Origin of the sequence: Janthinobacterium sp. 35, from assembly GCF_002754575.1 — a bacterium.
Taxonomy (GTDB): Bacteria; Pseudomonadota; Gammaproteobacteria; order Burkholderiales; family Burkholderiaceae_D; genus Janthinobacterium; species Janthinobacterium tructae.
Genome location: NZ_PEFN01000001.1, coordinates 2,527,519 through 2,641,092 on the forward strand (window position 1 = coordinate 2,527,519; position 113,574 = coordinate 2,641,092).

The 113,574-nt window shown below is 62.0% G+C and carries 102 protein-coding genes (2 of these 102 cut by a window edge); 48 read left to right on the forward strand and 54 right to left on the reverse strand.

From position 1 onward, the window contains the following. A protein-coding gene (locus tag CLU93_RS11350; protein WP_099761145.1) for a polyamine aminopropyltransferase crosses the window boundary here: on the reverse strand, positions 1-1,229 show its 5' portion. It extends 283 nt beyond the left edge of the window; 1,229 of the gene's 1,512 nt are visible here — the first part of the coding sequence; it begins with the start codon at positions 1,227-1,229; its stop codon lies beyond the left edge, outside the window. Positions 1,230-1,288: 59 nt separating this feature from the next. On the opposite strand from CLU93_RS11350, the gene CLU93_RS11355 reads away from it, so the two are divergent. The 7 genes from CLU93_RS11355 to rsgA all read left to right on the forward strand — a co-directional run bounded on the left by CLU93_RS11355 (position 1,289) and on the right by rsgA (position 6,717). Continuing rightward, entirely contained in the window at positions 1,289-1,675 is a 387-nt protein-coding gene (locus CLU93_RS11355; RefSeq protein ID WP_096232970.1) for a DUF350 domain-containing protein, read from the forward strand. A gap of 31 nt (positions 1,676-1,706) precedes the next feature. After that, a complete protein-coding gene (locus tag CLU93_RS11360) occupies positions 1,707-2,744 on the forward strand; it encodes an SPFH domain-containing protein (RefSeq protein WP_099761146.1) in 1,038 nt (345 codons plus the stop codon). Between the two features lie 20 nt (positions 2,745-2,764). Then, complete coding sequence (locus CLU93_RS11365; RefSeq protein WP_099761147.1) at positions 2,765-4,228, forward strand: DUF4178 domain-containing protein; 1,464 nt, start codon at positions 2,765-2,767, stop codon at positions 4,226-4,228. Next, positions 4,225-4,395, forward strand: a complete 171-nt coding sequence (locus CLU93_RS28200) for a hypothetical protein (RefSeq protein WP_157814714.1) — start codon at positions 4,225-4,227, stop codon at positions 4,393-4,395. Before CLU93_RS11365 ends, CLU93_RS28200 begins: the two co-directional genes overlap by 4 nt. A gap of 2 nt (positions 4,396-4,397) precedes the next feature. Beyond that, positions 4,398-4,763: an adenosylmethionine decarboxylase gene (speD, locus tag CLU93_RS11370; RefSeq protein WP_099761149.1), complete on the forward strand. Its 366-nt coding sequence runs from the start codon at positions 4,398-4,400 to the stop codon at positions 4,761-4,763. Between the two features lie 69 nt (positions 4,764-4,832). Continuing rightward, positions 4,833-5,387 (forward strand): hypothetical protein, encoded by a 555-nt coding sequence (locus CLU93_RS11375; RefSeq protein WP_099761152.1) that lies wholly within the window; start codon positions 4,833-4,835, stop codon positions 5,385-5,387. A 265-nt stretch (positions 5,388-5,652) separates the two neighbouring features. Next, the gene (gene rsgA, locus CLU93_RS11380) at positions 5,653-6,717 is read left to right on the forward strand and encodes a ribosome small subunit-dependent GTPase A (protein WP_099761154.1); all 1,065 of its coding nucleotides are present in this window, start codon (positions 5,653-5,655) and stop codon (positions 6,715-6,717) included. A 75-nt stretch (positions 6,718-6,792) separates the two neighbouring features. On the opposite strand, the gene CLU93_RS11385 is transcribed toward rsgA, so the two are convergent. The 13 genes from CLU93_RS11385 to mnmG form a co-directional block, all read right to left on the reverse strand. After that, positions 6,793-7,212, reverse strand: coding sequence for a F0F1 ATP synthase subunit epsilon (locus tag CLU93_RS11385; protein WP_065307860.1), 420 nt, complete (start codon positions 7,210-7,212; stop codon positions 6,793-6,795). Positions 7,213-7,274: 62 nt separating this feature from the next. Continuing rightward, a complete protein-coding gene (atpD, locus tag CLU93_RS11390) occupies positions 7,275-8,675 on the reverse strand; it encodes a F0F1 ATP synthase subunit beta (RefSeq protein WP_071080005.1) in 1,401 nt (466 codons plus the stop codon). Positions 8,676-8,704: 29 nt separating this feature from the next. After that, positions 8,705-9,580: a F0F1 ATP synthase subunit gamma gene (atpG, locus tag CLU93_RS11395; protein WP_035823466.1), complete on the reverse strand. Its 876-nt coding sequence runs from the start codon at positions 9,578-9,580 to the stop codon at positions 8,705-8,707. A 62-nt stretch (positions 9,581-9,642) separates the two neighbouring features. Next, on the reverse strand, positions 9,643-11,184 hold the full coding sequence (gene atpA, locus CLU93_RS11400; RefSeq protein WP_071080007.1) for a F0F1 ATP synthase subunit alpha: 1,542 nt from the start codon (positions 11,182-11,184) through the stop codon (positions 9,643-9,645). A gap of 78 nt (positions 11,185-11,262) precedes the next feature. Then, a complete protein-coding gene (locus CLU93_RS11405) occupies positions 11,263-11,808 on the reverse strand; it encodes a F0F1 ATP synthase subunit delta (protein ID WP_071080008.1) in 546 nt (181 codons plus the stop codon). A gap of 2 nt (positions 11,809-11,810) precedes the next feature. Further along, positions 11,811-12,281 (reverse strand): F0F1 ATP synthase subunit B, encoded by a 471-nt coding sequence (locus CLU93_RS11410; RefSeq protein ID WP_099761157.1) that lies wholly within the window; start codon positions 12,279-12,281, stop codon positions 11,811-11,813. A gap of 43 nt (positions 12,282-12,324) precedes the next feature. Beyond that, positions 12,325-12,603: a F0F1 ATP synthase subunit C gene (atpE, locus tag CLU93_RS11415; RefSeq protein WP_071080009.1), complete on the reverse strand. Its 279-nt coding sequence runs from the start codon at positions 12,601-12,603 to the stop codon at positions 12,325-12,327. Between the two features lie 59 nt (positions 12,604-12,662). Then, positions 12,663-13,472, reverse strand: a complete 810-nt coding sequence (gene atpB, locus CLU93_RS11420; RefSeq protein ID WP_071080010.1) for a F0F1 ATP synthase subunit A — start codon at positions 13,470-13,472, stop codon at positions 12,663-12,665. A gap of 51 nt (positions 13,473-13,523) precedes the next feature. Beyond that, positions 13,524-13,892, reverse strand: a complete 369-nt coding sequence (locus tag CLU93_RS11425; protein WP_071080011.1) for an ATP synthase subunit I — start codon at positions 13,890-13,892, stop codon at positions 13,524-13,526. A 269-nt stretch (positions 13,893-14,161) separates the two neighbouring features. Then, the gene (locus tag CLU93_RS11430; protein ID WP_099761160.1) at positions 14,162-15,046 is read right to left on the reverse strand and encodes a ParB/RepB/Spo0J family partition protein; all 885 of its coding nucleotides are present in this window, start codon (positions 15,044-15,046) and stop codon (positions 14,162-14,164) included. Positions 15,047-15,190: 144 nt separating this feature from the next. Further along, the gene (locus CLU93_RS11435) at positions 15,191-15,961 is read right to left on the reverse strand and encodes a ParA family protein (RefSeq protein ID WP_096232943.1); all 771 of its coding nucleotides are present in this window, start codon (positions 15,959-15,961) and stop codon (positions 15,191-15,193) included. Positions 15,962-16,129: 168 nt separating this feature from the next. Continuing rightward, on the reverse strand, positions 16,130-16,774 hold the full coding sequence (gene rsmG / locus CLU93_RS11440; RefSeq protein ID WP_099761162.1) for a 16S rRNA (guanine(527)-N(7))-methyltransferase RsmG: 645 nt from the start codon (positions 16,772-16,774) through the stop codon (positions 16,130-16,132). After that, positions 16,771-18,720, reverse strand: a complete 1,950-nt coding sequence (mnmG, locus tag CLU93_RS11445) for a tRNA uridine-5-carboxymethylaminomethyl(34) synthesis enzyme MnmG (protein WP_099761165.1) — start codon at positions 18,718-18,720, stop codon at positions 16,771-16,773. Before mnmG ends, rsmG begins: the two co-directional genes overlap by 4 nt. Before the next feature lie 316 nt (positions 18,721-19,036). Between mnmG and sugE the strand changes: the two genes are divergently transcribed. Then, positions 19,037-19,357, forward strand: coding sequence for a quaternary ammonium compound efflux SMR transporter SugE (gene sugE, locus CLU93_RS11450; protein ID WP_071080016.1), 321 nt, complete (start codon positions 19,037-19,039; stop codon positions 19,355-19,357). 168 nt (positions 19,358-19,525) lie between these two features. Beyond that, positions 19,526-20,683: an iron-containing alcohol dehydrogenase gene (locus CLU93_RS11455; RefSeq protein ID WP_099761168.1), complete on the forward strand. Its 1,158-nt coding sequence runs from the start codon at positions 19,526-19,528 to the stop codon at positions 20,681-20,683. Between the two features lie 3 nt (positions 20,684-20,686). On the opposite strand, the gene CLU93_RS11460 is transcribed toward CLU93_RS11455, so the two are convergent. The 7 genes from CLU93_RS11460 to CLU93_RS11490 form a co-directional block, all read right to left on the reverse strand. After that, positions 20,687-22,756 carry a 3-hydroxybutyrate oligomer hydrolase family protein gene (locus CLU93_RS11460; RefSeq protein ID WP_099761171.1) on the reverse strand — a complete coding sequence of 690 codons (2,070 nt, stop codon included), beginning with the start codon at positions 22,754-22,756 and terminating at the stop codon, positions 20,687-20,689. 76 nt (positions 22,757-22,832) lie between these two features. Next, on the reverse strand, positions 22,833-23,813 hold the full coding sequence (locus CLU93_RS11465; protein ID WP_099761176.1) for a branched-chain amino acid ABC transporter permease: 981 nt from the start codon (positions 23,811-23,813) through the stop codon (positions 22,833-22,835). 31 nt (positions 23,814-23,844) lie between these two features. Further along, a complete protein-coding gene (locus tag CLU93_RS11470) occupies positions 23,845-24,729 on the reverse strand; it encodes a branched-chain amino acid ABC transporter permease (RefSeq protein ID WP_034752662.1) in 885 nt (294 codons plus the stop codon). Positions 24,730-24,891: 162 nt separating this feature from the next. Next, positions 24,892-26,100, reverse strand: a complete 1,209-nt coding sequence (locus CLU93_RS11475) for an ABC transporter substrate-binding protein (RefSeq protein WP_099761179.1) — start codon at positions 26,098-26,100, stop codon at positions 24,892-24,894. Between the two features lie 70 nt (positions 26,101-26,170). After that, positions 26,171-26,893 (reverse strand): ABC transporter ATP-binding protein, encoded by a 723-nt coding sequence (locus tag CLU93_RS11480; protein ID WP_071080021.1) that lies wholly within the window; start codon positions 26,891-26,893, stop codon positions 26,171-26,173. Further along, positions 26,893-27,663 (reverse strand): ABC transporter ATP-binding protein, encoded by a 771-nt coding sequence (locus CLU93_RS11485; protein ID WP_099761182.1) that lies wholly within the window; start codon positions 27,661-27,663, stop codon positions 26,893-26,895. The genes CLU93_RS11480 and CLU93_RS11485 overlap by 1 nt, the downstream gene beginning before the upstream one ends. Before the next feature lie 133 nt (positions 27,664-27,796). Beyond that, positions 27,797-29,422, reverse strand: coding sequence for a GMC family oxidoreductase (locus CLU93_RS11490; protein WP_099761185.1), 1,626 nt, complete (start codon positions 29,420-29,422; stop codon positions 27,797-27,799). 1,461 nt (positions 29,423-30,883) lie between these two features. Between CLU93_RS11490 and CLU93_RS11495 the strand changes: the two genes are divergently transcribed. Beyond that, positions 30,884-31,660, forward strand: coding sequence for a 5'-methylthioadenosine/adenosylhomocysteine nucleosidase (locus tag CLU93_RS11495; protein ID WP_099761188.1), 777 nt, complete (start codon positions 30,884-30,886; stop codon positions 31,658-31,660). A gap of 75 nt (positions 31,661-31,735) precedes the next feature. Here the strand turns inward: CLU93_RS11495 and putA are convergent, their stop codons facing one another. Continuing rightward, on the reverse strand, positions 31,736-35,389 hold the full coding sequence (gene putA / locus CLU93_RS11500; protein ID WP_099761190.1) for a trifunctional transcriptional regulator/proline dehydrogenase/L-glutamate gamma-semialdehyde dehydrogenase: 3,654 nt from the start codon (positions 35,387-35,389) through the stop codon (positions 31,736-31,738). A gap of 207 nt (positions 35,390-35,596) precedes the next feature. Between putA and CLU93_RS11505 the strand changes: the two genes are divergently transcribed. Together CLU93_RS11505 and CLU93_RS11510 are read left to right on the forward strand one after the other, a co-directional pair. Continuing rightward, entirely contained in the window at positions 35,597-36,052 is a 456-nt protein-coding gene (locus tag CLU93_RS11505; RefSeq protein ID WP_010393827.1) for an Lrp/AsnC ligand binding domain-containing protein, read from the forward strand. A gap of 203 nt (positions 36,053-36,255) precedes the next feature. Next, positions 36,256-37,815 carry a methyl-accepting chemotaxis protein gene (locus CLU93_RS11510; RefSeq protein ID WP_099761192.1) on the forward strand — a complete coding sequence of 520 codons (1,560 nt, stop codon included), beginning with the start codon at positions 36,256-36,258 and terminating at the stop codon, positions 37,813-37,815. A 51-nt stretch (positions 37,816-37,866) separates the two neighbouring features. Here the strand turns inward: CLU93_RS11510 and CLU93_RS11515 are convergent, their stop codons facing one another. Further along, positions 37,867-38,847: a LysR family transcriptional regulator gene (locus tag CLU93_RS11515; protein ID WP_034752642.1), complete on the reverse strand. Its 981-nt coding sequence runs from the start codon at positions 38,845-38,847 to the stop codon at positions 37,867-37,869. 192 nt (positions 38,848-39,039) lie between these two features. Here CLU93_RS11515 and CLU93_RS11520 point away from each other — a divergent pair, with 192 nt between their 5' ends. Further along, positions 39,040-39,345: a hypothetical protein gene (locus CLU93_RS11520; RefSeq protein WP_099761194.1), complete on the forward strand. Its 306-nt coding sequence runs from the start codon at positions 39,040-39,042 to the stop codon at positions 39,343-39,345. 73 nt (positions 39,346-39,418) lie between these two features. Here CLU93_RS11520 and CLU93_RS11525 read toward each other — a convergent pair whose 3' ends face one another. From CLU93_RS11525 to CLU93_RS11545, 5 genes are all read right to left on the reverse strand, one after another. After that, positions 39,419-40,015, reverse strand: coding sequence for a chalcone isomerase family protein (locus CLU93_RS11525; protein ID WP_099761196.1), 597 nt, complete (start codon positions 40,013-40,015; stop codon positions 39,419-39,421). A 111-nt stretch (positions 40,016-40,126) separates the two neighbouring features. Continuing rightward, positions 40,127-40,390 (reverse strand): YfhL family 4Fe-4S dicluster ferredoxin, encoded by a 264-nt coding sequence (locus tag CLU93_RS11530; RefSeq protein ID WP_070303217.1) that lies wholly within the window; start codon positions 40,388-40,390, stop codon positions 40,127-40,129. A gap of 14 nt (positions 40,391-40,404) precedes the next feature. Then, positions 40,405-40,902 carry a pantetheine-phosphate adenylyltransferase gene (gene coaD, locus CLU93_RS11535; protein WP_034752633.1) on the reverse strand — a complete coding sequence of 166 codons (498 nt, stop codon included), beginning with the start codon at positions 40,900-40,902 and terminating at the stop codon, positions 40,405-40,407. Positions 40,903-41,014: 112 nt separating this feature from the next. Next, a complete protein-coding gene (gene rsmD, locus CLU93_RS11540; protein ID WP_099761198.1) occupies positions 41,015-41,674 on the reverse strand; it encodes a 16S rRNA (guanine(966)-N(2))-methyltransferase RsmD in 660 nt (219 codons plus the stop codon). Positions 41,675-41,744: 70 nt separating this feature from the next. Continuing rightward, on the reverse strand, positions 41,745-42,650 hold the full coding sequence (locus tag CLU93_RS11545) for a DUF6279 family lipoprotein (protein WP_180287839.1): 906 nt from the start codon (positions 42,648-42,650) through the stop codon (positions 41,745-41,747). Positions 42,651-42,675: 25 nt separating this feature from the next. On the opposite strand from CLU93_RS11545, the gene glmU reads away from it, so the two are divergent. Next, positions 42,676-44,052 (forward strand): bifunctional UDP-N-acetylglucosamine diphosphorylase/glucosamine-1-phosphate N-acetyltransferase GlmU, encoded by a 1,377-nt coding sequence (gene glmU, locus CLU93_RS11550; protein WP_099761200.1) that lies wholly within the window; start codon positions 42,676-42,678, stop codon positions 44,050-44,052. 526 nt (positions 44,053-44,578) lie between these two features. On the opposite strand, the gene CLU93_RS11555 is transcribed toward glmU, so the two are convergent. Then, entirely contained in the window at positions 44,579-46,585 is a 2,007-nt protein-coding gene (locus tag CLU93_RS11555; RefSeq protein ID WP_180287840.1) for a sensor histidine kinase, read from the reverse strand. Here CLU93_RS11555 and CLU93_RS11560 point away from each other — a divergent pair. Further along, complete coding sequence (locus tag CLU93_RS11560) at positions 46,584-46,823, forward strand: hypothetical protein (RefSeq protein ID WP_180287841.1); 240 nt, start codon at positions 46,584-46,586, stop codon at positions 46,821-46,823. The two genes, CLU93_RS11555 and CLU93_RS11560, sit on opposite strands and share 2 nt — an antisense overlap. Positions 46,824-47,082: 259 nt before the next feature. Here CLU93_RS11560 and CLU93_RS11565 read toward each other — a convergent pair whose 3' ends face one another. After that, a complete protein-coding gene (locus tag CLU93_RS11565; RefSeq protein WP_099761205.1) occupies positions 47,083-47,556 on the reverse strand; it encodes an Lrp/AsnC family transcriptional regulator in 474 nt (157 codons plus the stop codon). A gap of 161 nt (positions 47,557-47,717) precedes the next feature. Here CLU93_RS11565 and glmS point away from each other — a divergent pair, with 161 nt between their 5' ends. Further along, complete coding sequence (gene glmS / locus CLU93_RS11570; RefSeq protein ID WP_099761208.1) at positions 47,718-49,547, forward strand: glutamine--fructose-6-phosphate transaminase (isomerizing); 1,830 nt, start codon at positions 47,718-47,720, stop codon at positions 49,545-49,547. Positions 49,548-49,677: 130 nt separating this feature from the next. After that, the gene (locus tag CLU93_RS11575; RefSeq protein WP_099764343.1) at positions 49,678-50,817 is read left to right on the forward strand and encodes a serine hydrolase domain-containing protein; all 1,140 of its coding nucleotides are present in this window, start codon (positions 49,678-49,680) and stop codon (positions 50,815-50,817) included. Positions 50,818-50,907: 90 nt separating this feature from the next. Here the strand turns inward: CLU93_RS11575 and CLU93_RS11580 are convergent, their stop codons facing one another. Then, positions 50,908-51,807 (reverse strand): LysR family transcriptional regulator, encoded by a 900-nt coding sequence (locus tag CLU93_RS11580; protein WP_099761211.1) that lies wholly within the window; start codon positions 51,805-51,807, stop codon positions 50,908-50,910. A 127-nt stretch (positions 51,808-51,934) separates the two neighbouring features. Here CLU93_RS11580 and msuE point away from each other — a divergent pair, with 127 nt between their 5' ends. From msuE to CLU93_RS11595, 3 genes are all read left to right on the forward strand, one after another. Continuing rightward, complete coding sequence (gene msuE, locus CLU93_RS11585; protein ID WP_099761213.1) at positions 51,935-52,516, forward strand: FMN reductase; 582 nt, start codon at positions 51,935-51,937, stop codon at positions 52,514-52,516. 70 nt (positions 52,517-52,586) lie between these two features. Then, positions 52,587-53,567, forward strand: coding sequence for a DUF1852 domain-containing protein (locus tag CLU93_RS11590; protein ID WP_099761215.1), 981 nt, complete (start codon positions 52,587-52,589; stop codon positions 53,565-53,567). A 24-nt stretch (positions 53,568-53,591) separates the two neighbouring features. Continuing rightward, on the forward strand, positions 53,592-54,617 hold the full coding sequence (locus CLU93_RS11595; RefSeq protein WP_099761218.1) for a methionine synthase: 1,026 nt from the start codon (positions 53,592-53,594) through the stop codon (positions 54,615-54,617). Between the two features lie 34 nt (positions 54,618-54,651). On the opposite strand, the gene CLU93_RS11600 is transcribed toward CLU93_RS11595, so the two are convergent. Both CLU93_RS11600 and CLU93_RS11605 read right to left on the reverse strand, forming a co-directional pair. After that, on the reverse strand, positions 54,652-55,896 hold the full coding sequence (locus CLU93_RS11600) for a type II toxin-antitoxin system HipA family toxin (RefSeq protein WP_099761221.1): 1,245 nt from the start codon (positions 55,894-55,896) through the stop codon (positions 54,652-54,654). Next, positions 55,883-56,212, reverse strand: coding sequence for a helix-turn-helix domain-containing protein (locus CLU93_RS11605; protein WP_099761223.1), 330 nt, complete (start codon positions 56,210-56,212; stop codon positions 55,883-55,885). The genes CLU93_RS11600 and CLU93_RS11605 overlap by 14 nt, the downstream gene beginning before the upstream one ends. Positions 56,213-56,589: 377 nt before the next feature. Here CLU93_RS11605 and CLU93_RS11610 point away from each other — a divergent pair, with 377 nt between their 5' ends. Further along, on the forward strand, positions 56,590-58,989 hold the full coding sequence (locus CLU93_RS11610; RefSeq protein ID WP_099761226.1) for a DUF3772 domain-containing protein: 2,400 nt from the start codon (positions 56,590-56,592) through the stop codon (positions 58,987-58,989). On the opposite strand, the gene CLU93_RS11615 is transcribed toward CLU93_RS11610, so the two are convergent. Beyond that, positions 58,990-59,478, reverse strand: coding sequence for a DUF2938 domain-containing protein (locus tag CLU93_RS11615; RefSeq protein WP_099764344.1), 489 nt, complete (start codon positions 59,476-59,478; stop codon positions 58,990-58,992). Positions 59,479-59,541: 63 nt separating this feature from the next. Here CLU93_RS11615 and CLU93_RS11620 point away from each other — a divergent pair, with 63 nt between their 5' ends. The 4 genes from CLU93_RS11620 (at position 59,542) to CLU93_RS11635 (ending at position 63,563) form a co-directional block, all read left to right on the forward strand. Next, the gene (locus CLU93_RS11620; protein WP_099761228.1) at positions 59,542-60,186 is read left to right on the forward strand and encodes an ArsR/SmtB family transcription factor; all 645 of its coding nucleotides are present in this window, start codon (positions 59,542-59,544) and stop codon (positions 60,184-60,186) included. Next, a complete protein-coding gene (locus CLU93_RS11625) occupies positions 60,186-60,698 on the forward strand; it encodes a ClbS/DfsB family four-helix bundle protein (RefSeq protein ID WP_099761230.1) in 513 nt (170 codons plus the stop codon). The genes CLU93_RS11620 and CLU93_RS11625 overlap by 1 nt, the downstream gene beginning before the upstream one ends. Before the next feature lie 97 nt (positions 60,699-60,795). Beyond that, the gene (locus CLU93_RS11630) at positions 60,796-62,511 is read left to right on the forward strand and encodes an NAD+ synthase (protein WP_099761233.1); all 1,716 of its coding nucleotides are present in this window, start codon (positions 60,796-60,798) and stop codon (positions 62,509-62,511) included. Then, entirely contained in the window at positions 62,508-63,563 is a 1,056-nt protein-coding gene (locus CLU93_RS11635; RefSeq protein ID WP_099761235.1) for a bifunctional nicotinamide-nucleotide adenylyltransferase/Nudix hydroxylase, read from the forward strand. The genes CLU93_RS11630 and CLU93_RS11635 overlap by 4 nt, the downstream gene beginning before the upstream one ends. A gap of 34 nt (positions 63,564-63,597) precedes the next feature. On the opposite strand, the gene CLU93_RS11640 is transcribed toward CLU93_RS11635, so the two are convergent. Beyond that, on the reverse strand, positions 63,598-64,416 hold the full coding sequence (locus CLU93_RS11640; RefSeq protein WP_099761238.1) for a hypothetical protein: 819 nt from the start codon (positions 64,414-64,416) through the stop codon (positions 63,598-63,600). A 115-nt stretch (positions 64,417-64,531) separates the two neighbouring features. Beyond that, positions 64,532-65,434, reverse strand: coding sequence for a LysR family transcriptional regulator (locus tag CLU93_RS11645; RefSeq protein WP_099761240.1), 903 nt, complete (start codon positions 65,432-65,434; stop codon positions 64,532-64,534). A gap of 127 nt (positions 65,435-65,561) precedes the next feature. Between CLU93_RS11645 and CLU93_RS11650 the strand changes: the two genes are divergently transcribed. Both CLU93_RS11650 and CLU93_RS11655 read left to right on the forward strand, forming a co-directional pair. Continuing rightward, entirely contained in the window at positions 65,562-66,983 is a 1,422-nt protein-coding gene (locus CLU93_RS11650) for an MFS transporter (RefSeq protein WP_099761243.1), read from the forward strand. Continuing rightward, entirely contained in the window at positions 66,980-67,378 is a 399-nt protein-coding gene (locus CLU93_RS11655; RefSeq protein ID WP_099761245.1) for a DUF4440 domain-containing protein, read from the forward strand. Before CLU93_RS11650 ends, CLU93_RS11655 begins: the two co-directional genes overlap by 4 nt. Position 67,379: 1 nt before the next feature. Here CLU93_RS11655 and CLU93_RS11660 read toward each other — a convergent pair whose 3' ends face one another. Genes CLU93_RS11660 through CLU93_RS11680 form a run of 5 tightly spaced genes read right to left on the reverse strand, consistent with a single transcriptional unit; the run spans position 67,380 to position 74,115 of the window. Next, positions 67,380-67,955 carry a DUF1349 domain-containing protein gene (locus tag CLU93_RS11660; protein WP_099761248.1) on the reverse strand — a complete coding sequence of 192 codons (576 nt, stop codon included), beginning with the start codon at positions 67,953-67,955 and terminating at the stop codon, positions 67,380-67,382. Positions 67,956-67,981: 26 nt separating this feature from the next. Further along, on the reverse strand, positions 67,982-69,370 hold the full coding sequence (locus CLU93_RS11665; RefSeq protein ID WP_099761251.1) for an efflux transporter outer membrane subunit: 1,389 nt from the start codon (positions 69,368-69,370) through the stop codon (positions 67,982-67,984). Continuing rightward, positions 69,367-72,465, reverse strand: coding sequence for a MexW/MexI family multidrug efflux RND transporter permease subunit (locus CLU93_RS11670; RefSeq protein WP_099761253.1), 3,099 nt, complete (start codon positions 72,463-72,465; stop codon positions 69,367-69,369). Before CLU93_RS11670 ends, CLU93_RS11665 begins: the two co-directional genes overlap by 4 nt. 15 nt (positions 72,466-72,480) lie before the next feature. After that, positions 72,481-73,581, reverse strand: a complete 1,101-nt coding sequence (locus CLU93_RS11675) for an efflux RND transporter periplasmic adaptor subunit (protein WP_099761255.1) — start codon at positions 73,579-73,581, stop codon at positions 72,481-72,483. 51 nt (positions 73,582-73,632) lie between these two features. After that, positions 73,633-74,115, reverse strand: a complete 483-nt coding sequence (locus CLU93_RS11680; protein WP_099761257.1) for a DUF2165 family protein — start codon at positions 74,113-74,115, stop codon at positions 73,633-73,635. A 123-nt stretch (positions 74,116-74,238) separates the two neighbouring features. On the opposite strand from CLU93_RS11680, the gene CLU93_RS11685 reads away from it, so the two are divergent. Next, positions 74,239-74,898: a helix-turn-helix transcriptional regulator gene (locus CLU93_RS11685; protein ID WP_099764345.1), complete on the forward strand. Its 660-nt coding sequence runs from the start codon at positions 74,239-74,241 to the stop codon at positions 74,896-74,898. Here CLU93_RS11685 and CLU93_RS11690 read toward each other — a convergent pair. Further along, positions 74,895-76,154: an MFS transporter gene (locus CLU93_RS11690; RefSeq protein ID WP_099764346.1), complete on the reverse strand. Its 1,260-nt coding sequence runs from the start codon at positions 76,152-76,154 to the stop codon at positions 74,895-74,897. The two genes, CLU93_RS11685 and CLU93_RS11690, sit on opposite strands and share 4 nt — an antisense overlap. Positions 76,155-76,266: 112 nt before the next feature. On the opposite strand from CLU93_RS11690, the gene CLU93_RS11695 reads away from it, so the two are divergent. Beyond that, complete coding sequence (locus tag CLU93_RS11695) at positions 76,267-77,166, forward strand: LysR substrate-binding domain-containing protein (protein ID WP_099761260.1); 900 nt, start codon at positions 76,267-76,269, stop codon at positions 77,164-77,166. A 12-nt stretch (positions 77,167-77,178) separates the two neighbouring features. Here CLU93_RS11695 and CLU93_RS11700 read toward each other — a convergent pair whose 3' ends face one another. Then, positions 77,179-78,210, reverse strand: a complete 1,032-nt coding sequence (locus CLU93_RS11700; protein WP_099761262.1) for a class I SAM-dependent methyltransferase — start codon at positions 78,208-78,210, stop codon at positions 77,179-77,181. A gap of 126 nt (positions 78,211-78,336) precedes the next feature. Here CLU93_RS11700 and CLU93_RS11705 point away from each other — a divergent pair, with 126 nt between their 5' ends. Further along, the gene (locus CLU93_RS11705) at positions 78,337-79,227 is read left to right on the forward strand and encodes a helix-turn-helix transcriptional regulator (protein ID WP_099761264.1); all 891 of its coding nucleotides are present in this window, start codon (positions 78,337-78,339) and stop codon (positions 79,225-79,227) included. Positions 79,228-79,284: 57 nt separating this feature from the next. Further along, positions 79,285-79,689, forward strand: coding sequence for a VOC family protein (locus CLU93_RS11710; RefSeq protein WP_099764347.1), 405 nt, complete (start codon positions 79,285-79,287; stop codon positions 79,687-79,689). A 161-nt stretch (positions 79,690-79,850) separates the two neighbouring features. On the opposite strand, the gene CLU93_RS11715 is transcribed toward CLU93_RS11710, so the two are convergent. Next, complete coding sequence (locus CLU93_RS11715) at positions 79,851-82,721, reverse strand: insulinase family protein (RefSeq protein WP_099761266.1); 2,871 nt, start codon at positions 82,719-82,721, stop codon at positions 79,851-79,853. Positions 82,722-83,007: 286 nt separating this feature from the next. Between CLU93_RS11715 and CLU93_RS11720 the strand changes: the two genes are divergently transcribed. The 13 genes from CLU93_RS11720 to CLU93_RS11780 all read left to right on the forward strand — a co-directional run bounded on the left by CLU93_RS11720 (position 83,008) and on the right by CLU93_RS11780 (position 96,345). Continuing rightward, the gene (locus CLU93_RS11720; RefSeq protein ID WP_099764348.1) at positions 83,008-84,420 is read left to right on the forward strand and encodes a HAMP domain-containing sensor histidine kinase; all 1,413 of its coding nucleotides are present in this window, start codon (positions 83,008-83,010) and stop codon (positions 84,418-84,420) included. Beyond that, complete coding sequence (locus CLU93_RS11725; protein WP_257224934.1) at positions 84,417-84,959, forward strand: hypothetical protein; 543 nt, start codon at positions 84,417-84,419, stop codon at positions 84,957-84,959. Before CLU93_RS11720 ends, CLU93_RS11725 begins: the two co-directional genes overlap by 4 nt. Then, the gene (locus CLU93_RS11730) at positions 84,956-86,323 is read left to right on the forward strand and encodes a sigma 54-interacting transcriptional regulator (RefSeq protein ID WP_099761271.1); all 1,368 of its coding nucleotides are present in this window, start codon (positions 84,956-84,958) and stop codon (positions 86,321-86,323) included. Before CLU93_RS11725 ends, CLU93_RS11730 begins: the two co-directional genes overlap by 4 nt. A gap of 267 nt (positions 86,324-86,590) precedes the next feature. Beyond that, positions 86,591-86,953 (forward strand): BON domain-containing protein, encoded by a 363-nt coding sequence (locus tag CLU93_RS11735; RefSeq protein WP_099761274.1) that lies wholly within the window; start codon positions 86,591-86,593, stop codon positions 86,951-86,953. 202 nt (positions 86,954-87,155) lie between these two features. Continuing rightward, a complete protein-coding gene (locus CLU93_RS11740; protein ID WP_099761277.1) occupies positions 87,156-88,166 on the forward strand; it encodes a bile acid:sodium symporter family protein in 1,011 nt (336 codons plus the stop codon). A gap of 74 nt (positions 88,167-88,240) precedes the next feature. Beyond that, positions 88,241-89,167, forward strand: coding sequence for a LysR family transcriptional regulator (locus CLU93_RS11745; protein ID WP_099761279.1), 927 nt, complete (start codon positions 88,241-88,243; stop codon positions 89,165-89,167). Between the two features lie 77 nt (positions 89,168-89,244). Continuing rightward, positions 89,245-90,648 (forward strand): FAD-dependent tricarballylate dehydrogenase TcuA, encoded by a 1,404-nt coding sequence (gene tcuA, locus CLU93_RS11750; RefSeq protein WP_099761282.1) that lies wholly within the window; start codon positions 89,245-89,247, stop codon positions 90,646-90,648. Next, the gene (gene tcuB / locus CLU93_RS11755) at positions 90,635-91,807 is read left to right on the forward strand and encodes a tricarballylate utilization 4Fe-4S protein TcuB (protein WP_099761284.1); all 1,173 of its coding nucleotides are present in this window, start codon (positions 90,635-90,637) and stop codon (positions 91,805-91,807) included. The genes tcuA and tcuB overlap by 14 nt, the downstream gene beginning before the upstream one ends. 90 nt (positions 91,808-91,897) lie before the next feature. Continuing rightward, positions 91,898-93,268: an MFS transporter gene (locus CLU93_RS11760; RefSeq protein ID WP_257224935.1), complete on the forward strand. Its 1,371-nt coding sequence runs from the start codon at positions 91,898-91,900 to the stop codon at positions 93,266-93,268. Between the two features lie 104 nt (positions 93,269-93,372). Beyond that, positions 93,373-94,131 (forward strand): molybdate ABC transporter substrate-binding protein, encoded by a 759-nt coding sequence (gene modA / locus CLU93_RS11765; RefSeq protein WP_099761286.1) that lies wholly within the window; start codon positions 93,373-93,375, stop codon positions 94,129-94,131. Between the two features lie 15 nt (positions 94,132-94,146). Next, entirely contained in the window at positions 94,147-94,824 is a 678-nt protein-coding gene (modB, locus tag CLU93_RS11770) for a molybdate ABC transporter permease subunit (RefSeq protein WP_099761289.1), read from the forward strand. Between the two features lie 11 nt (positions 94,825-94,835). Next, positions 94,836-95,537 (forward strand): sulfate/molybdate ABC transporter ATP-binding protein, encoded by a 702-nt coding sequence (locus CLU93_RS11775; protein ID WP_099764349.1) that lies wholly within the window; start codon positions 94,836-94,838, stop codon positions 95,535-95,537. A gap of 40 nt (positions 95,538-95,577) precedes the next feature. After that, a complete protein-coding gene (locus CLU93_RS11780) occupies positions 95,578-96,345 on the forward strand; it encodes a TOBE domain-containing protein (protein WP_099764350.1) in 768 nt (255 codons plus the stop codon). Between the two features lie 71 nt (positions 96,346-96,416). Here the strand turns inward: CLU93_RS11780 and CLU93_RS11785 are convergent, their stop codons facing one another. Beyond that, the gene (locus CLU93_RS11785; RefSeq protein WP_099761291.1) at positions 96,417-99,491 is read right to left on the reverse strand and encodes a response regulator; all 3,075 of its coding nucleotides are present in this window, start codon (positions 99,489-99,491) and stop codon (positions 96,417-96,419) included. A gap of 239 nt (positions 99,492-99,730) precedes the next feature. Between CLU93_RS11785 and fnr the strand changes: the two genes are divergently transcribed. Beyond that, the gene (gene fnr / locus CLU93_RS11790; protein WP_071080086.1) at positions 99,731-100,489 is read left to right on the forward strand and encodes a fumarate/nitrate reduction transcriptional regulator Fnr; all 759 of its coding nucleotides are present in this window, start codon (positions 99,731-99,733) and stop codon (positions 100,487-100,489) included. 3 nt (positions 100,490-100,492) lie between these two features. On the opposite strand, the gene CLU93_RS11795 is transcribed toward fnr, so the two are convergent. The 6 genes from CLU93_RS11795 to ccoN form a co-directional block, all read right to left on the reverse strand. After that, positions 100,493-101,017 (reverse strand): FixH family protein, encoded by a 525-nt coding sequence (locus CLU93_RS11795; protein ID WP_099761293.1) that lies wholly within the window; start codon positions 101,015-101,017, stop codon positions 100,493-100,495. 146 nt (positions 101,018-101,163) lie between these two features. Continuing rightward, on the reverse strand, positions 101,164-102,546 hold the full coding sequence (gene ccoG, locus CLU93_RS11800) for a cytochrome c oxidase accessory protein CcoG (RefSeq protein WP_099761296.1): 1,383 nt from the start codon (positions 102,544-102,546) through the stop codon (positions 101,164-101,166). Positions 102,547-102,550: 4 nt separating this feature from the next. Next, positions 102,551-103,471 (reverse strand): cytochrome-c oxidase, cbb3-type subunit III, encoded by a 921-nt coding sequence (gene ccoP, locus CLU93_RS11805; RefSeq protein ID WP_099761298.1) that lies wholly within the window; start codon positions 103,469-103,471, stop codon positions 102,551-102,553. Continuing rightward, complete coding sequence (locus tag CLU93_RS11810) at positions 103,464-103,664, reverse strand: cbb3-type cytochrome oxidase subunit 3 (protein ID WP_071080089.1); 201 nt, start codon at positions 103,662-103,664, stop codon at positions 103,464-103,466. Before CLU93_RS11810 ends, ccoP begins: the two co-directional genes overlap by 8 nt. 1 nt (position 103,665) lies before the next feature. Continuing rightward, positions 103,666-104,280 (reverse strand): cytochrome-c oxidase, cbb3-type subunit II, encoded by a 615-nt coding sequence (gene ccoO, locus CLU93_RS11815; protein WP_096232806.1) that lies wholly within the window; start codon positions 104,278-104,280, stop codon positions 103,666-103,668. 15 nt (positions 104,281-104,295) lie between these two features. Further along, positions 104,296-105,723, reverse strand: a complete 1,428-nt coding sequence (gene ccoN / locus CLU93_RS11820) for a cytochrome-c oxidase, cbb3-type subunit I (RefSeq protein ID WP_099761301.1) — start codon at positions 105,721-105,723, stop codon at positions 104,296-104,298. A gap of 246 nt (positions 105,724-105,969) precedes the next feature. On the opposite strand from ccoN, the gene CLU93_RS11825 reads away from it, so the two are divergent. From CLU93_RS11825 to CLU93_RS11835, 3 genes are read left to right on the forward strand one after another with little or no spacing between them, the layout of a single operon-like run. Beyond that, a complete protein-coding gene (locus CLU93_RS11825; RefSeq protein ID WP_099761303.1) occupies positions 105,970-108,105 on the forward strand; it encodes a T6SS effector phospholipase Tle3 domain-containing protein in 2,136 nt (711 codons plus the stop codon). Continuing rightward, the gene (locus tag CLU93_RS11830; protein WP_180287842.1) at positions 108,105-109,577 is read left to right on the forward strand and encodes a virulence factor; all 1,473 of its coding nucleotides are present in this window, start codon (positions 108,105-108,107) and stop codon (positions 109,575-109,577) included. The genes CLU93_RS11825 and CLU93_RS11830 overlap by 1 nt, the downstream gene beginning before the upstream one ends. A gap of 17 nt (positions 109,578-109,594) precedes the next feature. Continuing rightward, on the forward strand, positions 109,595-110,917 hold the full coding sequence (locus CLU93_RS11835) for a hypothetical protein (protein ID WP_180287843.1): 1,323 nt from the start codon (positions 109,595-109,597) through the stop codon (positions 110,915-110,917). Here the strand turns inward: CLU93_RS11835 and ccoS are convergent. The 3 genes in view from ccoS to CLU93_RS11850 are tightly spaced (at most 22 nt apart) and all read right to left on the reverse strand, a layout consistent with a single transcriptional unit that may run on beyond the window. Continuing rightward, positions 110,905-111,087, reverse strand: a complete 183-nt coding sequence (gene ccoS, locus CLU93_RS11840; RefSeq protein WP_099761306.1) for a cbb3-type cytochrome oxidase assembly protein CcoS — start codon at positions 111,085-111,087, stop codon at positions 110,905-110,907. The genes CLU93_RS11835 and ccoS overlap by 13 nt on opposite strands. A gap of 2 nt (positions 111,088-111,089) precedes the next feature. Then, positions 111,090-113,528: a heavy metal translocating P-type ATPase gene (locus CLU93_RS11845; protein WP_099761309.1), complete on the reverse strand. Its 2,439-nt coding sequence runs from the start codon at positions 113,526-113,528 to the stop codon at positions 111,090-111,092. A 22-nt stretch (positions 113,529-113,550) separates the two neighbouring features. Next, on the reverse strand, positions 113,551-113,574 hold the 3' end of the coding sequence (locus CLU93_RS11850; RefSeq protein WP_099761312.1) for a sulfite exporter TauE/SafE family protein. It continues 747 nt past the right edge of the window; only the last 24 of its 771 coding nucleotides appear in the window; its start codon lies off the right edge, out of view; the stop codon is at positions 113,551-113,553.

Here is a 113,574-nt window from a genome sequence, read left to right on the forward strand (position 1 = left end):
CAGTAGGCGTGCGGGGCAAAGAACGGCGACGTCGATTGCACCACCATCAAGCCCTTGACCGCCAGGTGTTTTTTCACCAGGTCGTAGAACGGCACGGAATACAGTTTGCCGAGCGCGAAGCTCGATGGATCGGGGAAGTCGACGATGGCCGCGTCGAACATGTCGCCGTTGTTGCGCAGCCAGACGGCGGCATCGGCATTGACGACGGTGACGCGCTTGTCCGAGAACGCGCTGTTATTCAGCTTTGCCAGTTCCGGGCGCGTGGTAAACGCAGCCGTCATGGCGGGATCGAGGTCGACCACGGTGACGTGTTCGATATGGGGATAACGCAGAATTTCGCGCAGCGCCAGGCCATCGCCGCCACCGAGCACCAGCACGCGGCGCGCCCATGGCAAGGCTTCCAGCACGGGGTGCACCAGCGCCTCGTGGTAGCGGTACTCGTCGCGCGAGGAAAACTGCAGGTTGCCGTTGATGTACAGCCGCGTATCGTCCTTCCAGCGCGTGATCACCAGGCGCTGGTAGGGCGTGGTGGTGGAATACACGATCTGGTCGCCGAACAGGCCGTGCTCGCCCCACTCCACCATGCGGTCCGACATGGCAAAGCCGGTCACCAGCAGCAGCAGCACGGCGCAGGCGCGCAGGAAGCGCCCCGTGAGGTTTTTCAGTTCGGCGCGAAACACGTAAATGCTCCACAGGCCGACGGCCACATTCAGCATGCCGAACAAAAAGCCCGTGCGCACCAGTCCCAGATACGGCGACAGCACCAGCGGGAACAGCAGGGACACGGCCAGCGCGCCCAGGTAATCGAAGGTCAGCACGCGGCTGACCAGTTCGGAAAACTCGGTTTGCCGCGTGTTCAGCGCGCGCATCACCAGCGGCACTTCCATGCCGACCAGTGCGCCGATCAGGAACACCATCACATACAATAAGGTGCGAAATGGCGCCGCCATCCACGAAAACGTCATGAACAGGATGGCGGCCGAGAGGCCGCCGATCAGGCCCACGGCCAGCTCGATGTCGACGAAGCGCGAGAGCACGTCGTCGTCCTTGACATACTTTGAAAAGTGAGCACCCACCCCCATGGCAAACAGGTAGCAGCCAATGATGGTGGAAAACTGCAGGATGGAGTCGCCGAGCAGGTAGCTGGACATGGCGCCGGCGATCAGCTCATACGCGAGGCCGCAGGAGGCGACCACGAAGACGGACAAGATCAGAATTTTTTTGTTCATGGGACTTTTTTTGTTCTAATATGCGTTGACGTTATCAAATACTCATTGCGAGGAAAGCCGTGCCCGCCATCCTAAACTATCTGATCCATCTTTTACTGGCCGCCGGGCTGCTGATTGTATTTTTTATCATCTACACGCGCGTCACGCCGTATAAGGAAGTGCTGCTGATTCGCCAGGGCAACCAGGCGGCGGCGCTGTCGCTGGGCGGCGCGCTGCTGGGCTTTTCCGCCACCATCGCCTCGTCCCTGATGCACACGGCCGACTATCAGCAATTCTTCGCCTGGGCCTTCGGCGCCATGGTGGTGCAATTGCTCGCCTATGTGGTCACCACGCGCCTGCTGCGCATGTCGAAGGACCAGATCGAATCGAACAACAGCGCCTTCGGCGGCCTGCTGGGCGCCATTTCCCTGTCGATTGGCGCCATCAACGCCGCCTGCATTTCCTGACACCGTTTTATCTTATTCAAGGATATCCATCATGAGCCTCGGCAGCTTTATCAAGAAGCAGTTTATCGACGTACTGCAGTGGAACGAAGAAACGGAAGGCGTGCTGGCCTGGCGCTTTCCCATGCAGGACTTCGAGATCCAGAACGGCGCCATCCTGAATGTGCGCGAATCGCAGGTCGCCGTCTTCGTCAATGAAGGCAAGATCGCCGACGTCTTCGGTCCCGGCACGCACAAGCTGACGACGCAGACATTACCGCTGCTGACCAACCTGAAAAACTGGGACAAGCTGTTCGACTCGCCCTTCAAGTCGGACGTGTATTACTTCAGCACCCGCGTGCAGACGGGCCGCAAATGGGGTACGCCGCAGCCGATCACCATCCGCGACAAGGATTTCGACATGATCCGCGTGCGCGCCTTCGGCATGTACTCGTACCGCATCGCCGACGCCCGCACCTTCTTCACCGAGATCAGCGGCACGCGCGAAGTCTATACGCGCGACGAGGTGGAAGACCAGTTGCGCGGCATTCTGATGTCGAGCATGGCCAGTTCGCTGGGCGGCGCGAATGTCCCCTTCCTCGACATGGCGGCCAACCAGGCGCTGATGGCGCAGGAGGTCAAGGATGGCCTGGCGCAGGCGTTTGCCCGCTATGGCGTGGGCCTCGATGAATTCAACGTGGCCAGCATCAGCCTGCCCGAGGAATTGCAGGCGGCGCTCGACGAGCGCATTTCCGCTGGCATGAAGGGTGGCCTGGGCGCCGACAAGATGAGCGGCTACACCAAGTTCCAGGTCGCCAACGCGATCCCGCTGGCGGCGCAGAACGAGGGCGGCATGGCCGGCATCGGCGCGGGCCTCGGCGCCGGACTGTCGATCGGCCAGGTGATGGCGCAAAGCATGGGCGGTGCGCTGCAGCAGCCGGCTCCGGCCGCTCCGGCGACGCCACCGGCGCCAAGCGAAGAGCCGATCGAAGCGCGCCTGGAAAAACTCAAAGGCTTGCTCGACAAGGGTCTCATTTCGCCGGCCGACTACGACGGCGCCAAGGCTGAATTGCTGAAAAAACTGATCGGCTGATTAGAGCGAAATACGACTGCATGCAAACTGTTTCCTGTCCCAGCTGCGGCGCGGAAGTCCGCTTCCGCTCGCACGCTTCCGTGCTCGCCGTGTGCGAGTACTGCCACAGCACCATCCTCAAGGACGCCGATGCCGTCAGGGACGTGGGCAAGATGTCGGCCGTCCTGGAAGACTATTCACCAATCCAGATCGGCACGGCCGGCGTGCACGATGGCGTGCACTTCACGGTCGTCGGCCGCATCCAGCAGCGCTACAGCGCCGGCACGTGGAACGAGTGGTATCTGCTGTTCGACGACGCCAGCACGGCCTGGCTGGGCGACTCGTCCGGCCTGTACACGCTGACGCGTGAGCGCGCGACGCAAGACGCCTTGCCCGTCTTTGGCGAACTGGCGCCGGGCAAGCGCTATACGCTCTGCGGCGAGCCGTACACGGCGGCCGAGATCCGCAACGCCGAGTGCATCGCCGGCCAGGGAGAATTGCCATTCAAGGTGGGCGCCGGCTGGCGCATCCAGGTGGCGGACTTGCGCAACTACGCCAGCTTTGTCACGCTCGACTACACGGATGGCCCGCAACCGGTCGTCTACCAGGGCGTCGCCGTCACCCTGGACAGTTTGAAATGCCAGCTGCTGCGCGATGACGACGCCATCGCCAAGAGTGCAGGCAAGTACCGCGGCAAGCTCGATGCGCTCGACTGCCCGTCCTGCGGCAGCGGCATCAAGTACGTCCCTGGCGCGGCGGCGCAGCTGGTGTGTCCCGCCTGCCACGCGCAGCTCGATGCCAGCGGCCCGGAAGCGCAGGTGCTGGCCATCGGCAAGCAGGTGCACGACAATGCCGACATCACGCTGGAACTGGGCGCCAGCGCGAAGATCAGCAATGCCGACTTTACGGTGATCGGCATGATGCGCCGCGCCGACGACGAAGGCAGCGAGTGGAACGAATACCTGCTGTACAACGCGCGCGCCGGCTTCTTCTGGCTGGTGGAGACGGACGACGGCTGGTCGCGCTCGAACGTGCTGCCGAACTGGCCCAACTGGGCATCATTGGACGCCGCTACCTGCACGCTCGATGGCGCCACGTATCGCAAACTGTACGACTACGGTTCGCAGGTGGTGTACGCGGCGGGCGCCTTCAACTGGAAAGTGGCCGTCGGCGACAGCACGCGCGTGTTTGAATTCGAACAGGGACAGACCAAGCTGGCGGCGGAGCTCACCGGCGAGGAAATGACCTGGTCGCGCTCCGTGCCCGTCGCCTATGACCAGATGGCCGCCTGGTTCGGCGCCGCCTTCCATGGCGGCGCCAAGGTACAGAATACTAAACTGAGCCACCGTGGCATCGCCAAGGTCTTCATCGTCATCGTGCTGGTCCTGAATGCGATTCCCATGTTTGTCTCGTTCTCCAGCACCTTGATGTGGAGTTTGCTGGGCTGCCTGGCGCTGTTCCTGCCCGCCGCTTTTCTCGACAAGAATGCAAAGAATCCCCCATGAGTAAATATGTGATCTATGCCCTGATGGTGACGTTTTCCGTCACGGCCGCCAATTGGGTGCGCATGTTCAAGGTCGCCGGCAGCAGCAGCGGCAGCAGCTGGAGTTCGCGCACGGGCAGCGGCGGCGGCAGCTATGGCGGCGGCTCCAGTGGCGGCAGCCACAAATAAGCATGACCGCCACCCCGCATCTGCCCCTGGGCATCCATCTGCTGGCCGACTTGTCCGGCATCGCACCCGAACGCCTGCGCGACTGCGCCGCGCTCGAACGCCTGCTGCGCGCAGCGGCCACTACGGCCGGCGCGCAGGTACTGCACAGCCATTTCCACAGCTTTGGCGCAGGCCAGGGCGTCACCGGCGTGGTGCTGCTGGCCGAATCGCACATTTCCATCCACACCTGGCCGGAATGCAGCTTTGCCGCCGTCGACATCTTCATGTGCGGCGCGGCGCAGCCGCAGCTGGCATTGGGCGTCATCAAGGATGCGCTGCAGGCGACGCACTGCCAGTTGCAGTCCGTGCGGCGCGCCCCGCCAGGGTAGGCCTGGCGTCGCTGGTGGATCGCGTGGGGATCGCTTACACTGTCGGCTGATCCTCCAACCGTGACTCCCATGCGCCGTTCCGCCCTCCTCGCCCTGCCCCTGCTACTGCTGGTTTCCGCCTGCGACGACTACACGGCGCCGAGCCTGTACCAGGCCACCACGCCCGAGTGCAAGACGTGGACGGAGGGTTCACGCTTCGAGCTGCCGCGCGGTATCAGCGTATATGCCACGCCCCCCGTCACATTGAAAGAAGGCGGCACGGAGCTGGCGCTGATTTTTACGCTTCCCATCGGCACGCAAGCCAGTTTTACGCGCCTGTCCTTCCTGCTGGAAGAGCCGAAAAAGCCCCCCTTCGCCGAAGCGAAAGTGCTGACCATCTACCAGCGCGGCATGAACCGCAAGGCGGAAATCGTCGACGTCATCGAGCAGCTGCCCATCATGTTTTCCGCCGTCGGTTCGAGCGCCGAAACCCAGTGGCGCTTGCGATTGCAACTGCCGCGCCAGCTGCCGCAGCGCTTCGATCTGTCGATGCCCGACATGCTCGTCGCCGGCAAGCGCTATCCGGTGCGCACGTTTACTTACCGCTATTTCCCCGAACGCCAGGCGTACGGCATGTGCAGCTAAGGTTGACGGCGGCGCACGCCGCTGGCACACTGGCGTTTTCCCTCACACCTCAGGAGTAGACAATATGCGCCATTCGGATACTGCCGTGTTGTCGGCTGCCTGATCACTGTTTTTCCCTGCGTAGCCCCTTAGCTCGCAACTCCCCATACGCGTGATCGCGTAGCCGACGTTCCCCTTCTTTCGTGCCAGTCATCGCGACTGGCTGTGCCTGCACGCGCAGGCTAAATGTCCGTACGCGGACGACAGAATCTGGAATCACGCTACCATGATCGCATTCGATTTTGCGCAACTACGCCTTATCGGGCTGCAGCAGGCCATCGCCAGCGCAGCCACCCAACTCGAACTCTCTTCCCCAACCGCGCAGCTGCTGCGCGTGAGCGCCGTGCACCGCGACAGCATCCTTGTGCACGACGGCATCCTGGAACACCCGGCGCAGATCCTGCCGCGCCTGCTGCACCAGTTGCAGGCGCAGGACGACGTCCTCACGGTCGGCGACTGGATCGCCGCCGAACACGATGGTCACGGCACGCTGTGGATAACGGCGCACTTATCCCCAGTCACGCAAATCGCCCGGCGCGGCAATGACGGCCGCCGCCAGGTACTTGCCAGCAATGTCGATACGGCCCTGCTGGTGATGGGATTGGACGGGGATTTTAATCCGCGCCGTCTCGAGCGCTATCTGGCCATCGTGCTGGCGGCGCAAGTGACGCCTGTGGTGGTGCTGAGCAAGGCCGACGTGGCCGACGACGTGGCCGGCAAACTGGCGCAGCTGAAACAGCGCCTGCCGCCCCACGTGCCGCTGTTTGCCGTCGATACACGCCACGCGTATGACGTGGCCATCCTGGAACCCTGGCTGGGTGCCGGCCAGACCCTGGTGCTGCTCGGTTCATCGGGCGCCGGCAAGTCCAGCCTGACCAATACCCTGTGTACGGCCGGGCAGGCGACCAATGCTGTGCGCCATGGCGACGGCCGTGGCCGGCATACGACGACGGCCCGCTCGCTGCACCAGTGCGCGGATGGCGCCTGCATCATCGACACGCCGGGCTTGCGCAGCTGGCAGGCCGATGCCGATGCGCAGACCCTGGCGGCCACGTTTGACGACATTGCGGCGCTCGCAGCGACGTGCCAGTTCCGCGATTGCCGGCATGCGAGCGAACCCGGTTGCGCCGTGCGCGGCGCCGTCGATGCGGACCGCCTGCGCAATTATCACAAGCTGCTGCGCGACGCGCACCGTGGCGAGGCAACGCCGCTCGAGCGCATTGCCGCGCGCGCCAAGTGGAAGACGATATTGAAGGCGGGACTGGAAAGGGGCAAGGACAAGCGCCGCTGATTTTTACTGACATCAGTTTGCACAAAAAAAAGGCAGCCCGCAGGCTGCCTTTTTGTTTTACTGCATGCGAGCAAATTAATGCTTGCGCAGTTTCTGGATCGCTGCCAGCTGCGCAATCGCGCTGGCCAGCTCGGCTTGCGCTTGCGCGTAGTCGATGCCCGAATCCTTGTTGTGGATATTCTCTTCCGCCAACTTCTTCGCTTCCAGCGCTTTCGCTTCATCCAGGTCGTGACCGCGGATCGCGGTATCGGCCAGGACGGTCACGGTATCCGGTTGCACTTCCAGCAGACCGCCGGCAACGAAGACAAATTCTTCTTCAGCCTGACCGACTACCTTGATGCGGACCGCGCCCGGACGGATGCGGGTAATCAAAGGCGTGTGGCGTGGGTAGATACCCAGCTCGCCCTGCTCACCCGGCAACGCGACGAATTCTGCTTCGCCTGAAAAAATCAGTTCTTCAGCGGAAACCACGTCAACGTGAATTGTGTGTGCCATGTGTATCCTATCGGGTTGAAGAACCCCGCCTTCTGAGGGGCGGGGTTAGGCCCAGACTTAACTTAGTTAAGTTTCTTGGCTTTTTCGATTGCTTCTTCGATCGTGCCGACCATGTAGAACGCTTGTTCCGGCAGGTGATCGAGTTCGCCCGAAGCGATCATTTTGAAGCCCTTGATCGTGTCTTTGAGCGAAACGTATTTACCAGGCGCGCCGGTAAAGACTTCAGCGACGTGGAAAGGCTGCGACAGGAAACGCTGCATCTTACGTGCACGGGCAACCAGCAGTTTGTCTTCCGGTGCCAGCTCGTCCATACCCAGAATCGCGATAATGTCGCGCAATTCTTTGTAGCGTTGCAGGGTCGTTTGCACGGCACGCGCGGTGTCATAGTGCTCTTGACCAACGATCAACGGATCGAGCTGACGCGAGGTCGAATCGAGTGGGTCCACGGCTGGGTAGATACCCAGGGAAGCGATATCACGCGACAGCGCAACGGTCGAATCCAAGTGAGCAAACGTGGTAGCTGGCGATGGATCGGTGTAATCATCGGCTGGAACGTAGACGGCCTGGATCGAGGTGATCGAACCGGTCTTGGTCGACGTGATACGCTCTTGCAGACGGCCCATTTCTTCAGCCAGGGTCGGTTGGTAACCCACAGCCGATGGCATACGGCCCAGCAGTGCCGATACTTCGGTACCTGCCAGCGTAAAGCGGTAGATGTTGTCGACGAAGAACAGAACGTCCTTGCCTTCATCACGGAACGATTCAGCGATCGTCAGGCCGGTCAGCGCAACGCGCAGACGGTTACCTGGCGGTTCATTCATCTGACCGTAGACCATCGCGACTTTGGAGTTCTCTGGATTTTCCAGATCGACCACTTTCGCGTCAGCCATCTCGTGGTAGAAGTCGTTACCTTCACGCGTACGCTCACCCACACCGGCGAACACGGACACGCCGCTGTGCGCTTTGGCGATGTTGTTAATCAATTCCATCATGTTGACGGTCTTGCCTACGCCAGCGCCGCCGAACAGACCGACTTTACCGCCTTTTGCAAACGGGCAAACCAGATCGATCACCTTGATACCGGTTTCCAGCAGTTCTTGCGATGGCGACAGTTCGTCGTATGCAGGAGCGGTGCGGTGGATCGACGCGACTTGCTCGTGCGACACTGGGCCGCATTCGTCAATCGGGTTACCCAGCACGTCCATGATGCGACCCAGGGTTGCTTTACCGACTGGCACCATGATAGGTTTGCCGGTATTCTGGATCATCATGCCGCGACGCAAGCCATCGGACGTGCCGAGTGCAATGGTACGGACAATGCCGTCGCCCAACTGCTGTTGTACTTCCAGGGTCAGTTCCGAGCCTGCCATCTTCAAGGCATCAAATACCTTAGGCATCGCGTTGCGGGGAAACTCAACGTCCACCACAGCGCCGATACACTGAACGATTTTGCCATCAGCCATGTTCGTTCCTTCAATATAGTTAAATTCGTTTAAACCGCAGCCGCACCGGCGACGATTTCGGAGAGTTCTTTGGTAATCGCAGCTTGGCGGGTCTTGTTGTAGATCAGCTTCAGTTCGCCGATCACACTACCCGCGTTGTCGCTTGCAGCTTTCATCGCGACCATCCGTGCCGATTGCTCGGACGCCAGATTCTCCGCGACTGCCTGGTACACCAGCGCTTCTACATAGCGCTCCAGCAATTCGTCGATGATGCTTTGCGCATCCGGCTCGTAGATGTAATCCCACGAGTGTGCGCTCTTGTCGGCGACCATCTTGTCAGCCGTCAGGGGCAGCAACTGTTCGACCACTGGTTCCTGCTTCATCGTGTTGATGAATTTGGTGTAGCACAGGTACACTGCGTCGAGCTTGCCTGCCTGGAACTCTTCGAGCATGACCTTGACAGGTCCGATCAATTTTTCCAGGTGGGGCGTATCACCAGTTTGAATGGCAGAAGCGACGATCTTGACGCCGATGCGATTCAAAAAACCCAAACCCTTGTTACCGATGGCAACTGCTTCAATCCGGTTGCCAGCTGCTTCCAGCTCGCGCGACTTCGACGTCACCTGGCGCAGGATGTTGGTGTTCATGCCGCCGCACAGACCCTTGTCGGTCGTGACAACGATGAAACCCACTGCCTTCGCTTGCGTACCCTGGGCAGCTGCCAGGAACGGGTGCGTGTATTCCGGATTGGCATTCGCCAGATTGGCGGCGATATTCCGAATCTTGTCACTATAGGGACGAGCGGCCCGCATCCGGTCTTGCGCCTTGCGCATTTTGGACGCGGCGACCATTTCCATCGCCTTGGTGATCTTCTTCGTATTCTCTACGCTCTTGATCTTGCCTCGTATCTCTTTGCTTGATGCCATGAGTCCTTACTCCTTCTGCGCGTAGGGCGGCGCCTCACTCGAGGTGGGCGCCGCCTGGCCGCTTAATATGCGCCGGATTTCTTGAAATCAGCAATGGCCGCCGACAGAGTTGCTTCGCTGTCTTTGTCGAGTTGCTTGGTTTCTTCGATCTTGGCCAGCAGAGCAGCTTGCTTGGTCTTCATGTAAGCGTGGACACCAGCTTCGAACGACAGCACTTGCTTGACTGGCACGTCGTCCATGAAGCCTTTGTTCACCGAGAACAGCGATACGGCCATCAGCGAGATCGACAGTGGCGAGTACTGGGCTTGCTTGAGCAATTCCGTCACGCGGGCACCACGGTCCAGCTGCTTGCGGGTCGATTCATCCAGGTCGGACGCGAACTGCGCAAACGCGGCCAATTCACGGTACTGCGCCAAGTCGGTACGGATACCGCCGGACAGGTTTTTGATGACCTTGGTCTGGGCGGCGCCACCGACGCGCGATACGGAAATACCGGCGTTAATTGCAGGACGGATACCGGCGTTGAACAGCGAGGTTTCCAGGAAGATCTGACCGTCGGTAATCGAAATCACGTTGGTTGGAACGAATGCGGACACGTCGCCAGCTTGCGTTTCAATGATCGGCAGTGCCGTCAGGGAACCGGTCTTGCCTTTGACGGCGCCGTCGGTGAACTTCTCGACGTAGTCGGCGTTCACGCGTGCTGCGCGTTCCAGCAGGCGGCTGTGCAGGTAGAACACGTCGCCTGGGTACGCTTCGCGACCTGGTGGACGGCGCAGCAGCAGCGAGATTTGACGGTATGCAACAGCTTGTTTGGACAGATCATCATAGACGATCAGTGCATCTTCACCGCGGTCACGGAAGTATTCGCCCATGGCGCAACCGGAGTACGGCGAGATGTATTGCATGGCGGCCGATTCCGAAGCGGAAGCGGCGACAACGATGGTGTATTCCATCGCGCCGTGCTGTTCCAGCGAGCGCACGATGTTCTTGATCGACGAGGCTTTTTGGCCAATCGCGACGTAGATACATTTCATGCCCTGGCCTTTTTGATTGATGATCGCATCAATCGCCACAGCCGACTTGCCGGTTTGACGGTCGCCGATGATCAGTTCGCGCTGGCCGCGGCCAACTGGAACCATCGCATCGATCGACTTCAGGCCGGTTTGCATTGGTTGCGAAACGGACTCACGGGCGATCACGCCCGGAGCGATTTTTTCAATCGCGGCCGTCAGTTTCGTGTCGATGGCGCCTTTGCCGTCGATTGGCTGACCCAGCGCGTTGACAACGCGGCCGAGCAGCTCAGGACCAATTGGCACTTCCAGAATGCGGCCGGTGCATTTCACCGTGTCGCCTTCGGAGATGTGCTCGTAGGCACCCAGAATCACGGAACCGACGGAGTCGCGTTCCAGATTCATTGCCAGGCCAAACGTGTTGCCTGGGAATTCCAGCATCTCGCCTTGCATCACGTCCGACAAACCGTGGATGCGGCAGATACCGTCGGCGACGGAAATAACCGTGCCTTGATTACGCACTTCAGCGCCGCCGTCAAGACCTTGGATCCGGCTCTTGATCAACTCGCTGATTTCAGATGGGTTGAGTTGCATACTAACTCCTAAAAGTGTTTCTCTCAGCTTGCGCGAGGGGTAAGGGTCTGTCTTAGCTGGCCTGCCGAAGCGCGTGTCTTACGACACCAGTGCAGCGTGCAGTTGCTGCAGCTTGGCGCGCACCGAGGTATCGAGCACTTGGTCGCCAACAACCACGCGCACGCCGCCGAGCAGCGATGGATCCACTGTGACGGCAGGGTTGAGCTTACGACTGAATTTCTTTTCCAGCGTTGCGACCAGCTCGGCCGTTTGGCCTTCGCTCAGATCGAAAGCGCTCGTGATCTCGGCGTCAGCCGCACCTTCCAGGCCATTTTTCAAGGCATGGAATTGCGCGCCGATTTCCGGCAGCAGGCTGATGCGGCCATTTTCGATCAACAACGTGACGAAGTTTTTGACTTCTTCATTGAGCGGCGATTTCAACAACGACAGGATGGTGGCGGCGACGTCGCTTTCCGAAACTTTCGGATTGCGCGCGTACGCCTGTACCTCGGGGTGGCTACCGATCTGTGCCAGTTCGGACACCAGTTCGGACCACGCCGCGAGGTTGCTTGACTCCTTACCAGCTTGGGCTACGCGGAACAAAGCTTCCGCGTAGGGACGGGCGACGGTTGCGAGTTCTGCCATGATTACAGCTCGACAGCAAGACGCTGCAACATTTCGGCGTGAGCCGTAGCGTTGACTTCACGCTTCAAGATCTGCTCGGCACCCTTGACAGCCAGGTCAGCCACCTGAGCGCGCAATTGTTCGCGTGCTTTCGACAGTTGCTGTTCCGCGTCCGACTGGGCTTGCGCAATGATACGCGCCGCTTCAGCTTGTGCATTTTGCTTGATCTCTTCAGCAACCAGCTGCGCGCGCTTTTCAGCGTCCGCAACGCGTTGCGACGCTTCTTCACGTGCACTGTTCAATGCCTCTTGCGCACGCTTTTCAGCGACAGCCATCGAAGCCTGACCTTGATCGGCCGCAGCCAATCCATCCGCGATTCGTTTGGCACGCTCATCCAGCGCTGTGTTCAGCGCTGGAAATACGAACTTCATCGAGAACCAGACCAACACCGCGAAGGTGATCATCTGGCCGATGAGCGACATATTGATGTCCATACCTTTGCTCCTAACTAAAAGTTTCTCCTAGGGTTGGAGCGAATTACTGAGCAACAGCCGTCAGAGCGGACAGGAACGGGTTAGCGAACGTGTACAGCAGAGCGATACCAACGCCGATCATCGAGATAGCATCCAGCAGACCAGCGATAACGAACAGTTTGGTTTGCAGTTGTGGCATCAGTTCTGGTTGACGTGCCGAAGCTTCCAGGAATTTGCCACCCAGAATAGCGAAGCCCAGAGCGGTGCCGATTGCGGCCAGGCCGATGATGATTGCTGCTGCCAGAACGGTCATGCTTTGTACTTGTGCGATCAGAGCTTGCATAAAATTCTCCTAAATTTAAAAACGAAAGATACTAAAAAAACAAAATATAAAGTTGCTGATTAATGTTTCTCAACCGCAAGGCTCAGATACACAACCGTCAACGCCATAAACACAAAAGCTTGCAAAGTTACAATCAAGATATGGAAAATTGCCCATGGACCACCCAACGCCCACTGTGCCCACCAAGGCAACAACGCGATCAAGATGAAAATCAGCTCGCCGGCATACATATTGCCGAACAGTCGCAGCGACAGGGAGATCAGTTTTGCAACCAACTCAACCATTTGCAGCAAGAAATTAACTGGTGCCAACAAGATCGTGCCGATGATGCCACTTGCATGGAACGGCGCGGTAAACAATTCCTTGATCCAGCCGCCCAGGCCCTTGGCCTTGACGGAAAACGCGATAATGCACAGAACGACCGAGAACGACATCGCAAAAGTATGGTTCACGTCGGCGGTCGGCACCACGCGCAGCTTGTGCACGCCAAACCAGCTCAACACCGTCGGCAGCAAGTCCACCGGCAAGAAGTCCATGGCGTTCAACAACCAGACCCACACGAAAATCGTGATGGCCAGCGGCGCGATGATCTTGCTTTTTGCGTGGAAGGCCCCATTAATAGTCTCATTGACCATTTCCATGATCATTTCGACGAAGTTTTGCAGTTTGCCAGGAACACCGGCCGTCGCGCGGCGCGAAGCCATGTAGAAAACGGCAAGGAAAACAAAGCCCATGATGGCAGACACCCAGAAGGTGTCCAGGTTGAAGGCGCCATCGGCGCTTTTCAAGTGGGCCAAATGGTGGCTGATGTATTCTGTGGCGTTGGCCGGGGCAGCATGGCCCGCTTCAATAGCGTGTTCTGTGGTCATAATGAATTTAGATTTGTCGTTTCAGAGCACAACAGGCCCCAAAACCAATGATTAAACAGCGAGCAATGAAAACCAGTATGCTAAGGTTGCCACCGCGAAACCCAAGATCAGCCATAACCAGGCGGCCGACTGAAACAACACCAGTGCCAATATAAACAGCACCGCTGTAAGAAATATTTTCACCATTTCCGCACGCAAGTGCGCGCGAAAAGCCTTTTTGGCGTCGCTACTACCGCGCACCACCAGCAAGGCATACGCCAGACTGCCAGCGACGGCGATCGCACCGCCGCATGCGGCGGACCAGCCTCTCACACTACCACCGAAAAACACGGTGAGCGTGGCAAAGCTGATCACGATTGCTAACTGCAAGGCAACTACTTTGTAGACGGGCTTGGCAATACTTTGTTGTGAATCACTCAATTGCCAGGTTCCCAAAAAAATCTACACACGCAAAGACACGGGATTATAGTTGGCTTTGATCTATAGAGTCAAACGTTGCTGCACCGCAGCAGGGCGATTGCGGCGTGAAACTGACGCTTTACCGACTATTCGCCGCCATTTGCACCACTATATGGCAAAGTCGCTTGTCTGGCCGCTTCCAGCCGTGTTATCAAGGAATCACGTGGTGCATCTGGAAAGCATGGCTGGATTGTCCACACCGCACTCCCCATGTCTTTGCCGCTTGCTATTTAACCACGCAAGCGGGTCAACAAACCATCGAGCACGTCAAGATCGGCAAAATCGATCACCAATTGGCCACGGCCTTTGTTACCCATTTTGAACACCACGGGCGTGGCCAGCGCATCGGACAACTCTTCTTCCAGGCGCGCGATATCGCCGGACTTTTCCTTTTGCCGCGGTTCGACCGGGTTGGCCGCTTCCTCGACCGTGCGGGTGACGAGCTTTTCCGTTTCGCGCACCGACAGGCGCTTGGCCACGACCTGGTTGGCCAGCGTGATCTGGCTGGCCGCATCGACCGCCAGCAAGGCGCGCGCATGGCCCATGTCGATATCGCCGGCCATCAGCATGGTCTGCACGGGGCTGGCCAGATTCATCAGGCGCAGCAGGTTCGACACGGCGCTGCGCGAGCGTCCCAGCGCAGTGGCCGCTTGCTCATGCGTGAAACTGAAGTCGGCGATCAGGCGGTGAATCCCCTGCGCCTCTTCCAGGGGATTGAGGTCTTCGCGCTGGATGTTCTCGATCAGCGCCATGGCGGCGGCGGCCAGGTCGTCCACATCGCGCACCAGCACCGGCACTTCCGTCAGGCCGGCCAGTTGCGAGGCGCGGAAACGGCGTTCACCGGCAATAATTTCATATTTAACAAGTCCGCTCAGGGTGTCTTGCCCGATCGGGCGCACCAGGATCGGCTGCATCAGTCCTTGCGCCTTGATCGAGGCGGCCAGTTCGTTCAAGGCCCCTTCGTCCATGCGCGTGCGCGGCTGGTATTTGCCGGCTTGCATTTGCGACACGGGCAAGCTGGAGGGTTGATGCGTGTCCGGGCTGGCAAAGTCGCCGCCGCCACCCAGGAGGGCGTCGAGTCCGCGACCCAGTCCTTTTAATTTTTTCGTAGCCATGCTGTCCTAACTAACTAAGGGGTCAGACCCTTCGGGACTCGGCGTCCCCGTCTGACCCCAGTATTTTTCTTGGGGTTGGCAGTTTTTTAGCCCAACCGCTAAAGCCGGGGTCAGACCCAAAGGGTCCGACCCCGATACTGCTGTTTACATATGTTTAATACGCTCGACCATCTCGGCGCCGAAGGCGATATACGCCTGGGCGCCTTTCGAGCTGGGGTCGAAGGTCACGCCGGGCAAGCCGTACGATGGCGCTTCGGCCAGACGGACATTGCGCGGGATGATGGTCTTGAAGACCTTGTCGCCGAAATGCTGTTCCAGCTGGGCCGACACTTGTTGTGATAATGTCATGCGCGGATCGAACATCACGCGCAAGAGTCCAATGATCTTCAAGTCCGGGTTCAGGTTGGCATGCACCTTCTTGATGGTGTTGACCAGGTCGGACAAGCCTTCCAGCGCGTAGTACTCGCACTGCATCGGGATGATCACGCCATGCGCGGCGCACAGGCCGTTCAGGGTCAGCATCGATAATGCCGGTGGGCAATCAACGAGGATGAAGTCATATTCGCTGTCCACTTCGGCCAGCGCATCCTTCAGGCGGCGTTCGCGGTTGTCCAGTTCGACCATCTCCACTTCCGCACCGGCCAGTTCGCGGTTCGACGGCAAGACATCGAAGCGCCCCGCTTCCGAACGCTGGCGTGCCGTTTTGACATCGGACTCGCCCAGCATGACTTCATAGGTGGATGCCTTCAGGCCGGCCTTGTTGATGCCGGCACCCATGGTCGCATTGCCCTGCGGGTCGAGGTCGACCAGCAGCACGCGCTGGTTCAACTTGGCCAGACCGGCGGAGAGGTTGACGCTTGTTGTGGTTTTACCAACACCACCCTTTTGATTTGCTACACAAAAAATTTTGGCCATGTATCTTCTAGTTGTAAAGAGATGCAAACTTCATCGTGCGCTCCGGCATCCGGCCGAAACGATTTATACTGTTTATTTCATTTATACGATATAAATCGTTTATACGGTTTATATCATTTATACCGTATAAACTATTTATATGATTTATACCATTTAATTTTCTGGCCTTTACATTCTTGCTATAAAGACCAGATGACGCTCTGCATTTAGCCCTGGTACCTGAATTGCGCGTAATTGCGTCACTTCCCAGTCTGCCGGCAGTCGCTCGCGCTCGTCTGGCGGTGCCACCCCTTTCAAGGCGATGAATTGCCCGCCCTCGGCCAGCACGTGGTGCGACCAGTTGACGAAGTCGGACAGGTCGGCAAAGGCGCGCGAGGTGATCACATCGAATTTCTGCGCCACTTCCAGCTGTTCCACGCGCTTGGTGTACACGGTGACGTTGGCCAGGCCCAGTTCTGCCTTCACTTGCGTCAGGAATGCCGTCTTTTTGTGCACCGTGTCGATCATCGACACTTTTACATCGGGCCGCGCGATGGCCAGGACCATGCCCGGCAAGCCGCCACCGGCGCCCACGTCGAGCACATTCTTCGCGTCTGCAAACGCCGGCACAGCCGCCAGCGAATCGAGCACGTGCAGGGTCAGCATCTGCAGGGGCTCGCGCACCGACGTCAGGTTGTACACGCTGTTCCATTTGGCCAGCAAGGCCAGGTAATCGAGCAGTTTTTCCGTCTGATCCGCGCTCAGGTCCAGCCCCAGCGCGGCGATGCCTTCATTCAAAATGGGGGCCAGTGCGGCCCGGTCAAACTGCTTCATTCAACAACCTCGTCCTTTAAAGTGGTGGTCTGTATTTCGGCCTGACCTGCACCGAAGCCGCGCTTTTTCAAATGCACCAGCAGCAGCGAAATCGCCGCCGGCGTCACGCCTGAAATGCGCGAGGCCTGGCCCAGGGTTTCCGGGCGCTGCTTGTCGAGTTTTTGCCGCACTTCGACCGACAGCGCGCCGATATCGAGGTAATTAAAACCGGCCGGCAAGGCCAGGTTTTCATAGTGTTCGTGACGCTCGATTTCCTTGCTCTGGCGCTCGATGTAGCCCGCATATTTGAGCTGGATTTCCACCTGCTCGCGCACGGCGGGGTCCTGCACGCCGGGGCCGGCCAGGGCCTGGCCTTCCATGCCCGTCATGCTCATCAGCGTGTCGTAGGCGACATTCGGGCGGCACAGCAAGTCGGCCAGCGAATACTCGCGCTCGATGGCCTGGCCGACGATGCGTTCCGATTCGGCGGCCGCCAGGATGCGCGGATTGACCCACGTGGAACGCAGGCGCTGCAGTTCCAGCGCCACCGCTTCGCGCTTGGTCTCGAACGCTTGCCATTGGGCGTCGCCGACACAGCCCAGGGTGCGGCCGATTTCTGTCAGGCGCATGTCGGCATTGTCTTCGCGCAGGCTCAAACGGTACTCGGCGCGGCTGGTGAACATGCGGTACGGTTCCTGCACGCCCTGGGTGATCAGATCGTCGACCAGCACGCCCAGATACGCCTCGGAGCGGCCCGGTACCCAGGCTTCCTTGTCCTGCGTCAGCAAGGCGGCATTCAGGCCCGCCAGCATGCCTTGCGCGGCCGCTTCTTCGTAGCCGGTGGTGCCGTTGATCTGGCCGGCGAAGAACAGGCCCGCCACGGCCTTCGTTTCCAGCGAGGCTTTCAAGCCGCGCGGGTCAAAGTAATCGTATTCGATGGCGTAGCCGGGGCGCAGGATGTGAGCGTTTTCCATGCCCTTCATCGATTGCACCAGGGCGATCTGCACGTCGAACGGCAGGCTGGTGGAAATGCCGTTTGGATAGAACTCATGCGTCGTCAAGCCTTCCGGCTCGAGGAAGATCTGGTGCGATTCCTTGCCCGCGAAGCGGTGGATCTTGTCTTCGATGGACGGGCAATAGCGGGGACCCACGCCCTCGATCACGCCCGTGTACATCGGGCTGCGGTCGAGGCCGGCGCGGATGATGTCGTGCGTCTGGCTATTCGTATGCGTGACCCAGCACGGTACCTGGCGCGGGTGCATGGCCGTGTTGCCCATGAAGGAAAAGACGGGCACGGGATCGAGGTCGCCCGCCTGTTCTTGCATGACGGAAAAGTCAATCGTGCGGCCATCGATGCGCGGCGGCGTGCCCGTTTTCAAGCGGCCCTGCGGCAGCTTCAATTCCTTCAAACGGGCGGACAGCGAAATGGCGGGCGGATCGCCGGCGCGGCCGGCCGAGTAGTTATTCAAGCCCACGTGGATCTTGCCGTCGAGGAAAGTGCCAGCCGTCAGCACCACGGCGCGCGAGAGGAACTTCAAACCGATCTGCGTCACGGCGCCGACGACGCGCTCGCCTTCGACGATCAAATCATCGACCGCTTGCTGGAACAGCCACAGATTCGGCTGGTTTTCCAGGCGCGTACGGATGGCGGCCTTGTATAAAATACGGTCGGCCTGGGCGCGCGTGGCGCGCACTGCCGGGCCTTTCGAGGAGTTCAGGATGCGGAACTGGATGCCGGACTCGTCGGTGGCAATCGCCATCGCGCCGCCCATGGCATCGACCTCCTTGACCAGGTGGCCCTTGCCGATGCCACCGATGGAGGGGTTGCACGACATCTGGCCCAGTGTCTCAATATTATGCGTGAGCAATAGCGTCTTCTGCCCCATGCGGGCGGAAGCGAGGGCCGCCTCGGTACCGGCGTGACCACCACCGACAACGATGACGTCGAATTCTGTAGGAAATAACATGATAAATAGGTAACAGTGCAAGTAAAAATGCGGGAAGAGAGCTCCGATTATAGAGTCTTTTTGCGAGCGCAACCTTCCTCGGGCCAATTTTTGCTTAATTTTTACTCAGCAGTGGCAAGCAAACGGCCGTTTCTGTTTCACGTGGAACACGTCACTGGCCTGCGCTGGGGCTGCGGTGCTTGTGAATGTTTGCTACAATTGCCGCATCGTCCGCAAGCGTGGTCACGCCAGTGGCCAACGTGACGATCATCCAGGAGGACGGCCTCCCCCATCATGGGCACACACCGGGACGGCCCGCTCTGTATAAGGAGCCGCCATGGCCTGGATACTGTTACTCATTGCCGGCATGCTTGAAGTCGTGTGGGCATATTCGATGAAACTCTCCGAGGGTTTCACCCGACTCACCCCTTCCGTCATGACCATCGTCATGATGATCGCCAGCTTCGGCTTGCTGTCGATTGCCATGCGCACCCTGCCCTTGGGCACGGCCTACACCATCTGGACCGGCATCGGCGCCGTCGGCGCCTTCATCGTCGGCATCGTCTTTCTGGGCGAGCAAGTCAACACCCTGCGCGTGTGCGCCGCCGTCCTCATCGTGTGCGGCATCGTACTGATGAAACTGTCATCGAGTCACTGAGAGGAATCCCCAAGGGTTTTCTGAGCGTATTGGCCATCGGCCTGGCGTATGAATGGCAACACGGCGCATTGGAGTGGGAGTAAGCCCCGCTTCCGGTTCCACGTGAAACAGGCGCACGGCGGGAAAGCGGAGTAAGCTTGGCTTCTGTCCTCACTGTCAGGAGTCTGCATGTCCGCCTTCCAGTTTCGCACCGTGCCGCATCTGATCGTTGAACCAGGCGCCGCCGCCCAACTGGGCGCGCACATCGCCCATCACTTCCCCACCGTGCGCCGCGCTTTGCTCGTCACCGACGCGGGTTTTCTGCGCACGGGCCTGGCCGATGCTCCCCTGCACAGCTTGCAGGCGGCGGGGATCGAGGTCCACATCTTTGCCGAGGTGCAAGCCGATCCCCCCGAAGCCATCGTGTTGGCCGGCGTGGCCCAGGCGCAGATGTTTCACGTGGAACTGATTATCGGCCTCGGTGGCGGCAGCTCGCTGGACGTGGCCAAGCTGATCGCCGTGCTGGCCCCCGGGCACCAGGAACTGACGCAACTGTATGGCATCGGCAATGTCCATGGCCAGCGCCTGCCCCTGGTGCAATTGCCGACCACGGCCGGCACGGGTTCGGAAGTGACGCACATCGCCATCGTCACCACGGGCGCCACCAGCAAGATGGGTGTGGTCGCGCCGCAACTGTATGCGGACTTGGTCATCCTCGACGCCAGCCTGACCTTGGGCTTGCCGCCTGCCGTGACGGCCGCCACCGGCATCGATGCCATGGTGCATGCGATCGAAGCGTACACCAGCCGCCTGCTGAAAAATCCCTTGTCCGACATGCTGGCTACCCAGGCACTGTCGCTGCTCTCCAACAACCTGGTCACGGCCTGCCGCGATGGCGGCAACTTGCCGGCGCGCCAGGCCATGCTGCTCGGCGCCATGCTGGCCGGCCAGGCGTTTGCCAATGCACCGGTGGCCGCCGTGCATGCGCTCGCCTATCCCATCGGTGGTTTGTTCCACGTGCCACATGGCTTGTCGAATGCGCTGGTGCTGCCGCACGTGTTGCGTTTCAATCTGTCCCACGCGGCACCGCTGTATGCGCAACTGGCAGCCGTCTTGCAGCCCGGCATCGTGGGCAGCGAGGAAGCGCGGGCCGTGGCCCTGATCGACGCCATGCAGGCGCTGGCGCACGCCACCGGTATCGCACGCACCCTGCGCGAGGTGGGCATCGCGGCCAGCGACCTGGACCGGCTGACCGACGACGCCATGCTGCAGACGCGATTGCTGGGCAACAATCCGCGCGTCGTCACACGCGCGGATGCCCGCGCCATCTATGCGGCAGCGCTATGAGACTCAGTCGGGCACATCCACCACCGTCCCCGTCACACTGATCGCATTGCCTGCCGCAGGGGTCGACGCTATCGCCGGCACGTTGACAGCCGTGATCAAGGTCGACGCATCGGCGCGCGTCACCGTGCGCACTACCTGCGAGGGTGGCAAGGCTTGCTTGGCAGACAAATGCGCATACATGGCATCGAGCGCCCGGTTCAGGTACACGTGTAGCGGCACGATCAGTGTCGGCAAGGCGCTGCTGAAGGAATCGAAGTGGTTGGCATGAGTCACCTCGATATAGCGCAGTTTGCTACTGCTCCCTTCCATGGCGGCGTTCAGGCCAAGATAGGCGCGCGACGCGTGATTGACGGGAATCAGGGTATCGCTGCGGCCGTGCACGATGATGGCCGGCTTGCCATGCAGTTTGCCGCTGGCCGCGACCTCGGCCACGCCTGCCCGTACGCGCACGCTTTGCGCAGCCAATGTCCCCTGCAAGTTGGCGCCGCTGACGGCGTCGCGCCCCGTCGCCAGGCTGCGCAGGCACAGGAAGCCATCGAGCGACTGGTCCGCCAGACTGGTCGAGGGTGACACGCCGGCCGTGTAGACCTTGGCGCCGCCCACGCTGTTCTCGTAGACGACACTGCCGAGGATGCCGTTTTGCGCGGCAAAGCTGGCCGCCTTTTGCGCCGTGGTCAACGGGGCCGGATTGCCGCTGCCATCGGTCTGTGCAAACGTAAAACCGCAGACCTTGTCCGTGACGGAGAATTTTCCGTAGGCATACGCATACGTGACGGCCACCAGGATGTTCGTGCCCGCGTGCGCCGCCTGCAGCGGGTCGGAGTCAGGCAACCAGCCATACGCGCGCAAGCGCTGCTTCGCGTCCGCCTGCTGCGCCGCCAGGTCGGCGCCGTTCAGCAAGCCCTTGGCTACCAGCGCCGTGCAGCGTCCCGCATTGCCGGCCACGGACGCGATGCACGGCTGGTACAGGGCCGCATAGGTGGCGTAGTCGAATAGCGCACGGCCGGGATTGGCGACCACCACCCCGCCCTGGCGCACGCTGTAGGCAGTCGATGCCGCCGGCTGGACTTGTGGCTCGCTGGCGGCCACGCCGCTGATCAAGCCCTGCGTATCCTGTTCCGCTGCCAGCAAAGCCGAGCCGGCGCCGTTGGAAATGCTCGAGGCGATCGTGATGGTGTTCTTCGGCGTCAGCCGCACGATGCGCGCACTGCCGTCGCGCGCCAGCACGCCATAGCGCTCGTTCAAGACGTAAAACGCCATCTCGACCGCCTGCAAGGTCACCTTGCCCCAGTCCTTCTCCGGGTTCTGCTGGGAGTGCGCGTGCTTGAAGGCGATGCGGTTCGGGTTGGCGCTAGCCCAGGCCAGCCGGTCGGCGTCGCTCAAGTCCGGCGCGAAGAGCGCGCTCTTGCCGGCGGCCACCCTGCCCGCGCGCACGCCATTCTGCAGATTGACGCTGTCGTCTTCGAACACATACAGGCCCGTGCCGGAACCCTTGTCCGCATACGCCACGGCGCAGCCTTTCTTCAAGCCCCATTCGCCGGAGCTGCCGATGGCGCCGTAGATGCCGCGCGAGCCGCTGGACGTGCCCGTGACGATGCAGGCCCGCTCCGGGTCGAAGCTGGCCGGCACCTGCACCATCAAGGTGACATTCTTCTTGCCCGTGCCATCATCGGTATAGGCGATGTATTCGCTGCCCGCCACCAGGCCCTCGCCCGTGCCGACATTACCGCCGGCATCGACGTTCGGTCCGTACAGGGTGCCGTAGCCGCTGTTGGCGGCAATGTCGAGCACGGCGCGGTAGTTGGCGTAGATCGCATTGCGGCGCAGTTCGAGCGGCGTCGGCTGTTCGGGATTCGCATACGTGGGCGCGGCGCCCGCCAGCCCCGTCTTGCCCAGGCCGGCAGTCAGCAGATCATTCGTCTTGCCGTCGTAGTCGGCGCGCGTGATGGTGCCCAGGTAGCCGGGCATCTGGTTCAGTTCTTCCGGTGCATGGTTGCTGCCGCAGGCTGCCAACGCCAGCAGGGTGCACAGGCGCATGCCAGTCGTGCCCGCGCGCGTGATCGTCATTTGCATGGTGGTTCTCTCCGTTGAGGTAACAGTGGACGCACAATGAAAAACGCCGGACGAATCGTCCGGCGTTGCTTGAAAATCAGACAGCGGCTTTGGCTGGCCTGCCGCCGAAGCGCGCGATGGCTTCGCCGACAATGCCGCGCCGGAACAGCAGCACGCAGATGACGAAAATCACCCCCGTGACCATGCCCACCGATTCGCCCAGGGTGCCGAACCACTCGATGCCCGTGTGCGTGGCCAGATAGGTGCCGACATCGCCCAGCTTGTTTTCCAGCGCGATGATCAAGACTGCGCCGAGGATGGGACCGGACAAGGTACCCATGCCGCCCACCAGGGTCATCAGCACGACCAGGCCCGACATGCCCCAGTACACATCGGTGAGGGTTTCAAAGCCCAGCACCAGGGTCTTGGTGGCGCCGGCCAGTGCCGCCAGCGAAGCGGACAGCACGATGGCCATCAGCTTGTACTTGTTGACGTCGTAACCGAGCGAGATGGCGCGCGGTTCGTTTTCCTTGATCGCCTTGAGCACCTGGCCGAACGGCGAGTGGATGGTGCGCACGATCAGGGCGAAGCCGGCGATGAAGATGGCCAGCACGAAGTAATACAGTACGGTGTCATTGCCCAGATCTATCATGCCCAGCAAGGTTCCACGTGGAACACCCTGCAAGCCATCTTCGCCGCCCGTGAATGGCAGGCGCAAGGCGAGGAAGTACACCATCTGCGCCAGCGCCAGGGTGATCATCGTAAAGTAGATGCCCTGGCGGCGGATCGCCAGGCCGCCGATCACCAGGCCCAGCAAGGCACCCGTGGCGACGCCGGCCAGCAAGCCCAGTTCCGTTGGCCAGCCCCAGGTGCGCAGCGCGTAGCCGGTGACATAGCCGGCGCCGCCGAAGAAAGCCGCATGGCCGAACGACAGCAAGCCCGTGTAGCCGATCAGCAAGTTAAAGGCGCAGGCAAACAGGGCAAAGCACAGCAACTTCATCAGGAAGACGGGATAGCCGTAAAACGGGGCCGCCAACGCCAGCAGCAAGGCAATGGCGTAGCCTACATTTTTATTCATCGTGGTAGCTCCAATACATGACTGATGAGGATTACTTTTCTTTGCCGAACAGGCCGGCGGGACGCAGCAGCAGCACGATGACCATCACCACGAAGACCACGGTGGCCGAGCCTTCCGGGTAGAACACGCGGGTCAGGCCCTCGATCACGCCCAGGCCCAGGCCCGTCAGGATCGAGCCCATGATGGAACCCATGCCGCCGATCACCACCACGGCAAACACGACGATGATCAGGTTCGAGCCCATCAGCGGCGAAACCTGGATGATCGGTGCGGCCAGCACGCCGGCGAAACCGGCCAGCGCCACGCCGAAGCCGAAGGTCAAGGTCACCATCAGCGGCACGTTGATGCCGAACGCTTCCACCAGTTTCGGGTTTTCCGTGCCGGCCCGCAGGTAGGCGCCGAGCTTGGTTTTCTCGATGACGAACCAGGTCGCCAGGCAGACGGAGAGCGAGGCGATCACCACCCAGGCGCGGTAGTTCGGCAAGATCATGAAACCGAGGTCCGTCGCGCCGGCCAGCGCTTCAGGCACGGCATACGGCTGGCCCGAGACGCCATAGAAAGAGCGAAACACGCCTTCCATGATCAGAGTGATGCCAAAGGTCAGCAGCAAGCCATACAGGTGGTCGAGTTTATACAGCCAGCGCAGCATGGTCTTTTCGATCAGGATGCCGACCAGGCCGACGAGGATCGGGGCGATGACCAGCATGGCCCAGTAATTGATGTCGAAATAACTGAGGCCCATCCAGGCCAGGAAGGCGCCCATCATGTACATGGCGCCGTGCGAGAAATTAATAACGTTAAGCAAGCCGAAGATGACGGCCAGACCGAGGGACAACATGGCATAGAACGAGCCGTTGACGAGACCCAGCAGCAGCTGGCTCATCATCGCTTGTATTGGAACGCCGAAAATTTCCATGGCATCACAGTATAAAAAGCACCGCCGGGTAGCGGTGTGGTATCAAGGGAAACACGCCACCGCAGACCAGACTGGTGCGGCGGCGCAAGGCGAACCCTGCGAGCGAAGTGCAGGACGGAGCACCCGCGCAGCGGCGGGTACTCCATGGATGTTGCTACAGCCTTACTTCCACAGCGAACACTTCGATTCCGCCTTGGTCACATACGCTTGCGCACCGGGCACGGTGGCAACCACCTTGTAGTAATCCCATGGGTATTTCGACTCGGATGGCTTTTTGACTTCCATCAAATACATATCGTGCACCATGCGGCCATCGGGACGCACTTCGCCATTCTGCGTGAACATGTCGTTGATCTTGGTCTTCTTCAGATACGCCATGACTTTCTCTGTGTCATCCGTCCCCAGCGCCTTGACGGCTTTCAGGTAGGTCGCCGCGGCCGAATAGTCGGCCGCCTGCAGCATCGACGGTTCCTTCTTCATCTTGGCGAAATAGCGTTTCGACCAGGCGCGCGTGTCCGCATTCAAGTCCCAGTACCAGCCATCGGTCAGGTACATGCCTTGCGTCAGGTTCAGGCCCAGCGAATGGATGTCGTTGATGAAGATCAGCAGACCGGCCAGCTTCATCGATTTCGTCAGACCGAATTCGTTGGCCGCCTTGATGCTGTTGATGGCGTCGCCGCCGGCATTGGCCAGGCCCAGGATTTGCGGCTTGGACGCTTGCGCCTGCAGCAGGAAGGACGAGAAATCCGAGGCGCCCAGCGGATGCTTGACGCTGCCCAGCACCTTGCCGCCGGCCGCCTTGACGACCTCGGCCGTGTCTTTTTCCAGCGAATGGCCAAACGCGTAATCGGCCGTCATGAAATACCAGCTCTTGCCGCCCTGCTTGACGATGGTACCGCCCGTCCCGCGCGCCAGCGCTACCGTGTCGTAGGCGTAATGCACGGTGTAGGGTGTGCATTCTTCATTCGTCAGGCGCGAGGAGCCGGCACCGATGGCAATGAAGATTTTTTTCTTTTCTGCCGCCACCTTGGCCATGGCCAGGCTGGCGCCGGAATTGGTGCCGCCGATCAGCATGTCGACACCTTGCTGGTCGAACCATTCACGCGCCTTGGAGGCGGCGATGTCGGCCTTGTTTTGATGGTCGGCGGAAATGAATTCCACCTTCTTGCCGGCCAGTACCACGCCGGCATCGGCGATCGCCATCTTGATGGCTTCCGCGCCACCGAGGCCGTCGACGTCGGAATACACGCCCGACATGTCGGAAATAAAACCGATCTTGATGGTGTCGCCCGATACCTGGGCGTGCGCGGCGCTGGACAAGCCCAGTGCGCAAAGAGTGGCGGTGGCAATGGCGATAGCGTTACGTTTCATAGTGTCTCCGTTGGGATTATTGTTTGCTATTTAAACGATTGCTCGACGACGATACGGAACTACATGGGCATTACACGCCAAGCAGCTCGGTCAATACCGGCATCTTGGCTTCCAGTTCGGATGCAGCAAAGGTCTCGACGATCTGACCGTGCTCCATCACATAAAACCGGTCCGCCAGCGGTGCGGCAAACCGGAAATTCTGTTCCACCATGACGATGGTGTAACCCTTCGCTTTCAGGGTGGTGATCATGCGCGCCAGCCCTTGCACGATGACGGGCGCGAGGCCTTCGGAAATTTCATCGAGCAGCAGCAGGCGCGCGCCCGTGCGCAGGATGCGCGCCACCGCCAGCATCTGCTGTTCCCCGCCCGACAATCGCGTGCCCTGGCTGTGGCGGCGTTCCTGCAAATTCGGGAACATGGCGTAGATTTCCTCGACCGACATGCCCTTCTCGCCGCTGGCCAGGGTCGGCGGCAGCATCAGGTTTTCCTCCGTCGACAGCGAGGAAAATATGCCGCGCTCTTCAGGACAATAGCCGATGCCCAGGTGGGCGATTTTGTGCGTGGCCAAACCTATCGCTTCGACGCCATTGACTTTGATGGAACCCGTGCGTGCGCCCGTCAGCCCCATGATGGCACGCAAGGTGGTCGTGCGGCCGGCGCCATTACGGCCCAGCAAAGTCACCACTTCGCCCTGCTCCACTTTCAAGTTCACATCGTGCAGGATGTGCGATTCGCCATACCAGGTGTGCAGTTGTGCAATTTCCAGCGCGGGTGCCTTGTTGCTAGCGGTCATCAATGTGCCCCTTCCAGTTCGGCGTGGGTGGTGCCCATGTACGCTTCCATCACTTGCGGATTGCGCGACACTTCCGCGTAACTGCCTTCGGCCAGCATGGCGCCGCGCTGCAGGACGGAAATCTTGTCGCAGATGCCAGAGACCACGCTCATATTGTGTTCCACCATCAAAATGGTGCGGCCGACCGAGACTTTCTTGATCAGTTCGGTGACGCGGTGCACGTCTTCGTGGCCCATGCCCTGGGTCGGCTCGTCGAGCAGCATCATTTCCGGTTCCATCGCCAGGGTGGTGGCAATTTCCAGCGCCCGCTTGCGTCCGTACGGCATGTCGACCGTGATGGTGTCGGCAAACTCCGTCAGGTCGACTTCGGCCAGCAAGGCCATGGCGCGGTCATTGAGCCGGTTCAAGGAACGCTCGCTTTGCCAGAAGTGGAACGAGGTGCCCAGCTGGCGCTGCAAGCCGATACGCACATTTTGCAGCACGGAGAGATGCGGGAAGACGGCGGAAATCTGGAAGGAACGGATCACGCCCATGCGGGCGATCTGCGCCGGTTTGGCTGCCGTAATATCTTTCCCATTGAACAGGATCTGTCCACCGGTGGGGACCAGGAATTTGGTGAGCAAGTTGAAACACGTGGTCTTGCCGGCGCCGTTAGGACCGATCAAGGCGTGGATATGGCCCCGCTCGACCTTCAGGTTCACCTCGCTCACTGCGGTGAAACCCTTGAATTCCTTGGTCAAATTTCTTGTTTCCAAGATTACGTTTGACATCGTGTCTCCTAGTTGTACTTTTTGTACTACTTAGTCATTTTTATAATACACAACTTAAATTTAACGCACAATACAGTATAACTACGGGGATTTTGCGCCAGCCCGAATAGCGCAAACCCGTGCTTTGCCACAGTCATTTCCAGGCCGCATGTATCATTTGTGCCGCTTTTTCCGCAATCATCACGGTGGGCGAGTTCGTGTTACCAGAAGTAATGTACGGCATGATGGAGGCATCAACCACCCGCAAGCCGCCCACGCCGAGCACGCGCAGCTGGCTGTCGACCACGCTCGACGCATCGCCTGCCACGCCCATGCGGCACGTGCCCACGGGGTGAAAGATGGTGGTGCCGATCTGGCTGGCCGCCTGCGCCAGCTCTTCCTCGCTCTGGAATTGCACGCCAGGCTTGTATTCCTGTGGCGCAAATTTTTTCAGGGCCGGCGCGGCGGCGATGGCGCGCGTCAAGCGCAAGGCGTCGGCCGCGACCTTGCGGTCCGGCTCGGTACTCAGGTAATTGGGCACGATCTTCGGCGCCGCATAGCTGTCGGCCGAGGCGATCTGCACGTGGCCGCGCGAGGTGGGGCGCAGATTGCAGACGCTGGCCGTAAACGCGGGAAACGCGTGCAAGGGCTCGCCGAATTTATCCAGGGAGAGCGGCTGCACGTGGTATTGCAGGTTCGGCGTGGCTTGCTGCGCATCGGACTTGGCGAACGCGCCCAGCTGCGACGGTGCCATCGACATGGGCCCGCTCTGAAATAGTGCATATTGCAAGCCGATCTGCATCTTGCCGACAATATTGCTGGCCATCACGTTCAAAGTCTTGACGCCCTGCACTTTAAAGACCATGCGCAGCTGTAAGTGATCCTGCAAATTGCCACCCACGCCAGGAGAGTCCAGCACGGGCGTGATGCTGTGTTCGCGCAGCAAGGCGGCCGGGCCGATGCCGGACAGTTGCAGCAATTGGGGCGAACCGATGGCGCCCGCCGTCAGCAAGGTTTCCCGTTTGGCCGTCGCCTGCCACTGCGTGCCGCCGCCCGTAAACACGATGCCCGTGCAACGCGGTCCCGATTCTGTCGTCTCCAGCAGCAGACGTTCCACGTGACAACCCGTCATGATGGTCAGATTCGGGCGCCGCGACGCCGGTTTCAAAAACGCTTTCGAGGTATTCCAGCGGATGCCGCGGCGCTGGTTGACGTCGAAATACGCGCTGCCGCTGTTGTCGCCACCGTTGAAATCGCTGGTTTTCGGAATGCCGACCTGCTGCGCCGCGTCGCGGAACGCATTCAAAATATCCCAGGATAGCCGCTGTTTTTCCACGCGCCATTCGCCGCCCGCGCCATGGTTTTCCGACGCGCCACCGTAGTAATCTTCGCTTTGCTTAAATAGCGGCAAGACTTTATCCCAGCGCCAGGAAGCGTCGTCCGTCAGGTCGGCCCAGTGGTCGTAATCGCCGGCCTGGCCGCGCATGTAGATCATGCCGTTGATGGAAGAGCTGCCGCCCAGGACTTTGCCGCGCGGATACATCAGGCTGCGCCCGCCCAGGCCCGCGTCCGCCTGCGTGGAATACAGCCAGTCCGTGCGGGGATTGCCGATGCAATGCAGATAGCCGACGGGGATGTGTATCCACACGTAATCGTCCTTGCCGCCCGCTTCCACGAGTAAAACGTGGGCATCCTTGTCGCGTGTGAGCCGATTGGCCAGAACGCAACCTGCCGTACCGCCACCCACGATGATGTAGTCGTATTCGCCTGCCGATTCCAATGAAGCTCCTTTCGGTATGCCATCAAGCTGTCGCGCAGCGTGTCTCCCCGCCGCGTCCCGTTACCAGAGTCTGTCTTTCTTCATGCATGCATGGCTGTTGAGCCGCATTGAGATTACCACCAGTGCCGGGCCAGGGCGACATTATTCGTGGCAAGCGGCGCGACACGCTCAAAAGCCGGGCAAAAACAGGGTCTGCGAGCTGTGGATAACCGTATGGATATCCACAGGGACGATATGTGTGTAAACGAAAAATTTTTTCGGCAGCGTTTTTTTGTCCAGAAACCATCCCAGGCAGATACACCCCTTACTCAGCGCTTATCCGCACGCCAAGCGATTGTTTACAAGGATAAATCAGGACTTATCCACAGAAGATGCCGCCGTTAACTACTATTACTATTCTTGTATACGATCTTGTTAAGGTAAACCCGACAAGCACGCTTTGCCTGCCCTCCGCCATCGAAAAGCTTCGCCAGCCTGTCTTAAAAAAAAAATCGACAAACGGCTGACAAAAAAAATCGCGCCAACAACTGAGCGACGAAAACCGGCACGGCCGGCATCACGTACACAGCACTGCCAAACCGTTTTGCAAAATGGAAACGTCAACAGACCTGACCGGGCACAGTGCCAGCAAGCCATTCAATGTCGACAAGAGGGGGAATTTACAACGATTGTGGATAAGTCACTTGATATCCACAGGATGATTTGTGCGTAAACACGAACTTTTGCGCAGGCCCGCATTTTATACAATTTTGCTCCTCGCGTGATACAGCGATTATGCACGCTTTATTTTTCGCGTAAACGATTGATCCTGTTGAAAAAAAGCGACTTATCCACAGAAAAAACCGCGTTTACTATTACTACTATTTTTATATATAGATCTATTGTAAACCGATAAAAAAAGCGGAAGTCCGGGGATATTTTCAAAAAGCATGCAAAAAACATCCAAAAAAAAAGCCAACGGCGACATCATGACCCACTGCCAAACCGTCTTGCAGGAATCACCTCGATGCCAGCGTTAGCGAAAGAACAGCACCCGTGGTCGCTCAAGCTTAATTGCCAAACTTGATTGCCCAACAGGGATCTGAGCGTACGAAGCACGTCAAACATGCCACTACAGCAAGAAAACCCGTGATTTTTGCCCAGCACTGTGGATAAGTGCCTGCATATCCACAGGATGAGATGTTGGGAAAGTCGATCTTTGTCCACAGCCCGATTTTTATCCCAAACAAGTCCTCGCTCGATACAATGCTTGTGCGCCTACTTTTTTGTGCGCCAAGTAGATGATTCTTATACGGTATACCGACTTATCCACAAAAAAATGGCCGTTTACTATCACTACTATTTTTATGTATACATCTTTATTTAAAACACAGAGACAAACGCGAACGGTGGAAAAGTCACCGAAACGGCTGTTTTCACCCTGTAAACCGTCTGGCAATCCCAAAAACCTGTAAAAACAGCATGAAATCACACACAAAAATGCGTTTAGGCATCATCAGTGCCTTGCACGAAGAACAGCAGGGGCTGGTAGAAGCCATGCAAGGGCCCCAGAGGCGTTCGCACGGCATGCGCGACTACACCCTGGGGACCTTGTGGAATATCGACGCTGTGTGCGTCCTGTCGCGTCTGGGCAAGGTTGCCGCTGCCATGACAGCTTCTATCCTTGTGGAAAAGTATGGAGTTACCCACATCGTCTTCACCGGCGTGGCCGGCAGTGGGGATAAACACGTGAAAGTGGGCGATATCGTGGTGGCCGAAGCCTTGCTGCAGCACGATATGGATGCCCGCCCTTTGTTTCCCCGTTTCGAAGTACCGCTGACGGGACTGCAGCGCTTTGCCACGGACCTGGAACTGAGCGCGCAACTGGCAGCTGCCGCGGACGATTTTTTGCGTGACGATGTTTCCAGCGTGCTCAAGGCGGCCGATATCGTGGCATTTGGCTTGCAGCACGCGCAAGTCCACCGCGGCCTGATCGCCAGCGGCGACCAGTTCATCAGTAGCGCCGCGCATCTGCACCAACTCAAAGTGGATATCCCCGACCTGCTGGCCGTCGAAATGGAAGGTGCCGCCGTGGCGCAAGTGTGTTTTGAACTGGGCGTGCCGTTTACGGTCATGCGCACCATTTCCGACAACGCCAACGAAGAAGCGGCCGTCGACTTCATGCGTTTCGTGCAAACGGTCGCCTCGCCGTATGCGTTTACGGTGATCCAGCAGCTATGCCAGCGCCTGGCTGGCTGATTTTCATTCAAGCGTGCATAAAAAAAGGGCAGAACCACTGGTTCTGCCCTTTTACGTTCACTGCCTGCCTAAATTTTAGACACTTAACATCATCAAACTGGCGTTACCGCCCGCTGCCGTCGTATTCACGCACAGCGCCCGCTCAGCGACCAAACGCCACAGGGGGATGACACCCTCCTGCGTGGTGGCGATGGTGCCCACCAGGGCCCCTTCCCGTGCCGCCAGCAGCGGTTTGAGCTGGCCATCGAGGCTAGCCTCGATCATGGCGATCTGGAAATCATGCCCGACCGACGCCAGGCTGCTGACGACCTGGATGCGGTCCTTCAGCGCGGCCGGCAAGTCGCCCGGGATCAACTCCGGCGATTGCGCCAGCACCAGGGCCTGGTTTCCGGTGGCCAGCACGGCCGCCAGCTGGTTCATCAAGGTGCCGGAGGTGGCCGCCGCGCACAGTATCGTGCCGCGTGCGGCAAAGCTCAGGGTATTGCGCTCGCCGGTCGGGCCTGGCAAGACGGTGGTGCTGCCCAGTAAGGTCGTGCGCGCGTATTGCTGCGCCAATTGCTCGATCTTGTCGTGGCCATGCATCTTGGCCCACACGGTCAGCGCATCGAGCGCTGGCGGCGCCTGGCGCTGGTGCTGCGGGCCGGCCGCTGCATTGCGCTGCAGGCGTTTCAGGTACAGGGGGCCGCCCGCCTTCGGACCGGTCCCCGATTTGCCTTCGCCGCCGAACGGCTGTACGCCGACGACGGCGCCGACGATGTTGCGGTTCACATAAATATTGCCCACGTGCGCGCGCCTGGTGATGAAATCGATGGTTTCATCGATGCGCGTATGGATGCCCAGGGTCAAGCCGTAACCGCTGTCGTTGATCGATTGCACCAGTTGCGGCAGTTCGGAGCGTTTGTAGCGGATCACGTGCAGTACGGGACCGAAGACTTCCTGCGTCAATTGCGCTAGTGACTTGATTTCCAGCACGGTCGGGGCGACGAACGTGCCTTTGACGGTCGGCAAATCGAGCGAATAATGGTCGATGGCCATGGTTTTCATCTTGTTGATGTGCGCCAGCAGATTGCTTTGCGCTTCCGCATCGATGACGGGACCGATATCGGTGGCCAGGCGGTCAGGATTGCCAACGCGCAATTCCTGCATGGCGCCTTTCAGCATGTGGATGGTCTTGTCGGCAATTTCCGCTTGCAGGAACAGCACGCGCAAGGCCGAGCAGCGCTGGCCGGCGCTATCGAAAGCGGACGACATCACGTCTTGCACCACTTGCTCCGGCAAGGCGGACGAATCGACGATCAGGGCATTCTGGCCACCCGTTTCGGCGATGAGGGGAATATCGATGCCTTCGGTCACGGCACGCGCGGCCAGGTTGCGGTTGATCAATTGCGCCACTTCCGTCGAGCCCGTGAAAATCACGCCTTTGACGCGCGCATCATTGCACAGGCCGGCGCCAACGATCTCGCCGCTGCCGGGCAAAAATTGCAGCGCACCGCGCGGCACGCCCGCCGCATGCAGCAATTGCACGGCGCGGTGGGCGATCAGCGGCGTTTGTTCTGCCGGCTTGGCCAGCACCACATTGCCTGCCGCCAGGGCGGCGGCCAGCTGGCCCGTGAAGATGGCCAGCGGGAAATTCCACGGACTGATGCAGGTGACGGGGCCGAGCGCCTGGGTCGCCGGTGCGTGTTCCACCTGCGCTGCGTAGTAGCGCAGGAAGTCGACGGCTTCGCGGATTTCCGCGATCGCGTTCGGCAAGGACTTGCCCGCTTCGCGCACGGCCAGGGCCATCAGCTCGATATGGTGCTCTTCGAACAGGTCGGCCGCGCGTTGCAACGCTTGCGCGCGGACCGATGGCTCGGTGGTTTGCCACTCGATGGCATACGCGCTGGCGCTGGCCAGGGCCGTTTCCACGTCGGCCGGACCGGCTTCCATGACCTTGCCCACGACATCGTCGTGCTGGGCCGGATTGTGCAGCATGTGCGTGGGGCCATTCAGGCTGACGGCGCCATCGATCAGCGGCGCTGCCTGCCAGGATTGCTGCTGTGCCAGGCCGGTGGCCAGGGTGCGCAAGGTGTCTTCATTTGACAGGTCCAGCCCGGCCGAGTTCCTGCGTTCGCTGCCAAACATGTCCAGTGGCAGTGGAATCGACGGGTGCGGCAAGCCGCCCTGCAGACGCGCCTGCTCCAGGGGATCGCGGATCAGGCTATCGATGGCCACGCTTTCGTCGACGATCTGGTTGACGAACGACGAGTTGGCGCCGTTTTCCAGCAGGCGGCGCACCAGGTAGGCCAGCAGGGTTTCATGCGAGCCGACGGGCGCGTAGATGCGGCACGGCTTGTCGAGGTTGTCGGGGCCGACGACCTGGTCGTACAGGGTTTCGCCCATGCCGTGCAGGCACTGGAATTCATAGTCGCTAATGCCGTCGCGCTTCGCCCAGGTATAGATGGTCGCCAGGGTTTGCGCGTTGTGCGTGGCAAATTGTGGATAGATCAGGCTGCTGGCGGCCAGCAGTTTTTGCGCGCACACGAGGTAAGAGACGTCCGTGTAGACCTTGCGCGTGTAGACGGGATAGCCTTCCTGGCCATCGACTTGCGCGCGTTTGACTTCCGCATCCCAATACGCGCCCTTGACCAGGCGCACCATGAACTTGCGGCCGCTGCGGTGCGCCAGGTCGACCAGGAAATCGATGGCGAAGGGGCAGCGTTTTTGATACGCCTGCACCACGTAGCCGATGCCGTCGAAACCGGCCAGGTCCGCATCGAACGCCAGTGCTTCCATCAGGTCGAGCGACAGTTCCAGGCGGTCCGTTTCTTCCGCATCGATGTTGAAGCCGATGTTGTACTGTTTGGCCAGCAACAGCAGTGCTTTGACCTTCGGCAACAATTCTTCCATGACGCGGGTGCGTTGGGCGCGGCTGTAGCGCGCGTGCAGGGCCGACAGTTTCACGGAAATGCCGGGGCCGTTGCGGATGCCGCGCCCGTTCGAGGCCTTGCCGATGGCATGGATCGCCGTTTCGTACGAGGCATAGTAGTTGGCCGCGTCCTGCTGCGTCAGGGCCGCCTCGCCCAGCATGTCGTACGAGTAACGGTAGCCGCGCGTTTCATTCTCGCGGCTGTTTTTCAGCGCTTCCTCGATGGTTTGCCCTGTCACGAACTGGTTGCCCAGCATGCGCATGGCCAGGTCGACGCCTTTGCGGATCAGCGGTTCGCCGCCTTTGGCGATGAGCTTGGTCATGGCCGAGCCGAGGCCCGATTCGCTGCTGGTACTGACCAGTTTGCCCGTAATCAGCAAGCCCCAGGTGGCGGCGTTGACGAACAGCGACGGCGATTCGCCCAGATGCTTCTTCCAGTCGCCCTTGCTGATTTTGTCGGCGATCAGGCGATCGGCCGTCGGACTGTCGGGTATACGCAACAGCGCTTCAGCCAGACACATCAATGCAACACCCTCTTCCGACGACAGCGAGAACTCGTGCATCAGTGCATCGACGCCAGACGCGCGTGTGCGTTTGTGGCGCACGTTCGAGACCAGGCGGTGTGCCAGCGCTTGTCCCTCGGCCGTCGTTTCGGTACTGCTGGGGCGCACTTGTTGCAACAGCCACTGCACGGCGGAAACCTCATCGCGCCTATAGGCGGTGGTGATGGCGGCGCGTTGTGGTGTCGCTTCAGGCAGGATTTCTGCCTGGAACGCAGCAAAAGGAAGCGGGGTAAAAGCCGAGGGGCCTGCAGGGTGCATAAGTGCTCTTTACAAGGAAAAAGGGGACGAAAACTGACGTAATTCTTGCTCTTTTTTGGTGCAAAAAAATACAGAAAGTCGGACGTTAAGATGATTCGATTGTAAAGGGGATTCTTATGGATTAATTCTGGTAATACAGGGGACTAGCAATAGATAGTTTTTGATGCGACAATTTAACCAAATAATATTAATTTGGGGGTGATGGTAATGCTGGACAAGATCAGTAAGAAAATCTTGATGGAATTGCAGAGCGATGGACGCATCAGCAATGTGGAGCTGGCCGCGCGCGTGAACCTGTCGCCGGCCGCCTGCCTGGAGCGCGTGCGCAAATTGCACGAATCCGGTTACATCATGGGCTATACGGCCCAGTTGAACCCGCAGCTGCTCGACGTCTCGCTGCTGGTGTTCATCGAAGTGGTGCTCGATCGCACGACACCGGAAGTGTTCGACGCCTTCAAGCATAGCGTACAAATCATCCCGGAGGTACTGGAATGTCATATGGTCGCCGGCGGTTTCGATTACCTGGTCAAGGCGCGCGTCAAGGACATGGCCGCCTACCGCGAATTCCTGGGCAAGACGCTGTTGCAGAAAGGTGTGCGGGAAACCCACACTTATGCCGTCATGGAAGAGGTCAAAAACACCACCAAATTGCCAATTAAGTGACCTTGGTGTAGCCGCCCCACTTTTCTGATTGAGCTATCGGAACAAATGTTGTAGGGTAGAACTACACACTGCTATCCAGTAGCCGCCTGAAACGCCGCGCAGACGTGATGTTCAGGGTGCAAGGTGGGCAATCGTGCCCACCCGCATACGGTTACAGCACGTCCCTTTCGCGGGACGTGACGGGTTCGCGCAGCGGGGGACAAATGAAGCAGTTGCAGCATCAGCTGGTGCGTTTCTTTGCATTCACGATCCTGGCCATGGCCGTCGCCTGTTGCCTGGCCTATCTGCTGCTGCTGTCGGGCGGCGACCATCCTTATCTGATCGCCTGCGTGGCTGCCGCCATCGGCGCGGCGCTGCTGGCGTTCGCCGGACGTCCACGCGGCGAGCCGGGCTTGCACCAGTTCGCCGACACGGTGGGCAACGCCATCGACGCCATCATGATCGGCGCGGCGGAAACCTCGTATTTTGTCGACTCCGTCAAACAGAAGGTGGAACTCGATGTGCGCACGGCCAGTGACATCGCCGACAGTTCTGCACAAAATGCCGTGATGACGGAAAAGATCGCCGCCAATGCGGAACGGGCTGCCAAGGTGGCCGCTGGCGTGCGCGTGGAAAGCGTGGCGGCGCGCGCCGAAGTGGATCAGGGGCTGCGCCGTATCAACAAGGCCCGCGAGGAAGCGCAAGGCGCCTCCAGCACCATGCTGAGCTTGCAGGACAAATCCAAACGCATCACGGGCTTTACGGAAGCCATTTCCGATATTTCCGCGCGCACCAACTTGCTGGCGCTGAACGCCGCCATCGAGGCGGCGCGCGCCGGCGAACACGGGCGCGGTTTTGCCGTGGTGGCTGGTGAAGTGCGGCAATTGGCGCAGCGCACCAAGGAAGCCTCCGATGAAATCAGCGTGATGGTGCGCGAAATCAATGAACAGTCGGAAAAAGCTGCGCGTGGCATGAGTTCGCTGGCGGAGGGCGTGACGGAAGCGGCGCGCAATGTGGAAAGCGTGCATGCCTCGCTCAGCCATATCGAGCAGTCATCGGGCGAGTCCGAGGACGCGATCGGGCAAATCGCCCGCGCCTCGCGCGAACACGTCGAGACGACGCAGCTGATCGCCGACGCCATCGAGAAAATCCGCGACAGCATGCTGTCGACGAATGTCGAATTGCCGCGTGCCACGCAGTCGGCCATGGCCCTGGCAGAGCGGGCCGAGGCGATCGCTGGCGCTTTGGGTGAATCGAGCGTGGCCACGCCGCACGATGAAATCCGCGAGACGGCCCAGCGCGCCGCGCGCGAGGTGGGCAAACTGTTCGAGCAAGCCATCGCCTCGGGGCGCATCACGCGCGAAGCGCTGTTCGACCGCCATTACCGGCCCATCCCGAACACCAATCCGCCCAAGCACAACACGAAGTTCGACGCGTTTACGGACAAGGTGCTGCCGGACCTGCAGGAAGGCGTGCTGGCGGCATTACCCCATCTGGCGTATGCGGGCGCCGTCGACAACAATGGATATTTTCCAACGCACAACAAGAAGTTTTCCCAGCCGCTGACGGGCGATTACGCCACCGATATGGTGAATAACCGCACCAAGCGCATCTTCAGCGACCGCACGGGCAAGCGCTGCGGCAGCAACACCAAGGCCTTCCTGTTGCAAACCTATAAACGCGACACGGGCGAAGTCATGCACGATTTATCCGTGCCGATCCACGTCGATGGCAAGCACTGGGGCGGTTTCCGTATCGGTTATCGGTCCAGCAATCACGCATAGCAAAACGCCTGATGAGAGATCATCAGGCGTTTTTTCTTGGGCCGGCTACGCTTACTCAATATGCGGCTTGGGCGCCACGCCGCCACCGGCCGCCGTGGCCGTGCGTAAAGTGGGCGTGTTCATGCTTTCCAGGTGGTTGCGCAACCATTTGTGGGCGGGGCTGCGGGCGTCGCGCTCGTGCCACAGCATGTCCAGGTGGACGGCGGGCAAGGTCAGTGGCAAATCCTTGTACAGCAGCGACTCCGTCATGCCCGTCGAGGCGATCAGATGGCGCGGCAAGACGGTGATCAGGTCGGAATTGGCAACCACTCTGCCTGCCGTGAAGAACTGGTTGACCGTCAGCAAGATGCGCCGTTCGCGGTGGATCTGTGACAGCGCTTCGTCGATCAAGCCATGCGCGCGGCCGGAAAAGCTCACCAATAAATGGTTCGCCGCGCAATAGTTATCCAAGGTCAATTCCTTGTCGGCCAGCGGATGGCCGCGCCGCATCACGCACACATATTTGCCGGAATACAGGCGCTCATGGCGGATGGGCGAACCCGTTTCGCTCGACAATTGCGCCGCCACGCCGGGAAAGAAGCCCACGGCCAGGTCGATATCGCCGCGCAACAACATCGGGCGCGGTTCGCGCGTGGTCAGCGGCATCATGCGCACGTTGACGCCCGGTGCTTCCCGTTCGATCGAGCGCATCAGCGAGGGCAGCCAGAAGGCGGCGGTCGCATCGGCCATGGCCATGCGGAACGTGGCGTGGGTCTTCGACACGTCGAAGGTTTCCGGCGTGACGGCCGCTTCCAGGCTGGCCAGGGCCGAGCGCACGGATGGCCACAGCGCTTCGGCGCGCGGCGTGGGTTTGACGCCATATGCCGTGCGGATCAGCAATTCGTCACCAAGGCTCTCGCGCAGGCGTTTGATGGCGTTCGATACCGCCGGCTGCGTCATCGCCAGGTGGCCGGCTGCGCGCGTCAGGTTTTGTTCCGTCATGACGGCGTCGAAAACACGCAGCAAGTTCAGATCCAGCGTCAGAAAACTCATGGAAAGCCCAAGATAAAAGTTGAATTGATTACTTGAGAGTGTAAACCGCGCCGCGCGCGAATATTTTCACTCGTCAAAAAATATTACCGTTTTCCATTCACGATTCATATAATTGGTATCAAGAAATGGAATTAGATTTATATGTTGCACTGCACTATAGTACTGGCAAATTCTATAATGCACTGGAACAGTATGTCTACCTTCGCCGCCGCCCTGTACGCAGTATCCGCACCCGTGCTGGAAATTTCCCTGCTCAACGCCCTGCAACTCGTGCTGGTGATCGTCGCCGTGGGCGCGTTCGCCCTGCTGTTCAAGCCTTTGCTGGTGGGTATCGCCCGCGCCATGGTGCTGGTGGTGCGTCCCAAGCTGAGCCGAGAAGAGCGCCTGGCGCGCCAGCAGATGCGCGAAGCGCAAGCCTTGAAGCGCACCTTGGGCAAGATGGATGGCGTGTCGCCCAGCAATGCCGCTGAATTGCGCGCCCTGTCGACGCGCGCGTAAGCAGAGAACTGTTGCAGAATGACAAGCCGGCGCGAGCCGGCTTTTTTACGCCCGCGTTTTCGTTCAGGCCGCTTTAGGCCATATCGCCCAGCAAATGGGCGCGCAGCAAGCTGTCGGCCGGATGGGCGCCGATCCAGATCTTCAGCAACGCATTATAGAAAGCCAGGTCCGGCACCGTGTCGCCCACCTGTTTGCCGTTCAGCTTGCACAACGTGCCCTCTTCCGGCAGCCAGTCCACCGTCAGGATGTCGCCTTTTTTCAGGCCGGGCACCATGGCGAACATGGCGCCGAACTGCATCGTCTGGCTCAGCAGACGCGTGCGGTCAGCCTGCTCGGAGCTGCGCTTCAAGCCCTGCATGAAGGCGTGACCCAGCTCGTCGGAAGTGATGTCGCGCAACATGACGATTTCCAGACGGCGCGGCCCGGGCAGGGCCAGGATGTCGGCCAGCTGGGTTTTCTTTTCCGGCAGGTACAGCGCAATCGTGTAGACCTTGAAGATGACCTTGTAGCGCACGCCAGCGCCGTTGAGTTTCAATTCGCGGCTGGCCAGCTGCACGGTCTCGTCCAGTTTGACGCCGCCCACCTCGACGGCCAGCGCTGCTTGAGCCAGGGCAGCGCACAGGCAGGCACAAGCCAGGGAGCGGCCCAAACGGGATGTGCTTATTTGCATCTTCTACCTCCGTGGAAACCATGGGCTGTGGATAAGTCAGCACACAGTGTAGAACAGTTGGCAGAAGCTGGCGCCACGCAGAAGTGGCTCAGAAATGGCGGGGAGAAAAGCTTAGGGCTTGGCGGGCAGCTCCGCCTGCAGGCGTTCGTACTTGGCCATCAATTGTTCCGGGCTTTCGCGCCAGGCGGGATTGAAGGGGATGCAACTGACGGGGCACACTTGCTGGCATTGCGGCTCGTCAAAGTGACCGACGCATTCGGTGCACTTGTTGGGATCGATTTCATAGATTTCCGCGCCCATGTAGATCGCGTCATTCGGGCATTCGGGCTCGCAAATGTCGCAATTGATGCATTCGTCGGTGATCAGTAATGCCATGATTTCACTCTTACTTATTGCGATGATGCAGCGTTGGCGGCAATCTTGTTTTGCAGCCAGCGGTTCACCGAGGGGAAGACAAACTTGGAGACGTCGCCGCCCAGTGCCGCGATTTCGCGCACGATGGTGCCCGAAATGAACTGGTACTGGTCGGACGGTGTCAGGAACATGGTTTCGACATCGGGCAGCAGGTAGCGGTTCATGCCCGCCATCTGGAATTCGTATTCGAAGTCGGAGACGGCGCGCAAGCCGCGCACGATGACCCGTGCTTCATGCTTGCGCACGAAATCCTTGAGCAGGCCGGAAAAGCTTTCCACTTGCACATTCGGATAGTGGCCGAGGACTTCGTTGGCGATTTCCAGGCGTTCGTCGAGCGAGAAAAACGGTTGCTTGTTCTTGCTGTCGGCCACACCGACGATCAGCTTGTCAAACAGACCCGATGCGCGGCGCACCAAATCTTCATGACCGCGCGTGAGCGGATCGAATGTTCCTGGATAAACGGCTACAACCATTGCGGCTCCCTGATGATGCACCAATATAGACGCGCATTATGCCTGAAATTGGTGACCACCTTGGTGCTGCGCCTCGGGCCAGGGAGGTTTTTTGCCTCATTTATAGGCAGATTCAGGCAGTTGCCGTCATTTTGTTGTAAGTTAGCAAATGATAATAAACGGTGCCCGCCTTGTCGGCACGGATCACTTCCCACGGCGCCATCCACTCGGGCTTGTCCAGTTCGCTGCTCTCGTCGAAGACCAGCGGCAAGCCCGATTCCGCGTAGACCATGCCGCCTTCCTTGAGCAGGTTGGCGCACAAGGGCAGCACTTTGGCCAGGAAATCCTGCTGGTACGGCGGGTCGAGGAAGATCAGGTCGAAACGCTGGCCGCGCGATGCCAGGCCTTGCGCCGTCAGCAGGGCGTCGCCGCGCAGCAGTTGCACATTCTCGGCGCGCAATTTCACCTTGTTTTCTTCCAGTTGGCGGATCACGGGCGTGTGCGTGTCGACCATGGTGACGGACGCGGCGCCGCGGCTGGCCGCCTCGAAGCCCAGTGCGCCGCTGCCGGCGAACAGGTCCAGCACCTGGGCGTTGGACCAGTCGCCGTCGCGCAAGTGATTGATCCAGTTGAATACGGTTTCACGTACGCGGTCCGGTGTCGGGCGCAGTCCCAGTGCCTGTAAAACAGGCAGCACGGAACGCTTCCACTGGCCGCCGATGATGCGCACCTGGTTCGGTGGCGGCGCGTGGTGGACGGGGACTTTGGCGGGTTTTTTAATTTTCTTTTGCATGGGGATTTCTTCAATTCGGTGGCGGCCACTATAGCATATGGCCCCCCTCTCCCCTGCTGGCGCTGCCTGTCTATTTGGCTTGTGTGGCCAGCGAATTGAAATCGTCAATCCAGCCCTGCATGCGCTTGACGGCGTGGGCTTTTTGCGCCGGCGTGGCGATCTTGATCACCGTCAAGACCATCTGCGCCGTGCTGCTTTCGTAGGCATCGAAGAAGGCCTTGCGCTCGGAATGTTCCAGGCGCTCGAAACTGTCCTTGATCAACGTCGTGATCAAGGCTGCGGCCGCTTCCTTGCCGAGTTTTTCCTGGTGGACTTTCTTGACCAGGTTCAATACGTTCTGCTGGCGCCGCATGCGTTCGTCGAGCCAGATCTCATTGTTCAGCGGACGCGCGTCGGACGCCTTGCGGATGATCGCTTCCTGCTCGCTGCTGAAGTTGCCGAACCACAGTTCGAATTGCTCCATGGCTTTCTTGTAGCGCAGCTTCTGGCGATTCTCCTGATCGCCGCTCAGGTATTTCTTGCGGTAATCGTCATTGTTCGACTTGAACTTCTTTTCCATCTGCGCGATTTGCTCGGGCTTGAGCGAGTGCGCCAGGTCGGCCAGTTCGGGCGCCGCCTTCAGCAGCAACGCCTGGGTGCGCTGCTTGATCTCGCTGTAGTCGCTCATCAGGTCTGCCTGCGTGATATTGCCTTGCAGCTGCTTCTGGCCCGTGCGCAGGATGTTCACGTAATCCTTCAATTGCGTCTTGCGGTGCCAGTCGAACAGCTTGTCGATATCGTCGCGCACCCAGCCCTTCTGGTCGCGGTCCAGGTCGACATACGCGTTCAGCCACCAGTACAGCACGGTATCGCCATTGTTGTAGGCCAGGCGCAAGCCGCTGCAGCCGGCCATGACGACGAGCATGATGACCAGCACGGCATAGGTAAAGCGGTTGACGGGCGTGGAAATGGGGGCCTGCGTGTTAAACTTTTTCATATTCTTAACTTATAAAAGACGGTCTATGAACGTTGTCATTCTCGCTGCCGGTATGGGCAAACGCATGCAGTCGGCACTGCCCAAGGTATTGCACCCGTTGGCGGGCAAGCCGCTGTTGTCGCACGTCATCGACACGGCGCGCGGCCTGGCGCCGTCCCGATTATGCGTGATTTACGGGCATGGGGGCGCCGCCGTGCTGAAGTTGCTCGACGGCTACAAGGTGAACCATGCCGTGCAGATCGACGCCGCCGAGCAAGCGCAGCAGCTGGGCACCGGCCATGCGGTGCAGCAAGCCGTGTCCTTGCTCGATGACAGCGTGCCGACCCTGATCCTGTACGGCGACGTGCCGCTGACCAGCGCCGCCTCCCTGCAGCAACTGGTGCAGGCGGCCGGCAACGACAAGCTGGCCATCCTGACCGTGGAACAGGACGATCCCTTTGGCCTGGGCCGCATCGTGCGCGAGCACGGCGCCATCGTGCGCATCGTCGAGGAAAAGGATGCCACGCCAGAACAGCGCGCCATCCGCGAAATCAACAGCGGCATCATGGTCGCGCCCACCGTGCAGCTCAAACAATGGTTGTCGGCCTTGTCGAACGACAATGCGCAGGGGGAATACTATCTGACCGATATCGTCGCGCAAGCCGTCGCCGATGGCGTGACCGTCACCTCGGCCCACCCGGCTGCCGTGTGGGAAGTGGCGGGCGTCAACAGCAAGGTGCAACTGGCGCAGCTGGAACGCATCCACCAGAACAATATTGCGCAAGCGCTGCTCGAACGGGGCGTGACCCTGCTGGATCCGGCCCGCATCGACGTGCGCGGCGAACTCATTTGCGGCCGCGATGTCACCATCGACGTCGGCTGCGTGTTTGAAGGCCGTGTTGAACTGGGCGACGGCGTGCGCGTGGGCGCCAACAACGTCATCATCAACGCCACGCTGGCCGCTGGCGCGCACATCAAGCCGTTTTGCCATATCGAGGACGCTGTCGTCGGCGCCGCCTCCATCATCGGCCCCTACGCGCGGCTGCGCCCCGGCACGGTCCTGGCGGAAGACGTGCATATCGGTAACTTCGTGGAAGTGAAAAACAGCCAGATCGCCGCGCACAGCAAGGCCAACCACCTGGCCTACATCGGCGATGCGACCATCGGCTCGAAGGTCAACATCGGCGCCGGCACGATCACCTGCAACTACGATGGCGTGAACAAGTTCCGCACGGTGATTGAAGACGACGCCTTTATCGGCAGCGACAGCCAGCTGATCGCGCCCGTCACCGTCGGCAAGGGCGCCACTCTGGGCGCCGGCACGACCTTGTCGAAAGATGCGCCGGCCGGCAAGCTGACGGTCTCGCGCGCACGGCAAGTGACCATCGACGGCTGGACGCGCCCCGTGAAAATCAAGAAGTAAGCGCAACGTTCCGTTTTGCACACAGGCAGGCCGCGCGGCCTGCCTTTTCTATTTGTGGATAACTATGTGGGTAAGCCGCTGCACAAGTGGCGGATAAGTCTGTGTGCAAGCCCGTGCATAAGCTGTTGGCAAGTTTCTTCCTGCTGCCTGGCATGCGCCTGTCGCTGCCTTTTCCTTCGATTGCCGCTCGCCATCAGCAGCGTCGCGGCGCTTATCCCTGTATTGTGGATAAGTCTGTGCGTAAGGCTGAGGATAAGCGCTGGATAGTCTGGGTACAAGTGGGGATAACTGTCTTTTTGCCACCGGCTTGCCTATGGTTGCTGTGGGTAAGCCTGTGGAAAAGCGCGTGAATAGGCGGTGGATAGCATGTGTGCAAGTACTGCCATCGATCAGGGCAGGCCTGGCCCGGCACCGCGATACACGGCGGTGCGCTGGTCCAGGTTTTGCAGGCACAGCAGAAGGGAAGAAGGTGAAGTTGGGCAAACCTCAGCGATTCCCGACTGATCCAGTCGGGAATGCGGGGCCATCAGGCGGGCAGGCGCAGGGCGAAGCTGATGGTGCCGTTGTTGCCGGCGCTGTCGAGGGTGACCTGGCCGCCGTGCAATTCGGCGATGCGCTGTACCAGGTACAGACCCAATCCTGCACCAGGCTTGTGCTGGGCGATGCGGCCGCGGAAGTATTTCTGGAACAGGCGCGGGATTTCATCGGCAGGCAGAGGCTCGCCGGCATTGCTGACGACGATTTGCACGCCGCCGTCATCGAGCGTGGCGGCTTGCACGCGAATCGCCTGGGTTTGCGGCGCATGCCGGTCAGCATTGCTGAGCAGGTTGCGCAGGGCCACGCGCAGCAGGCTGGCATCGGCCACGACGCTGTCGGGCAGCGCCTGTACGCTGGCATCGATGCGGCCGTCGGGCCATTCGGCCAGCAGGGCGTGCAGCAGGGCACGCAAGTCGCATGGCTGGGGACGGAACGTCGCCGCGCTCGTTTCCATGCGGTCTGCGCTCAGGTATTCATCCACCAGTGCCGTCATGCGGCCGCTCGCTTCGCGCAGGTTCTGGCAGCGCTGCAGGGTTTTTTCCCGTGGCGCCTCCGTGTTGCGGGCAATCTGCTGGGCCGTGGTGTTGATGATGGCCAACGGCGTGTGAAATTCATGCGACACCATGGCAACGAAATCCTGCTGTTCTTCGCGCGTGCGGGTTTCCACTTCCAGGGCGGCACGCAATTCGCCTTCGAGCGCGGCGCGCCGGCCGATTTCCTGTTGCAGCGCCAGCGTGCGCCGCGCCACCTGTTCTTCCAGCCGTTCATTCAGGGCGCGCACGGCACGCACGGCTTCGGCCTGTGCCCTGTCCTTGGCGCGGCGCAATTCCGCGTAGCGGCGGTTGAGGCGCAGGCTCATCAGCATCATGTGGACAAAGGCGCCCAGGGTGGCCGCATGGTTAGTCCAGAAATTCGGTGGCACGATCGCCATGTTGCGCAGGAAGCTGATGATGACACCGGCGTAGAAGATGCCGAAAATGAACAGAAAGGCATGCGCCGGGCGATGGCCGCGCAGCGCCAGCCAGCTGGCCAGGCCGATGAACAGCACGATCAGCGGCAAGGCCGTCATTTGCACCACCAGCACGCCTGCGGCATAGTCGCCGCCCAGCACCAGCAGCGCCCCGAACAGGGCGGCGGCAGCCGTGATGCCCACCACGGCACGGCTGAAACGGGGATACAGGGCGGGCAGCTCCAGCTGCAAGGTGGAAAAACGCGCGCCGACGGCAATCGACATGGCCATCGATACGCCCAGCATGGGGTCGGACAAGCCGTTCGGCATGGCGAAGATTTGCTGGGGAATGGCGATCGTCAGCGCTTCCGTGGTGGCATTCGTCAACACATACAGCAGGTACCAGCCGCTGTGGGCTTCGCGTGTCATGCGCCAGAAAAAGATATGGAACAGGATCAGCAGCAAATAACTGCCGAACTGCAAGCCGTAATACAGGTATTCGCGGCGCGAGGCGTTGTCGAAGGCATCGCTGGGCAGCAAGGTCAGCTCCGTCGACATGGCTTTTTTGGTGTGCAGGCGCACCAGCCAGCGCTGTGGCTGACCGGGTTGCAACTGCACGGGAAACACCACCTGGCGCGCATCGATGGGCCAGGCGTCGCGGATCACGTCGGCGCCCGCCTCTTGCCGCAGCCAGTGTCCGTCCTGGTCCTGGCGATACAGGCGCACGTCATCGAGCACGGCGTTGCTAAAACGCAACACCCATTCATCGGGCGACTGCGCCGCGCGCGTCACCTCCAGGCGCAGCCAGATGGCATCCTGCGTATAGCCGGCACTGACGGCGCCAGGCAGCGGGCGCCAGCCCGGCGCTGCCAGTGCGGCCTGCGGACCCAGCTGGCCGGAGGTGTCGCGCAGCATCTGCATGTGGCCGCTGGCCGACACGGGTTGACCGCTGGCTGGCAGCAGCACTGGCGCCGACACGGGCGCGGCCGCCCCGGCCAGCGCTTGCAGGGTGGTGAACAACAGGACAATGGCGAGCAGGATTTTCATGGCGCAGGAGCTTACCATGCGGGGCATGACGCCCCTGCGGCTTGCTATTACCTGCCCAAGAGGGCCGCCCGGAGGCGACGCCATTGCGCTGTCGCAACAGGATGTGACGGTGCTGAACGTCCTGATGGCCGAACCGGAGCGCATCGTCAGCCGCCAGCAGATCGTCCAGTCGCTGGGCGAGAATTTCCTCTTGTTCCCTCTGCGCGCGGCTGTGGATAAGCCTGTCGATAAGTGGTGAAAAAGCCTGTTGGCAAGCTGTGTGAAAGCGGTGCAAAAGTCACCGTGGCAATGCCTCGCTCGTGGGTATGAATGAGTGGCAACACGCTTGCCGGGGTACGGCCTCGTCCAGTCTGGAGATTGCTGGAGAAAAATCGTCCTGCCATCGCTCATGGAGCGTAGTCTGCTTGTGCATAAACCTGTGTAAAAGTGCCGTATAAACGGTGCGCAAGACGCGTATAAGCATGTGGGCAAGCGGTGGATAATCAACGCATGCTAAATCAGACGGCGATGCGTGTCTCGAACTTGCTGCGAAACGTGGAAAAGTAGCTTTTCACGTTGCGCACATTCGCATGCGCGGCAAACAGGCGGTGCGCCAGCGCGTGATACGCGGGCATGTCGGCCACCTGTACCATCAGCACGAAGTCGGGCCCGGGCGAGACGCGGTAGCATTGCAGTACGGCGGGCTCGTCCGCCACGAGTAGTTCGAATTCCGCCATGCGTTCCGCCGCCTGCACGTCGAGCGTGATTTCCACGATGGCCGTCAGGCGCGCACCGACCAGTTGCGGCGCGACGATGGCCACTTGCCGCTCGATGACGCCGCTTTCCCGTAAATGTTTGACGCGCCGCAAACAGGTGGGCGCCGAGACGTGCACCGCTTGCGCCAGCTCACTGTTGGTTTGCGATGCATCAATTTGCAAGGCGTTCAGGATGCGACGATCAATCTCGTCGAGGGTAATGTTGTGCTCGCTCATAATTTTGATGAATTTGGAAATATATTGAGTTTAAATGAAATAATATTTCATCGTAAAATAGTCGTGAAATATTCAGTCAAAAATACACGCATTTAGAAAGCATATTTCATGCGCTCTGCATTAGCATGCGTGCATTGATGAATTTTTAGACAGAGGTTTCCATGTGCGGCATCGTCGGCGCGGTAGCGCAACGTAATATCACTCCCATCCTGATCGAAGGCTTGAAGCGCCTGGAATACCGTGGCTACGATTCCTGCGGTATCGCCCTGCACGCCGATGGCCGTTTGCAGCGTTCGCGCTCCACTTCGCGCGTGGCCGAGCTGGAAAAGCAGATCGCCGAAGAACGCTTGAGCGGTTTTACGGGCATCGCCCACACACGCTGGGCCACGCATGGCGCCCCTGTCAACTTCAATGCCCATCCGCACTTTTCTCCAACGGAGGAGAATGCCCGCGTGGCGCTGGTGCATAACGGCATCATCGAAAACCACGACGAACTGCGCGCCGAACTGACGGCCTTGGGTTACGTTTTCCAGAGCCAGACGGATACGGAAGTGATCGCCCACCTGGTCGAGCACATGTACAACGGCGACCTGTTCGAGACCGTACAGCAGGCCGTGAAACGCCTCGATGGCGCGTATGCGATTGCCGTCTTCTGCCGCGACGAGCCGCACCGCGTGGTGGCCGCGCGCCAGGGCTCGCCCCTGATCGTCGGTCTGGGCAATGGTGAAAACTTTGTCGCCTCCGACGCCATGGCGCTGGCCGGCACGACGGACCAGATCATCTACCTGGAAGAAGGCGACGTGGTCGACCTGCAACTGTCGCGCTGCTGGATCGTCGACGTCGATGGCAAGCCCGTCGAGCGCGAAGTGAAAACCGTGCATGCGCATACGGGCGCGGCCGAGCTGGGCCCGTATCGTCACTACATGCAAAAGGAAATTTTTGAACAGCCGCGCGCCATCGGCGACACGCTCGAAGGCGTGACGGGCATCATGCCGGAATTGTTCGGCGACAATGCCTATGCCATCTTCAAGCAGATCGACCGCGTGCTGATCCTCGCCTGCGGCACCAGCTCGTATGCGGGCATGACGGCCAAGTACTGGATCGAAGCGATTGCGAAAGTGCCCGTCAGCGTGGAAGTGGCCAGCGAATACCGCTACCGCGACAGCGTGCCGCACCCGAACACCCTGGTCGTCACCATTTCGCAAAGCGGCGAAACGGCCGACACCCTGGCCGCCCTGAAACATGCCCGCAGCCTGGGCATGCAGCACACCTTGACCATCTGCAACGTGGCCACCAGCGCCATGGTGCGCGAATGCGCGCTGGCCTACATCACGCGCGCCGGCGTGGAAGTGGGCGTGGCATCCACCAAAGCCTTCACGACACAGCTGGCGGGCCTGTTCCTGCTGACCCTGTGCCTGGCGCAAGTCAATGGCCGTCTGTCCGAAGAGCAGGAAGCGGCGCACCTGAAAGCCATGCGCCATCTGCCCGTCGCCATCGCGTCCGTGCTGGCGCTGGAACCGCAAATCATCGCCTGGTCCGAGGAATTCGCGCGCAAGGAAAACGCCCTCTTCCTGGGCCGTGGCATGCACTACCCGATCGCCCTGGAAGGCGCGTTAAAGCTGAAGGAAATTTCCTACATCCACGCCGAAGCATATCCGGCCGGCGAACTGAAGCACGGCCCGCTGGCGCTGGTGACGAATGAAATGCCCGTCGTCACCATCGCGCCGAACGACGCCCTGATCGAAAAGCTCAAATCGAACATGCAGGAAGTGCGCGCCCGTGGCGGCCAGCTGTACGTCTTTGCCGACGTGGATTCCCGCATCAGCTCCGGCGAAGGCCTGCACGTGATCCGCCTGCCCGAGCACTATGGCGATTTGTCGCCGATCCTGCACGTGGTCGCGCTGCAATTGCTGGCGTATCACACGGCACTGGCGCGCGGCACGGATGTCGACAAGCCGCGCAATCTGGCCAAATCGGTGACGGTGGAGTAAGCAGGCCAGGGGGCCGCCCCGGGCCACCAGGAATTAAAAGAAAACGCTACCTCCGGGTGGCGTTTTCTTTTATCCGGCACCGCTGAACCCATTGTGCGAGAATGCCCCTCTCTACTGGATGGTGCGCATGATGACCAAACTCGCCGCAATCATGACTGGAATGACACTCGCGCTGGCCGCTTGCAAGCCCGCAGCCACGGCACCTGCGCATGACATTCCTGCGGCCATGCGCCAGACCGCGACCACTCTGCTGCAGTCAAAATTGCTGCATGCGACCTCGATTGCTGTCGTGTATCGCGGCAAGGAATTCATGCTGCACCAAGGCGAGCTGGAGACCGGTAAAGCCAATCCGCCGAACGATACAACGCTGTATGAAATCGGCTCGGTCAGCAAAACTTTTGCTGGCCTGCTGCTGGCGAACGCTGTGCTCGATGGCAAGGCGGCGCTCGACGATCCCATACAAAAGTACCTGGCGGATGCCTACCCGAACCTGCAGTCGCAGGGGCAGCCCGTTCGCTTGCGCCATTTGATCACGCACACCAGCACTATGCCGGGCATGTTGCCATTGCAGGTGAACACCGTCTTGCAGGATTTCACGGCACACGCCACGCCGGCAAAGCTCAATGCAGCCTACGCCAACTACGGACAACAGCAATTCTGGCAGGACTTGCACACAGTCGATATCAAAGGTCCGCTTGGCAAGGACTACGCCTATTCAAGCGCCGGTACTGAACTCATTGCGCACACGCTCGAAAAAATCTACGGCATGCCCTATGACGTCCTGCTCACGCAATTCCTCGCGCGCGAAGCCGGTATGCAAGATACCAGGCTGAGAATCACCGCCAGGGATACCGGCCGGCTGGCGCCCGGCTACCACAGCGACAATCCCGTCATGACCACACCGATGCCACAACTGCCCTGGGGGGCGGCGGGCAACCTGAAGTCGACCATGCCGGATATGGCGAAATACCTGCGCCTGCAACTGAGCGCCCATCCCGCGGTCGTCGAATCGCACCAGCCTTTGGCGCGCTTTCAGGACGACTTCAGCATCGGCTATTTCTGGAACATCGGCAGCAATCGCCAGTTGGGCACGCACTATGTACACCATGGCGGCGTGCCACGCGCGCAAAGCTACGCCTACGTCGTTCCTCAATATCAGCTTGGCGTTTTCATCATCACCAACCAGAGCGGCGACGCTACCGCCGGCGCCATGGAAAGCGCGCTGGCGCATATCTTCGATACGGTGGAATCCATGGAAAGCGCGAAGTAAGATCCTCGGCGCTCTGTGCAGGGATGTGCTTCGCACTGGCTTCCAGCGAATAGGCGTGCGTGACGCCGCTGGCGGGCCAAGGGGCTTGTCTTAGCTTTCTTGCGCAATGGCCGGCTGGCGCGCCAGCGCGATGAAGGCGCGCACGTAGTCGATGGCGGTGTCCGTCTCGCGTGCCCCCAGGAAGATTTGCTTGGCGATGCCGCGCGCGCCCAGGCGCACCGGCACCACGTCCATCTTGGCTGCGTATTCCTCGACCAGCCAGCGCGGCAGGGCGGCCACGCCGCGGCCGCTGGCGACCATCTGCAGCATGATGTCGGTCGTTTCGATGGCTTTGTGGCGCTTGGGCGTGACACCGGCCGGCAAGAGGAATTGATTGTAAATATCCAGGCGCTCGATGTCCACGGGGTAGCTGATGAGTACTTCCTGGGTCAGTTGCTGCGGTTTTACATAGGCCGCCGACGCCAGGGCATGGCCCTTGGCCACGACGAGCACCTGCTCGTAGTCGAACACGGGTTCGAATGTCAGCCCCGGCTTGTACAGCGGGTCGGGCGTGACCAGCAGGTCGATCTCGTAGCCGAACAGCGCGCCGATGCCGCCGAACTGGAACTTCTGCTTGACGTCCACATCCACGTCGGGCCATGCGGCCAGATACGGGGAAACGATTTTGAGCAGCCACTGGTAGCAAGGGTGGCATTCCATGCCGATGCGCAACGCACCGCGCTCGCCCTGCGCGAACTGGCCCAGGCGCTCTTCGGCCAGGTCCAGTTGCGGCAGCACCCGGTTCGCCACCGCCAGCAAGTACTGGCCGGCCTGCGTCAGGCGCAGGTTGCGCCCTTCGCGCAGCCAGACGTCGGTGCCCAGTTGCTGCTCCAGCTTCTTCATGCTGTGGCTCAGGGCCGACTGGGTCAGGTGCAGCACGCCTGCGGCGGCCGTCAACGACCCTTGTTTTTCGACCTGCTGGACGATGCTGAGGTGGATGCGTTCAAGCATTTGAATGAGCCAAGTTCATGGATGTATGAAATAAGACCATTATACTTCATCGATCCCCCCCGCTATCATCCATCCTCTTGCTGTTGGCATTCTTCGCCCTCGCGCATCACTCCCTATGAAAGCAAACATGACACGTCCATTGCGCTTAGTCGCCGTCTCCGGCGGGCTGCAACGTCCTTCCAAGGCGGCAGCCCTGGCAGAGCACCTGATGGACTTGATCGCCGATGAAGTGCTGTGCGAACAACGCCTGGTCGAACTGGGCCAGCTCGCCCCGCAGCTCGCCGGCGCGACCTGGCGCTCCCACCTGCCCGAGACGGTGGAGCGGGAACTTGCGGCGGTCGAGCAAGCTGACATCCTGGTGGTGGCAACACCGGTCTTTCGCGGTGCCTACACGGGACTGTTCAAGCACTTCTTCGACTTCATTCATCAGGATGCCTTGATCGACAAGCCCGTCTTGCTGGCGGCCACCGGCGGCAGCGAGCGCCATGCCCTGATGATCGACCACCAGTTGCGGCCGCTGTTCAGCTTTTTCCAGGCACGCACCTTGCCGCTGGGCGTCTACGCGACCGACCAGGATTTCCTCGACTACCGTCTGCACAACGCGGCCCTGATCCAGCGCGCCACGCTGGCGGTCCAACGGGCATTGCCCTTGGTCGGCCTGACGCGTCAGGCGCAATCTGCCACCGCTGAAGAGCTGGTCTCGGCCTGATACGCATCCCCACGGTCACCAGGCAATCAATATATTCATCTTTTCGCAGCAAACAGGACACCAGATCACCATGAGCCAAGATTTTGCATTCAGCATCAAGAGCATTGTTTTCGATGAAAACTATCACCCATCGGACAGCACGCGCCTGACGACCAACTTTGCCAATCTGGCCCGGGGAGAGCGTCGCCAGGAGAACTTGCGCAACACCCTGAAAATGATCGACAGCCGCTTCAACAACCTGGCGCATTGGGACAACCCGAAGGCGGACCGCTACTGCGTCGAACTTGAAATCATTTCCGTCGCATTGAATATCGATGCCGCAGGCGACAATATTCCACTGATCGAGATATTGAAGCCGAATATCCTCGATAAAAAAACCGGAGAGCGCATCGACGGCATCGCCGGCAATAACTTCTCCTCCTACGTGCGCGATTACGACTTCAGCGTGCTGCTGCCAGAGCACAACAATAATCAATCCACATTCAGCACGCCAGAGAACTTTGGCGATTTTCATGGCAGGCTGTTCAAGCACTTTGTCAATTCAAATGCCTACAAAGCGCACTTCAGCAAGTCGCCGGTGATCTGCCTCAGCGCCTCGAGCAGCAAGATCTATCAGCGCACCGAAAACCAGCATCCCATCCTGGGTGTCGAGTATCAACAAAATGAGTTCTCCTCGACGGATGAGTATTTCGAGAAAATGGGGATGCAGGTGCGCTATTTCATGCCGCCAAACAGTGCGGCTCCTCTGGCGTTTTATTTTATCGGCGACCTGCTGGCTGACTACACCAATCTTGAGCTGATCGGCACCATCAGCACGATGGAAACGTTCCAAAAGATCTACCGGCCCGAGATTTACAACGCCAATTCTGCGGCGGGAAGACTCTATCAGCCCAGCCTGAAGAACCAGGACTATTCGTTGACGCAAATTGTCTATGACCGGGAAGAGCGCAGCCAGCTGGCTGTCAAGCAGGGCAAATATACGGAAGAGCACTTCATCAAGCCCTACAAGCATATTCTTGAACAATGGGCTGCCACCACGCTGTCTGCTTAATCAACCTACACGACATTACTGATCATGAAAAAATTATTGCCTACATCCACTGCCGGCAGCTTGCCCAAACCTTCCTGGCTGGCGCAGCCTGAAAAACTCTGGTCGCCCTGGAAATTGCAGGACGAGGAATTGATTGAGGGCAAACAAGATGCGTTACGTTTGTCCCTGCAGGAACAGCAGCAGGCAGGCATCGATATCGTCAGCGATGGCGAGCAGACCCGCCAGCATTTCGTCACCACGTTTATCGAGCATCTGAGCGGCGTCGATTTTGACAAGCGCGAGACCGTCAGAATTCGTGACCGCTACGATGCGAGCGTGCCGACCGTCGTGGGCGCCGTGAGCCGCACCAAGCCGGTCTTTGTGGAAGACGCCAAATTCCTGCGCCAGCAAACCACGCAGCCGATCAAATGGGCCTTGCCAGGCCCCATGACGATGATCGATACGCTGTATGACAGCCACTATAAAAGCCGCGAAAAGCTGGCCTGGGAATTTGCCAAGATCCTCAATCAGGAAGCCAGGGAACTGGAGGCGGCCGGCGTCGACATCATCCAGTTTGACGAACCGGCATTCAATGTGTTCTTTGATGAAGTCAATGATTGGGGAATCGCCACGCTGGAAAGGGCAATCGAGGGGCTCAAATGCGAAACGGCCGTGCACATTTGCTATGGCTACGGCATCAAGGCCAATACCGACTGGAAAAATACGCTGGGCTCCGAGTGGCGCCAATATGAAGAATCGTTCCCCAAGCTGCAGCAATCGAATATCGACATCATCTCGCTGGAATGCCACAACTCGCGTGTGCCGATCGACCTGATTGAACTCATTCGCGGCAAAAAAGTAATGGTCGGCGCCATCGACGTGGCAAGCAATACCATTGAAACGCCGCAGGAAGTGGCCGACACCCTGCGCAAAGCGCTGCGCTTTGTCGATGCCGACAAGCTCTACCCAAGCACCAACTGTGGCATGGCGCCGTTGTCTCGTCAGGTAGCAAGAGGCAAATTGCATGCGCTTAGTGCCGGCGCGGAAATTATCCGAAGAGAAATCTCTTAACAGGCTGGGGAAAATTCCGAAAACCCGCCTGCGCCTAAGCCAGGCGCACCAGCATCACCCGCAAGCGCTCCGCCATCCGCGCCCGCAAGGCCGTATTCAGCAGCGGCGCCACCTGCGCAAAAGCTTTCTCGATGCGCGCCAGCAGGGCATCGACATAATCTTCTGCCTGCTGTCGCGTGGCGAAGCCGAAACGGGTCACGTCGCGCAGCATGGCGTCGCGCGTGATGTCGCGGCGGCCGGCGCTCACTTGCATGACCAGCGTTTGCGGGTCGTCTTCCGTATCCGGTACGACATCGAAGGCGGGCGAGAGGCGCCAGCGCTGTTCATCCAGGTCGAACAGCACGGCGTGGTTGCGCGGATGGTCGTCGTTGTTGCCGACGACGCCGTTGAAGACCATGCGGCCGAACAGCTCGATGGCGTCTTCCGGTGGCGCGCCGATGCGCCGGAGCTCCTCGGCCAGGCGGGGATAGCTGGCGCCATCGCTGTCGGCCGCGTCCACCGGCGGATATTGCACTTGCAGCAGCGAAGCGGCACTGACCGTCATGACGCGTTGCGCGCCGCGCCGGTCGTAACGCAGGATGCGCACCACGCTGCGTTCGGCCGTCAACGCATGGTGGCGCGTCTCGGCGAAACGCAGGCCGGCCGCCTTGCCCCATTGCATCGCCGCATGTTCCAGCAGTGCCAGGTCGACCGTATCGGTCATCAGTCCCGGTTTCACCAGCCAGTAATCTTCACCGTCCAGCACCGTGGCCTTCGGCCGTGCGCCGCCCATGCTCGGGGTGGCGAACAGGCGCTTGCGCAAGGGCGCATTGAGTGGCGGCCGGCTGCCCGCGATGGCCAACAGTTCCTGCACCAGCGCATCCAGGTGATGCAGCCTGGGACTGGCCAGTTGCGCTATGTTCGGTTTGGGCGTGTTCCCCACGGCCAGCGCACCCCAGCGCTCGCCGTTGCCGGACAGGCGCAAGAACTGGATCGCCGTGGATTTTTCGCCCAGCTGGTGTTCGCGGCGTATCAGCATCTGGCCCCAGGAATCGGGACTGGCGTCGCGCAGCACGTCATGCAGGCCGCCATAGCGGCGCGCCAGGTGTTCCATGCCGGGAATGAAAGGCAGATTGACGGGATCGATGCTCCAGGACAAGCCTGCATCGGCATAGCTGGGCGCGTACAGAAAGCTGCCGATGCCGGTCTGCGCATCGAGCACATAGCGGCCCACCACTACCCACGCGCCGTTGTCGGGCCGCTGCAGATAGACAAACAAGGGACGGCTAGAAGTAGCCATCGTCGCCCCCGTTCAAGGCGGGGCGGCTGCGGATGTTGGGGCTGTCCATTTGCCACAGCGCCACGTCGGGTTCCGGCGCCGTGATGGCGAGGATGCCGAGTACGTGGAAGGCGGCCAGGAACAAGCCCACGTTGACGGACGCTTCGCCCCGTTCCATGCGCTGCAGGGTGGGATGCGAAATGTCGAGGCGGGCACACAGGTCGCGTGCCGTGATATTTTGCTGCACCCGCTGCTTGCGCACGCACTGGCCCCATATCCTGAGCCGCTCGTTGACGAGCGTCGGCATGGCGTCTTCCGGGCGGGCACGTTTTGTCATGATAAGGAAGTGAACATATTTTTTATATTGTAGTCCTTAATTGAAAGAATATGTTTGTTATTGTTTCATGATATATAAACATAAAATTGAACTTAACCATTGTAAATGCAATTTTATGTTCATCTATATTCCTCAGTTTCTTGCCGCACGAAAATTTCCGCCATCTGTCGCTGGAGTGCGCTAGGCTGTCGCTGTTTGCCGTACAGTTCAGCAACTCCCGTAATATCCATCGCCCTGTTCCTGCCGCTGCAGCCGCTGTACCTGCCGGCGCGATGCTGTCTCGCTTTTCCCCGTATTGACCTGGCCGATAGGACCGCATGATTTCATTCCGTACCCCTCATTTTTCTTCCCCGCGCCAAGCCTGGCGTGGCTGGCTATTGCCACTGCTATTGAGCCTGCTGCTGGCGTGCTCGCTGGCCGCGCCACCGGCCTGGTCGCAGCCCGTCGATGACGCCGCCACGGCCGACCAGCACCTCGATGGCTTGCGCAAGCAAATCACCAGCATCCAGAAGGCGCTCGATGGCGAGGCTGATCTCGATGACGCAACCCTGTCGCAGATGCGCGCCGATGCGCTGGCGGCCAGCGCCGAGGCGGACAAGGTGGCCGATGCGCTCGCGCCTACCCTGTCGAGCGTGCAGGCGCGGCTGGCCGAGCTGGGCAAGCCGGCGGCGGGCACGAAAGAGGCCCCTGACGTGGCAGCGCAGCGCAGCCAGCTGGACCGCACCAGCAGCGCGCTCGATGCGCAGGTGAAGCTGGCGCGCTTGCTGGCCGTGGAAGCGACGCAGGCGTCCGAGCAGGTGTCGACGGCGCGCCGCGCGCAGCTGCAGGCGCGCCTGGGCGAGCGCACGGCGTCCATCCTGGCCGGTTCCTTCTGGAAACAGCTGCATGCCGAATTGCCGCAGAATCTGCAACGCCTGCGGGCGCTGGAGCTGGAGTTGGCCAACGCCGCACGCGCCACGCCATGGTCGGCCTGGGGCGGCTTACTGGCCGGTATCGTGGCCGTGATCGGCGCCAGCGTCTGGGTGTCGCGCTATCTGCTGGTGATCACGGCCACGCGCGTGCCGCATGGCCGCTTGCGCCGCTCCTTGCATGCGCTGGCCGTGCTGGTGCTGGCGGCTGCCACGCCGGGCCTGGTGGCCGAATTGCTGGTCATGGGCTTGCGCTGGGAGGGTGGCCTGTCTGAAAAAATTTCGACTTTCCTCAGCAGCTTGATCGGCATCATCTGTTTTGCCGGTTTTACGGCGGGCCTGGGCCATGCACTGCTGTCGCCCTGGCGCGTGTCGTGGCGCTTGCTGCCCCTGCCCGACGCGCTGGCGCACCGCTTGCGCCATTTTCCATCGACGTTTGCCTTCATCGTGGTGCTCGTATGGGCCACGGAACGCGTCACCATCGTCATCAATGCGGGCCTGTCGACGGCCGTGGCCGTCAATTGCATCGTCGCCCTGGTGATGAGCACGACCATCGCCTATGGCTTGATGCGCGCCGAGCGCAGCTGGCGCTTGTTGCGCGAGGCCGATCCCGCCACTCTGGTCACGCCGCTGTGGCTGCGTTGCGTCACGGTGCTGCTGTGGCTGGCGCTGGCGTCGAGCGTCATCAGTTTGCTGGTCGGCTATGTGGCCTTCGGCAGTTTTATTGCCAAGCAAATCGCCTGGGTCATCGTGGTGGTGGGCAGCACCTATCTGCTGACGGTGCTGGTCGATGATATCTGCATGCTGCTGGCCTCCACGCCGCCGCCGCCGGACGTCGTCAATCCCGTGCTGGCCACGCCCAAGGCGCGCGACCAGGCCGCCGTGCTGCTGTCGGGCATCGGCCGCGCCATCGTCGTGCTGCTGGCCCTGATGCTGCTGCTGGCGCCGTTCGGTGAAGGTCCGGGCGAGCTGTTCCAGCGCGTGGGCAAGCTGCAGGATGGCCTGGCCATCGGCGAGGTGGCGATCCGTCCTGCCGCGCTGATCCAGGCCCTGCTGGTGCTGGTCGTCGGCTTTGTGGCGCTGGGCCTGTTCAAGCGCTGGCTGCAAAACAGTTATTTGCCGACTACCAATCTCGATACGGGCATGCAAGTGTCGTTCATTACCCTGTTTGGCTATATCGGTGGCGTGCTGGCCGTGGCGCTGGCCCTGTCGGCGGCCGGCATCGGCCTGGAACGCATCGCGTGGGTGGCGTCGGCCTTGTCGGTGGGTATCGGTTTCGGCTTGCAGGCGGTGGTGCAGAACTTTGTGTCCGGCCTGATTTTATTGGCCGAGCGTCCTGTGAAAGTGGGCGACTGGGTCTCGCTCGGTGGCGTGGAGGGCGACATTCGCCGCATCAATGTGCGCGCCACGGAAATTCAGCTGGGCGACCGTTCCACGGTGATCGTGCCGAACTCGGAATTCATCACCAAGACGGTGCGCAACGTCACCCTGGCCAATCCCCTGGGCCTGGTGCAAGTCAAGCTGCCGCTGCCGCTGGGTACGGATGCGCAGGCGGCGCGCGCGCTGATCCTGTCCACCTTTGTCGACAATCCCGACGTGCTCGACACGCCGGCGCCCAGCGTGCAGCTCGACGGCATCGACAATGGCCTGTTGCTGTTCAACGCTACCGGCTATGCCTCATCGCCGCGCCTGACGTCGGGCATCCGCAGCGCCCTGCTGTTCGAGCTGCTCAAGCGCCTGGACGAGGCGCACATCGCGATTGCCAAGCCCAGCACGATGGTGTTGAGCACCGTGCCGGCGCATCCCGAGGCGCCGGCCATCTCAGCCGTTGCGCCGGCACCCGCCCCTGTGCCGCCGTTGACGAGCTGATCAGCGGATAGTCGACCACAGCAGCGCCGCCAGGTACAGGCCGATGCCGAACGCCGTGTGGGCCATCAGGCTGCGCAGGCGGGCGGCGCCCGGATGCGGCGTCTTGCTGGCGGCCAGGCCGGCGCCCACGCCCGGCTGCAAGATGCAAAACGGCGCGGCCACGCTGACCAGGCCCGCCAGCAGCGCCGGTGCGAACGTCGGCTGGTGCACCCACTCCTGTCCCACCAGCGCCAGCAGCACGGCCGCAAACAGCACGCCGATCACGTAATGGGCGGTCCAGCCCAGGATGGCTTCATCGCGCACGGGCGCCGCCTGGGCGATGTTGGCATGCGTCACCGTGCCGCGCGGCAGATGGCCCAGCCAGCGTCCCACCATCGCCAAGTTCAGCGAGGGGATGCACCAGAAGCGCTTCAAGGCCACCGCCCACACATCCATCACCGCCGTCGCGCCCACGCCGATCACCAGCGCATCGAGCCAGAGTATTTTCATCATTGTCACCTTATAACATTCAATAGATTGATTGAATGTTATAAGGGTGCTAGCATCGTGTCAATGAAAAATGCTGATATCGAATTGCTCACCGGTTCCGCCGGATTTGCCCATATTTTAGGCAGCGCGCCGCGTCTGCACCTGCTTGAGCAGGTCGCGCAGGGCGAATTTGCGGTGGAGCAGTTGGTGGCGTTGACGGGCCTGTCCGTGGCGAATACCTCGCAGCATTTGCAGCAGCTGCGGCGCGCCGGCTTCGTGCAGGCACGGCGCGACGGCAAGCGCGTGCTGTACCGGCTCGGTAGCGGCCCCATCGTGCAGTTGCTCGATGCGCTGGCGCTGTATGCGCAGCATCAGCGCAGCGAATTGCAGGCGCTGAGTCGGGGCGACCACGTGGAAGCGATCACGGGCAACGAGCTGCAGGCACGCATGCAGGAAGCCAGCATCACCGTGCTCGACGTGCGTCCCGCGCAGGAATTTGCCGCCGGCCACTTGCCCGGTGCGATCAATATTCCCTTTGAAGACTTGCAGCGCCGCCTCGGCGAATTGCCCGCAAACGCAGAAATCGCCGCCTACTGCCGCGGCCCGTATTGCGTGCTGTCCGTGCAGGCCGTGGCGGCCTTGCGCCAGCACGGCTTGCATGCGCGCCGTCTGGGCAGCGGTTACGACGACTGGCAGGCGGCCGGCTTGCCTGTCGTGAAGGCGGCGTGATGGCGATCCCGAACAGCAAGCAGGAACTCGTCGACGCCATCAACACCACGTACGCCAAGCTGGCGCAGGAGCTGGCGCGCGTGCCACCGGCCTTGGCGCGCGATCCCGTACTGGAGGGGCAAGTGAAGGGCACGCGCATGAGCGTGTGCGATCTGCTCGCCTACCTGGTGGGGTGGAACGAGCTGGTCTTGCATTGGCACGCGCAGCTGCGCGACGGCAAACGCATCGAGGACATCGCCTTTCCCGCCGAAGGTTTCACGTGGAACGCTCTGGGTGCCCTGGCGCAGCGCTTCTATGCGGACTATGCTGAACTGGACATGGACGACTTGCTGCAGCGCCTGGAGCAGGCGAAAGACCAGCTGCTGGCGCTGATCGACGCGCACGATGACGCGCAATTGTATGGCCAGCCCTGGTACACGCATTACACGATGGGGCGCATGATCCAGTTCAATACATCGTCGCCGTATGCGAATGCGCGCACGCGCTTGCGGGCCTGGCTGAAGACCTTGTAGCGCAGCGACCGGCAGGCTTGCACGATTGCATCAGTACCCTCAGAAACGTTTTCAGGCAGGATAGTGGTCTCAAGTGCCAACGCAATAAAGGATCGCCATGCTGACCATCGCCCTCGCCCAGATGAATCCCACCGTGGGCGACTTCGACGCCAATGTCGCCGCCATCACCGCGCGCATGGCCCGCGCCAGCGAGGATGGCGCCGACTTGCTGGTGTGCCCCGAACTGTCGCTATGCGCGTATTACCCGGGCGACCTGTTCGAGGACGCCGCCTTCCTGCGCGCTATGCAGCAGGCGCTGAACAAGTTGCTGCAAGCGTCCGCGCGCTGGCCGGCGCTGGTCACCGTCATCGGCACGGCGCGGCCGAACCCCGGCGTCGGCAAGCCCCTGTATAACGCCTTGCTGGCCATCCGCGACGGGCATATCGTCGCCGAATACTACAAGCAGCTGCTGCCCACGTACGGCATCTTCGACGAGGGCCGCCATTTCGAGCCGGGCCCGCCCGGCGCCTGCACCTTATCCATCGCCGGCTGCAAAGTCGGCTTCATGATTTGCGAGGATGGCTGGAACGACGATGGCCGCGCCTATGCCGTCAACCCGTTCGAGTCCCTGCATGCGGCGCGGCCCGACCTGGTCGTCAGCATCAACGCCAGCCCGTCCGACATCGGCAAGCGCGCACAGCGCCACGCCGTGTTTGGCGCCGCCTGCGCACGCGTCAACTTGCCCCTGCTGTTCGTCAACCAGGTGGGCGGCCAGGACCAGCTCGTGTTCGACGGCGCCTCGTTCGCCATTTCGCCGAAGCACGGCGTGGAATTCGAGGCGGCACGCTTCGTCGAAGATTTTCAACTGCTGCGCTTTGCTGCTGGCCGTTTCGCGCGGCCCGATGGTCAGCCCTTCCCCGTACCGGACCCGGACGGCATCCCCGCCGTGGAGTTTGCACGGCGCCAGATCGTGCTCGGTTTGCGCGACTATGCGCGCCGTTGCCGCTTTCAAAAAGTGGTGGTCGGCTGCTCGGGCGGCATCGATTCGGCGCTGACCCTGGCCCTGGCCGTCGAGGCGCTCGGCGCGCACAACGTGGTGGCCATCACCATGCCGTCCGTGTTTTCCAGTGCCGGCTCCGTCACCGATTCCGTCGCCCTGTGCGCCAATCTGGGCATCGCCCTCTACACGCATCCGATACGCGACATCGTGGCGCAGTACGAGGCTGGCTATGCGGCCGCGTTTGACGGCAAGTTGCAGGGACTGCCGCTGGAAAACCTGCAGGCGCGGGTGCGCGGCACGATCCTGATGGAGTACTCGAACGCGTTTGGCGCCCTGCTGCTCACCACCGGCAACAAGAGCGAAATCTCGGTGGGCTACTGCACCCTGTACGGCGACACGAATGGGGGGCTGGGCTTGATCGGCGACTTGTATAAAACCGAGGTGTTCGCCCTGTCGCGTCATCTCAACGCCAGTGCCGGGCGCGAGTTGATACCCGCCGCCGTGCTCGATAAACCCCCGTCGGCGGAACTGGCGCCGGGCCAGCGCGACACGGACAGCTTGCCGCCCTACCCCGTGCTCGATGAAATTTTGAAGTGGCATATCGAGGGACGGCGTTTGCCGGCGCAGGAAAGCGCGCAAGCACTGACCCTGGTCGACCAGCTGCGCGAGACGGACGAGGGACGCGCCCTCGTGACGCGCATCCTCGGCATGGTCGCCCGCAACGAATATAAACGGCGCCAGGCGGCGCCCATCATCCGCGTGCGTTCGCGCGCCTTTGGCAGCGGGCGCCAATTGCCGATCGCCGCCCACTACCCTACCGGAGACGACGCATGACCTTATCCTATCCCGCCGACGCGGCCATCCTGATCGGCCGCTTCCAGCCTTTTCACAATGGCCATGCCGGCCTGCTGCAAACGGCGTTGACGACCGCTGCCCAGGTGGTGGTGGTACTCGGCTCCGCCTTCCATGCGCGCAGCCCGAAGAACCCGTTTACGTGGCAGGAACGGGCCGCCATGATCGCCGCGACGTTACCCGAGGCGCAGCGCGCGCGTGTGCATTACGTGGCCGTGCGTGATTACTACGACGATGGCCTGTGGGCCGACGCCGTGCGGCGCGCCGTGGCGGGCGCCTTGCCCGCAGCGCAGCGCGTGACCCTGGTGGCCTGCTTCAAGGACGCCACCAGTTACTACCTGCACCACTTCCCGCACTGGCAGCTGCTGAACCTGGAGATCGATGCGGGCGCGCCCATTGGCGCGACGGCGATCCGCAACGTGCTGTTCGAGGCCGAAGACGTGGATGTGTCGCTGAGCGCCGTGGCGCAGCTGCTGCCGGCGGCCATCGGCCAGTATGTCAAAGCGTGGACCTTGCTGCCGTGGTACGCACCGCTGGTGCAGGAATACCGCGCCATCGAAGCGTACAAGGCGCGCTGGCGCACGGCGCCGTATGCGCCCATCTTTTGCACCGTGGATGCGCTGGTGCAGACGGGCGGCCACGTTTTACTCGTGCGCCGTGGCGGCTATCCGGGCAAGGGTTTGTGGGCCTTGCCCGGCGGCTTTCTGGAGCCGCGCGAACGCCTGCTGCAGGGCGCCCTGCGTGAGCTGGCGGAAGAAACCCAGCTGGGCGTGCTGGCGCCCACCCTCGTCGAGGCGCTGGTCGGCGTGGCCGTGTTCGACCACCCGGACCGCAGCCAGCGCGGGCGCACCATCACGCATGCGCATTATTTTGACTTGAAGACGCGCCAGCTGCCGGAAGTGACGGCGGCCGATGATGCGGCGCTGGCGCAGTGGGTGCCCGTGGCGGCGCTGCCGGCCATGGAAGAGCAATTCTTCGAAGACCACTTTCATATCCTGAACCACTTCCTGCAACTGACGCACGAGGGGCGCTGAAGGACGGGGGGAAGCCCGCAGCGCCCTCCGGCGCTCAGGAGGTCATGCGCTCCCAGCCATGCTTGACGGCCGCCTTGAAGTCGTCCCACGCCGATTGCGGATACGTGTGTTCCCAGTTGCTGCGCAGTTCAGGCTCGACCTGCTCCCAGCTTTGCCCCCGGTAGCTGTCGCTGCCCGCCATCGAATGGCCATAGCGGTAGGCGGGATCGTAATCGTCGAAGCGCGCGCCGGTGGCGACATAGGTGGCGCTCCAGTGCTTGCGGTAGTACTGCTCGTCGTCGTCGCTGGTGCCGGGCAGGTTGTCGGCGCCGGGATAGCGGCGCACGTTGGCGCCCGCGTTGGACGGCGGCGGGGGCGTCATGTCGCTGGCAAATTGCTGCGACCCTGGCGACTCGTTCAGGTTGCCCTGCTGCGATGACGTATCCGACTGCATGCTGGCGCCCTGGCGCATCGCGCTATCGTTCTGCGGCGCGCCTTGCCAGCCGCCGGCGCGCCAGTGGTCGGCGTGCGCATCGATGTCGAGCGGCGCGTAGCGCTCGACGAGGTCGGTGGCGCGCTGGATATCGGCGTCGCTCGCCCCTTCCAGTGTCAGCACGACATGCCCGCGCCGCACGGCTTCCGCATAGATGTGGCGGTCGGCGTGGCTGCCGAACAGGTCCGTAAAGAAATGCTTGACGCTGTCGAGCAGGCTGTCGCTGTCGTCGCGGCGGATGTCTTCCGTGGTGGAAATATCATCACTGCCCGCATCGTGCAGGCGGATGCTGGCGCCGGGGAAGCCAGCCGTGATCAGGTCGTGCCGGGCGCGCTCGGCCATGTCGCGCAGGGCGAAAACTGCTGCCAATGTATGTGCCATGATGGTCTCCAATCGGTGAACAACGTCCTTCCAGTGTAGGCCGTGTCAAGCGAAAGGGGCGCCCGTTTGCCCCCTGGAAATCGTTGTGTTCAACAAGTGTTGACCACGTGAAACCTCAGGCGGGCGTACCGACGAACGCGCGCAAAAAGTCGATAAAGGCGCGCACCTTTTCCGCAATGTGCTGGGTGTTCGGATACACGGCATACACGCCCTGCTGCGGGAAGGCGACCTCGGGCAGCAGGCGGCGCAAACGCCCCGCGCGCACGTCCGCCTCCACCAGCCACTGCGGCAGCAGGGCCACGCCGCAGCCGCCCAGGGCAAAGCCCAGCAGGGCCGAGGCGGAGTCGGAATGGATGGCGGCGTCGTCCTGCGCGGCGAAGGCGGCGGCGCCGTCCGGTGTCTGCACCTCCCAGCGCAGCGGCGAAGCCAGGCGGCTGTGCGCCAGCCAGCGCGCGCGCTGCAAGTCGGGCAAGCTGGCGATGTCCCTGGCGGGCAGGCTGGCCAGGTAGGCGGGCGAGGCGACGGGCCAGATCGCATACGGCTCGATCAGCGCGGCGCGGTAGCTCGAATCGTTGAGTGAACCCATGCGGATGGCCAGGTCGTAGCGGCCCGAGATCAGGTCTTCATGCGACGACGACGAGGAATGCTGGATCTGCAGTTGCGGATGGGCGGCGGCAAAGGCGATCAGCGCAGGGATCACCGTGCGGCCGCCGTATTCGACGGTGGTGGTCAGGCGCAGGGTGCCGCGCAAGCCCTGCTGGCCCTGGCGCGCCGTTTCGATGGCGCCGTGCGCTTCGCTCAGCACGCGCTGGCAATCTTCGTAAAAGCGCCGTCCCACGTCGGTCAGCGCCAGGCTGCGCGTGCTGCGCGTGAGCAGCGACACGCCCAGCTCCGCCTCCAGCTGTTTCAAATTAAAACTGACGACGGCCTTGCTCTGGCCCAGCACGGCGGCGGCCGCCGTCAGCGAGCCGGCGTCGACGATGGCGATGAAAATACCCAAACGGTCAAGACTGATCATAAATAAGAATGAGGAGGCATGCGGGTTGTAGAGGTTTGTCAAAATTTCTTTGACAGTGTAATCGGGGCTGGCCCGTTACGCAAATGGCGATGGGCGCTTAAGCTGGCCGTTTGCCATTCGGAGCACCATGGACTATCGCAAAAAGGTCGCGGCCATCTATCTGCTGGGGTTTTTCGTCGACCTGATCAACATGTTCATCACCAGCGTCGCCTACCCCGACATCGGTCATGCCTTGCACGCCTCGGTGGCGCAGCTGGCCTGGATCAGCACCGGCTACATTCTCGGCCTGACCATCGTCATCCCCGCCAGCGCCTGGCTTGCTGCCTATTATGGCAGCAAAACCGTGTTTATGGCATCGTTGCTAACTTTTTTATGCGCCAGCATCGGCGCCGGCCTGGCGCCCTCGATCGAGGCGCTGATTGCCTGGCGCTGCGTGCAGGGCCTCGGTGGCGGCTTGCTCATTCCGCTGGGCCAAAGCATGACCTACCAGTTATACAAACCTGCCGAGCGCCCCGGCCTGTCCTCCGTCATCATGCTGGTGGGCTTGCTGGCGCCCGCCCTGTCGCCTGCGCTGGGCGGCGCCATCGTCGATAGTCTTTCCTGGCGCTGGATTTTTTACCTGAACGTGCCATTCGCCGCGCTGGCGCTGCTGCTGGCCGCCTGCTGGCTGCGTCCCGACCCACCGCGCGCGCAAGTGCCCCGGCTCGACACGGGCGGCCTTGTGGCGGGCAGCACAGCCATCCTTTTGCTGTTGCTGGGCTTGACGATGCTGGGCACACCGGGCGAGTTGGCTGCCGGCGCCGGCGTGCTGGCGCTGGGCGCCGCCTGCGCATGGGGCTATGTGCGCGGCGCCTTGCGCAAAGCCACACCGTTGCTGAATCTGCGTTTGGCCACCGAGCCGCTGCTACGCATCGCCATGCTCATGTATCTGCTGGTGCCGGGCGTCTTCATGGGCGTGAGCCTGCTGGCCATGCTGTACCTGCAGGGCGTGCTGGGCATGTCGGCGTCGACGGCGGGTGCGCTGATGCTGCCATGGGCGCTGGCCTCATTTGGCGCCATTTCACTGACCGGCAAAAGCTATCGCCGCGTGGGTCCGCAGCCGCTGTTCATTGCCGGTGTGCTGCTGCAGGCGGCGGGCATGCTGATGCTGCTGCGCGTGGATGCGGCGGGCCAGTTATTCTGGCTGGCTGGCGCGTATGCCGTGATGGGTTTTGGCGGTGGCTTGTGCAGCAGCACGGCGCAAAGCACGGCGTTTTTGCGCACGCCGGATGGGCAATTGAGCCAGGCCAGCGCCGTGTGGAATATCAACCGCCAGCTGGGCTTTTGCCTGGGCGTGGCGCTGCTCAGCGTACTGCTGAATGGCTTGCTGGCGGCGCAGGGCATTGCGTCGCTGGACGACCCCGCCCAGCACGCGCGCGCGGTGCAGGTTTTTCACTGGTGTTTTGCCCTCGCCGCCGCCTCGTGCGTACTGCCTTTGGTGCTGTGCGCGCGCATCGATAACGGCGCCGTTCTCGACCTTTTACATCACCATGGAGTAGCGAAAAAATGAACGCAACGAACCCCTGTTTTGACGACGTTTTATCCACGCACGCGCTGATCCGCGACTGGCTTTCTGGCGACGCCACGGCACCAGCACATTGCGCCGATTTACTCGCGCGTTTTGCACCCGCTTTCACGATGGTGGCGCCCGGTGGCAAGCAGCTCGATCACCCCGGCTTGACGACGTTTTTCCGCGCTGCCGGCGGCAGCCGTCCGGGCCTGCAGATGCGCCTTTCCGACCTCGTTTTAATCCAGGACAGCGCGGCCGGCGCCAGCGTGTCCTACCGCGAATGCCAGTCGCTGCCGGGGGGAGAAAACACCGAGCGCCTGTCGACCGTCGTGTATGACAAAACACCGGCTGGGACCCTGCTGTGGCGCCATCTGCACGAAACGTGGGTGGCTTAATTTAACTCAAATCATGCAAGTCTTTTTGCTGTGCCGGAGCGATGGAAAACTGCGAAAAAACCACTTCCAGGCCACCACGTTCCGGCGTGCAGCACATGGGGCCGACCAGGTAGCGCGATGCCGTGGGAAACGGCGCCAGACGCAGCAGCGGCCAGCGCTGGCCATCGGTCGAATACTGCACCCGGATCACGCCTTGCGCCACCGTCACGCGCAACCAGAAACCGTCCCGCATGGCGGGGGCGATGCTGACGGCCCAATCCGATTTGTCGAGGGTCAATACGCTGCTCAATAGCAGCTGGCCGTCGGAAAATTCGACACCGCATTTGATCCAGTTTTGTGCGTCGACGCGCACCATCATGCCGGCCTGGTCGTACAGCGCGGAGTACTGCGCCGCCACGTGCAGCTGCGCCGTGAAATCGCCGTTGACTTCAGTGCCGAAAAAGTGGCCGCTGTCGCGGATAAAACCATACGCGGTCTTGCGCCAGAAGTCGGTGTTTTCATCCGTCGTCACGCGCAATTGCGCGTCGTCGGCGGACCAGTTTTCCGGTGGATTCAGCCAGCTGCCTTGCGTGAACATCGCATCTCCTCGTGAGCAAAAAAATGCTACATAGTTTGCCCCCATCCCAGCGCCTTGTACAGGGCAATCGCATCGATGTAGGACGCCGTTTCCGCCAGCAGCGCTTCGCGCCGGATATCGAACAAGGCGCGCTGGTTTTCCAGCACCGCCTGGTAACTGCCGGCACCACCCTGATAGCGCGTGCTGGCAATGCCGAGCGCCGCGTTGCCGTGGCGCGCCGACTGCAACAAGGAGGCTAACCGCGTCTGGTTTTCCGCCAGTTGCGTGACGGCGTTTTCCACGTCTTCCTGCGCCATCAGTATCGTGTGTTCATAGCGCGCCAGGGCGCCCTGCGCTTCGGCCTGCGTGCCGCGCAAGCGTGCCTTGACGCTGCCCAGGCGGAAGGCCGGATAGCTGACGGAGGGCGCCACCTCAAAGGCGCGCGCGCCGCCGTCGAACACGCCGCTGCCGCGCAGCGCAAAGAAGCCCAGGAAACCGCCGAGGCTCAGGCGCGGATACAGGTCCGCCGTGGCGGCGCCCACATCTTCGCTGGAGGCGGCCAGCAGGCGTTCGGCGCGCACCACGTCGGGACGCTGCTTGATCAGGCGGTTGACGTCGCCCAGCGGCAGTTGGCCCGCCAGCGGCGCCTGCTGCCGCGGCTGAGTGGCCAGCGCGATGGCGCCAGGCGCTTGCCCGCTCAGCACATCGAGCCGGTACTGCGCCTGGAGTAAACCCGCCTGCATCGGCGGCAGCATCGCCTCGCTGCGCGCCAGGTTGGCCAGCGCATTATGGCGCTCTTCCGGTAAGCCGCTGCCGGCGCGGATGCGCGCGTCGGTCAAGGCCACCGTATCGCGCCAGCTTTGCACCTGCGCCTGCGTCAGCGCCAGGTTCTGCTGGTAGCCCAGCGCCTCGTAGTAATTGCGCGCCACTTCGGCGGCAATCGTCAGCTGCACCTGCCGCAAGTCCGCCTGCGCGGCGTCGGCGCGCGCCTGCGCCGAGCGGGAAATATGCGCCAGGCGGCCGAACAGGTCGATCTCCCATTGCGCGTCGAAACCCACGCGCGTATTCCCATTGGCGGCGCGGCTGTCCGGCGTGTCTTGCCGCACCTGGCGCTGCCATCCCGCCTGGCCCGTGACGGCAGGCAGTTCATCGAGGCGGCGCTCGTCGAAGATGGCGCGCGCTGCCAGCAGGTTGGCCTGCGCCTGTGCGATATCGAGGTTGTGTTCGAGCGCGCTGGCGATCAGTTGCGACAGGCGCGCATCGTCAAAAAATGTCCACCAGGCGGCGTCACTGGTCGCCGTTTGACCTCGCGCAAACTGCGTCTGCTGCGGGCTGGCGAGGGCGATGGCGGGCGTGCCCGGCGTGACGTAGGCGGGACTGATGGCGCAGCCGGCCAGCAGGGGGAAAAGAGAGACAAGATAACGGTAATTTTTCATGGGGATTCCTTCAGCGCCTGCGACAAATCTCGCGCGCGCGGCGTGGCATGGTCGGCCGTGTGGCGGCGGGCCAGAAAGGTGTACACGGTGGGCAGCACGAACAGCGTGAAGAAGGTGCCGATCAACATGCCCGAGACGATCACCACGCCCAGGCCGAAGCGGCTGTTGGCGCCCGCGCCGGAAGCGAACAGCAGCGGCACCAGGCCCACCACCATGGCCGCCGTCGTCATCAAGATGGGGCGCAAGCGGATCTGCGCCGCCTTGCGGATGGCGCTCATGCGGTCCAGCCCTTCATGCACCTGCAATTCATTGGCAAATTCCACCATCAAAATGCCGTGCTTGCTGATCAGGCCAATCAGGGTGACCAGGCCAATCTGCGTGTAGATGTTGACGGTGGCGTAGCCCAGCGCCAGCGGGATCAGCGCGCCGCAGATCGACAGCGGCACCGTGATCAGGATGATCAAAGGGTCCGTCAGGCTTTCATACTGCGCCGCCAGCACCAGGTAGATGACGACGACGGCCGCGAGGAAGGCCAAGAGCAGCGCATTGCCTTCCGTGGCGAACTGGCGCGCGTCCGATTGCCAGTCGTAGCTGAAGCCCGGTGGCAGCGTTTTTGCCACGCCATCGAGGAAGGTCACGGCGTCGCCCAGGGTCACGCCTGGTGCGGGCACGCCCTGGAAGGTGGCCGCATTTTGCTGGTTGAATTGCGTCAGCATGTTCGGTTCGATCTGTTCGCTCACCGAGACCACGGCGGACAGGGGCAGCAGGCTGCCATCGTCGGCGCGCACGTACTGCTGCGTCAGGGCTTGCGCCGTGAGCCGCTGTTCGCGCGGGCTTTGCGCGATGACGTCATACGCGCGGCCATCCATGCCGAAGCGGTTCAGGTAATTCTCGCCCACCAGCACGGCCAGCGATTCGCCGATGTCCTGCATGCGGATGCCCAGGCTGTTGGCCTTCGAGCGGTCCACGCGCACTTTGACCACGGGGTTGTTGTAATCGAGGTCGCTGTCGACGACGGCAAACAAGCCGCTATCGCGCGCGCGCTGCTTGACGTCTTCCATGGTGCGGAACAGGGTGGCGTAATCCTGCGCGCTGCGCAAGACCAGCTGCACGGGCAAGCCGCCGCTCGATCCTGGCAAGGGCGCCAGCTGGAAGGCGAAGATGCTGGTGCCTTCCACGTCGCCCACGGCGTGCTGCAATTCTGCCTGGATGACGGCCGCGTTGCGCGAGCGTTCGGCCCACGGCGTCAGGTTGATGCCGCCGATGCTCGATGCCGGGCCTTCGCCGCCGTTGATGATCCAGCGCGATGCCGTTTCGGGGATATTTTTGTAGATGGTATCGAGCTTGTAGGAAAAACGTTCGACGTAATCGAGGTTGGCATGCTGCGGCGCCTTGATGGCTGTCAGCACGCTGGCCTGGTCTTCCGCCGGCGCCAGTTCGCGCTGCGGCAGCAGGTACAAAAACGGCAAACTCACCATCACCAGCGCGGCGAAACCGGCACTGAGCCAGCGGTGGTGCAGGGAGCGATCCAGCAGGCGCGCATAGCGGCTGGTGAGGCCTTCGAAGAAATGCTCGGCGGCGCGCGCCATGCGCCCTTCCGATTGTTTGGGCTGCAGCAGCAAGGAGCTCATCACGGGAGACAAGGTCAGCGCCACCACGCCCGACACCACCACGGCGCCGGCCAGGGTCAGCGCGAATTCCTTGAACAGCGCGCCCGTCAAGCCCCCCATCATGCCGATCGGCGCATACACGGCCGCCAGCGTGATGGTCATGGCGATCACGGGACCGGCCACTTCGCGCGCCCCCACCAGCGCGGCCGCCACGGGCGTCTTGCCTTCCTCGATATGCCGGTGCACGTTTTCCACCACGACGATGGCGTCATCGACCACCAGGCCCACGGCCAGCACCATCGCCAGCAAGGTGAGTAAATTGATGCTGAAGCCGAAGGCCAGCATCAACGCCGCCGCACCCAGCATCGACAAGGGGATCGTCACGACGGGAATCAGCACGGAGCGCAAGGAACCCATGCACAAATAGATGACGATGACGACAATGAGAAGCGCTTCGAGCAGGGTGTGCGCCACCTCGTCGATGGACGACTGGATGAAGCGCGCCGTCTCGAACGCCAGCTCGACTTTCACGCCGGGTGGCAGGGTTTTCTGGATCTCGGGCAGCAGTTTCTTGATGCCGTCGACGATCACCAGCGGGTTGCCGCCCGGCGTGGGCGACAGGCCCAGGTACACGGCCGGCACGCCGTCCATGATGCCGCTCGTCTCCGTGGCGGCCGCGCCCAGCTCCACCGTGCCCACGTCCTTCAAACGCACGAGGGCCGCGCTGTCTTTGGCATCGCCGCCCTTGGTGATGACCATGTCGCGGAACTCCGCCACGCTGGTCAGGTCCGTATTGACGCTGATGTTCGAGACGACGAATTGTCCTTTCACCTTGCCCGGTGCCGCCTGGTAGTTATTGCGCCGCACGGCGTCGGCCACGTCGGCGGCAGTCAAGCCGCGCGCCGCCAGTTTGTCCGGGTCGATCCACAGCCGCATGGCCAGCTGCTGGCCGCCATACACGTCGACTTTGGCCACGCCGTCGATGGTGGCGAACATCGGCTGCACCACGCGCGCCAAATAATCGGTCAGCGCGGGCGCCGAGACGCTCTCGCTGGCAAAGCCGACATAGGCGACGGCCGAGGAGTCGCCGGCTGCGCGCTCGATGACGGGGTCGAAAGCGCCTTCGGGCAGCTTGTAGCGCACCTGGTTGACCTTGGCCATCACTTCCGTCAAGGCTTGCGTGGAATCGCGGTTCAATTCCATGCGCACGGTGACCGTGCTGCTGCCCTGCACCGAGGACGAGGTCAGGTAATCGATGCCTTCCACGGACGACACGGCTTGCGCAATCGGCTGCGTGACAAAACCCTGCATCAGTTCCGCCGAGGCGCCAGGATAGTTGGTGGTGACGGTGATGGTGGACGATTCGAGCATCGGGTACTGGCGGATCGGCAGCTGCTTGATGGCGATCACGCCCAGCATCAAAATCAGGGTGCTGATCACCAGCGCCAGCACGGGGCGGCGTACGAACAGATCGGTAAATTTCATGGTGGTGCGCTCCTCTTACGAGCCGGCCCTGGGCGCGGCGCGCTTGGCCTCGTCCAGGGTGTTGGCCACGGCTTGCACGGCCATGCCGTCGGCCAGTTTCAGCTGGCCCGAAGCGACCACGCGCTGCCCTTCGCGCAAGCCGTCCAGAATGGCCACGCGGCCGTCTGCCCGCTCGCCCAGTTTGACGCCCACGCGCTTGACGCTGAGCGGCTGCTTGCCCTCTTGCTGCGCGACGAAGACCGTGTCGCCATACGCGCTGTAGGTCACCGCCGTTTCCGGCACCGTCAGCTGCTGGCCCGCTTCACGGGCCACGCGCACGTTGGCGTACATGCCCGCCTTCAGCGCGCCGCGTGGATTGGTCAGCGTCGCCTGTACCTGCACCATGCGCGAGCGGGCGACCAGCGGGTCGATGGCGTTGATCTTCGCCGTAAAAACGTCGCCGGGATAGGCATCCACCAGCACTTGCACGGCCTGGCCTGGCGCCAGTTTCGCGCTGCTCTGTTCATCGAGGGCGAAGTTCACCAGCAGCGACTTCGTGTCGATCAGGCTGGCTACCGTATCGGCCGCGTTCAGGTACTGGCCCGCGTGCACCTTGCGGATGCCCAGCTGCCCGGCGAACGGCGCGCGAATGGTCTTTTGCGCGATCAGTGCTTGCGTCTGGCGCACGTCGCCCAGGGCCGCGTCGCGCGCGGCCAGGGCGCTGTCGAGCTGCTCCTGCGTAGCCGCCTTTTCCTTCACCATCTGCACCGTGCGGGCATGGCTGCTTTCCGCGTTTTTCAACTGTGCGCGCTGGCGCAGCAGGGCCGCCTGTTCCTGCGCGTCATTCAGCTGCACGAGGATGGCGCCGGCCGCCACGGTTTGCCCCGATTCGAAGCGGATCTGCGTCACGCGTCCGCCGGTTTCGGCCGCCACCTGCACCTGGCGCGCCGCTTCCAGTTCGCCCACGCCAGCGAAGTAGCGTTCCTGCGTGCCCAGCACGACGGGCACCAGCGCCACCTTGGTGGCCGGCGTGGCGGCGGCATCGGCCGCATGGGAGTCGGCACGGGGGTACAGCGCGGCGCCGGCGACGACCAGCGCGATGGCCAGCGCGGAAGCGCCAACGATTTTCGTATTCATGATGAAGTCCTTTACAGCAGTACAAAAAGACAGAGGCGCAGCGGAGGCTGATCAGGTCCACTGCGCGTTGAAGGTGAAAAACAGCGCCAGGGTCCACAGCAGCAGCACCAGGTGCGTCGTCTGCAAGCCTTCCTGGGCGATCCAGTAGCCGAACCACAGGCCGCCCAGGTGCATCAGCAGCAAAAAGGCGGCCATGGCGCACAGGGCAAGGTTCAGCCAGGGCAAGCCAGCGGGCAGGCCGCCGCCGAGAAACAGCGCCAGGCCCGTCCAGGCAGCGATGGCGGCGGCAAGCTGCAGCGCCAGCACCACGCCCAGCGATAGCCGGTGCAGGGTCAAAGAGGTGAGGGCGCGGCGCAGCAGCGGCGTCTGGATGGTCGGGTCCTGGCGCAGCGGGTCCATGCGCATGGTGTTGCCGATGGCCCAGACGGAGCCGTGGAAGGCGTGCAGGTTGTTGATGGCGGCCAGGGTCAGCCAGATGGCCAGGCCGGTAGCGAGAATGGCGTGAAACAGCCAGATGGAGTGTTGCAGCTGCATGGGATTCCAGTCCAAAGAGTGTCTTGCTGGCAAGCGGACGTGGAAACTCCTCGACAGCGGGGAGCTACCGGCCTATTATGCAAGCAATTAGTTGGTTAACTGGCCCCATGATAGTTGAGCGAAATGAATTACACAAGTAAACGTTTGGATAATAGCGAAGCGCCGCAAACCACGGAGCGCATCCTGTATTTCATCAAGACCAAAGGACCCGTCTCCACGGCGACCCTGGCCAAGACCCTGGACATGACGGGCGAGGCGGCGCGCCAGCAAGTGCAAAAGCTGGTGGCGGCGGGTCTGATCGAAGGACGCCAGGAAGCGCAGGCGGGCGCCGGGCGGCCGCGCCAGAACTGGGTCTTGACGGAAGCGGGCAATGCGCGCTTTCCCGACACGCATGCGCAGCTGACGATCAAGCTGATCGGCTCGGTGCGCCAGCTGTTCGGCGAAGCGGGGCTGGATAAACTCATCACGCAGCGGGAAGAGGAAAGCCGCAGCGCGTATGCGCTGGCGTGCTCGGCGCCGGACTTGCCCACGCGGCTGCAGCAGTTGGCCGCCGTGCGCGATGAGGAGGGTTATATGGCGCGCGTGGAAGCGGACGGCGAGGACTGGCTGCTGATCGAAGACCATTGCCCCATCTGCGCCGCCGCGCGCACTTGCCAGGGCTTTTGCCGCTCCGAATTGCAGCTGTTCCAGGAAGTGGTGGGGCCGGGCGCCAGCATCGTGCGCGAGCAGCATGTGCTGGCGAACGCGATGCGCTGCGTGTATCGGATCAGGGTGCTGCCCTAGTCTTTCGGAAACAGCGGCCAGGTCAGCAGCGCCACCAGTCCCGCCAGCCACCACACGACGGGCCAGCTGCTGGCCGCCAGCAGGTGCGGGATGGCCATCGGCGTGAGGAACAGCCCCACGTAGACGGCCGTATTCGCCATGCCCAGGGCCGTGCCCGCATTGGCGGCGCCCGCTTCCGTTGCCAGCTCCGTGTAGGCCACGCCATGCCAGGCGGACACGGCGATGCCTGCAGCCACCACGGCGGCCATCAGCAGCCAGCCCGGCGCCTCCGTCCAGGCGATGCATCCGAGAAAAATGAACGCAGCCAGCGCCACCAGGGCCGAGCCGCGCAGGTAGGCGGGCCGGTTCGCGTGGCGGTCCGTGTGGCGTCCGCTCCAGATGCGCATCACCATGGCGCCCGCCTGCAGGGCCACCATCACGGCCGTGATGGCGGCCAGGCCCAGGTGGCCATGGTCGTGCAGGAACACGGTGGCGTAGCTGAGCACGGCAAACTGCGGCACGCACAGCAAGCCGATGGCCGCCACCATGCGCCAGACTTTACGATTGCGCAAAGGTTGCGGTGGCATCACCTCAGACACGCCCGTGGACGCGTTGTGCGGCCCCGTGGCGGCCTCGGCAGAGAAATCGGGCTCATGCATCCAGCGCCACGTAAAAAACGCCGACAGGCCGCATACGAGCGCCAGGGCGCCAAACACGGGCATGAAGCCATAGGACGATGCCAGGCTGGGCAAGATCAGGGCGCCGAGGCCGCCGCCGAGCGGCACGGCCGTCTGGCGGATGCTCATGGCGAAACCCCGTTCGCCCGTGCCGAACCAGCGCATCACGGCGCGGCCGCTGGCGCCATTCACGCTGCCGCCCAGCACGCCCACCAGCGCCAGTCCGGCCGCCAGCGCCCATAACGGCGGTACCGTGCCGTCAGCGGGCGTGATCCACAGCAGCAAGGTCAACAGCGCCAGCATGGTGCCCAGCAAGCCCGTCAGCAGCACGGGGCGGTCGCCCCAGCGGTCGGTGGCCATACCCCACGGCAATTCGGTCAGGGCCACGCCCAGGCCCATGGCGCCCAGCGCCACCCCCAGTTGCGTATTGCTCAGGTGATAGCCGCTGCGCAGCCAGATGGCTGTGGTGGGCATGCCGTTGGCGGCAGCGGAAAAGCTGGCATTGGCCGCCACGCCCACGGCCAGGACTTTCCAGCGGTGGGCATCGCCCAGCGCGGGCGCGGGGACGGGAAGGGAAACGGCAGGGCAGCTGGTACTCATGGCAGGGAGGGAAAAGTGGTTGACCCTGACAGTGTTGCGCAGTACGATCATTCTGAATATCAGATAATTTACGCCACACCATCCCATAAAACCGGACGATTGCATTTTCCCCATGAGCCTGCTTAATTTCGACATCGCCTTCTTGCGCAGCTATGTGGCCGGCATCGAGCTGGGCAGCTTTGCCCGCGCGGCCGACAAGGTGGGCCGCTCCACCTCGGCCGTCAGCGCGCAGCTGAAAAAACTCGAGGAGCAGGCGGGCATGCCCCTGTTCCGCAAGGATGGCCGGGGGCTGGCGCTGACGCCGTCCGGCGAAGTCTTGCTCGGCTATGCGCGCCGGCTGCTGGAACTGAACGACGAGGCGGCCGTCGCCCTGCGCGGCGCGGAACTGGAAGGCTGGATCAGGCTCGGTTTGCAGGAGGATTTCGGCGAAGCCTTGCTGCCCGAGGTGCTGGGCCGCTTTGCCCGTGCGCATCCGAAAGTGCGCATCGAGGCGCATGTGGCGCGCAACACGGCCTTGATGCAAGGCCTGGCCATGGGCCAGCTGGATCTGGCCTTGCTGTGGGGCGGCGCCTGCATCGCCGACGTGGCGCAGTACCCGCTGCCGCAGCGCCAGCAGATTGCCGAACCGGCCATGCGCTGGATCGCCTCGTCCAGCCTGGCCTGGCGTCCCGAATCGGGCGAGCCTTTGCCCTTGATTACGTTTGACCGCGACTGCCTGTTCCAGCGCTGCGCCACGCAGGCGCTCGATGGGGCTGGCATCGCCTGGCGCACGGCGTTTACCAGCCCCAGCCTGGCGGGACTGTGGGCGGCCGCGGCCGCCGGGCTGGGCGTGACGGTGCGCACGGCGTACGGCCTGCCCTCGTCCGTGCGCGCGCTCGATCACGTGGACGCGGGCTTGCCCGCCCTGCCCGCGCTGTCGCTGGAATTGTTGCGTGCCTCCAGCGTGCCCAGGCCGCCCGTCGAGCGGCTGGCGGCCCTGATCATTGCCTCGCTGCAGCAAGATGCGGCGTAAAACGCCTGCAATTCAAGTGCGCGCGATCAGCACTTGCACGGGCGCCATGGGGAAATCGCTGGCGCCGTATTGCTCCACTTGCGTCCAGCCCGTGTCGCGCAGTCGCTGCGCCAATTCTCCCTGGCGCGTTACCGTGCGGCCCAGCATGCGCATCGGCAAGTAATACGGCAACACGCGCGCCGCGTCAACGGGCGCCGGGGCGATTTCCGCCTGCACGCAAACGAAGACGCCACCAGGTTTCAAGGCCGCATGGATCTTGCGCAAAGCCGCCGCCATGTCGGGTACGAAGTGCAGCACGGACGAGCACCAGATCAGATCGTAATGCGCACCGATATCGTCGCTGTCCAGGTCGCCGCCCACAGTCTCCAGGCGGTCAGAGAGTTGGGCATGGGCGATGTTCGCGGCAGCCACCGCCACCGTTTCCGGCCAGTCGAAAACGCAGCCGTGCACGCCCGCGTGGGCTTGCGCCAGCGCAATGGCAACCCAGCCGGGACCGCCGCCCAGGTCCAGCAGGCGCAGCTCCGTGTCGCGTCCCGCAAACGGGGCGATGCGCTGCATCACGGACAAGGCCGCGCGCATGGTGACGGCGCGCTGCTCCTGGCCGATCTGCTGTTGTGCGGCAACGGCCCAGTTGACCCCATTTGCCGCGCTGTACGGCGCCGCCTTGCCGCCCTCGCGCACCAGCGTACTCAGCTGGGTGGCGAAGTGGCGCAGCGCATGCAGCCGGTACAGCCAGGCGTCGCCGCAAAAGGCCACAGAGTCGCGGCAGAAATACTGCAAGGTGGTGGCCGTGCAGCGGTAGCGCTGTGCATCTGCGTCGCCCTCGTCGCGTTCCAGCACCTGCATGCTCCAGAGTAACTCCAGCAGCAGCGCCGTGTGCGGCGCATGCAGCGACAGGACTTCGGCCAGTTGCGCCGGCATGTGCGGCGTGGCCAGCACCTCGAAAATGCCCAGTTCCAGGGCGGCGGCCAGCCCATCGGCCTGGACGGGGGCGACGGCCAGGTCCCAGTACGGCTGCAAGGCGTGTTGCGGATTGAATGACATGATCTTCCTTTCGGCGAGGTGGGCATCAGCGTCATTTTATGCAACAATGAGAATAATTATCATTTGCGTTTGTATGCGGGACGGCGCATTTCGTATGCGCGACGGCGCGCAGCGACAGGAGGAGCGATGGCAGAACATGACAGGGAAGCGGCAGGCTGGACGCGGCGCCAGCTGGATCCGGGGATGGGAGAGTGCCGCGCCGAGCAGCGCCAGGTCGAGCAGGGCTTGCTGCTCGTGCATTCCGATTACCGTCCGCGGTTTGCGCTCGTCGAGCAGTCGCAGCATGACGATGCGGGCGGCCTGGTCATTACCATCGGCCTGGAAGGCGCGTCTGGCTACACCACGCGCGATGGCGGGCAATTGCATTTCCGGGGAGGCCATACGACGGTGACGGCGTTTCACCACGTCAGCGGCGAGCGCCGTTTCGAGGCGCATCAACGGGCGGCGCAATTGCGCGTGCTGGTCGGCGAAGAGGCGCTGGCGCGCTACTGGCCGGAAGGCTTGACTTCCCTGCTGCCCCACGGTGGCGCGCGCCAGCTGGCGCATGCGGCCACCACACCCACTGCCGCCCTGCACGCGCGCTCCCTGCTGCGCGCGACAGACCCGCTGGCCGTGCATATCGGCGTGCTCAGCCTGCTGGCGGAACAACTGCGGACACTGCGGCCGGCGCCCTCTCCCGTGCCGCGCTGGTCCGAGGCCGATATCGCCAGACTGGAGCGCGCCTACGCGCTGATGCAGGAACAGATGGCGCAGGAACTCACGCTCGACTACCTGTGCGCGCAAGCGGGCCTGAGCCTGTTTAAACTCAAGCAGGGGTGGCGCTACCGCTACGGCGACAGCCCGCAGCGCACCCTGCTGGCGCTGCGCATGCAGCGGGCAAAGTTACTGCTGGAAAATGGTTGTCAGGTGGCGCAGGCGGGCTGGCAAACGGGCTATCGCCACCCGGCCAATTTCAGCGCCGCGTTCAGCCGCTATTTCGGCTACGCGCCGAAGACCGTGGGACGCGCCGGCGGGTAAAAAGCCGGTGTAGAATCGGCGGGCACGCTGTACGCATTCGACCTACAAGGAGACATGATGGCCCGCAAAATCTTTGTCAATCTGCCCGTCCAGTCGCTGGAACGCTCCGTGGCTTTTTTCACGGCCCTGGGCTTCAGTTTCAATGCCCATTTCACGGATGAAACGGCGACGTGCATGATCGTTGCCGACGATATCTTCGTGATGCTGTTGACGCACGATAAATTCAAGCAGTTCACGCCCAAGCAGCTGTGCGACACCAGGGTGGCGACGGAAGTGCTCGTGTGTTTGTCGGCCGAGAGCCGCGGCGAAGTCGATGACCTGGTGGCAAAAGCCGTCCAGGCGGGCGGCAGCATTTACAAGGAGCCGATGGATTTCGGCTTCATGTATGGCCACAGTTTCCAGGATCCCGATGGGCATCAGTGGGAGTTGATGTTTATGGAGCCTAATTCTGTACCCCAGTAGCAGCGTAGGTCGGATTAGGGCGGCGAAGCCGCGCGTAATCCGACATGCCAACAATATTGTCGGATTACGCGCTTGCGCGCTAATCCGACCTACCCGATCCGTAGCGTAGGTCGGATTAGCGGCGGCACGCCGCGTAATCCGACACGATCCGTCTGCTCAGCTTAAGAAGCCAGCGCCAACAGATCAACCAGTTCCAGCCCTGCCAGGTCTTGCGTCGTGTTGCCCGCAAACGCGGCGCGGCTTTGCTGGCCGTTTTTCAGCCAGGTGCGCGTGACATCCTTGATCTGCGCCAGGGTGCAGGTCAGGACGCCGGTGCGGAACTGCTGGCGCACGGCTTCCGTCGTGCCCCGTTGCTGCATGTTCCACGCCGTCAGCGCTTCCGCGTACGGCGAATGCGGCTTGTCGAGGCCCTTGATGACGCAGATGATGGCTTCTTCCACCTGCTCTTGCGAGAAATCGCCGTCGAGGATCTGATCGAGCGTCGTGCGGAAGTCGGCAAACGTGCCGGCCAGGCGCGGATCGCGGTAGGAACTCAATGTAAATGTTCCTGCGCCGGCCGCGTAGCTGGCGCTGCCGCCATACGCGCCGCCTTTTTCGCGCAGCGCCGTATGCAGCACCTGATTCGTCATCAGTTCGGCGGCCACGGCCAGGGCGGAAGCGTCCGGATTGTGCACGCCGGGGACGGCCCAGGAAACGAAGCAATGGTTAATCTGGCTCGTCGCATGCAGCGCCGTGTTGGCCAGCGGCAAGGCCGCCGGTGCTGGCACGGCCGTAGGGACAGCCGTGTCGACGCTGGCCGCCGGCAATTCCAGCAAGCGGGCCAGGGCGATGCCATCGTGCTCCAGGCCCGCGCACAGCACGGTTGGTGACTGGGCGATGATGTGCGCATGCAGGGTGTCGAGTTCGTGTGCGATTTCCTGCAAGCCTGCCGAGGTTTTGCTCAGCTGCTGCAAACGGCGGTAGAACGGCAATGCGGACGGGCCGCCGACGATGTCGTCGAAGCGGCGCGTGGGCGACAGCGGCGCTGCCGAGGCCAGCATGGCGTAGCGGTTGCCCGATTCGGCCAGGCTGCTCAATTTGTCTTGCACCAGGCTTTCGATCAGGAAGGCCAGGCGCTCTTCTTCATCGAAGCGGGGCTTGGCGATCCATGCCGACAGCACGGCGGCAATCGCTGCGTGTTCTTCGCGCAAGCCGCTGGCCGAGAACGACAGTTCCACGCGCATCGCTTGCTGCGGGCGGGGAATCGCTTCCAGGCCGATGTGGAACGAGGGCACCATGCTCTGGCGCCAGGCGCTGGCGTCGTCGAACGACATGTCGCCCACGCCCAGTTCCGGCGCCAGGTCCGTGTACAGGCGCAGCCATGGCCACGACGCTTCCGGCAAGCTCGACACGTCGTACAGCACGTTGGCATAGCTGATGCCGTTGGAGGCAATGGAAAACGCTACGGCGCCATCGACGGCGGGGGGAATCGGCAGGGCCGGGCGCGGCGCGGCGCTGACGTCGCCAGGGCGGATGCGCGGCAAGACTTCGGAATTCGACGGCAGCTGCTGATGCGCTTCCAGCGCGGCGGACTCGGCCACGATGTGCTCGCGCTCGGCATCCGTCAGGCGCGCTTGCAGGGCCGCCAGCTTGGCGTCTTCCTGGGCGGCGCGGTCGGTAAAATAGGCGCTGTCGGGCACCACGTGCGTGGTCAAACGGGTCGGATTGGCGATCAGCTCGCGCACCAGCTGCTTGAAGAATTCAGGGTCTTCGATCTGCTGTTCCAGCGTTTCCAAAATCGCCGCATTGTCGAAGGCGTCCATGACGTCGCCGCCATACATGGCCAGCGGCAAGGCGTGCAGCAAGCGGCCCAGGCCGTAAGGCATGCGGCCGCTGCTGATTTCGCGCTGGCTGTATTTGATGTCGCGCAAGGCCGCGTGCAGCACGGCGGCGGGAATGCCCTCTTCCGCCGTCTCTTCCAGGGCCGTCCAGATGCGCTGGTGCGCATCGGCGATCTGTTCCTGCGTCAAGCCTTCCATGCCGATGTGGAACACCATCTGGCGGATGCCCGCGTCGCGGCCATTCATGTCCGATGGGCGGCCATAGCCGGCCGATTCCATGGCGCGCATGACGGGCGCCGACGACTCACCGAGCAAGCCGTGCGACAGCAGATGCGCGTGGTAGTAGGCGATCGGGTCGCTCGACTCGCCCATCAGCCAGGCGAATTGCAGGCCGAATTCATCGTCGCGCGCTTCCTGCGATGGAATCTTGACGATATTTTCCTGCGGCGCGGTCCACGCGGGCGCCAGCTGCGGCAGGCGGCGCTCGGAGAAACCGCTGAGTTTGGACAGCACGCGCTCGGCCACTTGTTCCTGCACGGCCGACGCTTCGATATTGCCGGCAGTCATGATCACGGCTTGTGACGGGTGGTAATGGCTGGCGTGGAATTCTTTCAGCATTTCATGCGTCAGCTCGGGGATATTGAGCGGATCGCCGCCCGATTCCACTTCATACGTCGTGCCCTTGAGCAAGGCGCTGGCGATGCCGCTGTCGAGCGCGCGCATGGGGCTGTTGAAAGCACCCTTCATTTCATTGAAGACGATGCCCTGATACACCAGCTTGTCGCCTTCGAACGCATGGCGCCAGCCTTCCTGGCGGAAGTTCAGGTAATCGAGGTTCGGGAAGAAGGCCGCGTCCAGGTACACGTCGAGCAGGTTGAAGAAATCCTTGCGGTCGGTGCTGGCGAACGGATACACGGTGCGGTCCGGATAGGTCATCGCATTCATGAACGTGGCCGTGGAGCGGCGCAGCATCGAGAAGAACGGGTCGCGCACCGGGTAGCGCGACGAGCCGCACAAGGCCAGATGTTCGAGGATGTGGGCGCGCCCGTCGCTTACTTCCGGCACAGTGGGAAAGGCCACCAGGAACACCATCTCAGCCTGCTCGGTATGCATGTGGATATGGCGCATGCCCGTTGCTGGCTCGACATATTGCTCGATGGTTGCCTGCAAGACTGGAATGAAGTTGCTGCTGACTTTTTCAAATGTGCTCATGCGGTATGGGATCTCTTCAGTAGGTGAAACGGATAGTCGGTGGGGCTGCATCACATGTGGGGGCAAAGCGGCGCAATGCCAGGGCCGGGGGCCACTTTGATGCCTGCGTGAAGTTTTTCCCTATTGTACTAGGAGTATTCGTGCGCCGCCGCCAAGGCCTTGCTGGCGGCCGGAAAAGCGACAGTGTTGCAAAATTAACCATTTCCGGGTGGGTGGCGTCTGCGAATGAACGCTTAGCGTACCATGCGCCTTTTCCCCCTTGCTGACCGAACCGAAGGCGCTTACCTTGTCCAGACTGTCCTTTCGCCAACTGTTATTTGCCGCCTTCATTTTGACGACGGGCATTTTGACGGCCACCTCCGTGCAAGCCCTGCTGACCCTGGAACACCTGGCGCGGCTGGGGCGCGAGACGGCGGCGCAGGCGATTGCCCTGACGGAACAGTCGCAGCGCCTGTCCGAGCGGACCCTGGCCATGGAGCGCAGCGCGCGCCAGTTCCTCGTGCTCGATGATCCCGTGTTCCGCGAGCGCTATGCGGCGGCCCGCGACGAAGCGACGGTGGCGCTGCAAGTGCTGAACCGGGCCACGCCCGAGTTTGCCTCGCAGTTGGCCGACGAGTGGACGGCGCAGGCGCAAGCGGCGTGGGAAGTCTTGCAAGCGGGTAAGCGCCGCAAGCGCGATGGCCACGCCGTCGTGTATCGCGCGTTTGCCCGCATGGCGCAGATCAATGACAGCCTGGCGCGCGAAAGCAAGACGGAAATCGGCAGCCGCAACGATGCCCTGCTGGCCGAGCTGGAACGCCAGCGCCGCGTGCTGGGCGTGCTGGTGGGCGGCGCCGTGCTGCTGGCCGCCGTGCTGGCCACCTGCTTCGGCTTTCTATTGTCGCGTCCGCTGCGCCGCATCGAGTCGGCTATCGAGCGCCTGGGCGAGAAACGCTACGACCAGCCCATCGTCGTCGGTGGCCCGGCCGACACGCGCCGCCTGGGCCAGCAGCTCGACTGGCTGCGCCAGCGCCTGGCGGACCTCGATGCCGACAAGGAACGTTTTTTGCGCCACATCTCGCATGAGTTAAAAACGCCGCTGGCGGCCCTGCGCGAAGGCGTGGCCTTGCTGGAAGACGAGGTTGCCGGCAAGCTCAGCGATGGCCAGCGCGAAATCGCCGGCATCCTGCAGCAAAACACGGCCTCCTTGCAAAACCAGATTGAAGACTTGCTACGCTACAATACCGCCGCCTTTGACGCCCAGCATCTGGCGCACAGCAAGGTCGACTTGCTGGTCTTGCTGCAAGATGTGGTGGCCGGGCAGCGCCTGCAATGGCTGGCGCGCCGTTTGACCGTCGAGGTGCAGGGCGAGTCGCTGATCGTGCAGGCCGACCGCGACAAGCTGGCAACGGTGCTGGCCAACCTGCTGTCGAATGCCGTGCGCTTCAGTCCGGAAGGCGGCACAGTGCGCTTTACCCTGTCCAGCGAAGGCCGCCGCGTGTGTATCGACTGCATCGACGAGGGTGCCGGCGTGGCGCCCGAGGATGCCGCGCGTATTTTTGAACCGTTTTACCAGGGAGTGCGCCAGGCGGCCGGCGCGCGCAACGGCAATGGGATCGGCCTGTCCATCGTGCGCGAATATATCGCCGCCCACGATGGCAGCGTCACTCTTTTACCGCGCCAGGCTGGCGCGCATTTTCGGATAGAACTGCCCTTATGATGACGAGAACTTCCCTGGCCGCCATGGCCGCCTGCGCGCTGCTATTGGGCGCCTGCGCCGCCAAGCCCACTATCCAGACGCCCGTGCTGGTGCAAACGCCGCCGCGCGTGGTGGTGGTGATGGACCCCCAGCTGACCGAACTGCTGGCGTATCAGAGCGCCTTGCGCCTGATGACGCCGTCGGAGCTGGTGAAAGCACAGCTGGACCTGGCGAAGGCCGATCACGCGCCGTCCAACACCATCCGCCGCGCCATGCTGCAAGCGACAGTGCGCGGCCCCGGCGACCTGGCCCGCGCGCAAGCCTTGCTGGAACCGCTGGCCACGACCACGGGCAAGGACGCGCAACTGCTGGCGCCGCTGGTGCAATTGCTCAGCAGCCAGTATGCGGAACTGCGCCGCCAGGACGAGAGCATCGACAAGCTCAATGCGCAGCTGCGCGATGCCCAGCGCCGCAATGACTTGCTCAATGAAAAACTCGAAGCGTTAAAGAATATCGAGCGCAGCCTGTCCGTGCGCCCCGCCGCGGGAGCGCCAAAATGAGCGAGCACGCCCACATTTTGTTGGTCGACGACGATCCCGACCTGCTGCGCCTGCTGACCATCCGCTTGAAGGCGGGTAATTATCGCGTGACGGCCGTGGGCAGCGCGGAAGCGGCGCTGGCGCGCCTGGCTGTGGAATTGCCGGCCCTGGTCATTACCGACGTGCAATTACCGGGCCGCGACGGCCTGGCCCTGTTCGATGAAATCCGCCGCCAGCATGCGGCCCTGCCCGTCATTTTGCTCACAGCCCACGGCACCATTCCCGATGCCGTCGATGCCACGGCGCGCGGCGCGTTTGCGTACCTGACGAAACCGTTCGACGGCAAGCTGCTCATGGAAAAAGTGGCATATGCGATCAACTTGTCCACCGTCATGCCGGCGCCCGCGTCCGGCGACGAGAGCTGGCGTGCCGAGCTGATCAGCCGTAGCGCGCAGATGGCCGAGTTGCTGGCCGAAGCCAAGCTGGTGGCCGGGTCCGACGCCAGTATTTTGATCCGTGGCCCCAGCGGCACGGGCAAGGAATTGCTGGCGCGCGCGCTGCACAACGCCAGCCGCCGCGCCAAGGCGCCGTTCATCGCCGTCAACTGCGGCGCCATTCCCGAGCAGTTGCTGGAATCGGAACTGTTCGGTCACGTGAAGGGCTCGTTTACGGGCGCCGTCGGCAACCGCGAAGGCTTGTTCCTGGCGGCCGATGGCGGCACCCTGTTTTTAGATGAGATCGGCGACATGCCGCTGCCGCTGCAGGTGAAATTGCTGCGCGTGCTGCAGGAGCGGGCCGTGCGGCCCGTGGGCGCCGACCAGACGCGCCCGGTCGATGTGCGGCTTCTGTCCGCCACGCACCGCGACCTGGACGTGGCCATGGCGGAAGGGCAATTTCGCGAAGACCTGTATTACCGCCTCAATGTCGTGACCCTGACCCTGCCGCCGCTGGCCGAGCGCCGCGAAGACATCTCCCTGCTGGCGAACCATTTCCTGCAGAAACTGGCGGCCAAGTACCAGAAACCGCTGAACGGTTTCGCGCCCGACGCCCTCACGGCGCTGGTGGCGGCGCCATGGCCCGGCAACGTGCGCCAGCTGGTCAATGTGGTCGAGCAAGTGTGCGCGCTGGCCACGGCGCCGCTGGTGCCCCTGAGTCTGGTGCAGCGCGCGTTGCGCGTGCCATCGCTGGAAGCGCTCAGCTACAACGAAGCCAAGCAGCGTTTCGAGCGCGACTACCTGATTCAATTGCTGCGCCTGACGGATGGCAACGTGGCCGACGCGGCCCGCCTGGCCGACCGCAACCGCACGGAGTTCTACCGCTTATTGCAGAAATACGAGCTGACGCCGGCCCTGTTCCGGCTTGACGGCGACCCTGTCGCTGAATAGCGACAAAAATAAAGTGTTGTAAATCAGGGACTTAGTCAGAAACATTGATATTGTTGCCATAAGCTGTCGCTGTCTGGCGACAAAAAGCCCTGTTTTTCCGTCCAGATCCGGCGGAAACGCGCTGGAAAAATCGAGTTTGGCTGTAAGTCGTTGATTTTGAATGTAATTTAAAAGCTGGCACGGTGCTTGCTGTATGGGTAGATGTGACGCTTCAACGTGTTGCTTTATCTAAGTAAGAAGCTTTTAACTTCATTGAGAGGAACTACCATGCAAACATCGAAACTGTTCAATACCCTGGTCGCCGCTATCGTACTGTCGGGCGCCTCGATCACCGCTTCGCATGCCGCTGACTCCGCACCAAAAGCACAAGCTCCTGCTGACACTATCGTGGCCGCCAACGCCGCCGCAGCCGTCCCTGATGAAACCATCACTTCCTCGGCCAAGGCCGCCCTGAGCGCCGATGCGCAAGCCGCTACCCTGCCAGTCAAGGTAGCAACCCAGCAAGGTGTCGTCGTCCTGTCGGGCGATGTACCGAGCGCCGAAGCGGGTGACCGCGTCGTGCAGATCGTCGCTTCCGTGAGCGGCGTGAAAGAAATCAAGAACGAGCTGAAAGTCAAAGCCGCCGGTTAATCGCCCTCGCGCTGTACTTTACTCCGGGTTGCCCTGTCTGCGGACAGGGCATTTTTTTGTCCGCACGGTTTACCGGGCAAGCCATGCCGCCAGGCAAGGAGCTGGACAATGCAGGTAGAATAGCCAGCACTGGCGTCGTTTCCGGCGCTGTTTGTCATCCATGGCGCAGTGTTGCAAGGCTGGGCCGCTACCAGGCTACCGCATGTCTTCTTTTTCCCCCGCCGCCCTGCTGCGCAATCTGAAACCCGATAATTTCACCATCGCCCTGCTCGTCACCGTGGCGCTGGCCAGTTTCCTGCCTTGCACGGGCACGACGGCCGTGGTCTTCGGTCACGTCACCACCGTCGCCATCGGCGCCCTGTTCTTCCTGCATGGCGCCAAGTTGTCGCGCGAAGCTGTGGTGGCCGGCGTCATGCACTGGCGCCTGCATTTGCTGGTGCTGGCCAGCACGTTCATTTTGTTTCCCCTGCTGGGACTGGCCCTGCGGCCGCTGGCGCTGACTTTTCTCACACCCGAGCTGTACGTGGGCATCCTGTTCCTGTGTGCCCTGCCATCGACCGTACAGTCGTCGATCGCCTTGACAGCCATGGCGCGGGGCAATGTACCGGCCGCCATTTGCAGCGCCTCGGCCTCGAATTTCATCGGCATTTTCCTCGCTCCCATCCTGGTCGGCTTGCTGGTGGCGAAAGGCGGGGCAAGCAAGTCGTCGGTCGACGCCGTGCTGTCCATCGTCATGCAGCTGCTGCTGCCCTTCCTGGCCGGCCAGTTCCTGCGCCGCTGGATCGGCCGCTGGGTCGACCGCCACAAAGCCACCCTGAAATACGTCGACCAGGGTTCGATCTTGCTGGTGGTCTACACGGCCTTCAGCGAAGCCGTCAGCGAAGGCCTGTGGCACACGATCTCGGTGGAAACGCTGGTGGCGCTGGGCCTGTTCAGCATCTTGCTGCTGGCGCTGGTCCTGGGCCTGATGACGTTCATCAGCCGCCGCCTGGGTTTTAACAAGGAAGACGAGATCGCCATCGTCTTTTGCGGTTCGAAGAAAAGCCTGGCCAGCGGCGTACCCATGGCCAAGGTGCTGTTTGCCACCCACTCGCTGGGCATGGTGATTTTGCCGCTGATGCTGTTCCACCAGATTCAATTGATGATTTGCGCCGTGATTGCGCAGCGCTATGCGCGGCGCGATGAGGCGGTGGCAGTGAGCAAGTACGGCTGAGGCCTTGTCCGCATGCAGGTCTTAGCAGCGCAATGACGCATGCTACTATCCTCGTTTCATTGCACCGGTGAACCATGGAACTAAGGCAGCTCCGTTATTTCATCCGCGTCGTCGAATTGGGAAGCATGGGCCGGGCGGCCGCAGACCTGGGCGTGGTCACGTCTACCCTCAGCCAGCAAATCAGCCGGCTGGAGGGCGAACTCGCCACCCGCCTGTTACGCCGCACGACGACGGGCGTCGTCCCCACCGACGCCGGCTTTGCCTTCTGGCGCCAGGCGCAGCTGGCACTGCGCCATGTCGATGAGGCGGCCCGCGCCGCGCAGCACGCGCGCCTGTCCGGGCACGTGAGCGTCGGTCTTGCGCCATCGACGGCGTCGGTGCTGGCGCTGCCGTTCATGAACGGCTTGCGTGCCCGCTATCCAGACATCCGTTTGCATCTTGTCGAAAGCCTGTCAGGCAACCTCGCGGCCATGCTCAACGCGCGCCAACTCGACCTGGCGATCCTGTTCGAGACGGACGCGGCCAAACGCCTGAGTGCGACGCCGCTCCTTGATGAAAGCCTGTTTGTCATCGGCTCTCCACAGCTGATTGGCATGCCAAAGGGCAAGCAAGTGCGCCTCCGGGAGATCGGCGCCCTGCCCTTGGCCATGCCGAGCGGCACCCACGGCTTGCGGGCGATCGTGGCGACCGCGTTTGCGCAAGCCAGGTGCGAACCGAACATCGTTGCCGACATCGACGGCCTGGCCATCCTGATGGATGTCGTCCGCGCCGGGCTGGCGGCGACCATCCAGCCCGGCGCGGCAACCTCGCGCCTTCCCGCCTCCGCAGTGCGGCTGGTGCAGGTGGCGGACGCCGGCGTGCGCCGCCGCAACCTGCTGGCCAGCCTGCCTGAGGATGAGCTCTCGCCGGCGGTGCTGGCCACCCGCATCGTGCTGCGCGACGTCGTGCGCGAGCTGGTCGCCGGCGCCGCATGGCCCGGCGCAAGTCTTCACGAATCCTGAATGCGGCTTGTGTAACCGGCGACTACCGGAGTTGAACCAGTCCACCTAGAATTTACTCCACAACAAGGAGGTGTTCGATGGTGGATGTACTGATCATTGGTGGCGGCAATGCGGCACTGTGTGCGGCCCTGATGGCGCGCGAAGCGGGCGCATCGGTCCTGCTGATCGAGGCTTCGCCGCGTGAATGGCGCGGCGGTAACTCGCAACACACGCGCAACCTGCGCTGCATGCATGATGCGCCGCAAGACGTGCTGATCGACGCTTATTCAGAGGAAGAATACTGGCAGGATCTGCTCAAGGTCACTGGCGGTATCACCGATGAAAAGCTGGCGCGCCTGGCCATTCGCGCCTCGTCGAGCTGCCGCGACTGGATGCGCCGGCATGGCGTGCATTTCCAGCCGCCTCTGTCCGGTGCCCTGCATGTGGCCCGCACCAACGCCTTTTTCATGGGTGGCGGCAAGGCCCTGGTGAACGCCTATTTCCGCAGCGCCGAACAGCTCGGCGTCGAGGTGCGCTACGACACGCCAGTGGTGTCCGTCGAGCTCGACGGCGACCGCTTTGTTGCCGTGCATACTGCCAAGGGCGAACGCATCGCTGCGAAAAGCTGTGTGCTGGCGGCCGGCGGCTTCGAGTCGAACCGCGAATGGCTGCGTGAAGCCTGGGGCCAGAACGCGCGCGGCGAATGGCCGTCCGACAATTTTCTGATCCGTGGCACGCGCTTCAACGAAGGCGTGTTGCTCAAGCACATGATCGCTGCTGGCGCCGATGCGATCGGTGACCCGACCCAGGCCCACATGGTGGCGATCGACGCCCGCGCGCCGCTCTACGACGGCGGCATCTGCACCCGCATCGACTGTGTCTCGCTCGGCGTCGTGGTAAATCGCGAAGGCGACCGTTTCTATGACGAGGGAGAGGACTTCTGGCCCAAGCGCTACGCAATCTGGGGCCGACTGGTGGCGCAGCAGCCGGGCCAGATCGCCTATTCCATCACCGACCAGAAAGCCATCGGCCGCTTCATGCCGCCGGTGTTTCCCGGCACCGTGGCCAACACGCTGCCCGAACTGGCCCGCCTGCTCGGCCTGCCTGAACAGGCCTTCGTCCAGACCGTGCAGGATTACAACGCCGCTTGCCTTCCCGGTAACTTCGACCACACCGCGCTCGACGATTGCCGCACCGCCGGCCTGGCGCCCGCCAAGACGCACTGGGCGCGGCCGATCGACACCGCGCCATTCTATGGTTACGCGCTGCGCCCGGGCGTCACCTTCACCTATCTGGGCCTGAAGGTCGACGAACGTGCCGCCGTGCATTTTGGCGGCCGCCCCAGTCCCAATCTCTTCGTCGCCGGTGAAATGATGGCCGGTAACGTGCTTGGCCAAGGCTACACCGCCGGCGTCGGCATGGCCATCGGTACCGCCTTCGGGCGTATCGCCGGCACTCAGGCAGCACTCGCTGCAAAGAAAGTACACCATGCAACAGCTTGAATCCCTGACGCGCGAGGCCAGCACGCTGGCCAGGGGCGGCTATCCCACGATCCCTATCCTGAGCGCGAATGAGGCCGAAGTCGGGCGTCAGATGACGGTCTGCAATTCCTGCCGTTATTGCGAAGGCTACTGCGCCGTATTTCCCGCCATGACACGGCGGCTGGAGTTCAACAAGGCCGACATCAACTACCTGGCCAACCTGTGCCACAACTGCGGCGCGTGCCTGCATGCGTGCCAATACGCGCCGCCGCACGAATTCGCCATCAACGTGCCGCAGGCCATGGCCAAGGTGCGCCTCGAAACCTATACCGACTACGCCTGGCCACCAGCCTTGGGGGCGCTGTACAAACGCAACGGTCTGGCGCTGTCGCTGGCGCTGGTGGTCGGGCTGGCGCTGTTCCTGGTGCTGGCCGCCAGCCGCCAGGGCTCGCTGCTGCAGGGCGCGACGGGTGCCAGCTTTTATGCGGTCTTTCCGCACAACCTGATGGTGAGCCTGTTCGCACCCATCTTCCTGTTCGCGCTGCTGGCGCTGGGTCTGGGCGTGCGGCGCTTCTGGCGCGACGTCACGCCCGGCGCTGCCTCGGCCGCCGCCGTCGGTGACGCCGCCGACAAGGTACTGCGCCTGAAATTTTTGGGCGGCGGGCATGGTGCCGGCTGCAACAACGCCGACGATGCCTTCTCGGTGGCACGGCGACGCTGCCACCACCTCACGTTTTACGGCTTCATGCTGTGCTTCGCGGCCACCAGCGTGGCCACCCTGTATCACTATCTGTTCGGTTGGGAGGCACCCTACGCTTTCGGCAGCCTGCCCAAGCTGCTGGGCATCAGCGGCGGCGTTGCGCTGCTGCTCGGCACCGCCGGCCTGTTCGTGTTGAACCTGCGTCGCCATCCCCTGCAAGGCGATGCCGCCCAGAAACCGATGGATCGCGGCTTCATTGCGCTGCTGTTTTTGACGGCCGCGAGCGGCCTGATGCTGATGCTGGCGCGCGCCACCCCCGCCCTGACACTGGTGCTGTGCCTGCACCTCGGCACGGTGATGGCGCTGTTCCTCACACTGCCATACGGCAAGTTTGCCCACGGCATATTCCGCAGCGCGGCCCTTCTCAAGTGGGCGATCGAGAAGCGCCAGCCGAACCCGCTGCAACTGGGAGACGACTGAGCAGAAAACGTGTTACTTGCGATGACGCCTTTGCCAGGCGCATCGCGGTCAAGACCAACGGCATAACCACAAAAATACGGAGACACCAACATGACCGGCAAAATCAGCCATACAGGCACTACGGTTGCAGCACCCCCATCGAAGTTCGGCGCCGTACTACGTGTGACCAGCGGTAACTTTCTCGAACAGTTCGACTTCTTCCTGTTCGGCTTCTATGCGCACTACATTTCAAAGGTATTTTTTCCAGTCGATAGCGAATTCGCGTCGCTGATGCTGACGTTCGCCGTGTTCGGCGCCGGTTTCCTGATGCGCCCGCTCGGCGCGATCATCCTCGGCGCCTACATCGACAAGGTTGGCCGCCGCAAGGGACTCATCGTCACGCTCTCGATCATGGCCAGCGGCACGGTCCTCATTGCGCTGGTTCCAGGATACGCATCGATCGGCCTGTTCGCGCCCGTGCTGGTGCTGATCGGCCGCTTGCTGCAAGGCTTCTCGGCCGGGGCAGAACTGGGCGGCGTTTCAGTCTACCTGGCGGAGATCGCCACGCCTGGCCGCAAAGGCTTCTACACCGCTTGGCAATCGGCCAGCCAGCAGGTCGCCATCGTGATGGCGGCGGCGCTGGGATACGGCTTGAATCAGTGGCTGTCGCCGGAGGAGGTGGCCGCGTGGGGCTGGCGCATCCCGTTCCTGATCGGCTGCGCAATCGTGCCTTTCATCTTCATTCTGCGTAAAAGCCTGCAGGAGACCGCAGAGTTCCAGGCGCGCCGACATCACCCCGACACCCGCGAAGTATTCGAATCGATGCTACGGAACTGGCGTACGGTACTGACCGGCATGCTGTTCGTCGCGATGACGACCACCACTTTCTACCTGATCACCGTCTACACGCCGACCTTCGGCCGTAGCGTGCTGCACTTGAGTACGGCAGACAGCCTGCTGGTCACGCTGCTGGTGGGATTGTCCAATTTCATCTGGCTGCCAATCGGCGGCGCGCTATCGGATCGTATCGGCCGCAAACCCATCCTGGTCAGCATCTCCCTGCTGGCGCTGCTGACCGCTTACCCGGCGATGTTGTGGCTGGTCGCCAACCCCAGCTTCGGGCATTTGCTGGCGGTATTGCTGTTGTTCTCGTTCTATTTCGGCATGTACAACGGCGCCATGGTGGTCGCGTTGACAGAAGTCATGCCTGTCAACGTCCGGGTAGTCGGCTTCTCACTCGCCTTCAGCCTTGCCACCGCCGTCTTCGGCGGATTTACGCCCGCCATCTCGACCTATCTGATCGAACTGACCGCCAACAAGGCCTCGCCCGGCCTGTGGATGAGTTTCGCGGCACTATGCGGGCTGGTGGCGACCTTGATACTCTACCGGAGAGGCGGCGCGGCGAGTCGCGGCGAGCCGCAGGAAGGCGCCGGCGGCCAAGGCCGGCCTTGTCTGAAGGAAGCCCCTGGCGCCTTCACGTAATGCGTACTTGAAGCAAGTTCATCCCTCTTGACTTGGAGAATGGCAGAACGCTATATATCGGTGTATATTACGGGCCTGGTTCTCTTCTCATCAAGGATACGATCATGCGCCTCACCTCCCTCGCCCGCCTGCTTGGCGCCGCTCTTCTCGCCACCGCCGCCACCTCCGCCGTTGCCGGCGAAGTGGTGGTGTCGGCCGCGGCCAGCCTGACGAATGCGTTCAAGGATGCGGCGCAAGGCTATGAGGCGCAATATCCGGGCAGCAAGGTGGCCTTGAACTTCGCCGCTTCGGGCGTGCTGCTGCAGCAGATCGTCAAGGGCGCGCCCGTGGATGTGTTTGCTTCGGCCGACCAGGAAACCATGGATGCGGCGCAAAAGCAGGGCCTGGTGCTGCCGGCCGAGCGCATGGATTTCGTCAGCAACAGCCTGGTGCTGATCGTGCCGCACGATAGCAAGCTGGGCATCAAGAGCTTGAGCGACCTGACGCACAAGGGCGTGACCCGCGTGGCCATCGCCAACCCGGCCAGCGTGCCCGTCGGCCGCTATTCGGAAGGCGCGCTGAAGAAGGCGAAGCTGTGGGACGCCGTGCAAGCCAAGGCCATCGGCACGCAGAACGTGCGCCAGTCGCTCGACTATGTGGCGCGCGGCGAAGTCGATGCGGGCTTTGTCTACGCCACCGATGCGGCCATCATGAAGGATAAAGTCAACGTGGTGCTGGAGGTGCCCCTGGACGCGCCCGTGCTGTACCCGATCGCCACCATCAAGGGCAGCGGCAATGCGGCCGAAGCGAAGCGCTTCGTCAGCTACCTGCAGACGGCGCCGGCGCAAGCCATTCTCGCCAAGTACGGTTTTAAAAAGCCATAAAGCAAACGACTGCGCATGGATATCGCCTGGACCGCGCTGGCCCTGTCGCTCAAAGTAGCGGCCTGGGCTACGGCGCTCAATTTGTTGCTCGGCATCGGTACGGGCTATCTGCTGGCGCGCACGCGTTTTCCCGGGCGTGAGCTGCTCGACGCCCTGTTGACCCTGCCGATGGTGATGCCGCCCACCGTGCTCGGCTATTACCTGCTGGTGCTGCTGGGCCGACGCGGCACCCTGGGCATCTGGCTGCAGGATAACTTCGGCATCAACCTGATCTTTACGTGGCAGGGCGCCGTCATCGCTTCCACGGTGGTCGCCTTTCCCCTCGTCTTCAAGCCCGCGCGTGCCGCCTTCGAGGCGGTCGACGGGCAACTGGAGCAGGCGGCCCGCGTGCTGGGTATCTCGGAAATGGCCATCTTTTTCCGCGTGACTTTGCCGCTGGCGTGGCGCGGGATCCTCGCCGGCGTGCTGCTGGGTTTTGTGCGCGCGCTGGGCGAATTCGGTGCCACGCTGATGGTGGCCGGCAGCATCCCCGGCAAGACGCAGACCCTGTCGGTGGCCGTGTATGAAGCCGTGCAGGCGGGCCAGGACGACGTGGCCAATACGCTGGTCGTGATTATCTCGCTAGTCTGCATCGTGGTGCTGCTGTCGGCTGGCCGCCTGGCACCCGGGCGCATCGCGCACAAAGGGCACTGAGGATGATGCCCATGCAACTCGACCTCGACATTCGCGCCACCTTGCGCTCCGGCAAACGCCGTTTCGACATGCACGTGCAATGCACCTCGAACAGCCAGCGCATCGCCGTGTATGGCCCGTCCGGCGCCGGCAAGAGCATGACCCTGAAAGCCATTGCCGGACTGTTCACGCCTGACGCCGGCCATATCCGCCTGAATGGCCGTACCCTGTTCGATTCCGCCGCCGGCATCAATCTGCCGCCGCAGCAGCGCAACGTCGCCTACCTGTTCCAGGATTACGCGCTGTTCCCGCACCTGACGGTGCGCCAGAACGTGGGCTTTGGCCTGAGCCGCGGCTGGTTCAACCCGCGCGCGCGCGAAAAATTGCAGAAGGTCGAGCATTGGCTCGACGCCTTCCACTTGCAGGAACTGGCGCAGCAGTTTCCCGACGAGTTGTCCGGTGGCCAGCGCCAAAGGGTGGCGCTGGCGAGGGCGCTGGTGGCCGAGCCAGCCGCGCTGCTGCTCGACGAGCCGTTTGCCGCCCTCGATCCGGCCCTGCGTGTCAAAATGCGCCTGGAACTGAGCCAGTGGCAGCAGCGCCTGGACGTGCCCATGATCCTGATCACCCATGATCCGGAAGATGCGCGCATCCTGGGTGAACACGTGCTGTACTTGCGCGACGGACAGATCGATAACAGGGAAGAACACATGGCATTGGGTGAACGCATTGGATAAATCAGCGGCAGCGGAAATCGGCCTGCAAGGCTCGGTATGGATGACGGTGGGCGGAGAAAATCTGGGCGGCGCCGGCAGGGTGGAATTGCTGGGCGCCATCGCCGAATGCGGCTCCATCACGCAGGCGGCCAAGCTCGTCAAGATGAGCTACAAGGCGGCCTGGGACGCCATCGACGCGATGAACAACCTGGCTGGCGAGCCGCTGGTTGAGCGCTTGACGGGCGGCAAGGGAGGCGGCGGCACGCGGCTGACGCAAAGGGGACGCCAGCTGGTCGACAATTTCCGCATCATCGAGCGTGAGCATGCGCGTTACCTGCGCCAACTGGGCAGCCAGGCCGAAGGCATCGCCGACGATCTTTTACTCATACGGAGAATGGCCATGAAAACCACGGCACGCAATCAATTCCTGGGCAAGGTGGCCGAACTGAAACAGGGCGCCGTCAACGATGAAGTCACCCTGGAATTGCCGGGTGGACAGCACATCGTTGCCATCGTCACGCAGGGCAGCAGCGCAAGCCTGGGCCTGGTGCCGGGCGCGGAAGCGTTTGCGCTGATCAAGGCGTCGTCGATCATCCTCGTGGCGGACAGCGCAGGGGCGCGCTTTTCGGCGCGCAACCAATTGGCAGGGCTTGTGACGCGCGTGCAGACGGGTGCCGTCAACACGGAAGTGGTGCTGGACTTGCCGCGCGGCGGCACGATTGCCGCCATCATCACCAACCAGAGCAGCACCGACCTGGGCATCGCCATCGGCAGCAGCGTGACGGCGATGTTCAAGGCGTCCAGCGTGATTCTGGGTGTGCCCGCCTAAACCCAAAGCAAGGACTGGGGTCGTACCCTGAGGGTACGACCCCGGCATTTATCTCTTGGGTTCAAACCAGCTTAATCCTTCAGCCTCGACAACCAATTCGCCGCCGCCGCCAGCGCCTGTTCCAGCTCCTGCGCGGTCTGCGCCAGCAGCGCTGGCACCTCGTCCAGGCGGCCCGCGTCGATGGCTTCCTCGGTGGCAAACGCGGCGCGGATCAGGCGTTTCGTGCCCAGGGTGCCGACGGAGCCGCGCACGCCGTGCAGGATGCGCGCCACGTCGCTGTGGCGGCCCGTTTGCAACGCTGTTTCGGCGTCGCGCACGGGCGTCATGCCCTTGTTCAGGGCGTCTTCCACCATGCGCCGCAGCACGCCGCGGCCTTTCGCATCGCGGCCCATCACGCGCATCAGCGGCGCCATGGAAAATACTTCCTCATCGGCAACCGTTACCGGCTCGGCCGTCTGCACGGGCGGGCGCTTCGGCAGGTGGCGCAGGATGACTGCCATCATCTCTTCCACCACCACGGGCTTGGCGATGAAATCGCTGATGCCGGCCGTCATGCAGCGCTCGCGTTCGGACGCCAGCACACCGGCCGTCATGGCGATCACGGGCAAGTTCAAGCGCAGTTCCGTGCGGATGATATGGGTCGCGCTGAAGCCGTCCATGACGGGCATTTGCATGTCCATCAGCACGATATCGTAGCGCAGCGCTTCCGTGCGCAGCCGTTCCACCGCTTGCAAGCCGTCACCCACCACGTCCAGGGTGGCGCCCATGTGCTCGAGGATGCCGCGCGCCACGGCCTGGTTCAAATGATTGTCTTCCACCAGCAGGAAATGCACGCCGGCCAGTTCCGTGCCCAGCGGCTGGTGCAGGATGCGCGGTTCGCCGCCGTCGTTCTTGGCGATCAGCGCCTGGTGCAGGGCATCGAACAGGCTCGAACCCGTGATCGGCTTCATCAGCACGACATCGGCCTCGGCCGCGCTGGAGATTTCTTCCAGGTGGTTGCGGGCGAAGGCGTTGACCATCACCACGATGGGCTGGCGCTGGCCGCTGGCCGCCTGGCGGATGGCCTTGGCCGTGGCCAGGCCGTCCATGACGGGCATGTGCCAGTCGGCCAGCACCACGTCGTACGGTTGCTGCTGCGCCAGGCGTTCGCGGTACAGTTCGATGGCGGCAAAGCCGGAGTCCACTTCGTCGGCCAGCCAGCCCCAGGCCTCGATCAGCTTGACGATCAGTTCGCGCGTGGTGCGGTTATCGTCGGCCACCAGCAGGCGCAGCTGGCCCAGTGCCGGCGTGCGCCGCGTTTCGGCCGGCTGCGCCAGCATCTCGAACGGCACGCTGAACCAGAAGCGGCTGCCCTTGCCTTCGCTGCTGGCCACGGCGATATCACCGCCCATCATGTGGATCAGCTGCTTGCTGATGGCCAGGCCCAGGCCCGTGCCGCCGAAGCGCCGCGTGATGCTCTGGTCGCCCTGTGAAAACGCGGCAAACAGCTGCTGTTGCTGCAGTTCCGTCATGCCGATGCCCGTGTCGCGCACTTCGAAGCGCAGCCAGGCGCGGCCGTTCTCTCTCTCGGCCAGGCTGACGGCCACCACCACTTCGCCGCTCTCGGTAAACTTGATGGCGTTGCCGGCCAGGTTGACGAGGATTTGCTGCAGGCGCTGGGCGTCGCCCATCAGGCGCCGCGGCACGTCGGGCTCGACGGCGATGGCCAGTTCCAGCTCCTTTTCGCCCGCATTCATGGTCATCGTCGTGGCCAGCGTGTTCATGACTTCGTCGAGGTCGAATTCGACGGGCGACAATTCCATGCGGCGCGCCTCGATCTTCGAATAGTCGAGCACGTCGTTGAGGATGCCCAGCAGCGATTGGCCCGCCACGCGCACCATGGTCAGATACTTGCGCTGTTCCGTATCGAGCCTGGTATTGCCCAATAAGTACACCATGCCCAGCACGGCATTCAGGGGCGTGCGGATTTCATGGCTCATGTTGGCCACGAAATCGCTCTTCGCGCGGTTGGCCGCCTCGGCCCGGTCGCGCTCCTGTTCCAGCTCCGCCGCGCGCGCTTCGAGTTCCTGCTGCAGGCGGTCGCGTTCGCTCATCAGGCCGTTGAACGCTTCCGTCAGTTCGCCGATTTCGTCGCGCTGCCGCACCGGCACGGGCGTGAAACGGCTGCCGCTGGTGCGCATGGCTTGCAGCGTGTCGCGCAGGCGCACCAGCGGCGACAGCAGGCGCACGGTGACCCAGCCCAGAATAAACGCGGCCAGCAGCGAAGCGAGGACGCTCCACAGCACCAGCCGGTACAGCACGCCATCGAACGGTTCGAAGGCATCGTCGAGAGGCAGCGAGGCGGCCAGCAGCCAGTTCACCGATTTCAGGCGTTTGAAGCTGTTGACGGCCGTGATGCCGCGGCTGTTGGTGCTGACCATGCTGCCTTCGCCATCTTGCTTCAGCAACTGCGTGGTGGTCAGGTTGGCGTTCGGCAGGCGCGGCTGCAGCAAGCGGCTGGTGTCGGGGTGCAGCACGTAGCGCGGCACGGCGCCGCGCGTGAGGATGAAGTAATAGCCGCTCTTGCCGATCTTTTCCGAACGCAAGCGTCCCAGCAGGTTGTCCTTGTACAGGCGCAGCACGCCGATCACCACGCCAGCCACCTGGCCATCGGCGGTGAGCACGGGCGCCACCATCTGCACGATGGGCATGCCGCTCGACTTGCCCAGCATCGGCTCGGTGATCATGGGCTGGCGCGTGCGCAGCACGGTCTGGAAATATTCGCGCTCGGCGACGTTGATGCCGGCGCGCCCCGCTACTTCCGGCATGTCGGCTACGACGGCGCCTTGCGCATCGAGCACCAGCACGTCGTCGAACAGTACCAGCATCGAGCGGCGCGAATAGTATTCGCGCAATTGGGCGGGCTGGGCGATCAATGCCGGCGGCTGTTGCCGGGCCGTCAAAGTGACGATCTGCAGCAGCATGCCCAGCTTGTCGTCGAGTTCGGCAGCGGTGCGGGTGATCAGGGCAGACTGCTGGCTCAGCAGTACTCGGGTGAAGTCGGCGCGCATGCGCTGCACCTGTATCATGGTGACCAGCGCGATCATGGCGATCGAGGTCAGGCTGGTGGCCAGCGCGACTTTTGCTTTGATGCCGAGAGGCTTCATGATTTCCTTTTCAGTACCGGGCGGTACAGGCGGCAGCTAATGCTGTCGGGAATTTTCCTATCAATACATCAACTTGGCAAGCGGCGCCGCGCAAATTGCCTTTCCCACCTGGGCTTTTAACGATGTTGCCATATAATCAAAGTCAGAACGTCGTTTATTCAGCGGAAATGCGGTGAAATTGGCACACGGCAACCCTGTATGCAGTAAACTCGTTATTGCATTTTCTAAAAGGTACCGACATGACTGAAGCGCTACTCACTCCCACCATGCCCACAGTGACCGTGGAAGCGTTGCGTGCGCGATGCTCGACCTGCAGCATGCATCAATTGTGCCTGCCGATGGGCCTCGATGTGGGCGACATGGACAGGCTGGACCAGATCATCGGCCGCCGCCGCAAGATCGTGCGCGGTGCCTCGCTGTTCCGCATCGGCGACTCGTTCCAGAATCTGTACGCGATCCGCCTGGGGCACTTCAAGACGTACCAGATCAATCCGGGCGGTGAAGAGCAGGTGACGGGTTTTCAGATGGCTGGCGAACTGCTGGGTATGGACGCCATCAGCGCCGACCGCCATCACTGTAATGCGGTGGCGCTGGAAGACAGCGAAGTGTGTGAAATTCCGTTTTCCAGCCTGGAACAATTACTGGGCAATATGCCGACCCTGCTGCGTCATTTCCATCGCATGATGAGCCAGGAAATCACACGCGAGCAAAGCGTCATGCTGTTGCTGGGCAATATGCAGGCGACCCAGCGTTTTGCCGCCTTTATCGTCAACCTGGCCTCGCGCTATGAAGCGCGCGGCTATTCGGCCAGCAAATTTCAGCTGCGCATGTCGCGCGAGGAAATCGGCAATTACCTGGGGCTGACCATCGAGAGCGTCAGCCGTTTATTGTCGAAATTCAAGAAGGAAGGCTGGCTGCGCGTCTCCAACCGCGAGATCGAGATCTTGCAGCCCGCCAAGTTGAAAGCCATTACGGCCGGCACGGACGTCTGCAAATAAGGCTTACAGTTCCTCATCTGCATGCAGCGCGATGCTGCGCTGCAGCGGCCAGGTCCAGATGCCGGACAGGCGCCACTCGCGTTTGTCGTTTTCCACCAGTACTTGCCAGCGGCTGCGTTCGAGCATCGGCAGCGCCACGGAAAAATTGCCGGCCGCATCGGGCTGCACCAGCAGCTTGATATCCTTTTCCGGCAAGGTCGCATGCGCCAGATGCAGCTGCAGCGGACCCTGGTAAGCCTTGCCGAAGCTGTGCACGGAACCACTCAGGCGCGCTTGTGCCACGTCATACGACAGGCTGGTATCCATCGCCAGGTTGCTGGCGATCGTGTCGCGCTTCAAATCCTGGTTGATCGCCTTGCCCTGCTTGTAATAGTCGCCCACCACCAGCGCATCAGGCTGCGTAAACGCGATATAGCCCATGAAGCTGCCGACGACCACCGACAGGCCGGGGCCGATCATCAGCAGCCAAGGCCAGCGATGCTTGTACCACGGGGCAACGGGAGGTTGCAGTTTCAGACTGTCGGACATTTTGTTCTCCTTGGGGTCGGACCCTGTGGGTCTGACCCCAGCTTTTGCTTCTGGGTTGAAAATACAGTAAACCTACCGCATGTTGGATGCTACCCCTACGGCGACATACCGGGGTCGGACCCGGAGGGTCCGACCCCGAATCAACATCACCGCGGTACGATGAATACCGCGCTTTCACGCACATGCAGCGATGGGTCGTCCAGCGAATGCAATTCGATCGCAATCTTGTTCGAACCCTTTTCGCCCACGCCGTGCGGCACGCGCAGGCGGATCGGCCAACCCAGCGTTTCCGTCGGCTGCAAGGTCACCTCTTCGCGCGTCAGCAAGGTCAGGCCCGGCAAGCCGGAAGCGCTGATTTTAAAATGCTGGGTTTGCTCCGAGGTGTTCATGATCTGCAAGCGGTAGACGTTTTCGATCATGCCGTCTTCCACTTCGCGTCCCATCGAACCGCGGTCGCGGATCACGTCCATTTTCAGGGGCGTGCGCAGCGCCAGCGAGGTACACACGGCGATGATGATCAGGGCCAGGATGGAAGTGTAGATCAGCACGCGCGGGCGCATGGCGCGCTGGCGGATCTGCTTCGAACTGAAGTTGTTTTCCATCGCATGGTCGGTACTGTAGCGTACCAGTCCCCGCGGCCGGTCGACCTTGTCCATCACCGTATTGCAGGCATCGACGCAGGCGGCGCAGCCGATGCATTCATACTGCAGGCCGTTGCGGATATCGATGCCGGTCGGACACACCTGCACGCACAGGGTGCAGTCGATGCAGTCGCCCAGCTTGTCGTTGTTGCCAGCCTTCTTGCTGATGGCGCCACGCGGTTCGCCGCGCTTGGCATCGTAGGTGATGATCAGCGTGTCCTGGTCGAACATGGCGCTCTGGAAGCGCGCGTAGGGGCACATGTATTTGCACACCTGCTCGCGCAGCCAGCCCGCGTTGCCGTAGGTTGCCAGGCTGTAGAACAAGACCCAGAACCATTCCCAGGGACCGAAGTTCAGGGTGGTCACCGACTGCGCCAGTTCCTTGATCGGCGTGAAGTAGCCGACAAAGGTAAAGCCCGTCCACAGGGCGATGGCGCCCCATGCCAGGTGCTTGGCCGTCTTCTTGAAGGCCTTGCGCACGGACGGTCCCTGCTTGTCGAGGGCCATGCGCGCGCTGCGCGTGCCCTCGATGCGGCGTTCGACCCACAGGAAGATTTCCGTGTATACCGTTTGCGGGCAAGAGAACCCGCACCACACCCGCCCGGCGATGGCCGTGACGAGAAACAACAAATACGCACAGATGATCAGCAGGGCCGCCAGATAGATGAAATCCTGGGGCCACAGCACGACGCCGAAAATGTAGAACTTGCGCGTGGTCAAATCGAACAGCAGGGCTTGCCTGCCATTCCAGGTCAACCACGGCAAGCCGTAGAACGCCAGCTGGGTAAGCCATACACATACCCATCGCCAGGTAGCGTAGCGTCCTTTGGCCTCGCGAGGGTAGATCTGCTCGCGGGCCGCATACATCTTGATGACTTGAGGTTCCATTACATCATTTCACGGGCGTCTGTGGATTCGACAGGCTCCAGACATAGGCCGACAGCACGTGGACCTTGGACTCGCCGAGGAAATCGCTGAAGGCCGGCATGGTGTTGCTGCGTCCCTTGCGTACGGTTTCCATGATGGTATCAGCACTGCCGCCGTACAGCCAGATCTTGTCCGTCAGGTTAGGCGAACCGAGCATCTGATTGCCCTTCGCATCGGCACCGTGACAGGCCATGCAGGCACCGAACTTGGCTTTGCCCAGCACGGATTTGACGGGGTCCGAGGTGGAACCGGACAGGCTCAGCACATAATGGGCTACGTTCTCGACATCCTTTTCGGAGCCCAGGGCGGCGCCCATCGGTGGCATCTGCCCATTGCGGCCATGCAGGATGGTGGTCTTGATGATGTCGGGTTCGCCGCCATACAGCCAGTCCTTGTCGGTCAGGTTGGGGAAGCCCTTGTTGCCGCGTGCATCCGAACCGTGGCATTGCGCGCAGTAGGTCAGGAACAAACGCTGGCCGATGGCATGCGCTTGCGGATCGGCGGCCACCGTCTTCAAGTCCTGGCTCAGGTACTTGTTGAACAGGGGACCGTAGTCGGCTTCCGCCTTCTTCAGCTCTTCCTCGTACTGGCCCGTCGATTTCCAGCCCAGGCTGCCGGCATAGTTGCCCAGGCCCGGGTACAGGAACAGATACGCCAGGGCGAAGACGATGGTGATGTAGAACAACCACATCCACCAGCGCGGCATCGGCGTATTGAGTTCCTTCAAGTCCTCGTCCCAGACGTGGCCCGTGGTGCCGTCGGCAGGCGCGCCTTCGACCACTTTGATTTTCGACTGCGAGTACAGCAGCACGCCGCAGCCGATGATGCCCAGCAGGGACAGCACGATGATGTAGATATTCCAGAAGCCATTGGTAAAATCAGCCATGGTTGCGCTCCCCTTGTGCCGGTGCGGCATCGGCCGCGTAGTCGAGCGCTTCGTCGTCGAACGGCAGGCGCGCCGCCGCGTCGAAGTCGCTATTGCTGCGGCTGAACGTCCACCACAGGATGCCTACGAACGTCGTAAAGGAAACCACCGTCATGACGCTGCTGGCGCTGTCAAACAGGTTTTCGATTGCCATGCTAATTCCTTGTTTTGATTAATGTACCGAGGCCTTGCAGATAGGCGACCAGGGCGTCTTCTTCCGTCTTGTCCTGCAACTGGGCCGGCGCGGCGGCGATTTCCGCATCGCTGTACGGATCGCCGAGGCGTTTCAGGGCGCGCATCTTCGGCATGATGTCGTCAGGCACCAGCTTGGTCTTCGCCAGCCATGGGTAGCCCGGCATGTTCGACTCGGGCACCACGTCGCGCGGGTTGTTCAAGTGCGTGCGGTGCCATTCATCGCTGTAGCGGGCGCCCACGCGGGCCAGGTCCGGCCCCGTGCGCTTGGAACCCCACTGGAACGGACGGTCGTAGACGAACTCGCCAGCGACCGAATAGTGGCCATAGCGTTCCGTTTCCGCGCGCAGCGGACGCACCATCTGCGAGTGGCAGTTGTAGCAGCCTTCGCGCACGTAAATGTCGCGGCCCGCCAGGCGCAGCGGCGAGTACGGCTTCAGGCCGGCGACCGGCTCCGTCGTGCTCTTCTGGAAGAACAGGGGGACGATCTCGACGGCGCCGCCGATGCTGATCACTACCGTGACCAGGGCGATCAGCAGCCAGGGGTTTCTCTCAATCCATGCATGTGAAAATTTCATTTGCTTTTGCTCCTATCAGGCGTGCGCCGCGTTCAGTTCCGGAATGCGGGCGACGGGGAGTTTGCTGCCGCGCAAGGTCATCCAGGTGTTGTAGCCCATGATGCACATACCCGACAGGTACAGCAGGCCACCGGCCACGCGCACCACGTAGTACGGATACGTTGCTTTCACGCTCTCGACAAAGGTGTAGGTCAGAGTGCCGTCCGGATTGACCGCACGCCACATCAGGCCCTGCATCACGCCGGCGATCCACATTGCGGCGATGTACAGCACGATGCCGATGGTGGCCACCCAGAAGTGCACATCGACCAGACGCGTGCTGTGCATCTGCGTGCGGCCCGCCAGGCGTGGCAGCAGATAGTAGATCGAACCCATGGTGATGAAGCCCACCCAGCCCAGGGCACCCGCATGCACGTGGGCAACGGTCCAGTCGGTGTAGTGCGACAGCGAGTTGATGGTCTTGATCGACATCATCGGACCTTCGAAGGTGGCGATGCCGTAGAACGACAGCGAGACGATCATGAATTTCAGGATCGGATCGGTGCGCAGCTTGTGCCAGGCGCCCGACAGGGTCATGATGCCGTTGATCATGCCGCCCCAGCTTGGTGCCAAGAGAACCAGCGAGAAGACCATGCCGATCGATTGCGTCCAGTCAGGCAAGGCCGTGTAGTGCAGGTGATGCGGGCCGGCCCACATGTAGGTAAAGATCAGCGCCCAGAAGTGGACGATGGACAGGCGGTACGAGTACACGGGGCGCTCGGCCTGTTTCGGGATGAAGTAGTAGACCATGCCCAGATAGCCGGCAGTGAGGATGAAACCCACCGCGTTATGGCCGTACCACCACTGGATCATCGCGTCCTGCACGCCGCTGTAGGCGGAGTAGGATTTGGTGGCCGAAGCGGGGCTGACGGCACCGTTGACCACGTGCAAGATCGTCACGGCCAGGATGTAGGCGCCGAAGAACCAGTTGGCCACGTAGATATGCTTGACCTTGCGCTTGATCAAGGTGCCGAAGAACACGATGGCGTAAGCGATCCAGACGACGGCGATGAGGATGGTGATGGGCCATTCCAGCTCGGCGTATTCCTTGCCGCGCGTCAGGCCCATGGGCAGGGTGACCACCGCTGCCAGAATCACAGCTTGCCAGCCCCAGAACGTGAAGGCGGCCAGTTTGTCGGAAAACAGGCGCACCTGGCAGGTGCGTTGTACAACGTAGTACGAGGTGGCGAACAGGCCGCAGATGCCGAAGGCGAAAATGACCGCATTCGTGTGCAGCGGACGCAAGCGTCCGTATGTCAGCCATGGTATGTCGAGGTTCAGGGCAGGCCAGGCCAACTGAGCGGCGATGATAACGCCAACCAGCATGCCGATGATGCCCCATACCACAGTAGCGACCGCGAATTGCTTCACGATCTTGTAGTTATAGTTCAGCGATTGATCCACAAAGACTCTCCCTGGAATTACTATTTATGATGGTGGCCAGAGAGTAAGTGTTTGACTGCGAAAAAACTTTGATGTGGATCAAAATTCCCCGGATGAAATAAGCGTAGCTAACTGACATCGAAATAAATTGTGATTTGGGTAAAAAAAGCCATGCAAGATCCCTGCAAGCGCTGGCTTGATATAGCTTAAAACATGTAGATTAGCAACGGTTTACAGTGGACAGTCCAGTCATGATGAGGGCTAGCCATGAGTCATGCCGATAGCGCGCCAGCGGATGGTGAAGATATTAAATTGGTTGTGGGAAAGTTCAATGGAACGTCCCTGTTCAGCTACAGCCTGCTCGACTGCCTGCAGCAAATGCCGTCGCCGGGCATCGTCATCTTCGTGCATGGCGTCAATTCCGACGGCGAGTGGTACCGCGCGGCCGAAGCAGGCCTGTGCGCCGGCCTGAACACGCGCATGAAGCGCTGCGACGAGCACCTGTGCCACGCCACGCCCGAGGCCGGACAATTGACGCCGCTGCGCTACCGGAGCGAGTTGAGCGATGACGGCTATGTCGATCCCGACTATACGGCCAGCACCTTCATTGCGCCGCAAGCGCACTTCTCGCCCGTGATCCAGTTCCGCTGGGGCTACAAGGCCAGCGACAAGGAGTTGCAGCAGTATGGCGATTCGGTCTACCTGAACGAACACGCTTACTGGGGCGGCGGCCCGTTCGCCAATGGCTGCTCCTCGCTGCCGGACCTGTGGGGCGAGGGCTTGTCGGACGCCCTCTTCCTGTGGATACACATCGAACACCTCAATCCCGTCAACGACCGCATCGTGTATGCCTGCCCGCCGCGCCCCTACTTCGTGCTGGCGGCTTTGCGCCTGGCGCATCTGGTAGCGGCCATCCGCCGGCAGCAGGCCGACGTGCCCATCACGCTGGTGTGTCACAGCCAGGGCAATATGGTGGGTATGGCGGCGGCGTTTCTGGGCAACAAGATGGCTGACGTGAAAGATGCGGCAGGCAAAAGCGGCCGTTGCGTGGCCGATACTTATGTTTTATGCAATCCTCCGTACAGCCTGTTGCGCAGAAACGACACCGAAGGCTGGCTGCAGGGGCAAGTCAGGGATGTCGATGGCAATGTGGGCCGGCAAAGCGGCGAGGCGCGCCGCCAGACCCTGGCGGCATTTTTCGACATTGTGCGCGGCCAGGCGTCGGAACCGGCCATCGATCCCTGCCTGCGCCGCATGGCGGACAACGAGACACATGATTTCAGCCTGGACAAAGACAAGGCCAGCCATGGCTGCGGCCCGCAGAAAGGCACGCGCGGTCGCGTCACCCTGTATTGCAATCCGCACGACCAGGTGATTTCCGCCACACCCATCCAGGGCATCGGCTGGTTGGGTCTCAGCGCCGAAGAGATCAAGGCCACGCGTGGCGACGGCGTGTTTACCCAGCGCGTCTTCGCTCAGGGCTTTCCCGTTGGCCAGCACGGCGATTATGATTATTGGAGCAATCACTATCGCCAGCCCGCGCGGGGCAGTGCCGATTTCTGGCATCCGCATTCGCCGATCTCCAAATATGATCCCAACAAGGGTGCGCGCGCCAGCAGCAGCGCGGCGGGCAGGACCGCGACCAGGCGCACGGCCGCCGCCACCTCGGCCCTCATGCGGATGCTGAAGATCCCCATCCACGCCATCCCGCCCGACGACTGGCGCATCCCCGTGACGGCGCCCGCCTTGCCGGAAGTGTTTACACCGCAGGCCGTGCGCTTTGGCGTACCCAGCCCGCAGTTCGACCAGAATCTCGATCCGCCCGGCACGCACCGCCATGCGGGCAAGGCGCGCCCGGCAGGCGAGCCGTATGCCGATACAAGTGTGGGCGGCACGCCGCAGGGCGACCGCGATACCGAGGCGGCATTGCGCTACGAAGACCACGCCCGCCTGCGCATGAAGGCCCGCCGCGAAAAGCTGGACGGCCTTGACGGCAAGGCGATGATGGAAGACGACCTGTCCACCGCCACGCCGGAATACTTGGAATGGCGCAAGCAGGAAATCCAGGGGCAACTGGCGGCCACCTGCGACACGCATGCGACCGACCATTCCACCATCCTGACCAATCCCTGGCACGCGGAAAAGGCGCTGGCGTATGACGTGGCGATTGGGGTGGGGCATATCAGCGAGAAGGCGATGCGGGAGCTCAGGATTGCTGCTGATTGGCGCTTATCGGCAGATATGGATAAGGTCGGATCTAGCAAGATGTTTCTTGAATATTTCTCTACTGGAAAGTTTATGAAACTGTCTTTGCTGGAATGGGTTCGATGTGATGGCAGCACAGGGCGCATGCCTGCCGAAATTGTGGATGAACGCATGTACAAGCGCCCGGAGACCTCCTGATGCGTAACTTGATTGCTACCTTTCCGCGCAGGCTGGGCTGGAGCATGTGCGTATTTAGCCTGGCGTTTGGCATTGCATGCTGGTCGGTATTGCAGGCCCCGCCAGTTGACGTTCCTCTTGAAGAAGGATTGCTGATGAAACGACTACTATTGATGCCGGCATTGCTAGCGCTTGCCGTGCTTTTTCTGACCTCGGCCTGCGCCAGCAAGGCGCCGGTCGCGGCACCGGTTGCCGCCGTCGTACCCGCTGTGCCCGCGCAGCCGTACATGGCACAGGTTGTGGGCGTGCAGTGGCTCAATCCCCTGCAGCGGCGCGATTATCCGACCGAGTGGCAACTGCTGTGGACACTGGGGCTGGCCAGGCCGAACAAGGACGATAGCAAAGTGAAAGAGAATCCTGTGCGTTTTGGCAAGGTGCAATCGATCGGCATGATTGCTTATGGTAATAATGGAAAAGAATCATTCGTAGGCTTTCACGAAAAATATGCGTACAAAATGATTATGTTGTTTCATGATATTTACTTTTCTAATCAGGAGTATTTTTACAACGCCCATTCGCTGACCGATAAATCCACGCGCCGTGAACTGGCTGGTATTCATGTGGAATATGCCTTGCCGGTTGGACGCCTTGATCCGGACGAGGCGGGAAAATATGTCGTTGAAACGATTACCGATGCCTTCAGCATCGGCAACCCCTCCTTCCCCGACTCCTGGACCACGGCCACGCCGCCCGACGTGCGCGTCACCATGGGTGGCGCCAATGCGGGTTTTACGTCCTTGGCGGCGGGCCTGGCCTATCTGCAGGCCAATCCCGACAAGACGGTGTGGGTGATGAACTGGGATGCGCCCAGTTATCCGCCCAAGGACGAGCAGATCAATGAAAATATGGTCCTGCTGGTGCTGGCCGGTCCCGGCTACAAGACGGAGCGCGCGCCGTTGGCCTGGCTGGGCTTTCCCGCCACGCGCAAGGTCGCCGATTTCACCGCCGACAAGGGACAGTCACCGCGCGCCGTGCAGGCGTGGAGCGCTGCCATCGACGCTGCCGCCCGGAATGCGCAATTGAACGATGACGCCATCGGCTACGTCATCCACGATGCCGGCAGCACCTATCCGGTCTCGTCAGAACGGCTCGGCCCGCTGGCGCAAAGCCTGACGCAGCAATTGCCCGACTTCGACTTCAACAAGCAGACGTTCAATATGCCAGCCTTGCTGGGCGAGACGGGCGCCGGCACGGCGCTGACCAACGTGGCGCTGGCCATCGCTCATGCCAACCACGTGGGCCGACCCGTCTTGGTGGCGGGCAGCAGCGACAGCGAGAGTGTGACTGCCGTGGTGGTGGCGCCGCCGGCCGTGGTGCGGCCCATCGACCACGAACAGCCGTGGTTTCGCGCGCGCGGCGGCAACACCGTGTTTTTACCGTGGTGGGGCCGGCGCTTCGATGCACGGCCGGGGTCGCAAGGGTACTCGCGCTAATCTCGACAGGAGCAGCGATGAAGCGTTTTCTGATGCTAACGATGCTGACCATGCTGCTATCGGCCTGTGCCAGCAAGGCGCCTGTGGCATTACCGGTTACCGCCGTTGTCCCTGCTGTGCCCGCGCAGCCATACATGGCGCAGGTCGTGGGCGTGCAGTGGCTCAATCCCCTGCAACGGCGCGATTATCCGACCGAGTGGCAACTGCTGTGGACACTGGGGCTGGCCAAGCCGAACAAGGACGATAGCAAAGTGAAAGAGAACCCCGTGCGTTTTGGCAAGGTGCAATCGATTGGCATGATCGCTTCCGGCAACAAGGGCCGGGAAACCTTCAGTGGATATCATGAAAAGTATGTGGAGGAATTGATTTATCTTTTTCGGGATATCTACTTTTCCAACAAAGAGTATTTTTACAACGCGCACTCGCTGACCGATAAATCCACGCGCCGTGAACTGGCTGGTATCCATGTGGAATATGCCTTGCCGGCTGGACGCCTTGATCCGGACGAGGCGGGAAAGTATGTCGTTGAAACGATTACCGATGCCTTCAGCATCGGCAACCCCTCCTTCCCCGATTCCTGGACCACGGCCACGCCGCCCGACGTGCGCGTGACGATGGGCGGCGCCAACGCGGGCTTTACGTCCTTGGCGGCGGGCCTGGCCTATCTGCAGGCCAATCCCGACAAGACGGTGTGGGTGATGAACTGGGATGCGCCCAGTTATCCGCCCAAGGATGAGCAGATCAATGAAAACATGGTCTTGCTGGTGTTGGCCGGCCCCGGCTACAAGACGGACCGCGCGCCCTTGGCCTGGCTGGGCTTTTCCGCCACGCGCAAGGTCGCCGATTTCACCGCCGGCAAGGGACAGTCACCGCGCGCCGTGCAGGCCTGGAGCGCTGCCATCGACGCTGCCGCCCGCAATGCGCAACTGAACGACGACGCCATCGGCTACGTCATCCACGATGCCGGCGCCGTCTATCCGTTCTCGTCGGAGCGCATTGGTCCACTGGCGCAAAGCCTGACGCAGCAATTGCCCGACTTCGACTTCAACCAGCAGACCTTCAATATGCCAGCCTTGCTGGGCGAGACGGGCGCGGGTACGGCGCTGACCAACGTGGCGCTGGCCATCGCTTATGCGAACCACGTGGGCCGGCCCGTCTTGGTGGCGGGCAGCAGCGACAGCGAGAGCGTGACTGCCGTGGTGGTGGCGCCGCCGGCCGTGGTGCGGCCCGTCGACCACGAACAGCCGTGGTTTCGCGCGCGCGGCGGCAATACCGTGTTTCTGCCGTGGTGGGGCCGGCGTTTCGATGCGCGGCCGGGGTCGCAGGGTTATTCGCGCTGAGGCGCGGGCGGTGCGGCCGCTTCCGGCGTCGTATCGTCGTCCTGCAGCACGCGCAGGCCCGGTCCGACGAGGTCGTCGAACTGGCCGCTGTCCGAGGCCGTGAAATACACCCACAGCGCGATGAAGACGACCACGACGCTCAAGGGGATGAGGAGATACAGTGCTTCCATGTTCAGGCTTTCCGCAGGCGCAGGGCGTTGGCGATGACGACCGCCGAGCTGGCAGCCATGCCGACGCCGGACAGCCAGGGGTTGAGGTAACCCAGCGCGGCGGCCGGGATGGCCGTCAGATTGTACAGGGTGGCCCAGCCCAGGTTTTCGCGGATGATGCGCATGCTGCGCGCGGCCGTTTTCGCCGTGTCGAGCACGGAAACCAATTGGCTCGACAGCAGCACCGTATCCGCATGCGCCTGCGCCAGCGCGGCACCGGAACCCATGGCGAACGAGACGTCGGCCGCGCTCAGCACGGCGGCGTCGTTGATGCCGTCGCCGACCATCGCCACGACGGCGCCCGTCGCCTGCAATTGCTGCACGAAATCGAGCTTTTCATCGGGCAGGCATTCGCCGCACGCCGTGTTGATGCCCAGTTCCGTCGCCACGCTTTGCGTCAGCGCTTCCTGGTCGCCACTCAGCAGCACGACTTGTTTGCCGCGCCGCTGGAAATACGCGACCACTTCACGCGCTTCCGGGCGCAGCGCATCGCTGAGCAAAAAGCGCGTGAGCCAGCGCCCCTGCGTGCCCAGATATAGCGGTGTCATGCCCTGCATGCCGACGGCCGTGTCGCCCAGCGGCGGCCCGGCGATGGCGGCGACAAAGGCCGCATTGCCCAGGCGGTAGCGCACGCCGTTGATCACGCCTTCGAGTCCCTGGCCCTGCACTTCCTGCAATTGTTCCGCATGCGCGCGCGGCTGCTGTCCTGCCAACCCTTCGGCGGCTGCCAGGATCGCCTGCGCCAGCGGATGGGCGCTGCCCGCTTCCAGCGCGGCGGCCACCTGCAGGCAGTCGTCCTCCGTCATGCTGCCGAGTCCCTCGATCTGTTGCAGCACGGGCCGGCCCAGGGTCAGGGTGCCCGTCTTGTCGAAGACGATGTGGGTGGCGCGGTGCAGGGTTTCCAGCACATGCGGCTGGACGATCAGCACGCCGCGCCGCAGCAGGCTGTCGGTGGCGGCCGCCAGCGCCGTCGGCGTGGCGAGAGACAGCGCGCAGGGGCACGACACGACCAGCACGGCAATCGCCACGGGCCAGGCCCGCGACGCATCGTGCCAGCTCCAGAAGGCGAACACGGCGACGGCAAACAGCAGCAGGCCCAGCACGAACCAGGCGGCCACTTTATCGGCCCACTGCGCTATCTGCGGCTTGCCGCTGCCGGCCCGCTCGATGAGTTTTAACAGGTCCGACAGGGTGCTTTCACGCGCCGGTTTCAAGACGCGCAGGATCAATGCCGCGCTGGCGTTGATGGCCCCGCCCGGCACCTGCTCGCCCGTCTTGCGCCGCTGCGCCGCGCTCTCACCCGTCAGCAGGGATAAATCGAGCGCGCTCGTGCCTTCGATGATGACGCTGTCGGCGGCGATCGCTTCGCCCGGTTTGACGAGAATGATGTCGCCCACGTCCAGCGTGCCGGCTGGCACCAGGGTGGTGGCGCGGTTGTCGGGAAAGCCTGCCATCAGCGAGGCCGAGGCGGGCAAGGCGTGCTGCAAGCGCTCCAGTGCCGAGGCTGCCTTGCGGCGCGCCTGCAGCTCGTAATAGCGGCTGCACAGCAGCAGGAAGATGAACATCGTGGCCGAGTCGTAATACACCTCGCCGCGGCCCGTAAAGGTCGCCACCACGCTGCCGAAGAAGGCCGCCAGGATGCCCAGCGCCACGGGCACGTCCATGCCCAAGGTGCGTGCGCGCAGGCTGGCCCAGGCGCCCTGGAAAAACGGCATGGCTGAATAGCAGATGGCCGGTAAGGTCAGCAGCAGGCTGGCCCAGCGCATCAGGCTGGCCATGTTGTCGTCCAGCGTGCCATCTTCGGCCAGGTAGGCTGGCGCCACGTACATCATCACCTGCATCATCGACAGGCCCGCCACGAACAGCTGGCGGCCCAGGGTCTTGCTGGCCTTTTGCAGGCGCTCGCCATGGCGCACGGCGTCATATGGATACGCCGTGTAGCCGACTTGCCGCACGGCTTGCAGGATGTCGCCCGGTTCACATTCGGCGCGGCTCCAGCGCACGTACAGGCGCTCCGTGGCGACGTTCAGGCTGGCGGCCTGCACGCCGGGCAGGCGCGTCAGCTGGCGTTCGATCAGCCAGACGCAGGCGGCGCAGCGGATGCCTTCGACGGACAAGGTCGCTTCGCAGCTGCTGGCGTCGCGCGCGAATTGCGCGTCGTCATTGCTGTACAGGCGCAATTCGGGCGGCATCAGGGTGGCATCAAACGCGTTGACGGCGTATTCGTCGCGGTCGCGGTAATACGCGCTCTGGCCGATGTCGACGATGGTTTGCGCCACCGCTTCGCAGCCGGGGCAGCACATGGCGCGCGGCACTTCGTCGATGGTGACGTGCCAGTTGGAACCGCTTGGCACGGGCAAGCCGCAATGGAAGCAGGCGGACGGTTGTAACACAGCATTCATAGGTTTGTTTTCATGCATCTTTTCATGGATGGCCAGTGACGCACAG

What these genes read in the sequence shown, in the direction of transcription:
- CLU93_RS11360 (WP_099761146.1), top strand. Translation starts at nt 1,707, where the DNA reads ATGAGCCTCGGCAGCTTTATCAAGAAGCAGTTTATCGACGTACTGCAG.
- CLU93_RS11365 (WP_099761147.1), top strand. Translation starts at nt 2,765, where the DNA reads ATGCAAACTGTTTCCTGTCCCAGCTGCGGCGCGGAAGTCCGCTTCCGC.
- CLU93_RS28200 (WP_157814714.1), top strand. Translation starts at nt 4,225, where the DNA reads ATGAGTAAATATGTGATCTATGCCCTGATGGTGACGTTTTCCGTCACG.
- speD (WP_099761149.1), top strand. Translation starts at nt 4,398, where the DNA reads ATGACCGCCACCCCGCATCTGCCCCTGGGCATCCATCTGCTGGCCGAC.
- CLU93_RS11375 (WP_099761152.1), top strand. Translation starts at nt 4,833, where the DNA reads ATGCGCCGTTCCGCCCTCCTCGCCCTGCCCCTGCTACTGCTGGTTTCC.
- rsgA (WP_099761154.1), top strand. Translation starts at nt 5,653, where the DNA reads ATGATCGCATTCGATTTTGCGCAACTACGCCTTATCGGGCTGCAGCAG.
- CLU93_RS11385 (WP_065307860.1), bottom strand. Translation starts at nt 7,212, where the DNA reads ATGGCACACACAATTCACGTTGACGTGGTTTCCGCTGAAGAACTGATT.
- atpD (WP_071080005.1), bottom strand. Translation starts at nt 8,675, where the DNA reads ATGGCTGATGGCAAAATCGTTCAGTGTATCGGCGCTGTGGTGGACGTT.
- atpG (WP_035823466.1), bottom strand. Translation starts at nt 9,580, where the DNA reads ATGGCATCAAGCAAAGAGATACGAGGCAAGATCAAGAGCGTAGAGAAT.
- atpA (WP_071080007.1), bottom strand. Translation starts at nt 11,184, where the DNA reads ATGCAACTCAACCCATCTGAAATCAGCGAGTTGATCAAGAGCCGGATC.
- CLU93_RS11405 (WP_071080008.1), bottom strand. Translation starts at nt 11,808, where the DNA reads ATGGCAGAACTCGCAACCGTCGCCCGTCCCTACGCGGAAGCTTTGTTC.
- CLU93_RS11410 (WP_099761157.1), bottom strand. Translation starts at nt 12,281, where the DNA reads ATGGACATCAATATGTCGCTCATCGGCCAGATGATCACCTTCGCGGTG.
- atpE (WP_071080009.1), bottom strand. Translation starts at nt 12,603, where the DNA reads ATGCAAGCTCTGATCGCACAAGTACAAAGCATGACCGTTCTGGCAGCA.
- atpB (WP_071080010.1), bottom strand. Translation starts at nt 13,472, where the DNA reads ATGACCACAGAACACGCTATTGAAGCGGGCCATGCTGCCCCGGCCAAC.
- CLU93_RS11430 (WP_099761160.1), bottom strand. Translation starts at nt 15,046, where the DNA reads ATGGCTACGAAAAAATTAAAAGGACTGGGTCGCGGACTCGACGCCCTC.
- CLU93_RS11435 (WP_096232943.1), bottom strand. Translation starts at nt 15,961, where the DNA reads ATGGCCAAAATTTTTTGTGTAGCAAATCAAAAGGGTGGTGTTGGTAAA.
- rsmG (WP_099761162.1), bottom strand. Translation starts at nt 16,774, where the DNA reads ATGAAGCAGTTTGACCGGGCCGCACTGGCCCCCATTTTGAATGAAGGC.
- mnmG (WP_099761165.1), bottom strand. Translation starts at nt 18,720, where the DNA reads ATGTTATTTCCTACAGAATTCGACGTCATCGTTGTCGGTGGTGGTCAC.
- sugE (WP_071080016.1), top strand. Translation starts at nt 19,037, where the DNA reads ATGGCCTGGATACTGTTACTCATTGCCGGCATGCTTGAAGTCGTGTGG.
- CLU93_RS11455 (WP_099761168.1), top strand. Translation starts at nt 19,526, where the DNA reads ATGTCCGCCTTCCAGTTTCGCACCGTGCCGCATCTGATCGTTGAACCA.
- CLU93_RS11460 (WP_099761171.1), bottom strand. Translation starts at nt 22,756, where the DNA reads ATGCAAATGACGATCACGCGCGCGGGCACGACTGGCATGCGCCTGTGC.
- CLU93_RS11465 (WP_099761176.1), bottom strand. Translation starts at nt 23,813, where the DNA reads ATGAATAAAAATGTAGGCTACGCCATTGCCTTGCTGCTGGCGTTGGCG.
- CLU93_RS11470 (WP_034752662.1), bottom strand. Translation starts at nt 24,729, where the DNA reads ATGGAAATTTTCGGCGTTCCAATACAAGCGATGATGAGCCAGCTGCTG.
- CLU93_RS11475 (WP_099761179.1), bottom strand. Translation starts at nt 26,100, where the DNA reads ATGAAACGTAACGCTATCGCCATTGCCACCGCCACTCTTTGCGCACTG.
- CLU93_RS11480 (WP_071080021.1), bottom strand. Translation starts at nt 26,893, where the DNA reads ATGACCGCTAGCAACAAGGCACCCGCGCTGGAAATTGCACAACTGCAC.
- CLU93_RS11485 (WP_099761182.1), bottom strand. Translation starts at nt 27,663, where the DNA reads ATGTCAAACGTAATCTTGGAAACAAGAAATTTGACCAAGGAATTCAAG.
- CLU93_RS11495 (WP_099761188.1), top strand. Translation starts at nt 30,884, where the DNA reads ATGAAATCACACACAAAAATGCGTTTAGGCATCATCAGTGCCTTGCAC.
- putA (WP_099761190.1), bottom strand. Translation starts at nt 35,389, where the DNA reads ATGCACCCTGCAGGCCCCTCGGCTTTTACCCCGCTTCCTTTTGCTGCG.
- CLU93_RS11505 (WP_010393827.1), top strand. Translation starts at nt 35,597, where the DNA reads ATGCTGGACAAGATCAGTAAGAAAATCTTGATGGAATTGCAGAGCGAT.
- CLU93_RS11510 (WP_099761192.1), top strand. Translation starts at nt 36,256, where the DNA reads ATGAAGCAGTTGCAGCATCAGCTGGTGCGTTTCTTTGCATTCACGATC.
- CLU93_RS11515 (WP_034752642.1), bottom strand. Translation starts at nt 38,847, where the DNA reads ATGAGTTTTCTGACGCTGGATCTGAACTTGCTGCGTGTTTTCGACGCC.
- CLU93_RS11520 (WP_099761194.1), top strand. Translation starts at nt 39,040, where the DNA reads ATGTCTACCTTCGCCGCCGCCCTGTACGCAGTATCCGCACCCGTGCTG.
- CLU93_RS11525 (WP_099761196.1), bottom strand. Translation starts at nt 40,015, where the DNA reads ATGCAAATAAGCACATCCCGTTTGGGCCGCTCCCTGGCTTGTGCCTGC.
- CLU93_RS11530 (WP_070303217.1), bottom strand. Translation starts at nt 40,390, where the DNA reads ATGGCATTACTGATCACCGACGAATGCATCAATTGCGACATTTGCGAG.
- coaD (WP_034752633.1), bottom strand. Translation starts at nt 40,902, where the DNA reads ATGGTTGTAGCCGTTTATCCAGGAACATTCGATCCGCTCACGCGCGGT.
- rsmD (WP_099761198.1), bottom strand. Translation starts at nt 41,674, where the DNA reads ATGCAAAAGAAAATTAAAAAACCCGCCAAAGTCCCCGTCCACCACGCG.
- CLU93_RS11545 (WP_180287839.1), bottom strand. Translation starts at nt 42,650, where the DNA reads ATGAAAAAGTTTAACACGCAGGCCCCCATTTCCACGCCCGTCAACCGC.
- glmU (WP_099761200.1), top strand. Translation starts at nt 42,676, where the DNA reads ATGAACGTTGTCATTCTCGCTGCCGGTATGGGCAAACGCATGCAGTCG.
- CLU93_RS11560 (WP_180287841.1), top strand. Translation starts at nt 46,584, where the DNA reads ATGGCGCAGGAGCTTACCATGCGGGGCATGACGCCCCTGCGGCTTGCT.
- CLU93_RS11555 (WP_180287840.1), bottom strand. Translation starts at nt 46,585, where the DNA reads ATGAAAATCCTGCTCGCCATTGTCCTGTTGTTCACCACCCTGCAAGCG.
- CLU93_RS11565 (WP_099761205.1), bottom strand. Translation starts at nt 47,556, where the DNA reads ATGAGCGAGCACAACATTACCCTCGACGAGATTGATCGTCGCATCCTG.
- glmS (WP_099761208.1), top strand. Translation starts at nt 47,718, where the DNA reads ATGTGCGGCATCGTCGGCGCGGTAGCGCAACGTAATATCACTCCCATC.
- CLU93_RS11575 (WP_099764343.1), top strand. Translation starts at nt 49,678, where the DNA reads ATGACCAAACTCGCCGCAATCATGACTGGAATGACACTCGCGCTGGCC.
- CLU93_RS11580 (WP_099761211.1), bottom strand. Translation starts at nt 51,807, where the DNA reads ATGCTTGAACGCATCCACCTCAGCATCGTCCAGCAGGTCGAAAAACAA.
- msuE (WP_099761213.1), top strand. Translation starts at nt 51,935, where the DNA reads ATGACACGTCCATTGCGCTTAGTCGCCGTCTCCGGCGGGCTGCAACGT.
- CLU93_RS11590 (WP_099761215.1), top strand. Translation starts at nt 52,587, where the DNA reads ATGAGCCAAGATTTTGCATTCAGCATCAAGAGCATTGTTTTCGATGAA.
- CLU93_RS11595 (WP_099761218.1), top strand. Translation starts at nt 53,592, where the DNA reads ATGAAAAAATTATTGCCTACATCCACTGCCGGCAGCTTGCCCAAACCT.
- CLU93_RS11600 (WP_099761221.1), bottom strand. Translation starts at nt 55,896, where the DNA reads ATGGCTACTTCTAGCCGTCCCTTGTTTGTCTATCTGCAGCGGCCCGAC.
- CLU93_RS11605 (WP_099761223.1), bottom strand. Translation starts at nt 56,212, where the DNA reads ATGACAAAACGTGCCCGCCCGGAAGACGCCATGCCGACGCTCGTCAAC.
- CLU93_RS11615 (WP_099764344.1), bottom strand. Translation starts at nt 59,478, where the DNA reads ATGAAAATACTCTGGCTCGATGCGCTGGTGATCGGCGTGGGCGCGACG.
- CLU93_RS11620 (WP_099761228.1), top strand. Translation starts at nt 59,542, where the DNA reads ATGAAAAATGCTGATATCGAATTGCTCACCGGTTCCGCCGGATTTGCC.
- CLU93_RS11625 (WP_099761230.1), top strand. Translation starts at nt 60,186, where the DNA reads ATGGCGATCCCGAACAGCAAGCAGGAACTCGTCGACGCCATCAACACC.
- CLU93_RS11630 (WP_099761233.1), top strand. Translation starts at nt 60,796, where the DNA reads ATGCTGACCATCGCCCTCGCCCAGATGAATCCCACCGTGGGCGACTTC.
- CLU93_RS11635 (WP_099761235.1), top strand. Translation starts at nt 62,508, where the DNA reads ATGACCTTATCCTATCCCGCCGACGCGGCCATCCTGATCGGCCGCTTC.
- CLU93_RS11640 (WP_099761238.1), bottom strand. Translation starts at nt 64,416, where the DNA reads ATGGCACATACATTGGCAGCAGTTTTCGCCCTGCGCGACATGGCCGAG.
- CLU93_RS11645 (WP_099761240.1), bottom strand. Translation starts at nt 65,434, where the DNA reads ATGATCAGTCTTGACCGTTTGGGTATTTTCATCGCCATCGTCGACGCC.
- CLU93_RS11650 (WP_099761243.1), top strand. Translation starts at nt 65,562, where the DNA reads ATGGACTATCGCAAAAAGGTCGCGGCCATCTATCTGCTGGGGTTTTTC.
- CLU93_RS11655 (WP_099761245.1), top strand. Translation starts at nt 66,980, where the DNA reads ATGAACGCAACGAACCCCTGTTTTGACGACGTTTTATCCACGCACGCG.
- CLU93_RS11660 (WP_099761248.1), bottom strand. Translation starts at nt 67,955, where the DNA reads ATGTTCACGCAAGGCAGCTGGCTGAATCCACCGGAAAACTGGTCCGCC.
- CLU93_RS11665 (WP_099761251.1), bottom strand. Translation starts at nt 69,370, where the DNA reads ATGAAAAATTACCGTTATCTTGTCTCTCTTTTCCCCCTGCTGGCCGGC.
- CLU93_RS11670 (WP_099761253.1), bottom strand. Translation starts at nt 72,465, where the DNA reads ATGAAATTTACCGATCTGTTCGTACGCCGCCCCGTGCTGGCGCTGGTG.
- CLU93_RS11675 (WP_099761255.1), bottom strand. Translation starts at nt 73,581, where the DNA reads ATGAATACGAAAATCGTTGGCGCTTCCGCGCTGGCCATCGCGCTGGTC.
- CLU93_RS11680 (WP_099761257.1), bottom strand. Translation starts at nt 74,115, where the DNA reads ATGCAGCTGCAACACTCCATCTGGCTGTTTCACGCCATTCTCGCTACC.
- CLU93_RS11685 (WP_099764345.1), top strand. Translation starts at nt 74,239, where the DNA reads ATGAATTACACAAGTAAACGTTTGGATAATAGCGAAGCGCCGCAAACC.
- CLU93_RS11690 (WP_099764346.1), bottom strand. Translation starts at nt 76,154, where the DNA reads ATGAGTACCAGCTGCCCTGCCGTTTCCCTTCCCGTCCCCGCGCCCGCG.
- CLU93_RS11695 (WP_099761260.1), top strand. Translation starts at nt 76,267, where the DNA reads ATGAGCCTGCTTAATTTCGACATCGCCTTCTTGCGCAGCTATGTGGCC.
- CLU93_RS11700 (WP_099761262.1), bottom strand. Translation starts at nt 78,210, where the DNA reads ATGTCATTCAATCCGCAACACGCCTTGCAGCCGTACTGGGACCTGGCC.
- CLU93_RS11705 (WP_099761264.1), top strand. Translation starts at nt 78,337, where the DNA reads ATGGCAGAACATGACAGGGAAGCGGCAGGCTGGACGCGGCGCCAGCTG.
- CLU93_RS11710 (WP_099764347.1), top strand. Translation starts at nt 79,285, where the DNA reads ATGGCCCGCAAAATCTTTGTCAATCTGCCCGTCCAGTCGCTGGAACGC.
- CLU93_RS11715 (WP_099761266.1), bottom strand. Translation starts at nt 82,721, where the DNA reads ATGAGCACATTTGAAAAAGTCAGCAGCAACTTCATTCCAGTCTTGCAG.
- CLU93_RS11725 (WP_257224934.1), top strand. Translation starts at nt 84,417, where the DNA reads ATGATGACGAGAACTTCCCTGGCCGCCATGGCCGCCTGCGCGCTGCTA.
- CLU93_RS11730 (WP_099761271.1), top strand. Translation starts at nt 84,956, where the DNA reads ATGAGCGAGCACGCCCACATTTTGTTGGTCGACGACGATCCCGACCTG.
- CLU93_RS11735 (WP_099761274.1), top strand. Translation starts at nt 86,591, where the DNA reads ATGCAAACATCGAAACTGTTCAATACCCTGGTCGCCGCTATCGTACTG.
- CLU93_RS11740 (WP_099761277.1), top strand. Translation starts at nt 87,156, where the DNA reads ATGTCTTCTTTTTCCCCCGCCGCCCTGCTGCGCAATCTGAAACCCGAT.
- CLU93_RS11745 (WP_099761279.1), top strand. Translation starts at nt 88,241, where the DNA reads ATGGAACTAAGGCAGCTCCGTTATTTCATCCGCGTCGTCGAATTGGGA.
- tcuA (WP_099761282.1), top strand. Translation starts at nt 89,245, where the DNA reads ATGGTGGATGTACTGATCATTGGTGGCGGCAATGCGGCACTGTGTGCG.
- tcuB (WP_099761284.1), top strand. Translation starts at nt 90,635, where the DNA reads ATGCAACAGCTTGAATCCCTGACGCGCGAGGCCAGCACGCTGGCCAGG.
- CLU93_RS11760 (WP_257224935.1), top strand. Translation starts at nt 91,898, where the DNA reads ATGACCGGCAAAATCAGCCATACAGGCACTACGGTTGCAGCACCCCCA.
- modA (WP_099761286.1), top strand. Translation starts at nt 93,373, where the DNA reads ATGCGCCTCACCTCCCTCGCCCGCCTGCTTGGCGCCGCTCTTCTCGCC.
- modB (WP_099761289.1), top strand. Translation starts at nt 94,147, where the DNA reads ATGGATATCGCCTGGACCGCGCTGGCCCTGTCGCTCAAAGTAGCGGCC.
- CLU93_RS11775 (WP_099764349.1), top strand. Translation starts at nt 94,836, where the DNA reads ATGCAACTCGACCTCGACATTCGCGCCACCTTGCGCTCCGGCAAACGC.
- CLU93_RS11780 (WP_099764350.1), top strand. Translation starts at nt 95,578, where the DNA reads ATGACGGTGGGCGGAGAAAATCTGGGCGGCGCCGGCAGGGTGGAATTG.
- CLU93_RS11785 (WP_099761291.1), bottom strand. Translation starts at nt 99,491, where the DNA reads ATGAAGCCTCTCGGCATCAAAGCAAAAGTCGCGCTGGCCACCAGCCTG.
- fnr (WP_071080086.1), top strand. Translation starts at nt 99,731, where the DNA reads ATGACTGAAGCGCTACTCACTCCCACCATGCCCACAGTGACCGTGGAA.
- CLU93_RS11795 (WP_099761293.1), bottom strand. Translation starts at nt 101,017, where the DNA reads ATGTCCGACAGTCTGAAACTGCAACCTCCCGTTGCCCCGTGGTACAAG.
- ccoG (WP_099761296.1), bottom strand. Translation starts at nt 102,546, where the DNA reads ATGGAACCTCAAGTCATCAAGATGTATGCGGCCCGCGAGCAGATCTAC.
- ccoP (WP_099761298.1), bottom strand. Translation starts at nt 103,471, where the DNA reads ATGGCTGATTTTACCAATGGCTTCTGGAATATCTACATCATCGTGCTG.
- CLU93_RS11810 (WP_071080089.1), bottom strand. Translation starts at nt 103,664, where the DNA reads ATGGCAATCGAAAACCTGTTTGACAGCGCCAGCAGCGTCATGACGGTG.
- ccoO (WP_096232806.1), bottom strand. Translation starts at nt 104,280, where the DNA reads ATGAAATTTTCACATGCATGGATTGAGAGAAACCCCTGGCTGCTGATC.
- CLU93_RS11825 (WP_099761303.1), top strand. Translation starts at nt 105,970, where the DNA reads ATGAGTCATGCCGATAGCGCGCCAGCGGATGGTGAAGATATTAAATTG.
- CLU93_RS11830 (WP_180287842.1), top strand. Translation starts at nt 108,105, where the DNA reads ATGCGTAACTTGATTGCTACCTTTCCGCGCAGGCTGGGCTGGAGCATG.
- CLU93_RS11835 (WP_180287843.1), top strand. Translation starts at nt 109,595, where the DNA reads ATGAAGCGTTTTCTGATGCTAACGATGCTGACCATGCTGCTATCGGCC.
- ccoS (WP_099761306.1), bottom strand. Translation starts at nt 111,087, where the DNA reads ATGGAAGCACTGTATCTCCTCATCCCCTTGAGCGTCGTGGTCGTCTTC.
- CLU93_RS11845 (WP_099761309.1), bottom strand. Translation starts at nt 113,528, where the DNA reads ATGAATGCTGTGTTACAACCGTCCGCCTGCTTCCATTGCGGCTTGCCC.